Raw genomic sequence first — 112,394 nt, forward strand, 5'->3', positions numbered from 1 at the left:
TTTCGTACACCGCGCGGTCGTCGCCGAGCAGTGCGAACGCGAACAGCAGGTCTTCGAGCGATTCGACGTGCGCGGTGCGGCGCGCGAGCAGCGGCGTCGCGGCCGGGTCGAGCACGACGAAGTCCGCCTCGCTCGCGGGCGCGAGCGTGCCGATCCGGTCCGCGAGATCGAGCGCGGCGGCCGCGCCCGCGGTCGCGAGCCAGAACATCCGCGTCGCGCTCAGATGATGGCCGCCCATCCGCGCGACCTTGTGCGCTTCGTTCATCGTTTGCAGCATCGAGAACGACGTGCCGCCGCCGACGTCGGTCGCGAGCGACACCGGCATGCCGGACGCGGTCGCCTTGTCGAAATCGAACAGGCCGCTGCCGAGGAACAGGTTCGACGTCGGGCAGTGCGCGGCGAGCGCGCCGGTCTGCGCCATCCGCCGGCGGTCGTGGTCGTCGAGCCAGATGCAGTGGCCGTACACCGCGCGCCGGCGCAACAGCCCGTAGTGGTCGTACACGTCGAGATAACTGCGATGGCCGGGGAACAGGTCCGCGACCCACTTCACCTCGTCCGCGTTCTCCGCGACGTGGCTCTGGATGAACACGTCCGGATGTTTGCGCGCGAGCGCGCCGCAGGCTTCGAGCTGCGCTTCGGTCGAGGTCGGCGCGAAGCGCGGCGTCAGCGCGTACAACTGGCGGCCGCGGTTGTGCCAGCGTCCGATCAAGGCGGCGCTGTCGTCGTAGGCGGACTGCGCGGTGTCGCGCAGGAACTCGGGGCAGTGGCGGTCCATCAGCACCTTGCCCGCGACCATCCGCACGTTGCGCGCGTGGCTCGCCGCGAACAGCGCGTCCGCCGACTGCGGATGCACGGTGCAGTACACGAGCGCGGTCGTCGTCCCGCACGCGAGCAGTTCGTCGACGAAGAAGCGCGCGACGTCCTCCGCATGCGCGCGGTCCTCGAAGCGGCGCTCGGTCGGGAACGTGTACGTTTCGAGCCATGGCAGCAGCCCCGGCGCCGGCGACGCGATCATGTCGGTCTGCGGGAAGTGGATGTGCGTGTCGATGAAACCCGGCACGATCAGCTTGCCGCGCCGGTCGTGAACCGTCGCGTCGGCGCGCAGTTGCGCGGCGAGCGCGGACCACGCGCCGGCCGCGCTCACGCGGCCGTCCTCGACGATCACGACGCCGTCCTCGTGATGGACGGCCGCCTGCGGCGCGAGTCCGGGATCGCCGGCGAACGTCAGCAGGCTTGCGCGATAGGCCGATTGAGTCATGAGCGCGTCGTTTCCGAAAAACAGATCGTTGTTGTGGGTGCTGTTGCTGGATCTCCGCGCGCGCCGTGTCCGGCGCCGGCGCGGCGCGCGCGGCTGCGGACCTTCACGCGAAGCGGCAGCGCGTCAGCCCGCGTGCCAGTACGCGTCGAGTTTCGCGATCATCGCGGCGCGCTCGCCGGGCGTCACGAACGACGCCTCGAAGCCGTTGCGCACGATCGTGTAGACCTCGTCGTCGGCGAGCTTCAGCGCGTCGATCGTCGCGACGTAGTTGGCGTTCACGTAGCCGCCGAAGTAGGCGGGGTCGTCCGAGTTCACCGTCACCGCGACGCCTTCGTCGAGCAGCGCCTTCAGCGTGTGCTTCGTCAGGTCGTCGAACACGCACAGCTTCAGGTTCGACAGCGGGCAGACCGTCAGCGCGACCCGCGCGTCCGCGAGCCGCGCGACGAGCGCCGGGTCCTCGATGCTGCGCACGCCGTGATCGACGCGATCGACCTTCAGCAGATCGAGCGCCTCGTAGATATACGACGGCGGCCCTTCCTCGCCCGCGTGCGCGACGAGCTTCAGCCCTTTCGCGCGCGCCTTTTCGAACACGCGTTCGAACTTCGACGGCGGATGGCCGCGCTCGGACGAGTCGAGGCCGATGCCGATCATCCGCGGATAGCGGTCGAAGAGCGGCAGCGCGGCGTCGAACGTCGCGAGCGCGTCCGCTTCGGGCAGATGGCGCAGGAAGCACAGGATCAGCTTGCTGGTGAGGCCGCGCTGCTGGGCGTCGGCCAGCGCGCGGTCGATGCCCGCCACCGCCGTTTCGATCGACACGCCGCGTTCGGTGTGCGTCTGCGGGTCGAAGAAGATTTCGGCGTGCACGACGTTGTCCGCGAGCGCGCGTTCGCAGTACGCGGCCGTCATGTCGTAGAAATCCTGTTCGGCGAGCAGCACGCTCGCGCCCGCATAGTAGATGTCGAGGAACGACTGCAGGTCGGTGAACGCATACGCGGCGCGCAGCGCATCGACCGAGTCGTAGGCGAGCTTCACGCCGTTGCGCTGCGCGAGCCGGAAGATCAGCTCGGGTTCGAGCGAGCCTTCGATGTGGATGTGCAGTTCCGACTTCGGCGCGCCCGCGGCTTTTTGCGCGAGCGTCTGGGAGGGGGGCGTCGTGGGCGTCATGGCAGAAAGACTTCGAATACGGAGTGCTGGGGTTATCAAGAAAGGGTCACGCGGAATGGACGGCCGCATGGCGGTGCGCGGCGTGCGCCTCGATCGCCTGCAATAGCTGCGCGGCGGCCGAGATCGCGATCACTTCGGGCGTCTTGTCGACGATGCCTTCGACGCCGAGCGGGCACTTCATCCGCGCGACCTGCGACGGATCGATGCCGCGCGCGGCAAGCCGGTGCTCGAACTGCCTGCGCTTCGTGTGCGAGCCGATCATCCCGAAGAACACGTAGTCGCCGCGGCGCAGGATGCGTTCGGCGAGGTCGAGGTCGCGGGCGTGGTCGTGCGTCATCACGATGAAGCTCGTGCCGGGCGACGCGGCGTCGATCGCTTCGTCCGGCGCGTCGTTCGCGTCGATCTCGACGTTCGGCGCATTGAGCGCCGCGAACGCGTCCGGCGCGGGGAACGCGGCGTCGCGCTCGTCGACCCAGCGCACGCGGCACGGCAAGGTGCCGAGCACCCGCACGAGCGCCGCGCCGACGTGGCCCGCGCCGAACAGCACGACCGGGAAGTCGTTCGGCGCGATCGTTTCGGTCAGCCATGCGCCGCCGGGTTGTCCGGAAGGCGCTTGGTTCGCGGCGAACCCCGAGGGTAGTTCCTGCGGGGCTTCCCACAGCAGGCAGTCGGGCGCATCGACGCCCGGCTCCGGCTCGGTGAGCATCACCGCGTCCGCCGCGCCGCCGCGCGGGGACCCGAATGATACGCTACGCACCGTCGCCCTGCCGGCCGCAAGCCGCTTCGCGAGCGACGCGATCCAGCCGAGGTCGCCGACGTCGAGCCGCTCGAACGCGAGCACCACCGCGCCGCCGCAGCACTGGCCGAGGCTCGGGCCGAGCGCGAGGCGTTCGAGCCGGCGCGCGTGCGGCACGCGCATTCCGTCGCGCAGCACCTGGCGCGCGATCTCGATCGCCTTCCATTCGAGGTGTCCGCCGCCGATGGTATGGCGGGCGCTGTCGCGCGTGACGATCATCTTCGTGCCGGCCTCGCGCGGCGCCGAGCCTTCGGCGCGCGCGACCGTCACGAGCACCGCGGCGTCGCCGTGCGCGAGCAGTTGTTGCAGGTCGGGCAGCCAGGCGTGCATCCGGCGTTCTCCATGCGAAGGCGGCACGCGTTGCGTGTCGCCGGTTGATCGGCCGGCCTCGCGGCCGGGGCGGCGGTTCGTCTGTCGCGCGAAACGCGATGCCGTTCCAACAGGATAGCCGGGTCGGCGGGGCGGCGGCAGCGTGTCGATGACGGTCGAGAGCTTGCGCCGTCGCTGCTGTGCATCCGCGCGCGGCGCGGGGGCGATCCGGGTTCGGGTCAGCGGGTCTGCCGGGCGGCGCGATCGGTCGAACGGCGGTCCGGATGTCGGTCCGGCGTTGCCGGCCGGTCGCCGTTGCCGGCGCTCAGCGAGGTTCGACCCGCCTGGGCCGTTCGCGATCGCATCCGCGTGCGGCGGTCCGCATGGCGCATCGGCGCGCGATGCATGGCAGCCGCGCCGCGAACGACGGCGCGCCGGAAGAAGGCGGTAAAGCGGACGGAGAAACGGACGGTAAAGCGGACGGAAAAGCGGATGGGGTGCGTTGTCATGATGAGCCCGGCAGACATTGCGGATCGGGCGCGCGTTACGCATCGGGTCACGAGGGGGAGCCTCGGGCCTCGCGCACGTAGATCGCCATCCTGTTGCAGTTGCGAAGATAGCACTGGTCGCGGCCGGAAAGTATTCGGCGCGGATGATGCGGGTTATCAGCGGAAAGCGATGACCCGTGCGCGGCGTGGGCCGCGCGCGGGCAGCAGGGCAGCGGAAGGCGCCGTCCGGCGCGATGGGAGCGGCGTGTCAGTGGCGGATGCCGGGCCACGACACCTGGCGGCGGCGGTTGCGCCACAGGCTCAGCACGAGCGGCACGAAGATGCAGACGAACGCGATCAGCGTCCACGTCGGCAGCGACAGTCCGAAGACCGGCGGGTAGGTCGTCTCGCACAGCCCCTGCACCTTGAACACGCCAGGCAGCCAGCGCGCGGGCGGCAGCCCGTCCACGACCGGCTGCAACGCGTCGAAGCCGCAGCTGAAGCCCGGGTTCGCCTGCACGTACACAAGCCGCGCAGCGGCGATGATCCCGCCGAACGCGGACAATGCCGCGAGCGTCTCCAGCACGCGCACGCCGCGCCAGCTGTTCAGCCGCGCGCCGAGGAACGCGAAGACCGCGATCAGCAGGATGAAGTAGCGCTGGATGATGCACAGCGGGCAGGGATCCTGACGTTCGATGTACTGCATGTAGAGGGCGCCGGCGAGCAGCGCGACACAGATCAGGGCAAGCAGGACCAGCAGGCCGCGTTCGCGGCGCAACAGCGCGTTATCGTCGTTCATGTGGTTCCGTCAATCGGGTCCGGGGGACGCGGCCGCCGGACATCGCCGGCCGCATCGGTGTCCGCGATTCTAGCGCGAAGGCCGGCCGGGGCGCGGGGCGCGCCTTCGCGCGTTGCGCTTGCGCCCGGTTTGGGCGCGGGCGGCTGTGGAGGCGGCGGCGAAACAGGGCGGCGATGCGCGCCCGCTGCGGCGCTGCTTCGGCCCGGCGACCCCGCGCTCGACCGGGCGGTCGCATCGAAGCACGGCCCGCGAAGCCCGAAGCGTCATGCCGATGCCGCCGTCCCGCCGCTTACCGCAGCGGCGCGAGCACCGCCTCGACCGCGCGGCCGATCGACAGCAGCGCGTCGTCCGCGTGCGGCGCGGCCGCGAGCATCAGGCCGACCGGCGCGGCGTCGCGCGGATGGCACGGCAGCGACAGCGCGCACGCGTCGAGGAAGTTGAACGCGCCAGGATTGCGCAGCACCAGCGCGTTGGTGCGCGCGAACGCGTCGTCGTCCGCGACCAGCGGCGCGACGCGCGGCGGCGCGACCGGCACCGTCGGCGCGACGACCACGTCGAAGCGTTGCCACAGCGTCGCGCGCGCTTCGTCGAGCATCGCGGCGCGCGCTGCGAGCAGGTCGAGGTAATCGGCGGCGGTCGCCGGCTCGCCCTTCAGGATCCGCACGAGCACGCGCGGATCGTACGCGTCGCGGTGCTGCGCGAGCAGCGGGCGGTGCCACGCATACGCCTCGATCGGCGAGAAGCCGAAGCGGTTGATCTCCGCCAGCCGCTCGAACGGCGCGAAGCGCACCTCGTTGACCAGCGCGCCGGCCGCGTCCAGATGGCTCAACGCGGCGTCGAGCGCGTTCGCGACCGCGTCCTCGACGCCGTCGGTCACGTAGTTCGTCAGCACGCCGATCCGCACGCCTTCGAGGTGGCGCGCGGCCGGCGCCTGCGGCGCGAGCCCGGCGAGCAGGCGGTCCACCAGCGCGCAGCACGCGACCGACACGCCGATCGGCCCGAACGAGTCGAGCGTCGGCGACAGCGGCACGCCGCCTTCCTTCGGCACGCGCGCGGCGGTCGGCTTGAAGCCGGTCAGCCCGCACAGCGCGGCCGGAATCCGGATCGAGCCGCCGGTGTCGGTGCCGAGCGCGACGGCGGCCATGCCGTCCGCGACCGACGCCGCCGCGCCGGACGACGACCCGCCCGCGACCCGCTCGTCGCCCGCGACGCCGCGCCGGTACGGCGACAGCGGCGTGCCGTAATGCGGGTTCAGCCCGAGCCCGGAGAACGCGAATTCGCTCATGTTGGTGCGGCCGACCAGCACCGCGCCGGCACGCCTCAGCCTCGCGACCGCGGTTGCATCGGCCGTGGCCGGCGCGGCGTCCTTCAGCACGACCGAGCCGGCCCGCGTGACCTGGCCCGCGATGTCGAACAGATCCTTCACCGACACCGGAATGCCGGCGAGCGGCGACAGCACGGTGCCGGCCGCGCGCAGCCGGTCGTGCGCGTCGGCGCTCGCGCGCGCGTTCGCCGCGTCGACGTCGACGAACACGGTCGAGCCTTGGCCGGCCGGGTCCGCGATCCGTTCGAGCGCGGTTTCGACGAGCGCGCGGCTCGTGGTGCGGCCCGCGGCGAGATCGGCGGCGAGCTGGGCGAGGGGAGGGAACGGAGCGAATTCGGCGGTCATGGGCGATCGGTGCGTTGAGCGGGCGATGCGAAAAAAGGGCGGCCGGCGGCGGCGTCAAATGCCGCGTGCCGCCGGCCATGCGTATCCGCGCATTGTAGAGAGCGCTGGCGATTCGCGAAAACACCGCGAACCGACGCATCCATCGGGTAACATGCGACCTTGCATATTACTTTTTGTAAGGGAGCGGGCGTTCATGCATCACGGTATCGGCTTCATTCAGGACCTGGCAGTCGTGATGGCGTTCGCGGGCGTCGTGACGGTGCTGTTTCATCGCCTGAAGCAGCCGGTCGTGCTCGGCTACATCGCGGCCGGCGTGATCATCGGGCCGTACACGCCGCCGTTCCAGCTGATCCACGACGAGCAGACGATCCAGACCCTCGGCGAACTCGGCGTCGTGTTCCTGATGTTCTCGCTCGGCCTCGAATTCAGCCTGCGCAAGCTGTTCCGCGTCGGCGCGACCGCGATCGTCGCCGCGCTGTCCGAGATCGTGCTGATGCTGTGGATCGGCTTCGAGATCGGCCGCGCGTTCAACTGGAGCACGATGGATTCGCTGTTCCTCGGCGCGATCCTCGCGATCTCGTCGACGACCATCATCGTGAAGGCGCTGTCCGACCTCGGCCACAAGCGCGAGCCGTTCGCGCAGCTGGTGTTCGGCATTCTGATCGTCGAGGACATCCTCGCGATCGCGATGCTCGTGCTGCTGTCCGGCATCGCGCAGACGGGCGAGCTGTCGGCCGGCATCGCGATCGTCACGTTGTGCAAGCTGCTGCTGTTCATGCTGGTGTCGCTGCTCGCGGGCATCCTGATCGTGCCGCGCGTGATCGGCTACATCGCGCGGGTCGGCAGCGACGAGATGCTGCTCGTGTCGGTGCTCGGCTTCTGCTTCGGCTTCTGCCTGCTGGTCGTGAAGCTCGATTACTCGATCGCGCTCGGCGCGTTCCTGATCGGCGCGATCATGGCCGAGTCGCGCCACCTGCACCGGATCGAGCATCTGGTCGCGCCGCTGCGCGACGCGTTTTCCGCGATCTTCTTCGTGACGATCGGGCTGATGCTGAACCCGCTCGTGCTGGTCGACTACGCATGGCCGATCGCAGTAATCTCGATCGCGGTGATCGTCGGCAAGCTGGTGTCGTGCGGACTCGGCACGTTCCTCGCGGGGCGTGACGGACGCACCGCGATGCGGGTCGGCATGACCGTGTCGCAGATCGGCGAGTTCTCGTTCATCATCGCGTCGCTCGGACTCACGCTGAAGGTGACGAGCGGCTTCCTGTATCCGATCGCGGTCACCGTGTCCGCGATCACGACGCTGACGACGCCCTACCTGATCCGCATCGCGGACCCGCTGTCACAGCGGCTCGCGGCCGCGATGCCGCCGGCGGTCGCGAACGTGTTCGGGCTCTACGGCCAGTGGCTTCGCAGCCTGCTGCCGCAATCCGGCGGGCCGACGCTGTTCGGTCTCACGCAGCGGATCGTCGTGCAGATCGGCGTGAACCTCGCCTTGGTGTCCGCGATTTTCCTCGGCGTGTCGTACGGCGCGCGGTATGCGAGCCCGTTCCTCGCGGGCTGGATCACCGACGAGCAGATGCGCCGCGTCGTGCTGTGGAGCGCCGCGCTGCTGCTCGCGATGCCGTTCCTCGTCGCGGTCTGGCGCAAGACCCAGTCGCTCGCGCTGCTGCTCGCGGAGGTCAGCGTGCAGCCGGCGAAGTCGGGGCGGCTCACGAGCGCGATCCGCCATGCGATCGCGGAACTGGTGCCGATCGTGTCGATGGTCGGCGTGTTCCTGCTGGTCGCGGCGTTGTCCGGCGCGATCCTGCCGGCGACCGGGCTGCTGGTCGCGGTGCTGGTCTGCGCGGCCGTGCTCACGATGCTGCTGTGGCGCTGGTGCGTGCGGATTCACGCGACGATGCAGATCGCGCTGCGCGAGACGTTCGACGAGCGGCCCGATCAGTGAGGGCGGCGGGCGTCCTCGTCCGTCCGACCTGTGACCGAGTGTGAGGATTTGTGTGCGTGCTTGGCGCACGAACGGATGCGGGCGGATAATCGAACCCTGTTCATTCGTTCGCGCGCGCCGCGCGCCTGACACCCTCCGTCATGAGCGAAAACAAACCCGATAGCTCCGCGACTCCCGCTGACGCCGGTTCTTCCCGCGTCTCGTCCGATCCTCCGGCCGGCGCTTCGGCCGGTCCCTCTTCCTCCGCTTCAGGTTCCGCCAGTGCGGCCGCGAAAGCCGCCGCACCGGGAGCCGCGCCGTCGCAACGCGCGTCCACCGATGCGCCGACGAGCGCATCGACGGTGACGCCCGAGCGCACGGACGCACGCGAGACAGGTGAAGCGCCTGAATCCCAGGCCGCGCAGGCGCGCGTGCAGGCGGCGCAGGCCGTCGTGCAACAGGCGGTCGAGCAGGGCACCGCGACCGGAGCGGCTGCCGCCGCGACTCTTGCCGCCACGGATGCCGCGCCGGTTTCCGCCGCCGCCGGCGCGGCGGCTGTCGAACCCGCGGGCGCGAGCGATGCCGCCGATACGGCCGCCGCCGCCGCTGCCGACGCCGCAACAGCCGACCCAGGTGCCGCGCCCCGTGCCGGCGCCGCGCCGGCCGGCTTCGGCCAGGCGCCCGATTTCACCGCGCAGAATCCGCCGCCGCCCGGCGCGCTGCCGCCGAATCCGCCGCGTTATCTGCACGCGAGCGACTCCGCATGGTCGGTGCTCGGCCGGATCATCGCCGCGCGGATGCGGCAACTGTTCGATCGCGCGGGTCAGCGGATCACGCAGCGCACGCTGCGGATCGGCGTGTCCGCGCGGATCTTCCATCCGGAGCCGGGCGCGGTCGGGCTGCGCGGCAAGACGCTGCAATATCTGGAAGAGTCGATCGCGCACTGGGTGATGTCGCGCGACGTGGTCGTGTTCATGATTCCGACCGTCGGCCATCAAGGGATGCTGCACCCGAGCAACATCCGCCTGCGCGACTACGCGAAGCATCTCGACGGGCTGCTGTTGCAGGGCGGCGCGGACGTGTCGCCGCAGACGTATGAGGAAGTGGCCGCGCGTCCCGAATGGCCGGGCGACCGCGTGCGCGACATGTACGAACTGGAACTGCTGCACGAGTTCGTCGAATCCGGCAAGCCGGTGCTCGGCGTGTGCCGTGGTTGTCAACTGATCAACGTCGCGTTCGGCGGCACGCTGTACCAGGACATCGCAACCGACGTGCCGACCGCGAGTGTCCACGTGAGCGAGCATTACGACCAGCACCGCCACGCGATCCACTTCCCGGACGGCTCGACGTTCGCGAGCATGTTCCCTGGCCGGCGCGAGGCGATCGTCAATTCGATCCACCACCAGGCGGTGAAGACGCTCGGCCGCGACCTGAACATCGAGGCGGTGTCGGCCGGCGACGGGCTGATCGAGGCGGTGCGCCACCGGCGCTCGCCGTTCGTCGTCGGCGTGCAGTGGCACCCGGAGTTCCACCGCGCGGGCGGTCCCGAACTGCTCGACTGCACGCCGCTGCTCGACACGTTCCTGCGCGCGGCGCGCGAGACGCGCTTCTGATCGACCGCCGACGTCCGTTCAGCGCGGCGACGCGTCGAGCCGGAACACGTAGCGCAGCGCGGTGATGTCCGCGCCGCCCATGTGGTCCGGCTCGGCGCCCGAATATTCCCAGCCCTGGCGCTCGTAGAACGCGATCGCCGGCGCATTCCCTTCGAGCACGTACAGATACAGTTGCGTGTCGCCTTGCGCGCGCGCCCAGTCCTGCGCGGCGCGCATCAGTCGCTTGCCGACGCCGATGCCCTGATGCGCGGGCAGTGCGTGCAGGTTGTCGAGCAGCACGCCCCATGGCGAATCCGGCTGCTTTTCGACGCAGACGAACCCGACCGGCTCGCGCGTGTCGTCGCGCTGCGCGATCAGCACGAGCCGCCGTTCGCCGCCGGGCGCTTCCATCCGCGCGCGCCAGTACGCGGCCCGTTCGTCGACGACGTCGCGGTCGAGAAACGCCGCGGGCAACAGATGGCGATAGGTGGCTTGCCAACTGGCCGCGTGCATCGCGGCGATCAGCGGCGCGTCGGCGGCGGTGGCGGGGCGAAGGGACAGCGTGCAGGCAGTGATCATGCGGATGCGTGGTGCGACCGGATGGTGTAGCGTGACGGTGCGCACTGGACGGTCGGTCGTGATGGCGGTCGCGAAATCGTAAAGGGCGCGTCCCATGATTGTGCATTAAGCGCGCCGGATTGCGACCGCAATTGGTGTGCACTCGGTGTGCAGTCGGTCTGCAATCCGCCCGATAAACAGACCGGGTAAAAATTAATTTAATCGTAATTAAAAAGAAAGATATTCGAAAGAATCCGGCGGGGTGGACGCATCGAATACGCGCAATAAGCAGGATAAGGCCAGGGTATTACCCGGTTATCGGACTGTCGCATCGCCGATCATAATGAGCGCCCGTCCGGGCGCGTCCGGCGTCGCGGCGCGCGGCGCGGCTGTTCGCCGGCGGGTATTGTTCCACAGCGGTTCCACAGCGGCCCATTGCGGTCTCACCGTGCGTTTCGCGCGATGGCCGGGCCGCAGGCTCTCCAGAGAAAGTCATGTCAACTGCGTCCCACGCACCTGCTTCCAGTGAATCGAAAGTCCGGACTGTATTCCGCGTCGTCAGCGGCAACTTTCTGGAAATGTACGACTTCATGGTTTATGGCTATTACGCATCCGCGATTGCCAAGACCTATTTCCCCAGTGATAGCGCATTCGCGTCGCTGATGCTGTCGTTGTCCGTGTTCGGCGCGGGCTTCCTCGTGCGGCCGATCGGGGCGATCGTGCTCGGCGCGTACATCGACCACCACGGCCGCCGCAAGGGGCTGATCCTGACACTCGGCCTGATGGCGCTCGGCACGCTCGCGGTCGCGGTCGTCCCGGGTTACGCGACGATCGGCATGCTCGCGCCGCTGCTCGTGCTGTGCGGGCGGCTGTTGCAGGGCTTTTCCGCGGGCGTCGAACTCGGCGGCGTGTCGGTGTACCTGTCCGAGATCGCGACGAAGGGCAACAAGGGCTTCTACGTGTCGTGGCAGTCGGGCAGCCAGCAGGTCGCGGTCGTGTTCGCCGCATTGCTGGGCGTCGTGCTGAACCGGCTGCTGCCGGTCGAGCAGATGACGTCGTGGGGCTGGCGCGTGCCGTTCATCATCGGCTGCCTGATCGTGCCGTTCCTGTTTCTGATCCGCCGTTCGCTGCAGGAAACCGAGGAGTTCGCGAGCCGCAAGCATCGTCCGTCGATGGGCGAGATCGCGAAGTCGATGGTGCAGAACTGGGGCGTCGTGCTCGCGGGCATGGGCATGGTGCTGATGACGACGGTGTCGTTCTACCTGATCACCGCGTACACGCCGACGTTCGGCCGCGAAGTGCTGAAGCTCGACTCGGTCGACACGCTGGTCGTCACGCTGTGCATCGGCCTGTCGAACCTCGTGTGGCTGCCGCTGTGGGGCGCGATTTCCGACCGCATCGGCCGCCGTCCGGTGCTGATCGCGTTCACGGTGCTCGCGATCCTGACCGCGTATCCGTCGATGCAGTGGCTCGTATCGGATCCGTCGTTCGGCCGTCTGCTCGCCGTCGGCATGTGGCTGTCGTTCATCTACGGCAGCTACAACGGCGCGATGGTCGTCGCGCTGACCGAAGTGATGCCGCGCGACGTGCGCACCGCCGGTTTCTCGCTTGCGTACAGCCTCGCGACGACGATCGGCGGCTTCACGCCGGCGATCTCGACGCTGCTGATCCACGTGAGCGGCAACAAGGCGGCGCCGGGCGTGTGGATGGGCATCGCGGCGATCTGCGGTCTGATCGCGACGCTCGTGCTGTATCGCACGGCCGAAGCGCGCAACCAGTACAAGGCGGTGTGACGCGGGTCGCGCGTCGGTGACGAAACGCGGCGAATCCCGCCGCGGAAGAAGCAACGGCCTCGCAATGCGAGGCCGTTTTGTCTGGTGCCTGAGGTTGGGCGACGAAAAGAAGAGGGGGCGTTGTCACGCGTCGCGCAGCGCGCGCGCGACCGTCTCGACGACGTCGTCCCATGCGCCGGGGCGCGGCTGGCGCACGAGCCGCGCGCGCGGATACCACGGGCTGTCGCCGATGCCGGCGAACCAGCGCCAGTCGGCCGCGAACGGCAGCATCACCCATAACGGCACGTCGAGCGCGCCCGCGAGGTGGGCGATCGACGTATCGATCGACACGACCGCTTCGAGCCGCTCGATCACGGCGGCGGTGTCCGCGAAGTCCGCGACGCGGCCGCCGAGCCGGTGGATCGACTGCGCGCGCGGATGCGCGTCGAGCGCCGCCTGTTCCGCCGGATCGAGTTGCGGTTGCAGCACGATCCAGTCGATCCCGTCGAGCGCGAACAGCGGTTCGAGCGCGGCGAGCGGCAGCGTGCGGTTCTCCTGTTGCTGGATGCGCCCGGACCACGCGAGCCCGATCTTGCGCTTCGCGTGGCCGCCGAGCGAGCCGCGCCACTTGCGCCGGTACGCGGGCGGCGCGGCCAGATACGGCGTGCGCGCGGGCAGCGTGTCGAGCGTCGTGCCGAGCGCGAGCGGCAGGCTCAGCAGCGGGCATTGCAGATCGACGGCGGGCAGCGGCGCGCCCTGCGCGATCGTCGTCACGCGCCAGTCGGCAGCGGCGGGCGCGATCAGCGGCAGCAGCGACGGCTGCACTTCGAGCACGATGCGCGTGTTGTGCTGTCGCGCGACGAGCGGCACGAAGCGCACGAACTGCAACGTGTCGCCGAAACCCTGTTCCGCACGGACCAGCAGCGTGCGGCCGGCAAGCGGTTCGCCGTTCCAGCGCGGCGGTTGAGACGCGGCGGACGGCTGCGGCTCGATCGAAACGGCCGGCGCGCGATGCGCATCCGCATACATCCCGTGACGCAGCGTTTCGCGCACGGCCGGATCGAGCCGCCATTCGTATTCGGGCAGCCCGCGCCGGAAGTCGCCGAGCGTGAGCCACACGAGCGCGCGGTTCAGATGCGCGGCCGCGAGTTCGGGCCGCACGCGCAGCGCCTCGTCGAACGCGCGCACCGCGGCCTGGTGACGGCCGAGCGCGTGATGCGCGGTGCCGAGGCCGAGCCATGCAAGCGCGAACTTCGGATCGAAGCCGACCGCGCGCTCGAACTGGCCGACCGCCTCGTCGTGACGGCCGAGCGCGGCGAGTGCGCTGCCGAGCCCATACAGCGCGGGCGCGAACTGCGGCTGCAACGCGAGCGCGGCTTCGAACGCGGCGACGGCCGCCGCGTGATCGCCGGTCGCGTCGAGCGTGTTCGCGAGATTGAAGTGCGCGGCGACGAAACGCGGCTGCGCGTCGAGCGCCGCGCGGAATTCGGCGATCGCGCCCGTGCTGTCGCCGAGCGCGTTCAACGACATCCCGAGGTTGTTGCGCGCGCCCGCGTGGCTGGGACGCAGATGCAGCGTGTAGCGGAACGCGGCGACCGCTTCGTCGTAGCGGCCGAGCGCGTGCAGCGCGTTGCCGAGGTTGTTGTGCGACGACGCATCGCCCGGTTGCAGCCGCACCGCATGGCTGAACGACAGCGCCGCGTCCTCGTGCCGGCCGAGCGTCGTGTACGCGTTGCCGAGGTTGTAGTGCGCGAGCGCGAACGTCGGCGACAGCGTCAGCGCGTTGCGGAACCGCTCGATCGCGCCGTCGAGCTGGCCGAGCGCCTTCAGCGTGTTGCCGAGATTGAGTTGCAGCGCGGCGTCGTCGGGGCGCAGATCGACCGCGCGCCGCACGAGGTCCGCGGCCTCCGCGTGCTGCCCCTGCTGATGGCGCAGCACGCCGAGCATGTGCAGTGCATCGACGTGCACCGGATCGGCGGCGAGCGTCGCGCGGTAGCCGCGCTCGGCGTCGTCCAGCCGGCCGTCGCGATGGGCTGCGTACGCGCGGACAAAAACCTGTTCCATGAATGACGGGCAAAACGTGCGGAAATGCGAAGGCGGCATTTTCCCACACTCGGACTGCGCCACTCCGCCTTGACCGGGCGGCTGTTGCTCTTTAACATATGAACACCTGTTCATATGTTGATTGCGAATTCGTGACAATGACTCCCCTGCCCGAAGACGAGCGCGTCGTGCCGCTCGCCGATCTGTTCCGCCTGCTGGGCGATCCGACGCGGTTGCGGATCGTGCTCGCGTGCGTGTCCGCGCGCCATCCGGTCGGCGCGATCGCGGATGCGCTCGGGCTGTCGCCGTCGCTCGTCAGCCATCATCTGCGGCTCCTGCGCGCGGCGCGCATCGTGCGCGCGGAGCGCGCGGGCAAACAGGTGTTCTATGTCGCCGCCGACCAGCACATCAGCGCGATGCTCGCGGGGATGCTCGAACACGTGGCCGAGCCGGTCGCCGAACCGCCGCTGGGGGCATGATGACGCGCGACAGCCACGACGACGAAACGCTGCCGCGCGACGACGCGGGCGCATCGCGGCGCGAGCCGGCTCATGGCGGCGAGCCGCATGCGGCGCATCCGGCGCACGGCCACGATCATGCGCCGTGCGACGCGGGCCGCGCGCACGATCATCGCGATGAAGACGGCGAGCACGATCACAGCGGTCACGCCCACGGCGAACATGACCACAGCGGTCACGCCCACGGCGAACATGACCACAGCGGTCACGCCCATGACGAGCACGACCACACCGCTCACGCTCCCAACGGCCACGGCCACGCCGGCCACCATCATCATCATCATCACGCGCCCGCCGACGGCCACGGCCGCGCGTTCGCGATCGCCGTCGCGCTGAACGTCGTGATCGTCGTCACGCAGGGCATCTACGGCGTGATCGCGCAATCGACCGCGCTGCTCGCGGACGCCGGCCACAACCTGTCCGACGTGCTCGGCCTCCTGCTCGCGTGGGGCGCCGCGCGGCTCGTGACGCGCCGTCCGTCCGGCCGCTACACGTTCGGCTTCGGCAGCACCTCGATCCTCGCGGCGCTCGCGAACGCGGCGCTGCTGCTCGTCGCGTGCGGCGCGATCATCGCGGAGGCGGTGAACCGGCTGATCCATCCGCAGCCGGTCGCCGGTTTCGACGTGTTCGTCGTCGCGACGATCGGCATGGTCGTCAACGCGTTCTCCGCATGGCTCTTCATGCGCGGCCAGGAGCACGACCTGAACATCCGCGGCGCGTTCCTGCACATGGCCGCGGACGCGGGCGTGTCGGCCGCCGTCGCGATCAGCGGGCTCGTGATCCTCGGCACCGGCTGGACGTGGGTCGATCCGCTGATGAGCATCGCGGTCGTGCTGGTGATCCTGTACGGCACGTGGGGGCTGCTGCGCGAGTCGACGCGGCTCGCGCTCGCGGCGGTGCCGTCGAACGTCGACATGGGCGGCATCCGCGCGTTCCTCGCGGCGCAGCACGGCGTGACCGACGTGCACGACCTGCACGTGTGGGCGCTGTCCACGACCGGCAACGCGTTGAGCGTGCATCTCGTGATGCCGGCCGGCCATCCGGGCGACGCGGCGCTCGACCGCATCGTGAGCGCGCTGCGGATGCGCTTCAGCATGCAGCACGTGACGCTGCAGGTCGATCTCGGCACGAGCGAGCATCGCTGTTCGCTGGACGCGCCGCAGCCGTCGCGGCACTGACACGCGAACGGCGTGCCGCCTGTTTGGCGGCGTCACCGGCGGGCGTACACTACCGATCAAGTTGGCCGCATGGAGGTCTGCATGACCGAGGCAGGTTTCCCGTCGCCCGTGCTGATCGTCGGCGCCGGCCCCACCGGACTCGCCGCCGCGATGAGCCTTGCCCGAGCGCGCATCCCGGTGCGGCTCATCGATCGCTCGCCGCAGCCCGCGCGTCATTCGCGCGCGATCGGCATCCAGGCGCGCACGCTCGAACTGCTCGAACAGCATCGGATCGTCGAGCCGTTTCTCGAACTGGGGCATCGCGCGCACGCGGCCAATCTTTATTCGAACGGACAGCGCCGCGTCAGGCTGGACTTCGATCCGCTGCTCACGCGTTATCCGTATCTGCTGTTCATCGACCAGACGGTGACCGAACGGCTGCTCGCCGGCCATCTCGAAACGCTCGGCGTGCAGATCGAACGCAGCGTCGAACTGCTCGAATTCGCGCAGGGTTCGGCGGGCGTCACCGCGCAGTTGCGGCTCGCGGACGGACGCATCGAGACGTTGCGCACGCCATACCTGATCGCGGCGGACGGCGCGCACAGCACGGTGCGCCACCAGCTCGACATGAAGTTCGACGGCGACACGCTCGAACAGTCGTTCCTGCTCGCGGACATCGACGCGACGACGCCGTGGCCCGACGACGAGTTCCACGTGTTCGCATCCGGCGACGGTCTCGCCGCGCTGTTTCCGTTCGGCAAGGGGCGCTTCCGGCTGATCGCGGATCACAAGGCAATGGTGCCGCAGGCGCCCGAAGGCGCGACGCCGCTGCCGACGCTCGACGAATGCCGCGAGATCGTGCAGCGGCGCGTGCATCATCCGGTGTTGCTGTCGGACATGACGTGGTCGTCGTATTTCCGGATCAACAGCCGGATGGTGCGGCAGCTTCGCGCGGAGCGGGTGTTCTTCGCGGGCGACGCCGCGCACGTGCATAGCCCGGCCGGCGCGCAGGGGATGAACACGGGCATCCAGGAGGCGTTCAATCTCGGCTGGAAGCTCGCGCGCGTGATGACCGGAGGCGCGCCGGACCGGCTGCTCGACACGTATCACGCGGAGCGTTATCCGATCGAGCGGATCGTGCTGCGGCAGACCAGCTTCATGACGCAACTGGTCGAGGCCGATCATGGGCCGATGAAGCTGCTGCGCGAACGCGTGATGCCGGTCCTCGTCGCGCTCGGGCCGCTGCGCGACGCGGCGCGCCAGGCGGTGAGCGAACTGTCGATCCAGTACCGGCGCAGCCCGCTCACGCTGGAGCGCGTGCTGGACGGCGGGCCGCGCGCGGGGGAGCGCGCGCCGGATGCGCTGGTGCACGTGGTCGACGGTCCGCTCGGCAAGGCGCCGGGCAAGGGCAGGGTATTCGACCTGCACGATCCGGCGAGCTTCTCGCTGTTTCTGCTGGTCGATCCCGAAGCCGCGCGCGACGCCGACGAAACGGAACCGCAAGCCGCGCCCGTGGACGACGATCTCGCGCGCTTTGCGCAGGCGGTCGAGCAGCGGCTGCCGCAGGCACTGCGGGTCTGGCGGATCAGCGACTTGCCGGACGGCGATGCGCCGCCTCCGGGCGGCGGCGCGCCGCAGTCGCTCAGCGAAGCGTATGGGCGCGCGCGGCCGGCGTTTTATCTGGTGCGGCCCGACGGCTACCTCTGCGCGCGCGGGCGGCCCGCGTCGGACCTGAACGCGCTGCTGCGCCACTGCGAGACGTGGTTCGCGGCGAGCGCGTCCGCGCAGCCGGCGCCGCGCTGAACGGCGGCGGACAGCACGCGGTCGATACGCATGAAAAACAAAGCCGCCGCTCGCCTGTGACGGCGAAACGGCGGCTCGTAGCAGCGGGCGGAGAGCGCGGGACCGCGATGCGTCAGGCGGTCTCGGCCGGCGTCAGCGCGTCGCGATGCCGTTTCAGCGATGTCTCGACGATCTCGCTGATACCGGCGTCGTGCGCCGCGCCGCTGTCGAGCGCCGCGAGCAGCGCGCGCCGCATCCGCGGCTCCCAGAAGCGGTGGATGTGATCGGCGATGCCGTTCAACGCCTCTTCGCGATCCGGCAGCGATTCGAAGAACGTGCCGATCCGGTTCGCCATCTCGATCAGGTTGTGCGGATTCATCGCGTCATTTCCCCGAAGTCGTGTCCGCCGTCGCGCGCTGGCGCAGCAGTTCGAGCTGCTGCGCGTTGAAGCGCGAGTATTCCTGCTGCCATTCGGACGGCTGCTGCACGTGGTTGACCTCGACTGCCGTCACCTTGTACTCCGGACAGTTGGTCGCCCAGTCCGACGACTCGGTCGTGATGACGTTCGCGCCGGACTCCGGGAAGTGGAACGTCGTGTACACGACGCCCGGCTGCATCCGCGTGCTGACCTTCGCGCGCAGCACCGTATGCCCGGCGCGCGACTCGATGCCGACCCAGTCGCCGTCGCGGATGCCGCGATCGTCGGCATCGACCGGATGGATCTCCAGCCGGTCCTCTTCGTGCCAGCGCGAGTTCTCGGTGCGCCGCGTCTGCGCGCCGACGTTGTACTGCGACAGGATGCGCCCGGTCGTCAGCAGCAGCGGGAAGCGCCGCGTCACCTTTTCCGGCGACGCGATGAACTTCGTGATGACGAACTTGCCCTTGCCGCGCACGAACGCGTCGATGTGCATGATCGGCGTGCCGTCCGGCGCGTGCTCGTTGCACGGCCACTGGATGCTGCCGAGTTCGTCGAGCCGCTTGTACGACACGCCATGGAACGTCGGCGTCAGCGCGGCGATCTCGTCCATGATCCCGGACGGATGCGCGTAGTCCATCTCGTAGCCGAGCGCGCGCGCGAGCAGGATCGTCGCTTCCCAGTCCGCGTACCCGGCGAGCGGCGGCATCACCTTGCGCACGCGCGAGATGCGGCGCTCCGCGTTGGTGAACGTGCCGTCCTTTTCGAGGAACGACGAGCCCGGCAGGAACACGTGCGCGTACTTCGCGGTTTCGTTCAGGAAGATGTCCTGCACGACGATGCATTCCATCGACGACAGCGCGGCCGCGACGTGCTGCGTGTTCGGGTCCGACTGCACGATGTCCTCGCCCTGGCAGTAGAGGCCCATGAACGTGCCGTCGAGCGCCGCTTCGAACATGTTCGGAATCCGCAGCCCCGGCTCGGGTTGCAGCGTGACGTTCCATGCGTCCTCGAACAGCGCGCGCACCGTCGAGTCGCCGACGTGGCGATAACCGGGCAACTCGTGCGGGAACGAGCCCATGTCGCACGAGCCCTGCACGTTGTTCTGGCCGCGCAGCGGGTTCACGCCGACGCCTTCGCGGCCGATGTTGCCGGTCGCCATCGCGAGGTTCGCGATGCCCATCACGGTCGTCGAGCCCTGCGCGTGTTCGGTCACGCCGAGGCCGTAGTAGATCGCCGCGTTGCCGCCGGTCGCATAGAGCCGCGCCGCCGCGCGCACTTCGTCGGCCGGCACGCCGGTGATCCCGGCCATCGCTTCCGGCGAGTTCTCCGGCAGCGCGACGAACTCGCGCCACTGCTCGAACGCGCGCGTTTCGCAGCGTTCGGCGATGAACGCTTCGGCGAGCAGCCCTTCGGTGACGATCACGTGCGCGAGCGACGTGACGATCGCGACGTTCGTGCCCGGACGCAGTTGCAGGTGATGCGACGCCTTCACGTGCGGCGTGTCGACGATGTCGATGCGGCGCGGGTCGATCACGATCAGCTTCGCGCCGTGGCGCACGCGGCGCTTCAGCCGCGAGCCGAACACCGGGTGGCCGTCGGTCGGGTTCGCGCCGATCACCATGATGACGTCCGAGTGATCGATCGACGCGAAGGTCTGCGTGCCGGCCGACTCGCCGAGCGTCGTCTTCAGGCCGTAGCCGGTCGGCGAGTGGCACACGCGCGCGCAGGTGTCGACGTTGTTGTTGCCGAACGCGGCGCGCACCAGCTTCTGCACGAGATAGGTTTCCTCGTTCGTGCAGCGCGACGACGTGATGCCGCCGATCGAGTCGCGGCCGTGTTTCGCCTGGATGCGGCGGAATTCGGACGCGGCGTATTCGATCGCTTCTTCCCAACTGACCTCGCGCCACGGATCGGTGATCTTCGCGCGGATCATCGGCTTCGTGATGCGGTCCTTGTGCGTCGCGTAACCCCACGCGAAGCGGCCCTTCACGCATGCGTGGCCTTCGTTCGCCTGGCCGTTCTTGAACGGCACCATGCGCACCACCTGGTTGCCCTTCATCTCGGCCTTGAACGAGCAGCCGACGCCGCAGTACGCGCAGGTCGTCACGACCGAATGCTCGGACTGGCCGAGCATCACGACGCTCTTTTCCTGCAGCGTCGCGGTCGGGCATGCGGCGACGCACGCGCCGCACGACACGCATTCGGAATCCATGAACGCCTCGCCCGCGCCGGCCGCGACGCGCGATTCGAAGCCGCGTCCGGCGATGGTCAGCGCGAACGTGCCCTGGGTTTCCTCGCATGCGCGCACGCAGCGGTTGCAGACGATGCACTTCGACGGGTCGTACGTGAAGTACGGGTTCGACTCGTCCTTTTGGTTCTTCAGGTGGTTCGCGCCGTCGAAGCCGTAGCGCACTTCGCGCAGCCCGGTGACGCCCGCCATGTCCTGCAGTTCGCAGTCGCCGTTCGCCGGGCAGGTCAGGCAGTCGAGCGGGTGATCGGAGATGTACAGCTCCATCACGTTGCGGCGCAGCTTCTGCAGACGGTCGGTCTGCGTGCGCACCTTCATGCCCGCTTCGACCGGCGTCGTGCACGACGCCGGATAACCGCGCCGGCCCTCGATCTCGACGAGGCACAACCGGCACGAGCCGAACGGTTCGAGCGAGTCGGTCGCGCACAGCTTCGGCACGTGCACGCCGGCCTCGGCCGACGCGCGCATCACCGACGTGCCGGCCGGCACCGTGACCGACTGGCCGTCGATTTCGAGCGTCACGTCGGTATCGGAATGACGGAACGGGGTGCCGTAATCGGTGTCGTCGAACGGCGAGCGCGCCTTCGACATGCAGCTACAGTTGCCGGAGCCGCAGCCGCCGGCTTTGGAAATGATCGCATCGGACATGATGGGCTCCTCGTCAGGCCGCGGCCGTCGCCGGCTGCACGGTTTCGAGACCGAAGTCTTCGGGGAAGTGGTTGAGCGCGGACAGCACCGGATAGGGCGTCATGCCGCCCATCGCGCACAGCGAGCCGGACACCATCGTGTCGCACAGATCGCGCAGCAGCGTGACCTGCCTTTCGGACGTGTCGCCGTTGCGGATCTTCGCGATTACCTCGACGCCGCGCGTCGAGCCGATCCGGCATGGCGTGCACTTGCCGCACGATTCGAGCGTGCAGAACTCCATCGCGTACTGCGCGAGTTCCGCGAGATTCGACGTGTCGTCGTGCACGACGAGCCCGCCGTGGCCGACCACCGCGCCGACCGCCGCATAGGCTTCGTAGTCCATCGGAATGTCCCACTGGCTTTCCGGCAGATAGGTGCCGAGCGGGCCGCCGACCTGCACCGCGCGCGCCGGGCGGCCGGATGCGGTGCCGCCGCCGTAGCCGACCAGCAGTTCGCGCAGCGTGACGCCGAACGCGAGTTCGACGAGGCCGCCCTGCTTGATGTTGCCGGCGAGCTGGAACGGCAGCGTGCCGCGCGAGCGGCCCATCCCGAAGTCCTTGTAGAACGCCGCGCCCTTCGCGAAGATGATCGGCACCGTCGCGAGCGTGATGACGTTGTTGATGACGGTCGGCTTGCCGTGCAGGCCCGCGAGCGCGGGCAGCGGCGGCTTCGCGCGGACGATCCCGCGCTTGCCTTCGAGCGATTCGAGCAGCGCGGTTTCCTCGCCGCATACGTACGCGCCTGCGCCCTTCGCGACGAACAGGTCGAAGCGGCGGCCGCTGCCGAGCACGTCGTCGCCGAGCCAGCCGGCGGCGCGCGCGCGGCGGATCGCTTCTTCCAGCGTGCCGATCGAATGCGGATACTCGCTGCGCACATAGACATGGCCGACCGTCGCGCCGGTCGACAGGCCGGCGATCGTCATCCCTTCGATCAGCACGTACGGATCGCTTTCCATCACGAGACGATCGGAGAACGTGCCGGAGTCGCCTTCGTCCGCGTTGCAGACCACGTACTTCTGGTCCGCGTGCGCCTGCGCGACGGTGCGCCACTTGATGCCCGCCGGAAACGCAGCGCCGCCGCGCCCGCGCAGGCCCGATTCGAGCAGCGCGTCGCATGCGGCGGACGGCGTCATCGCAAGCGCGTTGCGCAATCCTTCGAGGCCGCCGTGCGCGACGTAGTCGTCGGTGGACAGCGGATCGGTGATGCCGATGCGCGCGAACGTCAGGCGCTGCTGTTTCGCGAGATACGGAATCTGGTCGACGACGCCGACGCAGCGCGGATGCGGCTTGCCTTCGGCGAACCCCGCCTCGAACAGCGCGGCGACTTCATGCGGCTCGACGTTCGCGTAACCGATGCGCCCGCCGGCCGTTTCGACCTCGACCAGCGGTTCGAGATACAGCAGGCCGCGCGAGCCGTTGCGCACGAGTTCGATGGCGATGCCGCGCTGCGCGGCTTCGCGTTCGATCGCGGTGGCGATCGCGTCCGCGCCGAGTGCGAGCGCCGACGAATCGCGGGGGACATAGATGCGCGTCATGCGGCCTCCTCGGTGTGCGCGACGGTCGTGGCCGCGGCGAGCAGCGCGTCGAACTTCTGCGGCGTGACCTTCGCGTGCAGCGTGCCGTTGATCGTCAGCGCGGGCGACAGCGCGCACTGGCCGAGGCAATACACCGATTCGAGCGCGAGCGGACCGCCGCCGTGCGCATGGGCATGGGGATCGTCGTGACGGTGCTGCGCGAAGCGGCAGCCGGTGCGCGTCTCGATGTGCTGCGCGAGCGCCTCGCTGCCCATGCTGCGGCACGCTTCGGCGCGGCACAACTGAACCGTGACGGCCGCGGGCGGCTCGCTGCGGAAGTGGTGGTAATAGGTGATGACGCCATGGACCTCGGCGCGCGACAGGTTCATCGCTTTCGCGAGCGGCACGACGGTGCCGGACGGCACGAAGCCGACTTCGTCCTGGATCGCATGCAGGACCGCGAGCAGCGTGCGGCCCGGTTGCAGATGGCGCCGCACCAGTTCATCCGGCGCGGTAGCGATGGTCTCGTCCAAGTGGGGCTCCTCCAGGGGCATATATGCACTTGTTATTCATAAAGCGTGCGTCTATGCTGCATTTGTTTCTTGTTAGACCGAACAATAGGCCGCTGGAACGGCTTGCGCAATAGGAACACGGACTTCATAAATGATACGGGTCGAATGCGAAGCGCAGCTCGTCGTGCGCGACATGGAGGGCCGGGAGGCAAGCCTGACGGACGTTGTGCCGTTACTGGCGCTCGTCGCGGAGGAGGGCAGCATCGCGCAGGCCGCGCAGCGTAGGGGTTTGTCCTACCGTCATGCATGGGGCCTGTTGCGCGACGTCGAAGAGCGGCTCGGCGGCGCGTTGATCGCGAAGGCGCGCGGCCGCGGCTCGGTGCTTTCCGAACTCGGCGAAGCGGTGCTGCGTTCGCAGCGGTTATGTGTGGAGCGCCTGCACGGCAACATGCAGTCGCTCGCGAGCGAAGTCGCGAGCGACCTGAATCGCTGGCTCGCGCCCGATCGCGAGGACGTGCGCATTCATGCTTCGCACGGCTATGCAGTCGCCGAACTCGTGACCGCGCTGGTGGCCGACGAGGTGCCGGTCGAGATCAAGTACCGCGACAGCGCCGATGCGATCACCGCGCTCGCGCGCGGCGAATGCGATCTCGCCGGTTTCCATCTGCCGCGCGGCGAATTTCGCGCGGCCTGCGCGAATGCCTATCGAAGCTGGCTCGATCCGCAGCGCCACGTGCTCGTGCATCTGACGCGGCGCAAGCAGGGGCTGTTCGTCGGCCGGGGCAATCCGAAGCGGATCGAGGGACTCGTCGATCTCGCGCGGCCCGACATTCGCTTCGTGAACCGTCAGCCGGGATCGGGCACGCGGATGCTGATCGATCTGCTGCTCACGCGCATCGGCGTCGATCCTCAACGCGTGAACGGTTATGCGCTGTCGGAACTGACGCACTCCGCGATCGCCGCGTTCGTCGCGAGCGGGATGGCGGACGTCGGCTTCGGCGTCGAACCGGCCGCGCATCACTTCGGGCTCGACTTCATTCCGGTCGTCGACGAGGACTATTACTTCGCGTGCGACCGCACGCAACTCGATCGCGAGCCGCTCGCCGCCGTGCTGGAACTGCTGCGCGGCGCGGCGTTCAGGCAGCGCGTCGCGCAACTCGACGGCTACGATCCGGCCGAATGCGGCACCGTCGTTGCGCTCGACGAAGGCTGGTCCGGGCCGCGGGTTCTGTCACCACGGTAACGCGATGCAATGAGATCGCGCTGCACCGCGCGGCGCTTTTTGCGATACTTCCGGCTACGTTTGCTTTTCCTGCCTTGAAAGCGCGGCTGCCGCGCCTGATTCGATCATGAAATATCTGCTCAATGTCTGTGCGGCCGCGGCAACGGCCGGTGTGCTGTTCGCGACCGTCTCCGTTGCGTTCGCGCAGAATTCGCCCGGCGTGCCGGGCGGCATCCTGAACGACGAGTTCCGTCTGCAGGAGCATCCGCAACTTCAGTTCGCCGCATCCGCGCCTTCGGCCAAGTATCAGCACGGCGCGCCGACCGCGCGTCGCAAGCGCGGGGATCTGGGCGATCCGAACGGTTGCAATCTGCAATGTCCGCAGGACCAGTGAGCGGTAAACGTTGATGAAAGGCCGGCTGCCGCGACGGTGGCCGGCGCTGTGATGCGAGCAGGGTGGGCCGCCCGGCCGAGGTTGCCTGCGCGAACTCCGTGTTAACCCTTGCTCGAATCCGTCTTCATGCGAACGCCGTCGCGCACGCGTGCGCGACCTGTTCTATCAAGTCGGGCCACTGCGCGCCCGGCGGCTGCCTGAAGAGCCGCATCCCCGGATACCAGCGCGTATCGTTTCCTGCGTGCCCCCAGCGCCAGTCGAGGTCGTGAGCGGGCAGCATCACCCAGCACGGCGTGCCGACCGAGCCGGCGACGTGCGCGATCGCGGTGTCCACGCAGATCACCAGATCGAGCTGCGCGACGATCGCCGCGCTATCCGCCAGATCCGTCAGCGCAGTGCCGAGATGCAGCAGCGGCTGGTCCGCGGGCGGCTGCTGCGCGTCGTCTTCTCCCTGGCCTTTTTGCAGGCTCACGAACCGCGCGCCGGGCACGTTCCATAGCGGCGCGAGTTGCGCCAGCGACGGTATCGAGCGATGCGCGTCGTTGTGATGGCGCGGGTTGCCCTTCCACACGAGACCGATGCGCGGCCCCGCCGGCAACGCGTCGAGTTGCGCGCGCCAGTGCTCGACGCGCGCGGGGTCGGGCTTCAGATAAGCCACCGGCACGTTGCCATGCGTGCCGACATGCAGCGGCACGCTCAACAGGCTGGTCCAGCAGTCGAATTCCGCGGAACGCGTTTTGCCGGCCGTGTTGTCGAACACCTCGTCCACGCCGTCGATCGACGCGACGAGCCGATGCAGCGCGGGCATGCACGCGACCGCGATGCGCGCGACGCCGCGCGCCTTCAGCGCCGCGAAATAACGCCCGAACTGGATCATGTCGCCGAGGCCGTCCTCCTGCCACACGAGCAGCGACCGGCCTTCCAGCGACTCGCCCTGCCAGCGCGGGCATTGCACGATCGACAGCGTGTGGTGATGGACGAAGCGGGGCAGGTCGTAGCGCGATTCGTAGAGGGGCCACGCGTCGTCGAAGCGTTCCATGCTCAACAGCAGCGTCGACAGCGCGAACTTCGCGTCGCCGTAACCGGGTTGCAGGACCAGCGCCTGTCGCAGCGCCGCTTCCGCTTCATCCAGTTGGCCGAGCCCTTTGTGCACGATCCCGAGGCTGTAGTGCGTGGCCGCCAGATCCGGGCGCAGCGCCAGCGCCTGTTGATAGGCCACGGCCGCTTCGCGCGCGCGGCCGCTTTCGTGCAGTACCGCGCCGAGGTTGCTCAGCGTCTCGACGGCGTTCGGCTTCAGTTCGAGCGAACGGCGATAGCTTGCTTCGGCCTCGGGCAGCCGCTTTTGCGCGTGCTGCACAATGCCGAGGTTGTAATGGCATTCGGCGAAGTTCGGGTTGAGCGACAGCGCCTCGCCGAACGCGGCCTCCGCGTCGGACCAGCGTTCGAGCTTGTCGAGGATCACGCCGAGCGTGTTGTGCGCGTCCGCGAGGTCAGGGCGCAGCGCGATCGCGCAACGGATCGCCAATTCGGCTTCGGGCAGGCTGCCGCGCGCTTTCAGCAGTGCGGCCAGGTTGTTGAACGCGAGCGGATACGATGCGTGACTCACGCGCGAACGCTGGTATGCCGCTTCGGCTTCGGCCAGCTTGCCCTGTTCTTTCAGCGCGTCGCCGAGTTCGCGTTGCGACTGCGAATGCGCGAGGTGGCTCGCGATCAATGCCTGATACGCTTGCTCGGCCTCCTGCGGACGCTGCGCGGCTTGCAGCACGAGGCCGAGGTTGTAGCGCGCTTCGAGGTAGTCCGCGCGGATCTCCAGCGCGCGGCGGTACGCGGCTTCCGCGTCCGCGAGGCGTCCCAGTTCCTGGAGCGCGACGCCGTGGTTGTTGTGCGCCTCCGCGTTGTCCGGCCAGTGCGTGGCCCACGCGCGATACAGCGCTTCGGTTTCCGCCGTGCGCTTCTGCATCTTCGTCAGCAGACCGAGGCCGCCGTAGGCGGCGGCGAGCGTCGGGTCGAGTTCGAGCGCGCGGCGCCAGTATGCTTCGGCGTCGGCCATCTGCTGGAGGCCGAGCGAACTGGTCGCGGCGAGGTGCAGCGCGTGCAGCCTTGCGCCGGGAGGAACGTTGGCGTCGTCCGCGTCGAGCACCTGCGTGGCGACGGCGAGCGCCTCGGAGAACCGGCCTGCCTGGCAGAGCGCGGCGGCCAGCTGGCCAGGATCGGACGGGTGGACGCGCGGGTTGCTCAAGCAGAACTCCGGGGATTGGCTGGACAAACGCGGATGGATGTCGGTGTGGATACGGGTCCGGCTTGCGCGGCGAGGCAGTGCGCAGGACGGTGTGTGTGGGATTGCGGATGACGTGGCTGCCGGAGTCCTGTTTGAGGTGCCGGACGGATCGCAGGCAGCCCATGTCGACGCTAATGCTAGCGCGCAGGCCCCGTGGGCGATGCGTTCATTTGAACCCTGTATGCGGCTCAAATCGGGACTTCGGCGGAAGGGGGAAAGCAGGACGTCAGGTGGCGCAGGGAAGTGCGTACGAAAAAAAACCGCAGAGGCGTTTTGCGCCGCTGCGGGTTCTCGGACATGCGTCGAAGGGAATGTGTTGGTGGAGCCGGCGGGAATCGAACCCGCGTCCGCAAGCAGTCCACAACCAGTTCTACATACTTAGTCCTGTCATTTGATTTAACCGCACCGACGCGGACGAACACGCTTCGTTACGGCGAGTCACTTGATTTTCGGCCCCGGCACCGTGACGCAACAGGGGATTATCTGACGTAAATGACCTCGCTGGTCTTGCGACCCTGACCCGTCAGCGAGTCAGTGCGAGGTTGGCGGGGTTAAGCCGCCAATGCGTACGTTTCGTCGTTCGCAGTTACTTAAGTCCCATTGATTAACGAGGTGACGGGTCCTCGGTATGCCCTGAGCTGCTTCATTACCCACGTCGAAACCAGGTCGGCCCCAACAGGAACGGCAATTATCCCATAGATCCCGGGATCGGGCTAACCGCAGGTGGCTTTAGCCGCGCGACGTCGCCCCGACGCGTCGCAATAGCGCGAGCAGCGCATCGGTCGTGTCGGCGACGTGGTGCGCGTTCCAGTGCAGCGGCGGCAGGTCGTTGCCGCAGTAGCCGTAGCCGGCCGCGACCGTCGCCATCCCGGCCGCGTGGCCGGCCTGGATGTCGCGCAGGTCGTCGCCGACATAGACGATGCGCGGCGCGTCGACGCCGAGCGCGTCGGCCGCGTGCAGCAGCGGCGCCGGGTGCGGCTTCGAATACGGCGTCGTGTCGCCGCTGACCACGCACGCCGCGCGCCGGTCGAGGCCGAGCAGCGCGACGAGCGGCGCGGTGAGGCGCGCGACCTTGTTCGTCACGATGCCCCAGCGCACGCCGCGCGCGTCGAGGTCGTCGAGCAGCGCGTCGATGCCGGGGAACAGCACCGTGTCGACGCGCAGGTTCGCTTCGTAGTTCGCGAGAAACTCTTCGCGCATCGCCGCGAATTCGGGGTCGTCCGGGCCGACGCCGAACGCGGCGCCGATCAGTCCGCGCGCGCCGGCCGAAGCCAGCGGCCGCAGGCGTTCGAGCGGCGCGGGCGCGAGGCCGCGCGTGTGGCGCATCAGGTTGACCGCGGCGGCGAGATCGGGCGCGGTGTCGGCGAGCGTGCCGTCGAGGTCGAACAGCACTGCGTCGCACGCGGCGAGCGCCGCGCCGTCGTCCGGCGCGGGAGAAACGGCGGATGGAGCATTCATGAGCGGAAGAGGGCGAGGCTGCGGCGGATCAAGCTTCGCGCCGGCACGCGAGCAGATAGTTGACGCTCGTGTCGTTGGACAGCGCGAAGCGCCGGGTCAGCGGGCCATACGTGATGCCCTTGATGTCGGCGGTGTGCAGGCCGGCATCGCGCACGAACGAGGCCAGTTCCGACGGGCGGATGAAGCGCGCGTAGTCGTGCGTGCCTTTCGGCAGCATCTGCGCGATGTATTCGGCGCCGATCACCGCGAGCAGGTACGACTTCACGTTGCGGTTCAGCGTCGAGAAGAACACCCAGCCGCCGGGCTTTACCAGCGTCGCGCACGCGGCGACGACGGCAGCCGGTTGCGGCACGTGTTCGAGCATTTCCATGCAGGTGACGACGTCATACGACGCCGGCTCGCGCGCGGCCAGCGCCTCGGCCGCGATTTCCTCGTATTCGACGCTGATGCCGCTTTCGAGGCTATGCAGGTCCGCGACGCCGAGCGCCTCATGCGACAGATCGATGCCCTTCACGCTCGCGCCGAGCCCCGCCATCGATTCGGACAGGATGCCGCCGCCGCAGCCGATGTCGAGCACGCGCTTGCCGGTGAGGTGCGCGTGGTTGTCGATCCAGCCGAGCCGGATCGGATTCAGTTCGTGCAGCGGCTTGAACTCGGCATTCGGGTCCCACCAGCGATGCGCGAGATCGCTGAATTTCTGGAGTTCGTGGGGATCGGCGTTCGTCATGTCGGTGCGGTGGGGCGCGCTTGGCGGGTGAAAGAGGATAAGGCCTGAGTATATAGGCGGGGGAGCGGGGCGGCAAAATGCCACGAGCCGCTGGCCCCGGCCGTGCCGGCGGCCGTCGAATGGCCGCGGCAGATAAAAAAAGCCCCGCCGAAGCGGGGCTTTGAGGCTTTCAGCCGAGGCTCGCGGCTTACTGGCGCGGCGTGCCGACGACTTCGACTTCCACGCGGCGGTCCGGTGCGAGGCAGGCGATGAGAGCCTTGCGGTTCTTCTGGTTGCAGCCCGTCGTGACCGGGTTGCGCTTGCCCTTGCCTTCCGTGTAGATACGGTCGGCCGGGACGCCCTTGCTGACCAGATAGGCCTTCACGGCTTGTGCACGGCGCATCGACAGACGGTCGTTGTACGCAACGGTACCGATACGGTCGGTGTGGCCGGTTGCCACGACGACTTCGAGGTTCAGCGCTTCGATGCGCGCTGCCAGTTCGTCCAGCTTGGCCTTGCCAGCCGGCTTCAGGACGGCCTTGTCGAAGTCGAACAGCGTTTCAGCCTGATACGTGACCTTTTCGCTGCGGATTGCCGGAGCAGCAGGCGCTGCGACCGGCGGTTGCGGAGCCTGAGCGACGAGGGCGCCGTCGCACTTCGCGTTGGCCGTTGCAGGCGTCCAGAACGCATCGCGCCAGCAAAGCTCGTTCGTGCCGTTCATCCACACCCACTCGCCCGTACCATTCACCCAGTTGTCATTCACGGCTTGTCGCGACGCCGGCACCGACTGTGCCGAGGCGGATGCAGCCATTACTGCGGTAGCTGCAATGAACGCGAGCTTTGAAAGTTTATTCATATTTCTCCTCTCGAAATTGAGATTACCGCAGGTTTACTGCGAGCCTGATGACGAAGACAAGTCATACATTGCTCGAAGTATAACATTGGCGCGTTGTGGGGAACGCTTTGTGTAGACTTCGAGCAGCGTCTAACTTTGTGCGTTGGCATTTTGCCATATCGTTCCCTTCCAACGATAAAAAAAATCTGCCCCTTTCTACGGGGTCCCGCGATTGTGGTGCTACCGCAACAGAAAAGCGCCGTCTGGCGCGGGTTTGCGGGCGATTGGCACAGATCCGGGCCGCCGTTTCCGCAGTGTCACCCGATTGCCGGATGCGTGCGCGAAACCTGTGCAGACCCCGTTCTGTCCCTGATCAACCGGCGGCGTTTGAGGCGCCTCACGCGTGGCCCACTAATAGGTATACGCAGTTCGCGGGCGGGGGTGTCCAGCATGGTAGAATCGCTTGATATACGCTGCGTCCGCGGCGTCCATGCGACATCGGGGCGCGCGGCGGTTTCGTAGCCGTTCCGCGTCTCCATCAGACATCGATAATGGATCAATTCGCCAAAGAGACCCTGCCAATCTCCCTCGAAGAGGAAATGCGCCGCTCGTATCTCGATTACGCGATGAGCGTGATCGTCGGGCGCGCACTGCCGGATGTTCGCGACGGTCTCAAGCCGGTTCACCGGCGTGTGCTGTACGCGATGCACGAGCTGAACAACGACTGGAACCGCGCATACAAGAAGTCGGCGCGTATCGTCGGCGACGTGATCGGTAAATATCACCCGCACGGCGACACCGCGGTCTACGACACGATCGTCCGGATGGCGCAGAACTTTTCGCTGCGCTACATGCTGGTGGACGGCCAGGGCAACTTCGGTTCGATCGACGGCGACAACGCCGCCGCGATGCGTTACACCGAAATCCGCATGGCGAAGATCGGCCATGAACTGCTGGCCGACATCGACAAGGAAACCGTCGATTTCGGGCCGAACTACGACGGCAGCGAAAGCGAGCCGCAGATCCTGCCCGCGCGGATCCCGAACCTGCTGATCAACGGCTCGTCCGGCATCGCGGTCGGGATGGCGACCAACATCCCGCCGCACAACCTGAACGAAGTCGTCGACGCGTGCCAGCATCTGCTGAAGAACCCGGAGGCGTCGATCGATGAACTGATCGAGATCATTCCGGCGCCGGATTTCCCGACCGCCGGCATCATCTACGGGGTAGCCGGCGTCCGCGACGGTTATCGCACCGGCCGCGGCCGCGTCGTGATGCGCGCGGCGACCCATTTCGAGGAAATCGACCGCGGCCAGCGGATGGCGATCATCGTCGACGAACTGCCGTACCAGGTGAACAAGCGTTCGCTGCTGGAGCGCATCGCCGAGCTGGTCAACGAGAAGAAGCTCGAAGGCATCTCGGACATCCGCGACGAGTCGGACAAGAGCGGCATGCGCGTCGTGATCGAACTGAAGCGCGGCGAGGTGCCCGAGGTCATCCTGAACAACCTGTACAAGGCGACCCAGCTTCAGGACACGTTCGGGATGAACATGGTCGCGCTGGTGGACAACCAGCCGAAGCTGCTGAACCTGAAGGAAATGCTTGAGCATTTCCTGTCGCACCGGCGCGAGGTGCTGACGCGGCGCACTGTATACGAACTGCGCAAGGCCCGCGAACGCGGTCACGTGCTGGAAGGCCTCGCGGTCGCGCTCGCGAACATCGACGAATTCATCGAGATCATCAAGGCCGCGCCGACGCCGCCGATCGCGAAGCAGGAGTTGATGGCGCGCTCGTGGGATTCGTCGCTGGTGCGCGAGATGCTGAGCCGCGCGGAGACCGAAAACGCGGCGGCCGGCGGCAGCGGCGCCTACCGGCCGGAAGGCCTGAGCCCGATCTACGGGATGCAGGGCGACGGGCACTATCGCCTGTCCGACACGCAGGCGCAGGAAATCCTGCAAATGCGTCTGCAACGTCTGACGGGGCTTGAACAGGACAAGATCACCGGCGAGTATCGTGAAGTGATGGCGCAGATCGCCGACCTGCTCGACATCCTCGCGCGCCCGGAGCGCGTAACGTCGATGATCTCCGACGAACTCGTCGCGATCAAGAGCGAATTCGGCGACGAGCGCCGCTCGAAGATCGAGCTGAACGCGACCGAACTGAACACCGAGGACCTGATCACGCCGCAGGACATGGTCGTCACGATGTCCCACACCGGATACGTGAAATCGCAGCCGTTGTCCGAATATCGCGCGCAGAAGCGCGGAGGTCGCGGCAAGCAGGCGACGTCGATGAAGGAAGACGACTGGATCGACACGCTGTTCATTGCGAACACGCACGATCACATCCTGTGTTTCTCGAATCGCGGCCGCGTGTACTGGGTGAAGGTCTACGAGGTGCCGCAGGGCTCGCGCAACTCGCGCGGCCGGCCGATCGTCAACATGTTCCCGCTGCAGGACGGCGAAAAGATCACCGTCGTGCTGCCGGTCAAGGAGTTCTCGGCCGACAAGTACGTGTTCATGGCGACCGCGCTCGGCACCGTGAAGAAGACTCCGCTGGAAGCGTTCAGCCGCCCGCTGCGCAAGGGTATCATTGCGGTCGGCCTCGACGACGGCGACTACCTGATTGGCGCGGCGATCACCGACGGCCAGCACGACGTGATGCTGTTCTCGGATTCGGGCAAGGCGGTGCGCTTCGACGAAAACGATGTGCGTCCGATGGGGCGCGAAGCGCGCGGCGTGCGCGGGATGCAACTTGAAGATGGCCAGCAGGTCATAGCGCTTCTCGTGGCGGGCGACGAGCAGCAGTCGGTGCTCACCGCGACGGAGAACGGCTACGGCAAGCGCACGCCGATCACCGAGTACACGCGTCATGGGCGCGGCACGAAGGGCATGATCGCGATCCAGACGTCGGAGCGTAACGGCAGGGTGGTCGCCGCGACGCTCGTCGATCCGGAAGCCGAGATCATGCTGATTACGACAACCGGCGTATTGATTCGCACCCGGGTGTCGGAGATCCGTGAAATGGGGCGTGCGACGCAAGGTGTTACACTCATCAGCCTTGATGAAGGCACGAAGCTTTCCGGCCTGCAGCAGATCGCGGAAGCGGATGCGGACGGCGATGTCGAAGGCGCAGCCGACGGCGAAACGAGCGAAGGTGACGGGCAACAGTAATGCGAAGCGGAGGTCCGCAAAAGCGGGCCGCGTAGTGCCGGACAGTGTCGCGGAATCATGCGGCGGGCGCAGTGAAGCGCCCCGCGGTTCGCGCGGCGGGCGATTCGACTTAAATCTCTAAGGGAATAGATGATGCAAAAACGATTCAAGCAGGTGATGTTGCTGGCCGCTCTCGTGCCGACTTTCGCAATGGCCCAGGCGCTGGACAGCCAGCAGGCCCCGGCTCCGGCAGCGGCTGCAGCACCCGTCGATCCGGCCAAGCAGGCCGCGATCAAGGACCTGCTCGACGCGATCGACGCGCAGAAGCTCGTCGGCGCAATCGGCAACAGCGCGCAGATGCAGGCGAAGCAACTCGTGCCGGCGATCCTGTCGGACGCGCTGTCGGAAAACAAGACGCTGACGGACAAGCAGAAGCAGGCGTCCGTGCCGGCGCTGCAGAAGAACTCGGTGCCGAAGCTGGTCGACTCCGCAGGCCAGGTCTTCGCGACCGACGCGTTCCGCCAGGACGCGATGCAGGCGCAGTACGACGCGTACGCGAAGTACTACAGCACGCAGGAAATCAAGGACCTGACGACGTTCTACCGCAGCCCGACCGGCCGCAAGTTCATCCAGGTGCAGGATCAGGTTGGCCGCGACGTGGTCAACGGCCTGATGCAGAAGTACATGCCGCAATCGATCCGCGCGACGCGCGATCAGGCGGACAAGGAAGTCGCCTCGGTCAAGCCGGCGGCCAAGTAAGGCGCCCGCGGGCGCGCCGCCGGCAAGGCTTGCGGCGCGCGGCGATGCGGGGAGCCGCGTTTGGCGGGTTCCCTGTGACAGTGCGATAATGGCCGTTTGCGCGAAAGCGCAGACGGCCATTTCTTTTTGGGCGCGGTTTCCGGCCTTTTTTGCCGCGGCGCCTGCTCCGGGGATTTCTTACGATGCGCGTGTTCAATTTCTCAGCCGGACCAGCGGCGTTGCCCGAGGAAGTGCTTCGCCAGGCTGCCGACGAAATGCTCGACTGGCATGGCAGCGGAATGAGCGTGATGGAAATGAGCCACCGCGGCCCGGAGTTCATGTCGATCCATTCGGACGCGCTGCTCGATCTGCGTGAGTTGCTCGCGGTGCCCGCGAGCCACCAGATCCTGTTCCTGCAGGGCGGTGGAATTGGCGAAAACGCGATCGTCCCGTTGAACCTGTTCGGCGCGAAGCCGCGCGCGGATTTCGTGATCACCGGTTCGTGGTCGCAGAAATCGCAGAAGGAAGCGCTCAAGTACGGCGCCGCGCACATCGCCGCGAGCGGCCAGACGGAGCATGGCTTTACGCGTTCGCCGTCGCGCGCCGAATGGCAGCTGTCGGACGACCCGGCCTACGTGCATCTGTGCACGAACGAGACGATCAACGGCGTCGAGACGTTCGAGATTCCGGATCTCGGCGACATCCCGCTCGTCGCGGATGCGTCGTCGCACATCCTGTCGCGCCCGATGGACATCGCGAAGTACGGCGTGCTGTACGGCGGCGCGCAGAAGAACATCGGAATGGCCGGCGTCACCGTCGTGATCGTGCGCGAGGACCTGCTCGACCGCGCGATGTCGATCTGCCCGTCCGCGTTCGAATGGAAGACCGTCGCCGCGAACAACTCGATGTACAACACGCCACCGACCTACGCGATCTACATCGCGGGCCTCGTGTTCAAGTGGCTGAAGCGCCAGGGCGGCCTCGCCGCGATCGAGGCGCGCAACATCGAAAAAGCGAAGCTGCTGTACGACACGATCGACGCGAGCAGTTTCTACATCAACAAGGTGGAGCGTCCGGTGCGTTCGCGGATGAACGTGCCGTTCTTCCTCGCCGACGAATCACGCAATGAAGACTTCCTTGCCGGCGCGAAGGCGCGCGGGCTGTTGCAGCTGAAGGGCCACAAGTCCGTCGGCGGCATGCGGGCGTCGATTTACAACGCGGTGCCGCTCGAAGGCGTCAAGGCGCTGGTCGAGTACATGAAGGAATTCGAAGCCACGCACGCGTGACGCCGGTGCGAGCCGCGTCGCGTGCGCACCCTTTCAGACTGCCGGTTTCACGCATGGACGACGAACTCAATTCAAAACTCAAGCCGCTGCGCGATCGCATCGATGCGATCGACGCGCAACTGATCGCGCTGCTGAACCAGCGCGCGGCGGTGGCGCTGGAAGTCGGCGAGGTCAAGAAGCACTACAACGCGCCGGTGTTTCGCCCCGAGCGCGAAATGCAGGTGATCGCGCGCCTGCAGCAGATGAGCGAAGGTCCGCTTGAAAACGCGCATATCGGCGCGATCTGGCGCGAGATCATGGCCGCGAGCCGCTCGCTCGAAAAGACGCAGACCGTCGCGTTCCTCGGTCCGGTCGGCACGTACAGCGAGCAGGCGATGTTCGAATACTTCGGACAATCGATCGACGGGCTGCCGTGTCCGTCGATCGACGAAGTGTTCCGCTCGGTCGAGGCGGGCGCGGCCGAGTTCGGCGTCGTGCCGGTCGAGAATTCGAGCGAGGGCGCGGTGTCGCGCACGCTCGACCTGTTCCTGCAGACGCAGTTGCAGATCGGCGGCGAACTCGCGCTGCCGATCCATCACAACCTGCTGACGCAGGGCGGCAGCCTCGCGGGCGTCACGCGCGTGTGCGCGCATCCGCAGGCGCTCGCGCAGTGCCAGCACTGGCTGAACGCGAACGCGCCGCAACTGGAGCGCCATGCGGTGTCGAGCAACGCGGAGGCGGCGCGCATCGCGGCCGCCGATCCGGCCGTCGCCGCCATTGCCGGCGATCGCGCGGCCGCGCACTACGGGTTGCAGATCGCGCACGCGCTGATCCAGGACGATCCGCACAACCGCACGCGTTTCGTGATGATCGGCAAGGTGCCGGCCGGCCCGAGCGGCTACGACCAGACCTCGACGATCGTGTCGGTGAAAAACGAGCCGGGCGCGATGTACAAGCTGCTCGAACCGCTCGCGCGCCACGGCGTGTCGATGACGCGTTTCGAGTCGCGGCCCGCGCGGGTCGGCACGTGGGAGTATTACTTCTACATCGACTTCGAAGGCCATCGCGACGACGAACGCGTGGCCGCGGCGCTCGACGAACTCGACCGGAAAGCCGCGTTCCTGAAGATTCTCGGCTCGTATCCGCGCGCCCGCTGATGCGGTGTCCGCAGTGCGGTCACCGAACCCGATTAGCCTATCCGGCCTCGCAGCCCTGGAGACATAGATGACAACGCAATTCGGCCCAACGTATGTGCGCGCGATCGCGCCTTACATCGCCGGCAAACCGATTTCCGAGGTGGCGCGCCAGTTCGGTCTCGACGAGGCGCGCATCGTGAAGCTCGCGTCGAACGAAAATCCGCTCGGGATGCCCGAGTCGGCGCAGCGCGCGATCGCGCAGGCCGCGAGCGACCTCGGCCGGTATCCGGACTCGAACGGCTTCGAGCTGAAGGCCGCGCTGGCCGCCCGCTACGACGTGCCGCCGGAGTGGATCACGCTCGGCAACGGCAGCAACGACATCCTCGAAATCGCCGCGCACGCGTTCGTCGAGAAGGGGCAGTCGATTGTCTATTCGCAGTATTCGTTCGCGGTCTACGCGCTCGCGACGCAGGGCCTCGGCGGCCGCGCGATCGTGACGCCGGCCGTGAAGCACGGCCACGATCTCGACGCGATGCTCGCGGCGATCGCTGACGACACGCGGCTCGTGTTCGTCGCGAATCCGAACAATCCGACCGGCACGTTCATCGACGGCGCGACGCTCGAAGCGTTCATCGCGAAGGTGCCGCGCGACGTGGTCGTCGTGCTCGACGAGGCGTACACCGAGTACCTCGCGGCGGACAAGCGCTACGACTCGATCGCATGGGCGCGCCGTTATCCGAACCTGCTGGTGTCGCGCACGTTCTCGAAGGCGTATGGCCTCGCCGGCCTGCGCGTCGGTTTCGCGATCGCGCAGCCGGCGTTGACCGATCTGATGAACCGGCTGCGTCAGCCGTTCAACGTGAACTCGCTCGCGCAGGCGGCGGCGATCGCGGCGCTCGGCGACAGCGCGTTCCTCGAAAAGAGCGCGGCGCTGAACGCCGAAGGCTATCGTGTACTGACCGGCGCGTTCGACCGGCTCGGCCTCGAATATGTGCCGTCGGACGGCAATTTCGTGCTGGTGCGCGTCGGCAGCGACGACGATGCGGGCAATCGCGTGAACCTCGAACTGCTGAAGCAGGGCGTGATCGTGCGGCCGGTCGGCAACTACGGCCTGCCGCAGTGGCTGCGCGTGACGATCGGCCTGCCGGAAGAGAACGCGGCGTTCGTCGCGGCGCTCGAACGCACGCTGGCGCCCGCCTGACGGCGGCAGGGCTGAAACAGGCATCTCGCGCGCCGGAATCCGTAGTCGCGGTCCGGCGCGCTTTTCGATTTTTGCGGTGAAGTCGTGAGCGCGTTTTCGTTCAATAAACTGGTGATTTTCGGCGTCGGCCTGATCGGCGGATCGCTCGCGCTCGCGTTGCGCGAACGGGGTGCCGGCGGGACGGTGGTCGGCGTCGGGCGTCAGGCGGGCTCGGTCGAGCGGGCGCTCGAACTGCGCGTGATCGACGCGGCCGCGACGCTCGACGACGACGCGGCGCTCGCCGGCGCGCTCGACCGCGCGGACGTCGTGCTGCTCGCCGCGCCGGTCGCGCAGACGCGCGCGCTGCTGGAGCGGATCGTTCCGTTCCTCGACGCGGCGACGATCGTCACCGACGCGGGCAGTACGAAGGGCGACGTAATCGACGCGGCGCGCGCGGCGCTCGGCGCGCGGATCGCGCAGTTCGTGCCGGGTCATCCGATCGCGGGCCGCGAGTCGAGCGGCGTCGACGCGGCGCTGCCCGGCCTGTACGTCGACCGCAACGTCGTGCTGTGCCCGTTGCCGGAAAACGCGCCGCAGTCGGTCGAGCGGATCGCCGCGATGTGGCGCGCGACCGGCGCGCGCGTCGGCCAGATGCCGGCCGGACAGCACGACCGCGTGTTCGCGTCGGTCAGCCATCTGCCGCATGTGCTGTCGTATGCGCTCGTCGAACAGATTCTCGCGTCGCCGGACGCCGAACTGAAGTTCTCGTTCGCGGCCGGCGGCTTTCGCGACTTCACGCGGATCGCCGCGTCGAGTCCGGAGATGTGGCGCGACATCTGTGTCGCGAACCGCGCGGCGCTGCTCGCGGAACTCGACGCGTACACCGACGTGCTCGCGCGGCTGCGCGCGGCGATCGACGCAGGCGACGGCGCGGCGCTCGAAGCGGTGTTCGCGCGCTCGCGCGCGGCCCGCACCGCGTGGCAGGAACGCGGCGGCAAGCCGTCCGCCGCGGCTGACACTCCCGAATAACCCTCGCGCCCGACCCGAAACCCAGGACACGCTCATGGAATACCTCGATCTCGGCCCGTTCTCGCGGGCGACCGGCACGATCCGGCTGCCCGGCTCGAAGAGCATCTCGAACCGCGTGCTGCTGCTCGCGGCGCTCGCCGAAGGCAAGACCACGATCACGAACCTGCTCGACTCCGACGACACGCGCGTGATGCTCGACGCGCTGCAAACGCTCGGCGTCAAGCTGCAGCGCGACGGCGACACCTGCGTCGTGAACGGCACGCGCGGCGCGTTCACCGCGTTGCGCGCGAGCCTGTTCCTCGGCAATGCGGGCACCGCGGTGCGGCCGCTGACCGCCGCGCTCGCGGTGAACGGCGGCGAGTACCGGATACACGGCGTGCCGCGGATGCACGAGCGGCCGATCGGCGACCTCGTCGACGGGCTGCGGCAGATCGGCGCCGTGATCGACTACGAGGAGAACGACGGTTTTCCGCCGCTGCGCATCCGGCCGGCGAACATCGCGGTCGATGCGCCGATCCGCGTGCGCGGCGACGTGTCGAGCCAGTTCCTGACCGCGCTGCTGATGACGCTGCCGCTCGTGCGCGCGGCAGGCGGCGTATCGGTCGTCGAGGTGGACGGAGAACTGATCTCGAAGCCGTACATCGACATCACGATCCGGCTGATGGCGCGCTTCGGCGTGAAGGTCGAGCGCAACGGCTGGCATCGCTTCGAGGTGCCGGCGGGCGTGCGCTACCAGTCGCCGGGGGAAATCATGGTCGAAGGCGATGCGTCGTCGGCGTCGTACTTCCTCGCGGCGGGAGCGCTCGGCGGCGGGCCGGTGCGCGTCGAGGGCGTCGGGCGCGCGAGCATCCAGGGCGACATCGGCTTCGCCGACGCGCTCGGGCGGATGGGCGCGAACGTGACGACGGCTGACGACTGGATCGAGGTGCGCGGGATTGGCAACGACAACGGCAGGCTCGACCCAATCGACATGGACTTCAACCTGATTCCGGACGCGGCGATGACGATCGCGGTCGCCGCGCTGTTCGCGGACGGCGCGACGACGCTGCGCAACATCGGCAGCTGGCGCGTGAAGGAGACCGACCGGATCGCCGCGATGGCGACCGAACTGCGCAAGGTCGGCGCAACGGTGACCGAAGGCGACGACTATCTGATCGTGAAGCCGCCCGCGAAGCTCACGCCGAATGCGGCGATCGACACGTACGACGACCACCGGATGGCGATGTGCTTCTCGCTGGTGAGCCTCGGCGGCGTGCCGGTCCGCATCAACGACCCGAAATGCGTCGGCAAGACGTTCCCCGATTACTTCGAGCGCTTCCTCGCGCTCGCGCAACCCTGAGCGCCGCGCTTTTCCGTCAAGCATGAAAACGACACGACCTTTTATTCCGACCCCGGTGATCACGATCGACGGGCCGACCGCGTCCGGCAAGGGCACCGTTGCGACGCTGGTCGCCGCGCATCTCGGTTTCCACCTGCTGGACAGCGGCGCGCTGTACCGGCTCGCGGCGCTCGCGAGCATCCGCTACGCGATCGCGCAGGACGACGCCGACGCGCTCGCGAAACTGATCGACGATCTGCACATCACGTTCCGCGAGGGCCTCGCGCAACTGGACGGCGCTGACGTGTCGGCCGAAATCCGGGCCGAGGAAGTGGGCAACCGCGCGTCGGTGATCGCCGCGCATCCGTCGGTGCGCGCCGCGCTGGTTGCGCGCCAGCGGGCGTTCCGCAAGCCGCCGGGCCTCGTCGCGGACGGCCGCGACATGGGCACCGTGATCTTCCCGGACGCCGTTCTGAAGGTGTTTCTGACCGCCAGTGTCGAGGCCCGTGCGACCCGCCGGCATAAGCAATTGATACAAAAAGGTTTTTCTGCTAATATGGATGACTTGCTCCGGGATTTGCGTGAACGCGACGCGCGCGACAGTAACCGCGCGGCCGCGCCGCTCAAGCCCGCAGCGGATGCAAGGCTTCTCGATACCTCGGCATTGTCGATCGACCAGGCGGTCGATCAGGTGGCGCAGTGGTACCGGGCGCTGCCGGCCCCCAAGGTTCACTGATTTCACTGAACTGAGGGGTGCGGCCGGCGGCAAGCCGACCGAGTTGTTGTCGTATGCAGTGCAGTAGGTGCCCCGCGGGAGCGGGGCGTTCGTTAAACCCCTTAACCCCGTGTGGCTTTCGCATCCTGCCGTGAACCTCGCGTTCCGGCGCAGCGGCCCGAGACAGCCAGATCAGGCTGGCAGCCGGCGAAAACCATGCAAATCCAGATTTTTATGTCCGACCTGCAAACTTCCACCCCGAATACCGAATCTTTTGCGGCTCTGTTCGAAGAGTCGCTGACCCGCCAGGACATGCGCGCCGGCGAAGTCATATCCGCTGAAGTCGTGCGCGTCGACCACAACTTCGTGGTCGTCAACGCTGGCCTGAAGTCCGAGGCCTACATCCCGCTCGAAGAGTTCCTGAACGACGCGGGCGAGGTAGAAGTGCAGGCGGGCGATTTCGTTTCCGTCGCGATCGACGCGCTGGAAAACGGCTATGGCGACACGATCCTGTCGCGCGACAAGGCGAAGCGTCTCGCTTCGTGGCTGTCGCTCGAAAAGGCGCTCGACAACAACGAACTCGTGACCGGCACGATCACGGGCAAGGTCAAGGGCGGCATGACCGTGATGGTCAACGGCATCCGCGCGTTCCTGCCGGGTTCGCTCGTCGACACGCGTCCGGTCAAGGACACGACGCCGTACGAAGGCAAGACCCTCGAATTCCGCGTCATCAAGCTCGACCGCAAGCGTAACAACGTCGTGTTGTCGCGTCGCGCCGTGATCGAAGCGACGCAGGGCGAAGAGCGCGCGAAGCTGCTCGAAACGCTGAAGGAAGGCGCGATTGTCGAAGGCGTGGTGAAGAACATCACCGACTACGGCGCGTTCGTGGACCTCGGCGGCATCGACGGCCTGCTGCACATCACCGACATCGCATGGCGTCGCGTGCGTCACCCGAGCGAAGTTCTGTCGGTTGGCCAGGAAGTCACCGCGAAGATCCTCAAGTTCGACCAGGAAAAGAACCGCGTCTCGCTCGGCATCAAGCAACTGGGCGACGATCCGTGGGAAGGCATCTCCCGCCGCTATCCGTCGGGCACGCGCCTGTTCGGCAAGGTCACGAACATCACCGACTACGGCGCGTTCGTCGAAGTGGAATCGGGCATCGAAGGCCTCGTCCACGTGTCGGAAATGGACTGGACCAACAAGAACGTTGCGCCGTCGAAGGTCGTGCAGCTCGGTGACGAAGTCGAAGTCATGGTTCTCGAAATCGACGAAGACCGCCGCCGTATCAGCCTCGGCATGAAGCAGTGCAAGCCGAACCCGTGGGACGACTTCAGCCGCAACTTCAAGAAGGGCGACAAGATCAGCGGCGCGATCAAGTCGATCACCGACTTCGGCGTGTTCATCGGCCTGCCGGGCGGCATCGACGGTCTCGTCCACCTGTCGGACCTGTCGTGGAGCGAGTCGGGCGAAGAAGCCGTTCGCAAGTACAAGAAGGGCGACGAAGTCGAGGCCGTGGTTCTGGGCATCGACGTCGAGAAGGAACGCATCTCGCTCGGCATCAAGCAGCTCGAAGGCGACCCGTTCAGCAACTTCGTTGCGGTGAACGACAAGGGCTCGACCGTCGACGGTACGGTCAAGTCGGTCGACGCGAAGGGTGCGGTGATCACGCTGAACGCCGACGTCGAAGGCTACCTGCGTGCTTCGGAAATCGCGCAAGACCGCGTGGAAGATGCCCGCAACGTGCTGAAGGAAGGCGACAAGGTCAACGCGATGATCATCAACATCGATCGCAAGTCGCGCGGCATCAACCTGTCGATCAAGGCGAAGGATTCGGCCGAGCAGCAGGAAGCGCTGCGCACCATCTCCTCCGCCGACTCCAGCTCGGCGGCGACCGGCACGACCAACCTCGGCGCGCTGCTGAAGGCCAAGCTTGACGGCCAGAACCAGTAAGCCTCACGGGGGCTCGCTGAAGTATGACCAAATCTGAATTGGTCGCGCAGCTGGCTACGCGATTTCCGCAACTTGTGCTCAAGGATGCGGATTTCGCGGTCAAGACGATGCTCGATGCGATGTCCGACGCGCTTGCGAAGGGTCACCGCATCGAAATTCGCGGTTTCGGCAGCTTCGGTCTGAACCGGCGGCCGTCTCGCGTCGGGCGCAATCCGAAGTCGGGTGAAAAGGTGCTGGTGCCTGAGAAGTACGTGCCGCACTTCAAGCCGGGCAAGGAGCTGCGCGAACGCGTGGACCGCCGCTCCGGCGAGCCGCTGAAGCCGGAAGAGCCGGACGACGATTTGTGAGCGGCCAACGCCAGATGCGTGAACCCCAGCAAAAAGAAAAAGCGCCTTCGGGCGCTTTTTTTTCGCCTCGATCGAACTGCGGTGCCGGCAACTGCCCCGCCGCGAGGCGTTCCTTTACAATACGGGTCACTTCGGCGCGGCCGACGCTGCGGCGCAGCAAGCTGCGGCAAACCGCAACCAACCCGCCAACCCGTTTGCCGGCGCCGTCCCGCAACTGCCAAGACACAACTGCCAAGAGACCCTTTCATGAGATTGATCGCCTGGGTGATCCGTGTGCTGGTGTTCGTGCTGCTGCTCGTGCTCGCGCTCGCCAACACGCAAACCGCGACGCTGAACTTCCTCGCCGGTTATGCGTGGCAGGCTCCGCTGATCCTGATCGGCCTCGCGTTCTTCATCGTCGGGTTGCTGGCCGGGCTGCTGTCGGCGCTGCCCGCGGTGTTCCGGATGCGGATGGAAAACGGCCGCCTGAAGCGCGAACTGCGCACCGCGCGCGAAGCGCCGGCGCCGGTCGTCGAGCCGCCGCTGCCGCCCGTCATCTGACCTGACCGTCCTGCCGCGCGCCCTCCGGTGCGCGGTTTCCGTTTTAGTTAGCCTTCACCGTCGCCCGCATGGATCTCGATTTCTGGTGGCTGCTCGTCATTCCGGTTGCGTTCGCGCTCGGCTGGGTGGCGTCGCGCTACGACCTGAAAGCGCTGCTGTCCGAAAGCGCCAATCTGCCGCGCTCGTATTTCCGCGGCCTCAATTTCCTGCTCAACGAGCAGCCGGACAAGGCGATCGACGCGTTCATCGAGGTCGCGAAACTCGACCCCGAAACGGTCGAACTGCACTTCGCGCTCGGCAACCTGTTCCGCCGCCGCGGCGAAACCGACCGCGCGATCCGCGTGCATCAGAATCTGCTGTCGCGCCCGGACCTGCCGGTCAACGAGCGCGATCACGCGCTGTACGAACTAGGGCAGGACTTTTTGAAGGCCGGCCTGCTGGACCGCGCGGAAGAGACGTTCCGCTCGCTGAAGTCCGGCGACCACGCGCTCGGCGCACAGCGCGCGCTGCTGACGATATACGGGATCGAGAAGGACTGGAACCGTTCGATCGACACCGCACGCCAGCTCGAAACGATGGGCGCGGAGCCGCTCGGCCTGGAGATCGCGCAGTTCCATTGCGAACTCGCGCAGGAAGCGTTGCAGCAGAAGAAGCCCGACGAAGCGCGCCGTCAACTGGACCTCGCGCTGAAGGCCAATCCGCATAACGTGCGCGCGACGATCCTCGGCGGCGACGTCGACGCGGCCGCCGGCGCGCCGCAGGCGGCGCTCGGCCAGTGGCGGCGCGTCGAGGAGCAGAACGCGTCGTACCTGCCGCTCGTCGCCGAGAAGGTGATGAAGGCGTACGAGGCGCTCGGCCGCGTCGAGGAGGGGGCGCAACTGCTCACGCAGTGGGTCGACCAGTATCCGTTGAACGACCTGCTCGACGTCGCGTACAAGTACGTATCCGAACTGCATGGCCCCGAGGCCGCGCATACGCTCGCGCGCACGCAGATGCAGAAGTCGCCGAACCTCGCCGGCATGACGCGGCTGCTCGAAGCGCAGCAGGCGACCGCCGAGGAGCCGCGCCGCAGCGAACTGCAGCTGATGCGCACGCTGTTGCAGCAGCGGACAAAAAATTTGCCACGCTATACGTGCCAGAATTGCGGTTTCCGGGCGCGCCTCTTCTACTGGCAATGCCCGGGATGCAGCGGCTGGGAAACCTATGCGCCCCGACGCGTCGAGCCGATCCCCGCGTCGAGCTGAGCGCGCGGCGTCAGCGCCGCCGACGGACGCCGCGGCTCTCGCGGCTGGCGTCGGCGCGCAGTCCTTTCATCAGAAACTGTCACCGGAGCGCGTATGAAAATCACCATCGTCGGTACGGGCTATGTCGGACTCGTGACCGGAGCGTGCCTCGCCGAAATCGGCCACGACGTGTTCTGCCTCGACGTCGATCCGCGCAAGATCGACATCCTGAACGGCGGCGGCGTGCCGATCCACGAGCCCGGTCTGCTCGAAATGATCTCGCGCAACCGCTCGGCCGGGCGCATCACGTTCTCGACCGACGTCGCGGCGAGCGTCGCGCACGGCGAAGTGCAGTTCATCGCGGTCGGCACGCCGCCGGACGAGGACGGCTCCGCCGACCTGCAATACGTGCTCGAAGCGGCGCGCAGCATCGGCCGCCACATGGACGGCTTCAAGGTGATCGTCGACAAGTCGACGGTGCCGGTCGGCACCGCGCAGCGCGTGCGCGCGGTCGTCGACGAGGAACTCGCGAAACGCGGCCTCGGCGGCAACGCCGGCCACCGGTTCTCGGTCGTGTCGAATCCCGAGTTCCTGAAGGAAGGCGCGGCGGTCGATGACTTCATGCGGCCGGACCGCATCGTGATCGGCCTCGACGAGGACGCGGACGGCACGCTCGCGCGCGAGAAGATGAAGCGCCTGTACGCGCCGTTCAACCGCAACCACGAACGCACGATCTACATGGACGTGCGCTCCGCCGAATTCACGAAGTACGCGGCGAATGCGATGCTCGCGACGCGGATCTCGTTCATGAACGAGATGGCGAACCTCGCGGACCGCGTCGGCGCGGACATCGAGGCGGTGCGCCGCGGGATCGGCTCCGACCCGCGCATCGGTTATCACTTCCTGTATGCGGGCTGCGGCTACGGCGGCTCGTGTTTCCCGAAGGACGTGCAGGCGCTGATCCGCACGGCCACCGAATCCGGGCAGAATCTGCGCATTCTCGAAGCCGTCGAGGACGTGAACCACGGCCAGAAGGAAGTGCTCGTGAAGAAGATCGTCGACGTGCTCGGCGACGATCTGACCGGCCGCCGTTTCGCGGTGTGGGGTCTCGCGTTCAAGCCGAACACCGACGACATGCGCGAAGCGCCGAGCCGTCGCGTGATCGCGGACCTGATCGGGCGCGGCGCGACCGTCAGCGCGTACGATCCGGTCGCGACCGAGGAGGCGCGCCGCGTGTTCGCGCTCGATCTCGCGGATGCGCCGGAGCAGCTCGCGCGCGTGCATTTCGCCGCGACCCAGGAGGAAACGCTCGCGGACGCGGACGCGCTCGTGATCGTCACCGAATGGAAGGCGTTCAAGGCGCCGGACTTCACCTATCTGAAGACCGTGCTGCGCGCGCCGCGCATCTTCGACGGACGCAACCTGTACGAGCCGGACGCGATGGCGGAACTCGGCATTGACTATCACTCGATTGGGCGCCCCCATGTCTCGTTCCCGGCCGACGCCAAACCCACAGTCTGATAACGGATCGGGCGCGCCCGACACGATCCTGGTGCCGCGCGAACGCTTCGCCGCGTCGCGCGTGCTGGTGGTCGGCGACGTGATGCTCGACCGCTACTGGTTCGGCGACGTGAACCGCATCTCGCCGGAAGCGCCGGTGCCGGTCGTGCACGTGCAGCGTCAGGAGGACCGGCTCGGCGGCGCGGCGAACGTCGCGCGCAACGCGGCCGCGCTCGGCGCGCATGCGGGCCTGCTGTGCGTCGTCGGCAGCGACGAGCCGGGCGAGCGCATCGTCGAACTGCTCGGCGACAGCGGCGTGCATGCGTATCTGGAGCGCGACCCGGCGCTCGCGACGACGATCAAGCTGCGCGTGCTGTCGCGGCAGCAGCAACTGCTGCGCGTGGACTTCGAGAACACGCCCGCGCACGAGGTGCTGCTTGCGGGCCTCGCGCGCTTCGACGCGCTGCTGCCGTCGTATGGCGTCGTGCTGATGTCCGACTACGCGAAGGGCGGCCTCACGCACGTCACGCAGATGATCTCGAAGGCGCGCGCGGCTGGCCGTGCGGTGCTCGTCGATCCGAAGGGCGACGACTGGGCGCGCTATCGCGGCGCGACCGTCATCACGCCGAACCGTGCGGAACTGCGCGAGGTGGTCGGCACGTGGAAGTCGGACGACGATCTGCTCGCGCGCGTGACGAAACTGCGCGACGAACTGCGCTTCGACGCGCTGCTGCTGACGCGCTCCGAAGAGGGGATGACGCTCTTCACCGACGACGGCGTGCGGCACGAGCCGGCCGTCGCACGCGAAGTGTATGATGTGTCGGGCGCCGGCGACACGGTGATCGCGACGCTCGCGGTCGCGCTCGGCGCAGGCCTGCCGCTCGCGCACGGCGTCGCGCTCGCGAATTGCGCGGCCGGCATCGTGGTCGGCAAGCTCGGCACCGCCACCGTCGATTACGACGAACTCTTTCATTGACGTCCGCGCGCCGCTGCCGCGCGCCGTCGGTCGAACGGGACCGCGGTGCGCAGGTCCGGCGGCGCCCGCGGAGCGAACCACACACATCGCAGGACGACCATGACTCTCATCGTGACCGGCGCAGCCGGCTTCATCGGCAGCAACATCGTGAAGGCGCTCAACGAGCGCGGCGAGAACCGCATCATCGCGGTCGACAACCTGACGCGCGCGGACAAGTTCCGCAATATCGTGGACTGCGAGATCGACGATTACCTCGACAAGACCGAGTTCGTCGAGCGGTTCGCGCGCGGCGACTTCGGCAAGGTACGGGCGATCTTTCATGAAGGCGCATGCTCGGACACGATGGAGACCGACGGCCGCTACATGATGGACAACAACTTCCGCTATAGCCAGGCGGTGCTCGACGCGTGTCTCGCGCAGCGCGTGCAGTTCCTGTATGCGTCGTCGGCGGCGATCTACGGCGGCTCGACGCGCTTCGTCGAGGAGCGCGAAGTGGAAGCGCCGCTGAACGTGTACGGCTATTCGAAGTTCCTGTTCGACCAGGTGATCCGCCGCCGGCTGCCGTCGGCGACGAGCCAGATCGCGGGCTTTCGCTACTTCAACGTGTACGGCCCGCGCGAGACGCACAAGGGGCGCATGGCGTCGGTCGCGTTCCACAACTTCAACCAGTTCCGCGCGGAAGGGCGCGTGAAGCTGTTCGGCGAATACAACGGCTACGGTCCGGGCGAGCAGACGCGCGACTTCGTGTCGGTCGAGGACGTCGTGAAGGTGAACCTGTTCTTCTTCGACCATCCGGAGAAGAGCGGCATCTTCAATCTCGGCAGCGGACGCGCGCAACCATTCAACGACATCGCGACGACCGTCGTGAACACGCTGCGCGCGCTCGACGGAGAAGCGCCGCTGTCGCTCGACGAACAGGTGCAGCGCGGGCTGCTCGAATACGTGCCGTTCCCGGACGCGTTGCGCGGCAAGTACCAGTGCTTCACGCAGGCCGACCAGACGCGGCTGCGCGCGGCGGGTTACGACGCGCCGTTCCTGTCGGTGCAGGAAGGCGTCGACCGCTACGTTCGTTGGCTGTCCGGCCAGGTGTGATTCGCACTGCCGTCTCCCTACACTGAGGTCTCCTGGCTGGCGACGGTCGCCGGCCGGAGGTATCGATGGGAGATTCCGGATGATCAGAAAACTGCTTGCGGCGGCAGCCCTTGTTGCCGCCATCGGCCACGCGTTCGCGGCGGTCGACGTGAACACCGCGAACGAGGATGCGCTGCGCGGCATCAAGGGCATCGGGCCGGCGCGCGCGAAGGCGATTCTCGACGAGCGCGGCGCGCATGGCCCGTTCAAGGACGCGGCCGATCTCGGCCATCGCGTGAAGGGCCTCGGCGGCCATACGATCGAACGCCTGCAGACCGAGGGGCTGAGCGTCGGCCCGGCCTCCGGCGCGGCGACGAAGCAGGCCGCCGCGCAGACGCCGGCGCGCGCGCCGGCCGTCACCGTGAAGAAATAACGCGTCCAGCGTCTTACGTAGCGTAACGTCTCCTTCAGCCGTCGCTTCGGCGACGGGTCCACCCGCGGCTGTTTATGCCGCGGGCTTTTTGCGTGGCGTTGGTCGTGGTTGGCCGCGCATGATCCGCGGCGCGCCGTATTCGCGACCGCGCGCCGCGCGTCCCCATCGCGACCAGGGCCGAACGGCGGTTGCGTGCCGCGTGGTTTAGAATCGGGACATCATGAATTCGCGCGCCGCCTGTCGCAGCGCGCATGACCGCACTCCTGCCATGCGATACCAGACCATTGAAGACACGATCGGCAATACGCCGCTCGTCCAACTCGTCCGTCTGCCGGACGACGAAATCCGCAGCCGCAACAACGTGATCCTCGGCAAGCTCGAAGGCAACAACCCGGCGGGCTCCGTGAAGGACCGTCCGGCGTTGTCGATGATCCGCAAGGCCGAGGAACGCGGCCGCATCAAGCCGGGCGATACGCTGATCGAGGCGACGAGCGGCAACACCGGCATCGCGCTCGCGATGGCCGCCGCGATCCGCGGCTACAAGATGGTGCTCATCATGCCGGAGGACCTGTCCATCGAGCGTCGCCAGAGCATGGCCGCCTACGGCGCGCAGATCCTGCTGACGCCGGTGAAGGGCGGCATGGAATACGCGCGCGACCTCGCCGAGCAGATGCAGCGCGACGGCAAGGGCATCATCCTCGACCAGTTCGCGAACCCGGACAATCCGCTCGCGCACTACGAAACGACCGGCCCCGAAATCTGGCGCGACACCGACGGACGCATCACGCACTTCGTGTCGTCGATGGGCACGACCGGCACGATCATGGGCGTGTCGCAGTATCTGAAGGAGAAGAGTCCGGCGATCGAGATCGTCGGCGCGCAACCGGAAGAGGGCTCGCGCATTCCGGGCATCCGCAAGTGGCCGGAAGCGTATCTGCCGAAAATTTTCGATCGCAGCCGCGTCGATCGCGTCGAGAACGTGAGCCAGGCCGCCGCGGAAGCGATGGCGCGCCGGCTGGCGTCGGTCGAAGGGATCTTCGCGGGGATTTCGTCGGGCGGCGCATGTGAAGTCGCGCTGCGCATCGCGCGCCAGGTCGAGAACGCGACGATCGTGTTCGTCGTCTGCGACCGCGGCGACCGTTATCTGTCGACGGGCGTGTTTCCGGCCTGACCGGGCGCGGCGCCGAGGTTCGCGCCGCCTGTCGTTTCAACGACGCTTCAACGAAGCATATCGCGCCGTTCCGGCATCGTTGTCGAAACGGCGCTTTTGCGTTTACTGCGGCGCGCTGTTCGGGTTGCCCGTACCGTTCACGCCATTCGCACCGTCAATGCCGTTCGCCCCACCAGGCGTCGTCATCGCCGGCCCGCCCGCAGCGGGGGTGGGGCCGCCGGTCGCGAGCATCTGCGCCTTCACGCGCTGCCCGAGCTGATAGACGGCGAGCGCGTAGAAGAAGCTGCGGTTGTAGCGCGTCAGCACGTAGAAGTTCTTCAGCCCCAGCTTGTATTCGGTCGGCCGCCCCGGCGACGGCAGGTCGATCACGGTGACCGGCGTGCCCGCTTCCGACGCGATGTCGATGTCCGGCTCGTCGAGCACGAGCCCCGAGCGCAGCAACTGTTCGAGCGGCCAGTGCGGCTCCGGCTGACCATCGGCCGCGGCCTGCGCGATGCCGATGCTGCCCGCGTCGCTCGCGATCCGCCACACGACCGGCCGCCCGTTCTCCCAGCCGTTCTCCTTCAGATAGTTCGCGACGCTGCCGATCGCATCCGCCTGGCTCGTGCGCAGATCGATCTGGTTGTTGCCTTCGTAATCGACCGCGTACTTGACGATGCTGCTCGGCAGGAACTGCGGAATGCCGATCGCGCCGGTGTACGAGCCGAGCACCGTCGAAGGATCGATTCGCGCGTCGCGCGTCCACACCAGGTAGTCTTCGAGATTCTTGCGGAACGTCGCCATCCGGTCCGCGCGGTTCGGCGTGTCCGGATAGTCGAACGCGAGCGTCGTCAGCGCGTCGAGCACGCGGAAGTTGCCCATGTAGCGCCCGTAGATCGTCTCGACGCCGATGATCCCGACGATCACCTCGGGCGGCACGCCGTACTGGTCGTATGCGCGTTGCAGCGTCGCCTGGTTCGCGCGCCAGAAGCGCACGCCCGCGTTGATGCGCACCGGGTCGAGGAAACGCGCCTGATACGTGCGCCAGTTCTTCGCGGTCGGCAGCGGCGACGGCGTGACGAGCTTCACCGCGGTCGCCGAATAGCTGACGCCGGCGAACAGCGCATGCAGCGCGGCCGGATCGAAGTCGTAGCGCGCGACCATGCCGTCGATGAACGCATCGACGTTCGCGTTGTTCGCGTAGCGCTGCGGGACGATTTCCTCTTCGAACGTCTGTCCTTGCGACGTCGACGGTTGCGGCTGCGCCTGCGCGACGACGAGCGGCCGCTGGGCGGGACGGGTCTGCTGCTGCGCGAAGGCGGCGCCGGTCCATCCCGGCAGCGCGGCGCAAAGGGCAAAGGCGAGGGTCGTGGTGCGCAGGCGGCCGGATGCGGACAAGGCGGTCGTGAACGTCATGGGCAGGGCGATGGTCCGGAAGTGCGGTATGGAGCGCGGTGTATAACGATTCGGGCCAGTATACCCGAGCATCCTGCGCGAACCGGCGTCGATCGCGCAGGATCGGGGCCGCCGCGCTGTGGTAACGTGACGACTGTTGCGCGCGATCCGACGCGCATTGATGGATGGAGACCTGCGGCCGACCCGGCGCCGCAGCATAGACGACTCATGACGACAGGCTTTTATTCCCATCCCGACTGTCTGCTGCATGAAATGGGCGAGTGGCACCCGGAGTGCCCGGCGCGTCTGCAGGCGATCGAGGATCAACTGATCGCGAGCCGCATCGACGCGCTGATCGAGCGCGACGACTCCGCGCCGCTCGCCGACGAAGCCGATCTGCTGCGCGTGCATACGCGGGCCTACGTCGATTTCATCCGCTCGCACGCGCCGCTCGAAGGCCATGCGGAGATCGATCCCGATACGTCGATGAATCCGCATACGTGGCGGGCGGCGCTGCGCGCGGCCGGCGCGGCGATCGCGGCGACCGACGCGGTGATCGCGGGCCGCTACGAGAACGCGTTCTGCAGCGTCCGGCCGCCCGGCCACCACGCGGAGCCGGCGCGCGCGATGGGCTTCTGCTTCTTCAACAACGTCGCGATCGCCGCGCGCCATGCGCTCGAAGTGCATGGCCTGTCGCGCGTCGCGATCATCGACTTCGACGTGCACCACGGCAACGGCACCGAGGCCGCGTTCGCCGGCGACTCGCGCGTGCTGATGTGCAGCTTCTTCCAGCATCCGTTTTATCCGTTCTCCGGCGCCGATCATCAGGCCGCGAACATGGTCAACCTGCCGATGGCCGCGCGCACGAAGGGCATGGAAGTGCGCGAGGCGATCGACATGATCTGGCTGCCGCGGCTGCACGAATTCAAGCCGGAGATGGTGTTCATCTCGGCGGGCTTCGACGCCCATCGCGAGGACGACCTTGGCAACATGGGGCTCGTCGAGGACGACTTCGCGTGGATCACCGCGCAGGTTCGCGAGATCGCGGACCGTCACGCGAAAGGCCGCATCGTCAGCTGTCTCGAAGGCGGTTATAACCTGTCGGCGCTCGGCCGCAGCGTCGTCGCGCATCTGCGCGCGCTCGCCGGCATCTGACGCATCGTTGCGCCGCCCGCGCGGCGCGCCACGAAGGAGATTCGCGATGAGCGCCGCTCCGTCCTCGCTGCCCGCCGGTCATGCGGGCGAACTCGTCACCGTCGATCACGATGCGTATGGCGTGGCCGGTGCCGCGCGCGTCACGCTGAACCGGCCCGACGCGTTCAACGCATTGTCCGACGCGCTGCTCGGCGAGCTTCAGGCGGCGCTCGACGCGCTCGCCGTTGCGGATGCGCGGGTGGTCGTGATCGCCGCGGCGGGCCGCGCGTTCTGCGCAGGCCACGACCTGAAGGAGATGCGCGCGAACCCGTCGCGCGATTATTACGCACAACTGTTCGCGCGCTGCTCGAAGACGATGCTGACGATCCAGCGGATGCCGCAGCCGGTGATCGCGCGCGTGCACGGCGTCGCGACCGCCGCCGGCTGCCAGCTGGTCGCGATGTGCGATCTCGCGGTCGCGTCGGAGGCCGCGCGTTTCGCGGTGTCGGGCATCAACCTCGGGCTGTTCTGCTCGACGCCCGCGGTGCCGCTGACGCGCAGCCTGTCGCGCAAGGCCGCGTTCGAGATGCTGATGACCGGCGAGTTCATCGACGCGCAGACCGCGTTGCGCGAGGGGCTCGTGAATCGCGTGGTCGCGGAAGGCGAACTCGATGCGGCGGTCGCCGCGCTCGCCGCGACGATCTGCGCGAAGCCGCGCGACGCGGTGCGCGCGGGCAAGGGGCTTTTTTACCGGCAACTCGAAATGGGCATCGAGGCCGCGTATCAACTGGCCGGCCAGACGATGGCGTCCAACATGATCGCGGATTGCGCGCTCGACGGCGTGCAGGCGTTCATCGAGCGACGCGGCGCGAAGTAGGCGCGGTTCGCTCGCGCGCTGCGATCCTGATACGAAACCGCGTCGCGCGACGGCCGCTAATACGCAGCCGTTATGAAAATATCCGAATTGATTCTTAAAGGAAATTTATGCTGCTGCGGTAGAATGCGCGGTCATTTCCAGTCAGCAACGGCGGCCGTCTGCCGGCGTCCGGTTCGCAGCGGCGTCCGGCGCGGCACACCCGCCGTTTCGTTTTTTCCATGATCGAACTACGCAATGTGTCGCAACGCTTCGCCGGCCCACGAGGCTGGATCGAGGCGCTGCACAACGTCAATCTGACGATCCCGCCGGGCGAGGTGTTCGGCATCATCGGGCGCAGCGGCGCGGGCAAAAGCACGCTGGTGCGCACGGTGAACCTGCTGACGCGGCCGACCGAAGGCGACATCGTCGTCAACGGCCGCGCGCTCACCGCGCTCGCGCCGCGCGAACTGCGCGAGGCGCGCCGCGAGATCGGCATGATCTTTCAGCACTTCAACCTGCTGTCGTCGCGGACCGTATTCGAGAACGTCGCGCTGCCGCTCGAACTCGCCGGCATGAAGCGCGCGCAGATCGACGAAACGGTGCTGCCGCTGCTCGAACTCGTCGGCCTCACCGCGCAGAAGGACCGTTATCCGGCGCAGATCAGCGGCGGCCAGAAGCAGCGCGTCGGCATCGCGCGCGCGCTCGCGAGCAAGCCGAAGGTGCTGCTGTCCGACGAGGCGACCTCCGCGCTCGACCCCGAAACGACCCGCGCGATTCTCGACCTGCTGCGCAAGATCAATCGCGAACTCGGGCTGACGGTCGTGCTCATCACGCACCAGATGGAAGTCATCAAGCAGGTCTGCGACCGCGTCGCGGTGCTCGACGCGGGACGCGTGGTCGAAGAGGGGCGCGTGATCGACGTGTTCCTGCAGCCGCGCCACGAGGTGACGCGCGCGCTGCTCGGCGACGTGATCGCGCAGGAACTGCCGCCCGCGCTGAAGGCGCGCGTCGCCGAGCGGCTGAAGACCGGCAGCGGCCATCTGCTGCGGCTCGCGTTCTCCGGCACCGGCGTCGACCAGCCGGTGCTGTCCGAAACGATCCGCCGCTTCGAACTCGACTTCAACATCCTGCACGGCCGGATCGACGAGATCCAGGGGCAGGCGTTCGGCTCGCTCGCGGTGCTCGCGGGCGGCGATCCGGTGAAGGTCGCGCAGGCGATCACGTGGCTGCGCGAGCAGGGTGTCGTGGTGGAGGAGCTGTCGTATGTTGAGTGAAATGTTTTCGATGTTCGTGCAGTCGTTCTGGGAGACGCTCGTGATGGTCGGCATCTCCGGGCTCGTCGGCGCGGTGGTCGGACTGCCGCTCGGCGTGCTGCTGTATCTGACCGACCGCAACGGCGTGCTGCAGAACCTCGCGGTGAACCGCGTGATGGGCGTGATCGTGAACGCGGTGCGCTCGACGCCGTTCATCATCCTGCTCGTCGCGGTGATTCCGTTCACGCGGCTCGTCGTCGGCTCGTCGATCGGCACCGCCGCGGCGATCGTGCCGCTGACAATCTCGGCCGCGCCGTTCATCGCGCGGCTCGTCGAGACCGCGCTGCGCGAAGTCGATCGCGGGCTGATCGAGGCCGCGCAGGCGATGGGCGCGACCACGCGGCAGATCGTGTTCAAGGTGCTGCTGCCCGAGTCGCTGCCGGGCATCGTCGCGGGGCTGACGATCACGTTCGTGTCGCTGGTCGGCTATTCGGCGATGGCCGGCGCGATCGGCGGCGGCGGCCTCGGCGATCTCGGCATCCGCTACGGCTATCAGCGCTTCCTGCCGGAAGTGATGCTGACCGTCGTCGTGATCCTGATCGTGTTCGTGCAGCTCGTGCAGTCGTTCGGCGACTGGCTCGTGCGGCGGCTGGGCCACCGCTGATTTGCCGTTTAGCTGTTTCGCCGTTTCTCCGATAAAAGATCACACAGGGGTTTGGGTATGCAACGTCGTTTCATGTTCCGGCTGGCCGCCGCGTTCGGCGCGGCCGCCTTGTTTGCTTCGTCGGGCGCGCACGCGGACGACGCCATCAAGGTCGGCGTGACGTCCGGTCCGCACGCGGAGGTGATGGACGTCGTGAAGACCGTCGCCGCGAAGAACGGCCTGACGATCCGCGTCATCGAGTTCTCCGACTACGTGCAGCCGAACGCGGCACTTGCGGCCGGCGACCTCGACGCGAACAGCTACCAGCACGAGCCGTATCTGGACGCGCAGGTGAAGGACCGCGGCTACAAGCTGGTGAAGATCGCGAACACGGTCACGTTCCCGATGGGCATCTATTCGAAGAAGGTGAAGTCGCTGGCCGAACTGCCGGTTGGCGCGAAGATCGCGGTGCCGAACGATCCGACGAACGGCGGCCGCGCATTGCTGCTGCTGCAGAAGCAGGGGCTGCTGAAGCTGCGCGCGGACGCGGGCCTGAAGGCGACGCCGATCGACATCGTCGAGAATCCGCGCAAGCTGAAGATCGTCGAACTGGACGCCGCGCAGATTCCGCGCTCGCTCGGCGACGTCGACGCGGCGGCGATCAACACGAACTTCGCGATGGAAGCCGGGCTGAAGCCGAAGCAGGATGCGATCGCGATCGAAGACCCGAACGGGCCGTACGTGAACGTCATCGCGATTCGCGAAGCCGACCGGAACAAGCCGTGGGTCGCGAAGCTCGTCGCGGCGTATCACTCGCCGGAAGTGAAGCAGTACATCGACGGCAAGTACGGCGGCGCGGTGATCGCCGGCTGGTGACGACGCATGGCCGCAGCGTCGCCGGCAAGCGTCGGATTAGAACCATTGGTCGGAACCCGGGGTTGAATCCCGGGTTTTTTCCGACATAAAATCGCACGATCGTTCGCTGCCGTCGTGCAGGGCCTGCGCGGATAGGCGCCGGTGAAATTGCCCGGTGCGGGATGCGTCCCGCGGGGCTGTCGTTATAATGTCCGCCAGGTTGACGTATTCGTAACTTCGGAGCATGTGCATGAAAATCCTTGTGCCAGTGAAACGCGTGGTCGATTACAACGTGAAGGTCCGGGTGAAGTCGGACGGCACGGGCGTCGACATCGCGAACGTGAAGATGTCGATGAACCCGTTCGACGAGATCGCCGTCGAAGAAGCGGTCCGCCTGAAGGAAGCGGGCGTGGCCACCGAAGTGATCGCCGTGTCGGCCGGCGTGACGCAGGCGCAGGAAACGCTGCGCACCGCGCTCGCGATCGGCGCGGACCGCGCGATCCTGATCGAGTCGAACGAAGACCTGCAGCCGCTCGCGGTCGCGAAGCTGCTGAAGGCGCTGGTCGACAAGGAGCAGCCGCAGCTCGTGATCCTCGGCAAGCAGGCGATCGACGACGACTCGAACCAGACCGGCCAGATGCTCGCCGCGCTCGCGAATCTGCCGCAGGCGACGTTCGCGTCGAAGGTGACGGTGGCGGACGGCAAGGTGACGGTCGCGCGCGAAGTGGACGGCGGCGCGGAAACGCTGTCGCTGACGCTGCCCGCCGTGATCACGACCGACCTGCGCCTGAACGAGCCGCGCTACGTGACGCTGCCGAACATCATGAAGGCGAAGAAGAAGCCGCTCGAAACCGTGAAGCCGGAAGACCTCGGCGTGGACGTGAGCCCGCGCCTGAAGACGCTGAAGGTCGCGGAGCCGCCGAAGCGCAGCGCCGGCGTGAAGGTGCCGGACGTGAAGACGCTGGTGGAAAAGCTGAAGACCGAAGCCAAGGTGCTGTAAGGAGCGATTGGAAATGACGATTCTGGTAATTGCCGAACACGACAATGCTTCGGTGAAGGCTGCGACGCTGAACACGGTGGCGGCGGCGCAAAAGATCGGCGGCGACGTGCACGTGCTGATCGCGGGCCACAACGCGCAGGGCGCGGCGGACGCGGCCGCGAAGATCGCGGGCGTCGCGAAGGTGCTGCTCGCGGACGCGCCGCAACTCGAAGCGGGCCTGGCGGAAAACGTCGAGGCGACGGTTCTTTCCATCGCGAAGAATTACACGCACATCCTTGCGCCGGCGACCGCGTCGGGCAAGAACGTTGCGCCGCGCATCGCCGCGAAGCTCGACGTCGCGCAGATCAGCGACATCACCGCCGTGGACAGCGCCGATACGTTCGAGCGTCCGATCTACGCGGGCAACGCGATCGCGACGGTTCAGTCGAGCGATCCGGTCAAGGTCATCACGGTGCGCACGACCGGCTTCGATCCGGCGGCGGCCGAAGGCGGCAGCGCGGCGGTCGAGAAGATCGACGCCGCGGCGGACAGCGGCCTGTCGCAGTTCGTGAGCCGCGAGGTGACGAAGCTGGACCGTCCGGAACTGACGAGCGCGCAGATCATCGTGTCGGGTGGCCGCGGCCTCGGCAGCGGCGAGAACTACACGAAGGTGCTGGAGCCGCTCGCGGACAAGCTCGGCGCGGCGCTGGGCGCATCGCGCGCGGCGGTGGACGCGGGCTTCGTGCCGAACGACTACCAGGTCGGCCAGACCGGCAAGATCGTCGCGCCGCAACTGTATGTCGCGGTCGGGATCTCCGGCGCGATCCAGCATCTCGCGGGGATGAAGGACTCGAAGGTGATCGTCGCGATCAACAAGGACCCGGAAGCGCCGATCTTCAGCGTCGCCGATTACGGCCTCGTTGGCGATCTGTTCACCGTCGTTCCCGAACTGGTCAACGAACTCGGCTGAACGTCGGCATAAACTGACGCAACGCTGATTCGACAGCGTCTGGCGGCACATCAAGGGGCGCACGAGCGCCCCTTTTTTATTCATTGCACGCGGTAGAGGAGACTGACATGTATCACGCGCCGATCAGCGACATGCTGTTCGTGATGAAAGAGCTGGCGGGGCTCGACGAGGTTGCGGCATTGCCCGGCTACGAGGACGCGACGCCGGAAACCGCGCAGGCGGTGCTGGAGGAGGCATCGAAACTGTGCGGCGAGGTGCTCGCGCCGCTGAACGTCGAAGGCGATCGCAATCCGAGCCGTTGGGAGAACGGCAGCGTGTTCGCGACGCCGGGTTTCGCGGATGCGTTCCGCCAGTTCTCGGAGGGCGGCTGGCAGGGCGTTCAGCATCCGCCCGAATACGAGGGGCAGGGTCTGCCGAAGCTCGTCGCGACGCCGTGTGTCGAAATGCTGAATGCGGCGAATCTGTCGTTCGCGCTGTGCCCGCTGTTGACGGACGGCGCGATCGAGGCGCTGCTGACCGCCGGCAGCGAAGAGCAGAAGCAGCGTTACGTGCCGAAGCTGATCTCGGGCGAGTGGACCGGCACGATGAACCTGACCGAGCCGCAGGCCGGCTCCGATCTCGCGATGGTGCGCACGCGCGCGGAGCCGCAGGGCGACGGCACGTACCGGCTGTTCGGCACGAAGATCTTCATCACGTGGGGCGAGCACGACATGGCGAAGAACATCGTCCACCTCGTGCTCGCGCGCACGCCGAGCGCGCCCGAAGGCGTGAAGGGCATTTCGCTCTTCGTCGTGCCGAAGTTCGTCGTGAACGACGACGGCTCGCTCGGCGAACGCAACGACGTGCATTGCGTGTCGATCGAGCACAAGCTCGGCATCAAGGCGAGCCCGACCGCGGTGCTGCAGTTCGGCGACCACGGCGGCGCGATCGGCCACCTGATCGGCGACGAGAATCGCGGCCTCGAATACATGTTCATCATGATGAACGCGGCGCGTTTCGCGGTCGGCATGCAGGGCGTCGCGGTGTCGGACCGCGCTTATCAGAAGGCGGTCGCGTATGCGAAGGAGCGCGTGCAGAGCCGCCCGGTCGACGGGTCCACGAAGGAAGCGGCGACGATCATCCATCATCCGGACGTGCGCCGGATGCTGGCGACGATGCGCGCGCTGACCGAAGCGTCGCGCGCGCTCGCGTATGTCGCGGCCGCGCAGAGCGACATCGCGCACCGGCATCCGGACGAAGCGACGCGCGCGCGGCATCAGGCGCGTTACGAGTTTTTCGTGCCGGTCGTGAAGGGGTGGAGCACCGAACTGTCGATCGACGTCGCGAGCCTCGGCGTGCAGGTGCATGGCGGGATGGGTTTCATCGAGGAGACCGGCGCCGCGCAGTTCTATCGCGACGCGCGCATCCTGCCGATCTACGAAGGCACGACCGCGATCCAGGCGAACGACCTGATCGGCCGCAAGACGCTGCGCGACGGCGGCGCGGTCGCGAAGGCGCTGATCGGCGAGATCGGCGACACGATCGACGCGCTCGACGCGCATGACGGCGCGGCATTCGCGTCGATGCGCACGCATCTGGCGCGCGGTCGCGACGCGTTTGCTTCGGCCGTCGATTACGTGCTCGCGAATGCGAAGCGCGATCCGAACGCGGTGTTCGCGGGCAGCGTGCCGTATCTGAAGCTCGCCGGCATCGTGCTCGGCGGCTGGCAGATGGCGCGCGCGCTGCTCGCCGCGCAGCGGTTGAAGGCCGACGATCCGAAGTTCTACGGCGCGAAGATCGCGACCGCGCAGTTCTTCGCGGAGCACCTGCTGCCGCAGGCCGTCGCGTTCGAAGCGGCGATCGTCAGCGCGAACGGCAGCGAAGGCGTGCTGGCGTTGAGCGAGGATCAGTTCTGACGCGGTTGCGCGATACGCTGCAATGAAAAACGGCACCCGCGGGTGCCGTTTTCTTTGACTGCTGCGCCGCGGCCGCTTACGCGTAAGCCGGCTGATGCGCGCCGCCCGTTTCGCCGAGGTAGCGGTACACGGACAAGTCGTCCGCCTTGATCGCGGGCTTCTTGCCCGACATCAGATCCGCGAGCAGCTGGCCCGAGCCGCACGACATCGTCCAGCCGAGCGTGCCGTGGCCGGTGTTCAGGAACAGGTTCGCGAGCGGCGTGCGGCCGACGACCGGCGTGCCGTCCGGCGTCATCGGGCGCAGGCCGGTCCAGAACGTCGCCTGGGTCGTGTCGCCGCCGCCGGGGAACAGGTCGTGCACGCACATTTCGAGCGTTTCGCGGCGCGCGTCGCGCAGCGTCTTGTCGAAGCCGACGATCTCCGCCATCCCGCCGACGCGGATGCGCGAATCGAAACGCGTGATCGCGATCTTGTACGTCTCGTCGAGCACCGTCGACACCGGCGCGGCGTTCGCATCGACGATCGGCGCGGTGATCGAATAACCCTTCAGCGGATAGACCGGAATCTTCACGATGCCGGACAGCATCTGCGTCGAATACGAGCCGAGCGCGACGACGAACGCGTCCGCGCGCACCAGTTCGCCGCCGCACTGCACGCCCGCGACGCGGTCGCCGGCGACCGCGAGGCCGTCGATCGACATGCCGTAGCGGAACTGCACGCCGAGTTCGGCGGCGAGCGCCGCGAGGCGCGTCGTGAACAGCTGGCAGTCGCCGGTTTCGTCGCCGGGCAGGCGCAGGCCGCCGGTCAGCTTGTGCGACACCGCGCCGAGCGCCGGTTCCGCGCGCGACAGTTCGTTCGCGGTCAGCAGTTCGTACGGCACGTTCGCGTCCTTCAGCACCGCGATGTCCTTCGCCGCGCCGTCGAACTGCTGCTGCGTGCGGAACACCTGCAGCGTGCCGCCGGTGCGGCCTTCGTACTGGATGCCGGTGTCCGCGCGCAGCGCCTGCAGGCAGTCGCGGCTGTATTCGGCGAGCCGGACCATGCGGCCTTTGTTCTCCGCATAGCGTTCGGTCGTGCAGTTGCGCAGCATCTGCCACATCCATTGCAGCTGGAACGTGGTGCCGTCGAGCCGGATCGCGAGCGGCGCGTGCTTCTGGAACATCCACTTGACCGCCTTCAGCGGCACGCCCGGCGCGGCCCACGGCGCCGCGTAACCCGGCGAGATCTGGCCCGCGTTCGCGAAGCTGGTTTCGAGCGCCGGTCCGGTTTCGCGATCCACCACCGTGACTTCGTGGCCCGCGCGCGCCAGATAATAGGCGCTGGTCACGCCGACGACGCCACTGCCCAACACGACGATACGCATAGCTGCTCCCTGAAATTAAACGGTCGTCCGGCGTTGCGTCGCCGGGGCGCATGGTGTCCAGGCGAAAACCGCGTCATAGCGCGGCGGACCAGTAATTAGCGCTATGCTATTGGTGTCGGTTCAGGTTTTGTTATTGTTTTTCTCCGAAATTCAGCAAAAAATCATGCGAACACAACGGCAACCGGTCCGCTCGCTCGACCGTCTCGATCACCGCATCCTGAAGTTGCTGCAACAGGACGGCCGGATGGCGATGAAGGACCTCGCGGAACAGGTCGGGCTGTCGGTCACGCCGTGCATCGAGCGGGTGAAGCGGATGGAGCGCGACGGCGTGATCACCGGCTATTACGCGCGGGTGAACCCGGCGGTGCTGGGCGCCGCGCTGCTGGTGTTCGTCGAGATCACGCTCGATCACAAGAGCGGCAACATGTTCGACCAGTTCCGCCGCGAGGTGCAGAAGATTCCCGAGGTGCTCGAATGCCATCTGGTGTCCGGCGACTTCGACTATCTGATCAAGGCGCGCATCGGCGAGATGGCCGACTACCGGAAGCTGCTCGGCGACATCCTGCTGCAACTGCCGGGCGCGGTGCAGTCGAAGAGCTACGTGGTGATGGAGGAGATCAAGGAGACGCTGACCATCGCGGTCGGCGACTGAGCGCCCTGACCGCCGCGATGGCCATCGGCCGGACGCGCGTTCCGGCGCCGTTTTTCGCGCTCGACAACGCGGCCTGATACTGTATATTTGTACAGTATCAGGCCGCGTCGCTGTGACGCGGCTCAACGTTTTTTAAGCCGCTTGCCGTGAACGATCCGGACCACGATTCCGATGCCTGGTTTCCCGTCGCGCCACCCGCGCCGCGCAAGGGCCGCGGCGCGGTGACCAATTTGCAGGGCCGCTACGAAGTCGATCAGCGCGAGGCGTTCGACGACGGCTGGCGGCATGGGGAGCAGGACGACGACGCTCCCGCCTTGCGCACGCAGGTGTTCACCGAACACGCGAAGAGCATCCTGACGCGCAACCAGTCGCCGGACATTCCGTTCAGCGTGTCGCTGAATCCGTACCGCGGCTGCGAGCACGGCTGCATCTATTGCTTCGCGCGGCCGACGCACAGCTACCTGGGCCTGTCTCCGGGGCTCGATTTCGAGAGCCGGATCTACGCGAAGATCAACGCGCCGGAACTGCTCGCGCGCGAACTGTCGAAGCCGTCCTACGAACCGGAGCCGATTGCGCTCGGCGTGAACACCGACGCGTGGCAGCCGGCCGAGCGCGACCTGCGGATCACGCGGCGCGTGATCGAGGTGCTGCACGAGCGCAACCATCCGTTTGCGGCGATCACGAAGTCGTCGCTGATCGAGCGCGAACTGGACCTGCTGGCGCCGATGGCCGGGCGTCAGCAGTTCGTTGCGGCGATCACGATCACGACGCTCGACGCGGACATCGCGCGCACGCTGGAGCCGCGCGCGGCGACGCCGTCGCGCCGGCTCCGGACGATCCGCACGCTGGCCGACGCGGGCGTGCCGGTCGGCGTCAGCATCGCGCCGGTGATTCCGTTCGTCACCGAACCGGACATCGAGCGGGTGCTGGAAGCGTGCGCGCAGGCTGGCGCGACGAGCGCGAGTTATATCGTGTTGCGGCTGCCGTGGGAGGTCGCGCCGCTGTTCCGCGACTGGCTGACCGCGCATTTCCCGGATCGCGCAGAGCGGGTGATGAGCCGCGTGCGCGACATGCGCGGCGGCAAGGACTACGATTCGTCGTTCGCGCAGCGGATGAAGGGAACCGGCCTGTGGGCCGACCTGCTGAAGCAGCGTTTCCACAACGCGGTGCGGCGGCTCGGGCTGAACGAGCGGCGTCACGGCATCCTGGACATGTCGCAGTTCAGCCGGGGCAAGCCGGCGAAGGCGCCGCCGCAGAATCCGCAGATGGATCTGTTCTAGCTGCTGGCGATGGTGGTCGCCGCGAGGAAGTTCTTTGCCGCGACCTGCGCCGAGCGAGGCGCGCCCGGCCATTCCGCGCAGCACGCGCCGAGCGCCGTCCTGAAAGGCGGCCCGGGAACCGCGATCGCCCGGTACTGTAGTTTTCCCGTTAAGTGTTTGTTATGGCTTTGGTTTCGGGCTATAATCGCACGTTTCAGTGTTTCCGAACCCCGGTTTTCAAGGATTCTAGTATGGTCATCATCCGTCTGGCACGCGGCGGCTCGAAGAAGCGCCCGTTCTACAACATCGTCGCAACCGATTCGCGTAACCGTCGCGACGGCCGTTTCATCGAACGCGTCGGCTTCTACAACCCGGTCGCCACCAAGGGTGAAACGCTGCGCATCGCGCAGGATCGCGTCACCTATTGGCAAGGCGTTGGCGCGCAACTGTCGCCGGCTGTCGAGCGCCTCGTGAAGGAAGCGCAAAAGGCAACCGTCGCCCAGCCGGCTGCGTAAGGCTGCTGAACAAGTCATCTGGGTTTGTCTGTGGTTTTCCCATCGTGCGCCTGTATCGACGGTGCCGATGTTTTGAGCGGGTTGTGAGGTTCGGCGATGTCCGCAAGTGATACCGACAAGACGGGTGACGGATCGTCCGCCCGCCCGGCGTCCGGCGGCGACGCGGAGCGCCGCCCGCAGCGGGCGCGGCCGACGTTCGGCGCGTTCGCGCAGAAGCCCGGCCGCGGCCAGACGCCGAAAGGCGCGGTCGAACCGGTCGAAGGCCTGCGCGGCGAGTCCGATGCAAGCTGGCCCACCGACGCGATCGAAGTCGGCGCGGTGATCGATGCCTACGGCCTGAAGGGCTGGGTGAAGGTCGCGGCGCACGCTCAGGGCTCGCTCGGCGACAACGCGCTGCTGTCCGCGAAACGCTGGTGGCTCGCGAAAGACCGCGAGCGGCAGTCCGCGCCGCGCGTTGCCGCGAAGGTCCACGGCGATACGATCGTCGGCCAGCTCGGCGGCGTCGCCGACCGCGATGCGGCGCTGCTGCTGCGCGGCTGGCGCGTGTACGTAAGCCGCGACGAATTCCCCGCGCTCGAAGCCGACGAATTTTACTGGGTCGATCTGCTCGGCCTTGATGTCGTGAACGAAGCGGGCGTCGAACTCGGCAAGGTCGCCGACCTGCTCGACAACGGCGCGCATTCGGTGCTGCGCATCGAGTATCCGTCGACGGGCAAGGACGGCAAGCCGGTCACCGGCGAGCGGCTGATTCCGTTCGTCGGCGCATACGTTAAGACGGTGGATCAGGCGGCGAAGCGCATCGTCGTCGATTGGGACGCCGATTACTGAACCTGATTCGCTGAACGGAGAGAGCGATGCAGTTCGATGTCGTCACGCTCTTTCCCGAGATGTTCCGCGCGCTGACCGACTGGGGCATCACGAGCCGGGCGGCGAAGCAGCAGCGTTATGAGTTGCGCACGTGGAATCCGCGCGATTTCACGACCGACAACTACCGGACGATCGACGATCGGCCGTACGGCGGCGGCCCCGGCATGGTGATGCTGGCGCGGCCGCTCGAAGACGCGATCGGCGCGGCGAAGGCCGCGCAGGCGCAACTGGGCGTCGAGCGCCCGCGCGTGCTGCTGATGTCGCCGCAGGGCGCGCGCCTCACGCACGAACGGGTGATGCAGTTCGCGCAGGAACCGGGCCTCGTGCTGCTGTGCGGTCGCTACGAGGCGATCGACCAGCGTCTCGTCGACCGTTGCGTGGACGAGGAAGTCAGCCTCGGCGACTTCGTGCTGTCCGGCGGCGAGTTGCCGGCGATGGCGCTGATGGACGCGGTGGTGCGCCAGTTGCCCGGCGTGCTGAACGACGCGCAGTCGGCGGTGCAGGACAGTTTCGTCGACGGCCTGCTCGACTGTCCGCACTACACGCGCCCTGAGGAATACGAAGGGACGCGCGTGCCGGACGTGCTGATCGGCGGCCATCATGCGGAAATCGAGTTGTGGCGCCGCCGCGAGGCGCTGCGCAACACGTTTCACAAACGGCCCGACCTGATCGGACAGGCCAGAAAGAACGGAAAGTTGAGTCGTGCCGACGAGGCATGGCTCGCGAGTCTCGCGAAAGGAGCCGACGGAGCGTAATGCTTCGCCGGGCCGTGAACGGGACGCAAGGGCGGCGCCGCTTCATGCGTGAACGGCGCCAGATGTGAACCCATCCTCTATCGGGGCCGTAGTTGCCAGGATTCCTGCCGGAGTCCGGCACAGGTACGAACGCCGACAAGATGGCTCAAGGAGTCAGTCATGAATCTGATTGCAAAACTCGAGCAGGAAGAAATCCAGCGCGTGCTCGGCGAAAAGACCATCCCCGAATTCGCCCCGGGCGATACGGTGATCGTCAACGTGAACGTGGTTGAAGGCACCCGCAAGCGCGTTCAGGCGTACGAAGGCGTCGTGATCGCGAAGCGCAACCGCGGTCTGAACTCGTCGTTCATCGTTCGCAAGATCTCGTCGGGCGAAGGCGTCGAGCGTACGTTCCAGACGTACTCGCCGCTGCTGGCCAGCATCGTGGTGAAGCGTCGCGGCGACGTGCGTCGCGCGAAGCTGTACTACCTGCGCAACCTGTCGGGCAAGAAGGCTCGTATCAAGGAAAAGCTGGTGTCGAAAGACCGCGCAGCGGCTCCGGTCGAGCAGGCGTAAAAGCTGTAAGAAAAAAGCACCCTCCGGGGTGCTTTTTTCTTTTTGCACTCACAATAACGACGAAACAGGGGACCATCGAGCCGACCGGCCGCAAGACGCCGGCAACCGCGCGTGAGGTCTGCTTCGCACGCATCGACGTGCGCGTCATTTGAGAGATCCGTTGATCCGTCCCGTCTTCGAACCCGAAAGCCTGCCCGTCGAATCCACGGGCGCCGATCTGCCGCCGGTCGTACCCGAGCGGCTGACTCCCGACGGTCTGCGTGCGCGCTTCGAACTGCGCTTGCCGTGGGACCCCGAGCCGCAGGAAGCGCGCGTGACGAGCATCCGCGACCCGCGCGAGGCGGCGGTGCTGATACCGCTCGCGATTCGTCCGTCCGGCCTGAACGTACTGCTCACGCAGCGCGCCGACAATCTCAGCAATCATGCGGGGCAGATCAGCTTCCCCGGCGGCAGCCGCGAGCCCGAGGACGCGAGTCCGGTCGCGGCCGCGCTGCGCGAGGCGCACGAAGAGGTAAATCTGGACCCGTCGCGCGTCGAGGTGCTCGGCGCGTTGCCCGACTATCTGACCGGCACCGGTTTTCGCGTGACGCCGGTTGTCGGCCTCGTGCACGAGCCGTTTTCGGTCGTTGCCGATTCGCTGGAAGTCGCGGAAATCTTCGAAGTGCCGCTGAATTTCCTGATGAACCCCGCGCACCACGAGGTGCGCCTGTTGAGATGGGAAGGCGGCGAGCGCCGTTTCTTCGCGATGCCGTATCCTCCGACCGGTGACGGCGGCGTCGGCGTCCATCATTTCATCTGGGGCGCGACGGCCGGGATGCTGCGCAACTTCTACCGTTTCCTGCGCGCATGAGCGGCGCGGGCGATGGAGGGTCGCGCGGCGGGCGCGCGCACTGTTGTGCGTTTGCGTCCGTGCGTTCAGGCACATCTGACCCTGTGATATCGTTGCGAAACAATTTTCTCAACCTGAATTTCCAAACCTGAATTGCACGGCGCGTCGCATGACCTTCTTCTCCGTATTGCTGGCTCTCGTGATCGAACAGGTGCGTGCGCTGTCGCCGAACAATCCGGTGATGGCGCTGCTGCGCCTGCATGCGGAATGGGCCGCGCATGGCTTCGATGCGGGCAAGCAGAAGCACGGCGTGCTCGCGTGGCTCGTCGTCGTGCTGCCGTGGACCGCGGCGGTCGCGCTCGTCTATTACGTGCTGTACCACATCAGCTTCGTGCTCGCGTTCCTGTGGAACGTGGTGATCGTCTATTTCACGCTCGGCTTCCGGCAGTTCAGCCACTATTTCACCGACATCCACCTCGCACTGAACAACGACGACGTGCCGCGCGCGCGTGAAATCCTGCAGGAGTGGACCGGCATCGAGGCGGTCGACATGCCGGTCAGCGAGATCGTCCGCCATACGCTGATTCACGCGGTGGTCGCGTCGCACCGGCACGTGTTCGGCGTGTTCTTCTGGTTCCTCGTGCCGATCGGGCCGGCGGGCGCCGTGCTGTACCGGATCGCGGAGTTCCTCGCGCGCGAATGGTCGCGCCCGGCCGACGAGCGCACCGAGGTTTTCTCTGACTTCGCGCAGTACGTGTTCTTCGTGATCGACTGGATTCCGGCGCGCCTCACGTCGCTCGGCTTCGCGATCGTCGGCAACTTCGAGGACGCGATCTATGCATGGCGCAACCACGCGAACCAGTGGCCGGACACGAACGAAGGCGTGCTGCTCGCGGCCGGCAGCGGGGCGCTCGGCGCGCGGCTGTCGGGGCCGCTCGCGGAGCCGTCGAGCCTCGACGTGCTGACGCCGGGCGAGGGCGGCCCGGTGACGGTCGGCGACGATTGCACGCCGCGCACGCTGCAATCGGCGGTCGGCCTCGTGTGGCGCGCGGTGATCCTGTGGATGATCCTGCTGCTGATGCTGACGATCGCGCTCTGGGTCTGATTCCCGATCCGCCTGCGACGTAAAAACGGCCCGCGCATCCCGCGCGGGCCGTTTCGTTTTGGGCAGGGCGATCGGCGCCGGAGCCGGCCGTTATCGGAATTCAGCGGCGAGGGCCGTTTGCCAGAACGGTTCCGTTGTGCCCCCCGGCGCCCCGGACCGGCGACGCGGGCCGCGCGCAAGCCGAAAAGCATCGGCCGGCATCACACGTCGCGGTCGTCCCGCGCGTTGCCGCACTGCCAGCAGACGGTGAACTGCGCTTCGAGCGTCTCGCCGCAATGCTGGCAATGCCATGGCTGCGCGCCGGGCGGCGGCCCGTTCGACGCATCCGCGAGCAGCCGCCGCGCGAGCTTCTCGTCGCGTTCGTCGACGAGCCACAGTTCCGGCGCGCATTGCTCCGCCGGAATCTCGCCGAGCGCGCCGCTCAGATAGCGGTTGTGCAACTCGCACGGCACGCCGGCCGTCGCGAGAATGTTCAGCCAGTGCTGCGCGACGATCACGTTCGGTGCGCGTGTGAGCCTGAGCATGGCGGCGAGCGGTCAGCGCACGACCTGGCTGATCTCGTGCACGAGCTGCGCATACAGCGCGTGCCGCTCGCGCGCGATGCGCCCGTCCTCGACCGCTTCGAGAATCGCGCAGCCCGGTTCGTGCAGATGGTGGCAGTTGTAGAACCGGCAGTGCGCGAGCAGCGGCCGGAACTCCGGAAACGCGCGTTCGAGCGTGCCTTCGGTCAGGTGGTACAGCCCGAATTCCTGGAAACCGGGCGAGTCGATCAGCGAGCCGCCGCCCGGCAGCGCGTAGAGGCGCGTGAACGTCGTCGTGTGGCGGCCGCTGTTCAGCGCGGTCGAAATCTCGCGCGTCGCCACTTCCGCATCCGGAATCAGCAGGTTCACGAGCGTCGATTTGCCCATCCCGGACTGGCCGAGCAGCAGCGTCGAATGACCGTGCAGGTGGCCGGCGAGCGCGTCGCGCGCGGCTTCCGGCTGCGTGCGGATTGACACCTCGACGACCGGATAACCGAGTTCGCGATAACGCGCGAGCCGCTCGCGCGCAAGCGGCAGCGCCGCCGCGACGTCGGTTTTGTTCAGCAGGATCAGCGGTTTCAGGTCGTTCGCGTCGGCTGCGACGAGCGCGCGGCCGAGCAGGTCTTCGCTGAAGTGCGGCTCGGTCGCGAGCACGATCAGCAGTTGATCGAGGTTCGCCGCGAAGAGCTTCGACTTGTACTGGTCCGAGCGGTACAGCAGGTTGCGCCGCTCGCTTATCTCGACGATCACGCCCTGGTCGGCGGACGTCGGCTCGTACGTCACGTGGTCGCCGACCGCGACCTCGCTCTTCTTGCCGCGCGGGAAGCATTGCAGCGGCGCGCCGCCGCCGTCCGGCGCGACGACATAGTGGCGGCCGTGCGCGGCGATCACGGTGCCGCGCGTCGGCGTACCCTCTGCGGCGGGAGCGGCGGCTTTCGGTGCGCGCCGGCTCATGCGTGTTGCAGCAGGCGGTCGATCCGCTGCGACGCGGGCGGATGCGAGTAGTAGAACGCGGTGTAGAGCGGGTCGGGCGTCAGCGTTGACGCGTTGTCCTCGTACAGCTTCACGAGCGCGTTGATGAGGTTCTGCGCGTCGGTCTGCGTCGCGGCGAACGCGTCGGCCTCGAACTCGTGCTTGCGCGAGCTGAGGCTGCCGAGCGGCGTCACGAAGAACAGGAAGACGGGCGCCGCGAGGAAGAACAGCACCAGCGCGAGCCCTTCGTTGCCGCCGAGCAGCGACGGCCGCACGCCGAGCCCTTCGTAGAACCACACGCGCTGCGACAGCCAGCCGAGCACCGCAAGCAGCGCGAGGCTGATCGCGAACGACACGGCCATCCGCTTGAGCACGTGACGGCGCTTGAAGTGGCCGAGTTCGTGCGCGAGCACCGCTTCGATCTCGCTGCCGGACAGCCGCGCGAGCAGCGTGTCGAAGAACACGATCCGCTTTGCCGCGCCGAAGCCGGTGAAGTACGCGTTGCCGTGCGCGGAGCGGCGGCTGCCGTCCATCACGAACAGGCCCTTCGCCGCGAAGCCGCAGCGCTTCATCAGCGCCTCGATGCGCGCGCGCAGCGCGTCGTCCTTCAGCGGCTCGAACTTGTTGAAGAGCGGCGCGATGAAGCTCGGATACAGCACCAGCACGAGCATCTGGAACACGACCCAGACGGCCCACGTCCACAGCCACCACAGGCTGCCGGCCTGCTTCATCAGCCACAGCACGACGAACAGCAGCGGCACGCCGAACGCCGCGCCGATCACGACGCCCTTGATGCGGTCCGCGAAGAAGATGCCCTTCGTCATCCGGTTGAAGCCGAAGCGTGCCTCGACGACGAACTGCCGGTAGTAGTCGAGCGGCAGTTCGATCGCGCCGGTGATCGCGATCACCGCGCCGATCAGCGCGATCTGGCCGACGTAGCCGCGCCCGAGCGCGTCGGAAATGCCGAGGTCGAGCGCCTGCACGCCGCCGAGCAGTGTCAGCGCGATCAGCACGACCGCGCCGAGCACGACTTCGATCATCGTGAGCCGCGTGCGCGCGACCGTGTAGTCGGCCGCGCGCTGATGCGCGGTCAGCGGGATCGTCGAGGAGAACTGTGGCGGCACCGCGTCGCGATGCGCGGCGACGAAGCGGATCTGGCGTGACGCGAGCCACAGCCTGGTCGCGACCATCGCGACCACCGCGATCACGAAGAGGGCGCTGAAGTAAAGGGTAGGCATCCGGGGAGTCCGTGGTATCTATGCGACAATTATATGTTCTTGCCGGCCGGGGCTGCTGCGCGTCGTCGCGCGGTCCGCGAGCCGATTCGTACCGACTCCGGGGCTTCCCTCATGACTGACACCAACGCGATCGAACCCGTCGACCCGCTGCCGCCGCTCGCGCGCAGCGACATGAACCTGATCTGGCTCGACATGGAAATGACGGGGCTCGACCCGGACCACGACCGTATCATCGAAATCGCGGTCGTCGTCACGAATTCGACGCTCGACAAGATGGTCGAAGGCCCGGTGCTCGCGATTCATCAGAGCGAAGCGGAACTCGACCGGATGGACGAGTGGAACCGCAACACGCACGGCCGTTCGGGGCTGACCGGGCGGGTGCGCGCGTCGACGGTGGACGAGGCGGAGGCGACCCGGCTGATCGTCGAATTCCTCGGCCAGTACGTGCCGCCGGGCAAGTCGCCGATGTGCGGCAACTCGATCTGCCAGGACCGCCGCTTCATGGCGCGCTGGATGCCGACGCTCGAACGCTTCTTCCATTACCGCAACCTGGACGTCAGCACGCTGAAGGAACTGTGCCGCCGCTGGCAGCCGGCGATCTACAAGGGGTTCCAGAAGCGCGCGATGCATACCGCGCTTGCGGACATCCACGAATCGATCGACGAGCTGAAGTATTACCGCGAACACTTCCTGATTCCGGCGTCGCCGGATGCGGCTCCCGTCGCCTGATTCACGGCCTGCGTGCGCATCGGTCGGCTTGCGCCGCGCAAAGCCCGCCGGTGCCGCCGCGCTCACCACGCCCCCTGGGCGCCGCAACAGTCCGAAGCAGCACCCGACCCGCGCCGCCGCGAACCGGTAACGCCCGTTATCCGCGCGGCGCGCGTTGCGCGCTCTTCGGCCTGAATGCCGCGACGACGGCCGGATCGGTCTCGATATACGGCCCGCCGATCAGGTCGATGCAATACGGCACCGCCGCGAAAATCCCCGGCACCTTCACCACGCCGCTGTCGTCGCGCAGCCCTTCGAGCGTCTCGCGGATCGACTTCGGCTGGCCGGGCAGGTTGATGATCAGCGCCGCGTGATCGTCCGTTTCGCGGATCACCGCGACCTGCCGCGACAGGATCGCGGTCGGCACGAAATTCAGGCTGATCTGCCGCATCTGCTCGCCGAAACCCGGCATTTCCTTCGTCGCGACCGCGAGCGTCGCCTCCGGCGTCACGTCGCGCCGCGCGGGGCCGGTGCCGCCGGTCGTCAGCACGAGGTCGCAGCCGAGGCCGTCCACCAGCGCGGTCAGCGTCGCGGAGATCGTCGCCGCGTCGTCGTGGATCAGCCGCGTCTGTGCGCGCCACGGCGACTTCAGCGCCGCGCCGAGCCATTCGGTCAGCGCCGGAATTCCCTTGTCCTCGTAGACGCCGGCCGTCGCGCGGTCGCTGACCGACACGAGGCCGATCACCAGTTCGTCCGGATGGCTGCGTTCAGGCTTCGTCATCGTCGTTGTCCTGATGGCCGGGTTGTCCGTCGCCGTCGTCTTCGTCGTCGGAACCGCTCGTGGTCTTGATCCACTGGAACAGTTCGCGGAAGTAGCGCGGCGGCTTGCCCTGCTGCGCCTCGCGGCGCGCGTTGCGGATCAGCGTGCGGCCTTCCTGCGGGTCCGCGGCCGGATGCACGCGGATGAACTCGGTCAGCGCCGCGTCGTCGGCGAGCAGCTGTTCGCGCGTGCGCTCGATCCAGTGCAGCCGGGCGGTCGCCGCGCGGTTCACGCCGCGATACGCTTCGAGTGCGGTGCGCAGCAGGGCGGTTTCGTCGTCGCGCAGCGAGCGCATCACGCGGCCGACGTATTGCAACTGGCGGCGCTTGCCTTCGTGGTCGGTGATCCGGCGCGCCTCGTGGACCGCGTCCGCGAGGTGTTCGGGCATCGGCATGCGCTTGAGCGCGTCCTTCGGCAGTTCGACGAGGGCCACGCCGAGTTCCTGGAGCGCGTGCATTTCGCGCTTCAGCTGCGATTTGCTCGGGCGGTCGTAGCCGTTGTCGTCGGGCTCGGCGGCCGCGTCGTGCATGGGTTGAATGCGGGTTTTGCGTGTCATGGCGCGTATTGTATCGCGCGTGCGGCGGCGTACCGCCGCAGCGCGGGCGTCGTCGCCGACGCGAAAACGCGCGCGCCGCGCATCGGGGAAACGCGTGGCGGTGCGTGTGCGCAGTCCTTGCTATGATCGCGGGATGCGCGGACGACGCGCATCGAGCATCGACCACCAGCGGGCCGCATCGGCCCCGAACCCGGACCGTAACGACAATGGCAGCAGACCTCGAAGCCCGGCAGCGATTTTTTCCGCATACGCAGGACGAACTGAAGGAGATCGCGTCGGACATCCTCCGTCACGCGAAGACGCTCGGCGCGACCGATGCGGCGACCGAAATCTCCGAAGGCGACGGCCTGTCGGTGTCGGTGCGCCGCGGCGAAGTCGAGACGATCGAGCATAACCGCGACAAGATGGTCGGCGTGACCGTCTACCTCGGCAACAAGCGCGGCAACGCGAGCACGTCGGACTTCTCGCCGCAGGCGCTGAAGGACACGGTCGCGGCCGCGTACAACATCGCGCGCTTCACCGCGGACGACGACTGCGCGGGCCTCGCGGACCGCGACCTGCTGGAAACCGCGCCGCGCGACCTCGACCTGTATCACCCGTGGTCGCTGTCCGCCGACGAGGCCGTCGAGATCGCGCGCCGCGCGGAAGACGCCGCGTTCGCGACCGACCCGCGCGTGCGCAATTCGGAAGGCGCGAGCGTATCCGCGCAGCATTCGCAGTTCGTGCTCGGCACGACGAGCGGCTTCCTGCACGGCTACCCGTATTCGCGCCACTACATCTCGTGCGCGCCGATCGCCGGCGAGGGCCGCAACATGCAGCGCGACGACTGGTACACGTCGCGCCGCAGCGCGAGCGAACTGGCCGCGCCTGAGGCGGTCGGCCGTTACGCGGCGGAACGCGCGCTCGCGCGGCTCGGCGCGCGCGGGCTCGACACGCGCAAGGTGCCGGTGCTGTTCGAGGCGCCGATCGCGGCGGGCCTGCTCGGCGCGTTCGTGCAGGCGACGAGCGGCGGCGCGCTGTACCGCAAGACCTCGTTCCTCGTCGACAGCCTCGGCAAGCCGGTGTTCGCGCCGCACATCCAGATCGTCGAGGACCCGCACGTGCCGCGCGCGGCCGGCAGCGCGCCGTTCGACGAGGAGGGCGTGCGCACGCGCCATCGCGACGTCGTGAAGGACGGCGTCGTGCAGGGTTATTTCCTGTCGAGTTATTCGGCGCGCAAGCTCGGCATGCAGACGACCGGCAACGCCGGCGGCTCGCACAACCTCGCGCTGCAAAGCTCGCTGACGCAGCCGGACGACGACTTCGAGGCGATGCTGAAGAAACTCGGCACCGGCCTGTTGCTGACCGAACTGATGGGGCAGGGCGTGAACTTCGTGACCGGCGACTATTCGCGCGGCGCGTCGGGCTTCTGGGTCGAGAACGGCGTGATCCAGTATCCGGTCGAGGAGATCACCGTCGCGTCGACGTTGCAGGAGATGTTCCGCCACATCGTCGCGGTCGGCGCGGATACGCTGGCGCGCGGCACGCGGCAGACCGGCTCGGTGCTGATCGAGCGGATGACGGTCGCCGGGCAGTAAGCCGGGCGGTTGCGGCGCGGCGTCGATCGATGCCGCGCCCGCGCCTTGAAACGAAAACGGTACGCGCTGCGCGTACCGTTTTTTTTTGCCAGGCGATGCGAAGCTTCAGCCGCGGATGACGCGGACCGTCAGTCGCGCCGCTCGTAGGTGACGAACGCGAAATCGAAGTCGTTCGGCGGATTCGCGTGCAGCGTGTCGCGCGCCGTCTCGCGCCAGTGCGCGGGATCGGGGGCGGGGAACGTCGCGTCGCCGTCGAAGTCGGCGGCGATCTCGGTGACGATCAGCTTGTGCGCCTTCTCGATGCCTTCGACGTACAGTTGCGCGCCGCCGATCAGGAATGCCTCCGGCGCGTGGTCCTGCGCGGCGAGCGCGAGCGCCTCGTCGAGGCTCGTCGCCGTGTCGCAGCCCGGAAAGCGTTTCGACGCGTCGCGCGTGACGACGATGTTGCGCCGGCCCGGCAGCACGCGGCCGATCGATTCGTGCGTCTTGCGGCCCATCACGATCGGCGCGCCCATCGTCGTGCGCTTGAAGAACGCGAGGTCTTCGGGCAGCCGCCAGGGCAGTTGGTTGTCGCGGCCGATCACGCCATTGCGCGCGCGGGCGACGATCAGCGTGAGCGTCGTCATCGAACAGGTCGGGTGGAGTCTGGAGCGCACCGATTCTACCCGACGCGGGCGGCCACGGCCGTCCGCGCTAACCCGCGCCGACGTCCTGACGATCCTCCGCGCCGCTCACTCGTGAGCTTCCGCATCGGCATCGAACGTCGTCTTTTCGTCGCGCAGCCCGTGCGAGCCCATCAGCCGGTACAGCGTCACGCGCGAGATGCCGAGTTCGGCCGCCGCCTCTGCGAGCCGGTGCCGGTGCCGCAGCAGCGCCGCTTCGATCGCGCGCCGCTCGGCCGCCTCGCGCGCCTGCGCGAGCGTCAGCGTCTCGCTGCCGGCGAACTGCGCGAGGTCGAGGTCTTCCGCCGAGATCAGCTTGCTTTCGGCCATCACGATCGCGCGGCGCACGCGGTTGATCAACTCGCGCACGTTGCCGGGCCAGTTGTAGTTGTACATCGCCTCGATCGCGCACGGCGTGAAGCCGCGGATCCGGCGCGCGCTGTCCATCTTGAACTTGCGCAGGATGTGGTGCGCGAGGATCTCGATGTCCTTGCCGCGCGCGCGCAGCGGCGGCTCGTCCACGCGCAGCACGCACAGCCGGTGATACAGGTCCTGCCGGAAGCGCCCTTCGCGCATCGCGGTTTCGAGATCGACGTGGGTCGCGGAGATGATCCGCACGTCCACCTGAATCTGCTCGTGGCCGCCGAGCCGCTCGATCTTGCCTTCCTGAAGGAAGCGCAGCAGGCTCGCCTGGCTCTCCAGCGGCAGGTCGCCGATTTCGTCGAGGAACAGCGTGCCGCCGTCGGCCGACTCGACGCGGCCGACCTTGCGCTGGTTCGCGCCGGTGAACGCGCCGCGCTCGTAGCCGAACAGTTCGGATTGCAGCAGATGATGCGGGATCGCGCCGCAGTTGATCGGCACGAACGGCGCCTTGCGGCGCGCGGAGCGCTCGTGGATCGCGAGCGCGGTCAGCTCCTTGCCGGTGCCCGACTCGCCGGAGATGAACACGGTCGCGTCGGTGTTCGCGACCTTGCGGATCGTGCGGAACAGTTGCTGCATCGCGTCGCAGGTGCCGACCATCTCGTCGTCGTCCGGCGTAGCAGTGGCGGCCGGCGGCGCGTCCAGGTCGCACAGCGCGACCATCCCGAGCGCGTGGTTCACGAGGTAGTCGAGCGTCGCGTGCGCGACCGGCAGCTGCACGTAGTCGAAGCAGTAATGGCGGATCAGCCGGCGCACGCCCGGATCGGCGAGGCGGTTTTCGTCGGTCAGCACGATCCAGCCGACCTGCTGAAGCCGCAGGCTCGTTTCGAGGCTCCCCAGTTCGCGCTGCCCGAAGCCGGTCAGGTCGACGACGCCCGCGCACGCGAGGTCGGGTTTCAACTGCTTCGTCGCCTCGTATGGCGTGCGCGCCGTCACCAGATCCCAGCCGCGGCTCTTCAGGTACGCGACGAGCGCCATGTCCGGCGCGCGCGCGACGTACAGCAGCGGGCGCTCGGTGGCGGGTTCGGACTGCGGAGCGCGCAGCGTGTCGTCGTGGTCCTGCGGCGCGACGGCGGATTGCGGCGGCCTCGTGACCGCGAGCCGCCGCGCGACGCTCGCGAAGGGCGTCACGTTGGCGCTCAGAGGGGAGGGTTCGCGCACGATGGCCTCTCGTTCGTCAGAAGGTGTAAGGGAAGCGGACCCCGACGACGAAGTTCGGCGCGTCGGGCGTCAGCCCGACCGACAGCGCGCCGTTGATCGTCAGGTGCTTGTTGATTACGTGGTTCAGGCCGAAATTCAGCACGGCCGCGGTCGTCTGGCTGCCCGGCACGTCGCTCCACGCGCCGCCCGGCGCTTTCGTCTTCGACTTCGGCTGCAGCGCCATCGTGTACGAGATGCTCGCGGAGTCCTTGTCCGAGAACGCGAGCGCGACGCCGCCGCCGAACTGGATGATGTCGCCGAGCTTCACGTTCGCGGGCTGCGTCTGCCCGACCACGGACGAGATGTCCGCGAACGAGCGCGCGACGTTGTACGTGTAGGACAGGCTGCCGAACAGCACGACCGGGTCGTACGTCTTCAGCACCGACATGCCGGCCGTCACGTTCCAGAAGCCGGTGCCGGTCGGCAGTTCGCCCGGCGCGACGAGGTTCGTGTTGTCCTGCGTGAGTTGCTGCACCTTGATGCCGAACGGCGACGTGCCGGTCGGCGCTTTCACGCGCAGGCTGCCGACGACGTCGGGCAGGTTGTTGGTCTCCTTCAGGAACTGGTAGTAGATCCCGAAGTTCACGTCGCCGATGGCGTGCGAGCTGACCGACGCATCGGACAGCGTGCCGGCCGCGCCGCCCGCGCCCCCGACGATGAAGCTGCTGTTGCGGTACATGTACGGCACGTCGACGTCGACGCTGATCCGGTCGGTGAGGCCGTAGCGCGTGTCGAGGTCGGCCATCACCTGGTGCGACTTCGTCTGGCCGAGGTTGATGTTGCCGAGGAAGATCGCGTCGAGCGCGAGGAAGCCGGACAACTGCAACTGGCGACGGTCGTAATAGGTATCGCTGATGCCCCAGTCGAGCGTCAGCCGGCGGTCGAAGAGCGGCGCGTGCTCGCGCTGCACGACCGCCTGCTCGGCCTGCGTGCGGGTCGGCTCGGCGGCCTTCTGCGTCTGCCCGACCGCGGTCGTCTCGCCGGGCTGCTGCGGGCCGCTCGCGGCGGCGCTGCCGGTCGCGCCCGCGGTGACGCCGCTGTCCGGCGCTGGCGGGTTGACCGGCACGCCGGTCGCGGTGCCGGTCTGCGCGCCGGGCGCGTTCACGCCGGGCGTCGCCTGCGCGAGTTGCGGCAGAGGCGGCAGCGGCACCGGCAGGCCGTCCGCGCCGGGTTGTTCCGCGACGCTGTCGCCGTCCGGCGCGGTCCCGCCGGACAATCCGCGTCCGCGCTGCGCCATCTCCAGGTTCGTCACCTGGCGCTCCAGCGACTGGATCTGTCGTTGCTGCTCATCGACCACGCGCATCAGAGTGTTCAGACGATCTTCGAGTGACTGGTTCGTCAGCGCCTGCGCGCCGGCGTCCCGCGAAAACACAAAAAACAGCAGTACGGCTGCTGCGGGTATGGCGGCGAGCGCCGGCCGCCCCGCGACGGTCCTCGACATCGTGTTCATTGTTGTTCCCCCGGATTGCCGCGGGCGCCGAACCGTCCGGCGCGACCCCCGCGCATTGCGATGCTCCTGTCTTGCTGCGGCTACATCGTGCGGGTCGCGGCCCGCTCAAGGTCTCCTCGTCATCCTTCCATTTCCCGCTAGCGGACGTTGCGCAGCGCCTGCAATACGCCGGTCTGCCGCAGCATCGCGCCGCTGATCTGCTGCGTCTGCAATACGAGCTGCAACTGGTTCGCGACCTGCTGGCTGTTGCCCGCCACCTGCAGCAACTGCGCGATCGAGCCGGCCTGCTGCGCGTTGCCCGGCGCGATGCTCTGCGTGGCGATGCCGGCCGGCGTCTGCAATGAAACCGTGACGCCGCCGTTCGCGAACGCGATGCCGGCCTTCACCGTGCCGGTTGCATTGGCCGCGCTCGCGGACGGCGATGCGCTGCCGCCCGCCACGTTCGCGAACTGCGCCGCGTTGTTGCTGTAGTCGATCTGCGTGGCGTTGGTGCCGACGTTATTGTTGCCGGCGACCTGGGTGACCTGCGATACGCCGTTCACCGACACGTTCTGGCCGCCGTTCGCGCTCGCGTCCGGATTCGCGCCGCTGTTCGCGGCGTTCGTGCCGTGGCCGGCGTCGAGCACGTGCGCGGCGGTCTGCACCTGCGCGCTGACCTGGTTCGCGGCGTTCTGCGCGACCACCAGCGAGCCTTGCGCGACGGCGGTCGCGCCGTTCGGCAGATGCCATTGCGAGAGCAGGTTCAGCACGAACCCGGAGATCATCTGGCTGCCGGCGTATTTGCCGGTCTGGGAGGCGAGTACGTCGTCGTCGACGGACTGCCATCGAAGGGTCTGCTGCCCGGCGCCGCCGGCCGAAAGAAAGGCCGGCAGTGTTTCTGCGCCGGGGCTGTCGGCGGTAGACGCTCCGCTCGCGTGGCCGCACGCGAGCGCGCAGAGCGCGGCCGTGACGCCATACGTGGAGAGGTAGCGTTTCATGACGGTTTGGTTTCAGAACAGGACGGCCTTGTCGAGGCCGAATTCAACGAAGGGGGTCGCAGCCGTGCCGTTGGCGAGCGCGGTGGAGCGCAGCTTCAGCGCGAGCGACTCGTTGTTCTGCAACAGCGGGGAGTCCTCCCTGAACGGTTTGCCGAGAACGGCGAACACGAGGCCGTTCCACGTTTTGGCGAAGTCGCTTTCGTTGACGATGCGGTTGCCGAGCGCGGGGTCGGCGATGAAGATGCGGCCGTTTTCGGCGTGCTTGACGATCACGAAGTGCTCGTAGCCGTCGATGTTCATCAGCACCATTACTGGAATCTGCAGGTGGTAGAGCGCATCGGTGTTGACCCTGAAGCCCCGGCCGCGCATTCCGATCGTCTCGACGAACTTTTTCATGTCGAGCATCGAGAAGCCGTTCTTGATGACCACCTCCGGCGTCGAGAACGCCATCATCCGGCGGATCAGTTCGGTTTCCGGAATATCGATTCCGTAGCCGTATTTGAGCAGCGTCGCGAGCGCGGCGGCGCCGCAGCTATAGTCGAATTGCTGGTTGACGATGCTGGTGTAGCGGATGTCTCTCATCGAACGAATGGGCTTCTTCAGCGGCACGCCGACGAGGTTAGTCGTATCGAGGGTCGATTGTGCGTGGGCCGGCGCACACAACAGGCAACTTGCCAGTGCGACGACGAAAGCCTTTGCCGCCGGGAGCGGAACGAGCCCGGACATGATGGTCTCCTGTGTCGACCAGAGTTGGCGCTTTAGCGCCTACTCTGGTCCCATGCAAAGCTGTCGATCGGAGTTGGCGCTTTAGCGCCTACTCTGGTCCCATGCAAAGCGGTCGACCAGAGTTGGCGCTTTAGCGCCTACTCCGGTCCCATGCAAAGCTGTCGATCGGAGTTGGCGCTTTAGCGCCTACTCTGGTCCCATGCAAAGCGGTCGACCAGAATTGACGCTTCAACGCCTACTCCGATCCCCTGCAAAGCCGTCGATCGGGGTCAGTGCTGTAGCGCCTGCTTCGATCCCCTGCACGATGCTCGCCGTTGATCTGCCGCACCGGCCGCCGTGACGGCGACCGGTGCGCAGCTCCCCGTGCTGCGACGCGGCTTAATGGCCGCTGTTCAGCGCAGCGATCGCGAGGCCGTTGTGCTGCAGGTTGCCGGCGCCGCCCGCGATGTTCACGCCGATGTTGCCGCTCGCGCCGTTGAGCGTGTTCGCGCCGAGGCTCGCGGTGCCCTGGAACGCACCCGTCACGACCATGTTCGCGCTTTGCGTGTTGTTGTCGGTCGCGACCATCGCGGTCGTCAGCGCGTAACCCGGGCTCGTCGTCGTCACCGCGCCGGCAAGGCTGTTGTTCTGGATGTTGCCGACGCCCGACGCGACGTTCACCCCGACGTTGCCGGTGACGCTCGACAGCGAGTTGTCGCCGACGGATGCGTTCAGGTTGTAGTTGTTGATCCGCGCGGTGCCGGAGCCTTGCTGCGCATTGAAGATCTGCGCATTGCCGAACACGTTGCCGACGTCCACCGACGCGAGCGCGACGTTGTTCGCCTGCGCGTTGTCGACGCCCTCGGCGATGTTGATGCCGAGGTTGCCGGACACGCCGGTCGCCGCGTTGGTGCCGGTCGTCGCGTTCAGCGTCGCCGCCTGCTGCGTGTTCGTGATCTGCGTGAAGCTGCCGGTCGTCGTTTCATCGACCGTCGTCAGCGAGTCGCTGACGTTGTAGCCCCACGAATGGCTCGACGACGTGTCCTTCGCATACGACGACGACGACGAGCGCGAGCTGTCGTTCGACTTCGTCGTGTCGTGCGAGTACGAACTGTCCGAATCGCGCGAGCGGCTCGACGAGCCGTCGACGCTCGCGTTCAGCGACGCGCTCGCGCTGCCGTTCGCATACGCGTTGTTCGCGTTCGACGAGTTTGACGTCGCGTTCGAGTCGGTCGTGCGGCCCCACGAGTTCGACGCCTGCTTCGTGCCCGAGTTGTCGTGCGAGCTGTCGCGGTTGTGATACGTGCTGCCGTCGCCGCCGACGGTGACGCTCGCGCTGCCGTTGCCGAAGGTGCCGCTGCTCGACGTCTGGATGCCGACCGTTGCCATGCCGCCGCCGTCCTGCGAGTGCGACGACGTGTTGTTCGCGACGTCGCTGTGCGACTGCGTATGGCCGCTGCTGCCGGTGTTCGACGCGTGGTTCGTCGACGAGCTGTCGCTCGTGCTGCCGTTGTTGCTCGACACGCTGTACTGGCTGCCGACGCTCGCGTTCAGGCTGTTGCCGAAGCTCGAATTGCTGCTGGCGCTCTTGCTCGTGTTCGTGTCGATCGAGTGCGAGCCAGACGACGACTTCGACGCGTCCGAGTTCTGCGACGTGCTGAAGCTGCTGTTGTTGTACGTGCCGTTCGCGCCGGTGCCGTTCACGCTCCAGTTGCGGTCGTTGTAGGTGGTCGTCACCGCGCCGATCTGGAAGCTCTGGGCCTGCGGATACAGCGTCGCGTTCGCGTTGACGGTCTGGCTGTTGTTGATGACGGCGCCGGCAGTGCTCGACACCTGGACGCAGCCGAACAGCGTCACCCATCCTTCGATGCCGACCTGCTGACCGACGGCCGTCGAATTGAACAGGAAGGGGTTGGCCGGGGCCGCGAACGCGGAACCGGTCGCCGCTGCGAAGACTGCCGCTGCAATGAGTGTGCGCTTCATGGTTGTCGCTCCGATACGGATGTAGTCAGTTAAAAAAGAGTGCCCGCCGGGGGACGGAGCACAAAACTGTTCGCCGTGACGTTGCCGGCGCCGGCTGCCTGGTTGATCTGCACGAGACCGGTGGCATTCGCGAAGGCTGTATTGCCGATACTGGCCTCGCGAATGCCCTGTGCCTCGGCGGAGCGTCCCCGGCCGCCGTTGGTCGCGGCCGCGGCGGACAATACGACGTCCGAAACGGCCTCGACCCCAATCGCAGCAGTGCCGAGCTGCGCACTGTTGCTCTGGACATTGCCCGCGCCCGCCGACTGGTTCACCATCACCGCGCCGGACGCATTCGAAAACGCATTCGCACCGATGCTCGCGCGCGCGGTCGTCACGACCGCGCTGCCGCTCGCGTGCTGCGCATTCAGGTTCAGGTTGCCGACGGCGCCGCCGTCGGTGATCGTCAACTGGTTGGCCTGCGCGTTGTTCAGGCCGGCGGCCTCGTTGACGGCGAGCGCGCCGGTCACGCCGATGGCCGCATCGGGCGCGACGCTCGCGTTCGCGCCGACGATCGCCTGCGCGTGCGCCGAGCCGCAGAGGGCGGCCGCGACAAGCAGCGCGGCGGCGTGTGCGAATCGTGCGAACCGCGCGCGGCGGAGCGGGACGCGATGCGCGCGCGGGCTCACTTCATGCCTCCGAGCGCGCCGCTCAACGCGGTGGACAGCGGCGCGAGCGCGCCGGTGACGGTCGACGAGATCGTGCCGCCTATCCCGCTGACCGCGCCGACGCCAGCGCCGGCCGCGCCGAGCGCGGTGTTCGAGCCGGTCGGGTTGCCGCTCAGGATGCGCGTGACCGCCTGCATGCCGGCGCTGTTGTTGTTCAGGATGCCGCCGGGGGCGACGCCGGTCGAACCGCGCGCGTTCGTCAGATCGGTATCCGAGACGAGCGACGCCATCATCGGGTCGAACGAGTTTTTCGGGAACGTCGTCGCGCGCACGCTGACCGGGTCCTCGCTCTTCGGGATCGACGCGAAGGCGCTGCGCGGAGTGATGTCGCGCTCGACGATGATGTCGCCGGGGTTGACGACCTGCTGGGCCGTCGCGAGGGGGGCGGCGACGGCGGCGGCGAGGCCGAACAGCACCCCGAGCAGCGCGGCGACGCGCGTGTTGGGACACCGGCCTGTCGAGGCCGGCGTCGTGAGGCAAATAGTCATCCTGGTCTCCTTCCACGGGCCGGCGCGGCTTCAGGCGTCGCGCCGGCGCTCCGCGTAGCGGTTATCTCCGCGTATAGCTTGCGATGTTTCCCTGAGCAGCCTGCGATGCATCGATCGGCACCGGCAGCGGCATCGGCGGTGCGATTTCGTCCCATAGCGTGACGCCGTTGCCGCGCATCAACTGCGGCGTCGCGGCGACCATCACCATGCCGACCGCGCCGCCGCGCTGGCGCGACAGCGTCTGGTCGTCGAGTTGCCCGACGCCGGCGACGGTGTCGTCGCCATGCGGCGTATCGGATGCGATCCGGCGGCGGTCTGAGATCGCGTCGGCGCTGTCCGTGGGCGCGTCGCCCGACCTGGCAACCGCTTCGTCGGTCTGCGCGGCGCGGGGCGCGTCGTTCGCCTGCGCATGCGCGCCTGGCGCTGCGACGAGCAGCGCGGCGGCGAGCGTAGCGGGCAGCAGCGCCGCGGCAAGCGCGGTGCGGCGAACGGCGAAAAGGCGTCGGGCAAGTTGGGAAACGGATCGCATGGCGTGGTCTCCTGGTCGACAGCCGTTATAGCGAAACGTGTGCCATCGCCCGAAACCCGTTGATGCGTCTCGAACGCTTCGGCCAGTTGCAGATCCGCAAAGCGAAAACCGGCCAAAACGTTTCAAACCTGAAACGGTAAATGTTAATTACGACCATCTGGAATAAATCTGAAACACGGATGTCGCCGGTAAAGGGGCATAATTGCGTCCGCCATTTATTTTATTAATTGAGTTGGCAATTACTGTCGCACCCGGGCTGGAAGCCTTTCCACAGGCTGTCGCGGGCGAGCGACACATATTTTTTGCCGCGTTGGACTGCACATATAGTAAGCTTTGGCAAAACCTCAGTAGTTAGAACCAGCCCGCCACGGGCCGCGTAAAAATTACGCACACACACGCCGCAACTCGGGGAATCGCTGTCAGCAAAAAAGCATACCCGGTCGCCTTTTTCTTTCAGAAGGCGAGTGGCGATTCGTGCTGCGTGTCTGGAATTCAGGTGCGTCCGTCATTCTCAATCTGTGTTGGCAAGAGGATCTGAATAATGGAACCCGCAACGCGGCAATTGGTGTACGTGACGCGTGACCCTAACGCGGCATTGCATGATCAGTTTCAGGATCGCGGCTGGACGGTGGAAGTCGTCGCCAACGCGCGCGAAGCACGGCGCGCACTGCGGGCAGGCCAGCCCGCGGGCGGACTGCTCGACCTGTCGAGCCACTTTCAGTTGAACGAAATCGGTTCGTTCGAACCGTGCCTTACGTTGCCCAACGTCGGCTGGGTCGCGGCGACGACGACCGGCCAGTTGCACGACGCGTCGCTGCGCCGGCTCGTGCGCGATTACTGTTTCGATTACGTAACAGTGCCGTGGAGCGGCGACCGGATCGTGGATTCGGTCGGCCATGCGTACGGCATGGTATCGCTCGGCGAACCCGCATCGAACGACACGACGGGCGGCAACGAAGGCGAGATGGTCGGTTCGTGCGACGCGATGCTCGCGTTGTTCCGCTCGATCCGCAAGGTCGCGATGACCGATGCGCCGGTGTTCATTTCGGGCGAGTCCGGCACCGGCAAGGAACTGACCGCGGTCGCCATTCACGAGCGTTCCGCGCGCCGCAAGGCGCCGTTCGTGCCGATCAACTGCGGCGCGATTCCGCCTCATCTGTTGCAGTCCGAACTGTTCGGCTACGAGCGGGGCGCGTTCACCGGCGCGAGCCAGCGCAAGATCGGCCGGGTCGAGTCCGCCAACGGCGGCACGCTGTTCCTCGACGAAATCGGCGACCTGCCGCTGGAGAGCCAGGCGAGCCTGCTGCGCTTCCTTCAGGAAGGCAAGATCGAGCGGCTCGGCGGCCACGAGCAGATTCCGGTCGACGTGCGGATCATCTCGGCGACCCACGTCGATCTGCGCGCGGCGATGGCCGATGGGCGCTTCCGGCAGGATCTGTATCACCGGCTGTGCGTGCTGCAGATCGACGAGCCGCCGCTGCGCGCGCGCGGCAAGGACATCGAGCTGCTCGCGCGGCACATGCTCGAACGCTTCCGCAAGGACGGCGGCCGCCGGCTGCGCGGCTTCTCGCCGGACGCGATCGCCGCGCTGCATAACTACAGCTGGCCCGGCAACGTGCGCGAGCTGATCAACCGCGTGCGCCGCGCGATCGTGATGTCCGAAGGGCGCGCGATCACCGCGCGCGACCTCGAACTGGGCGAGTACGTCGAGGTCGTGCCGGTGTCGCTCGCGCAGGCGCGCGAGGCGGCCGAGCGGCAGGCGATCGAACTCGCGCTGCTGCGCCATCGCGGCCGGCTCGGCGACGCCGCGCACGAACTGGGGATCTCGCGCGTCACGCTGTACCGGCTGCTGTGCGCGCACGGGATGCGCCACATGCAGAGCGACGCGCTCGCGCCGCATCCGGGCGGGCTCACGTCGAACGGCGGCGCGGCGCTGTGAGCCGCGCGGCGCGGCCGATGGAAGTTGCCGCCCTACGCGCGATGCGGGCGTGCGCTGGCTGCGCGGCCGACGCAGGGTGGGTCCGCCGGGGGTTTCAGGAAGCATTGCCCGCCGCTTGCTAGAATCGGGGTTTTACCCGTCCGTCATGGACGCGTCCGCGCGCCGGCGTGCGATCCGCTGCGATCCGCGCCGTCCGTGGGAACAGGAACCCGCCCGCATGAAACAGTACCTTGAGCTGGTCCGCTCAGTCCTCGACACCGGCAACTGGCAGGAAAACCGCACCGGCATCCGCACGATCAGCATGCCGGGCGCGATGCTGCGCTTCGATCTGCAGCAGGGTTTCCCGGCCGTGACGACGAAGAAGCTCGCGTTCAAGTCGGCGGTCGGCGAACTGGTCGGGTTTCTGCGCGCGTCGCGCAGCGCGGCGGAGTTCCGCGCGCTCGGCTGCAAGGTCTGGGACGCGAACGCGAACGACAACGCGCAGTGGCTCGCGAATCCGTATCGCGAAGGCACGGACGACCTGGGCGACGTGTACGGCGTGCAGTGGCGTCGCTGGCCCGCGTACAAGGCGCTCGACACCGACGCGGCCGCGCAGATCGACGACGCGCTGTCGCGCGGTTATCACCGCGTGACGGAGTTCATCGAGGACGGCCGCCCGAAGGTGCTGCTGTACAAGGCGATCGACCAGTTGCGCCAGTGCCTCGACACCATCATGACGAATCCGTCCGACCGGCGCATTCTGTTCCACGCGTGGAATCCGGCGCTGCTCGAAGAAATCGCGCTGCCCGCGTGCCACCTGCTGTATCAGTTTCTGCCGAACGCGGAGCGCCGCGAAATCTCGCTGTGCCTGTACATCCGCAGCAACGACGTCGGACTCGGCACGCCGTTCAACCTGACCGAAGGCGCGGTGCTGCTGCATCTGGTCGGGCGGCTGACCGGCTATACGCCGCGCTGGTTCACGTACTTCATCGGCGACGCGCACATCTACGAGAACCAGCTCGACATGCTGCGCGAGCAGTTGCGCCGCGAGCCGTACGAAAGCCCGCAACTGGCGATCTCGCCGCGGATTCCGGAATACGCGAAAACCGGCGTGTACGAGCCGGAGTGGCTGGACAAGGTCGAGCCGTCCGATTTTTCGCTGGTCGGCTACCGGCATCACGAGCCGCTGACCGCGCCGATGGCGGTCTAGGCGTCGTACGCGGTAGAAATTACCGAAGCCCGTGGGCCGCGCGCCGGTCCACGGGCTTTTTCGTTGTGGGGTGTCCGGAGCTGGCGCGTGGCGGTCACGTCGCGACGAACGCATCGAACTGCTGCTGCCCGGCCGGCGTGATGCGCAGCACGCGCGGACGGCTCGTCCGTTCGACCCAGCCGCGCGAGCTCCACGAGTCGAGCAGCGCCGCGCCGAGCGCGCCGCCCAGATGCGGCCGGCGCTCGCTCCAGTCGAGGCACGTGCACGCGAAGCGGCGCTTGCGCGCGCGCTGCGCGGCGACGTCGATGCCCCAGTCGCGCAGCCGCGCCGTGCCTGCGTCGGTCGCGTCCAGCCGGTCGCCGTCGCGCACGAGCAGGCCGCTGTCGACGAGCCGGTCGAACACGCGCACCGCGATTTCGCCCGCCATGTGGTCGTAACAGGTGCGCGCGTGGCGCAGGTCGAGCGGCACCGTGCGCGCCGTGCGCGGCACCGGCCGCTGCGGCGCGGCGGCCTGCGCGACGTTCGCGAGCGCCTCGATCGACGCGGCGATGTCCGCCGTCGCGATCCGGTAATAGCGGTGACGGCCGCGCACGTCGAGCGCGAGCAGGCCGCCGTCGGTCAGCCGCGCGAGATGCGCGCTCGCGGCGGACGGCGACAGGCCGGCGATCAGCGTCAGTTCGCCGGCGGGGCGCGCGCTGCCGTCCATCAGCGCCCACAGCATCGCGGCGCGGCCCGGGTCGGCGAGCAGCGCGCCGATCCGGGACAGGCCTGGGAAATGGCTCGAATCGTCGGGGAGCGGGGCGGGCATTGCGGCTCTCGTGAGGGATGGCGATGGGGGCCACTGTAGCGCAGTGGGGTATTCGACGTTTCAGGCAGTGGTGAAACATGGAATGCCGGATTTCACCGCCGCCGGTGCGGCGCGCGGCAACGTGCGGACGCGCGTCGCTCGTTCCGGCTGACGGGCATTGCTGCTGCGGGACGGGTTGCCGTCCCTCGGTTGGCCGCGCCCGCTCGCCGCTCAGGTTCGCCGCACCGGTTGTTCAGCCGCGCCGCTCGTGGTTTTCCTCCCGCTCATCCGCGCCGATGAACCCACGACACGCTGCCCGCCTGCGCTAGAATCGACGTCTCTTTCCCAGCGGTCATGCAGTCATGAAAAGGATTCTTGCCGTTGCCGCGCTCGCGCTGCTGTGCGCGGCGTGCGCACAGGGCGGGCCGCCTTCGGGCGGCGGCGGCATCTCGATGTACGGCACCGTCGACGAAGGCATCACGTTCCACCACGACTGATCTCCGTCGCGTCAGACGGTTGGCAGGAATTGATGTCAATTCATGCTGACTGCCAGCGCGGACGATGCGATGATGGTGGCATCGATTCTTCCGCGCCATCGCCATGCCCGTCCGCCATATCGTGTTCGCCGTCGCCCCCGATCTCGTGCTGCTCGACGCGTGCGGTCCGGTCGAGGCGTTCTGGCGCGCGGAGCTGACGATGGCGGCGGCGGCCGGGCCGAACGCCGGTCCGGGGCCGCACGCGTACCGGACCACCATCGCGTCGATCGACGGCGGCGTGCTGCCGACGTTCGCCGGCCTGCCGATCGTCACGCAGCGGCTCGACGCGCTCGATCCCGAGTCGATCGACACGCTGATCGTCCCCGGCATTCCGATCGACGACGCGACCTCGCTCGACGCGCGGCTGACCGCATGGATCGCGGATTGCGCGCCGCGCGTGCGGCGTGTCGCATCGGTCTGCACCGGCGCCTTTTATCTGGCCGCCGCCGGGCTGCTCGACGGCCGCCGCGCGGCCACGCACTGGCGCAACGCGGCGCAGCTTGCGCGCCGCTTCCCGAAGGTTCACGTCGATCCGGAGCCGATCTTCATCTGTGACGAGCGCGACGGCCGCGCGGTATGGACGTCGGCGGGCGTGACGGCCGGCATCGACCTGTCGCTCGCGCTGATCGACGCCGACTGCGGCCACGCGGTCGCGATGCAGGCCGCGCGCCGGCTCGTCGTGTTCATCAAGCGGCCCGGCGGCCAGTCGCAGTTCAGCGAGGCGCTGGCCGCGCAGGCCTCGGCGGGCGGCCCGTTCGACGCGCTGCACGGCTGGATGGCCGCGAACCTGCACGTCGACCTGAGCGTCGAGCGGCTTGCGGAGCAGGCGCGGATGAGCCCGCGCACGTTCGCGCGCCGCTACGCCGACGAGGTTGGCCGCACGCCCGCGCGGACCGTCGCGGCGATGCGCGTCGAAGCGGCCGCGCACGCGCTTGCGCAGTCGCGGCTGCCGCTGAAGCGGATCGCCTCGGACTGCGGTTTCGGCAGCGAGCAGAACCTGCGCCGCGCGTTCGAGCGGCGCTTCGGCGTGCTGCCGCTCGACTATCGCGCGCGGTTTTCGGCGGCATAGGCTCCGGCGAACGGCGAACGGCGAACGGCGAACGGCGAACGGCGAACGGCGAACGGCGAACGGCGAACGGCGAACGGCGAACGGCGAACGGCGAACGGCGAACTGCGAACCGCGAACCGCGAACCGCGAACCGCGAACCGCGAACCGCGAACCGCGAACCGCGAACCGCCCGCGCCCACCGCGCCAACACTCACCCCTGCGGCGTCCCTGCGACACATTGTCCTTATTGCGCCCGTATAATCGACGCCTTTCCAGCCGTTTCCAACGGCTTACGATCCCGTCACGCAGGCGGGGCTAATACTCACGACCCCACGCGCGGAGCCAACATGCCTACCCCAGCCTTTCCCCTCGAACGCTCCGAGACGACGTTCCGCTTCCTCGCCGAGCCGACCTCGGTGAACTTCGGCGGCAAGGTGCACGGCGGCGCGCTGATGAAATGGATCGACGAGACCGCGTATGCGTGCGCGGCGGTCTGGTCCGGCCGCTACTGCGTGACGGTCAGCGTCGGCAATATCCGTTTTCGCCGGCCGATCCTCGTCGGCAACATGGTCGAACTGCACGCGCGCGTCGTCGCGACCGGCCGCACCAGCATGCACATCCACGTGACCGTGCACGCGGGCGACCCGAAGAGCGGCCAGCTGCGGCTGACGACCGACTGTCTCGTGGTGTTCGTCGCGGTCGACGAGAACGGCAATCCGATCCCCGTGCCGCCGTTCGTCCCGCAGACCGACGAGCAGCACCGCCTCGCGAAGTACGCGATGGACGTGAAGGAGGCGCTCGACGCGATCGTCGAACTGAAGCCGGAAGAGGTCGTGAAGGGCGCGGTCTGAGCCGCGCCGCGTAGTTGAAAGAAGCGAAGGCGGCGCGCCCGCCTTCGCTTCGCAGTAGAAGACCCGCGCGGGACGCGCCGTCAGCGCTTGAGGTTGCCCACCATGTCCTGCGGCTTCACCCAGTCGTCGAACTGCTGTTCGGTCACGTGGCCGAGCGCGAGCGCGGCGGCCTTCAGCGTCGTGCCTTCCTTGTGCGCCTTCTTCGCGATCTGCGCGGCCTTGTCGTAGCCGATGTGCGGATTCAGCGCCGTCACCAGCATCAGCGATTCGTTCAGCAGCGTGTCGATGCGCGAGCGGTTCGGCTCGATGCCGACCGCGCAGTGATCGTTGAAACTCTGTGCGCCGTCCGCGAGCAGCCGGATCGACTGCAGCACGTTGTGCGCGATCATCGGCCGGAACACGTTCAGTTCGAAGTTGCCGCTCGCGCCGCCGAAGTTCACCGCCGCGTCGTTGCCGAACACCTGGCAGCACAGCATCGTCACCGCTTCCGACTGCGTCGGGTTCACCTTGCCCGGCATGATCGAGCTGCCCGGCTCGTTTTCCGGAATCGATAGTTCGCCGAGGCCGCAGCGCGGGCCGCTCGCGAGCCAGCGGACGTCGTTCGCGATCTTCATCAGGCTCGCGGCGACGGTCTTCAGCGCGCCGTGCGCGAACACCAGCGCGTCGGCGGCGGCCATCACCTCGAACTTGTTCGGCGCGGACACGAACGGCAGCCCGGTCAACTTGCCGATCGCCGCGGCGACCTGGTCCGCGAACTGCGGATGCGCGTTCAGGCCGGTGCCGACCGCGGTGCCGCCCTGCGCGAGTTCGTACAGGTGCGGCAGCGCCGATTCGACGTGCCTGATTCCGTGATCGAGCTGCGCGACGTAGCCGGAGAACTCCTGGCCGAGCGTCAGCGGCGTCGCGTCCTGCAGGTGCGTGCGGCCGATCTTCACGATGTCCGCGAACGCCTTCGACTTTGCGTCGAGCGTGTCGCGCAGCGTCTTCAGCGCGGGCAGCAGATGCCTGACGATCCCGTAGGCGGCCGCGATGTGCATCGCGGTCGGGAACACGTCGTTCGACGACTGGCCGCGATTCACGTCGTCGTTCGGATGCACCTTGCGCGCTTCGCCGCGTTCGCCGCCGAGCAGTTCGCTCGCGCGGTTCGCGATCACCTCGTTCAGGTTCATGTTGGTCTGCGTGCCGGAGCCGGTCTGCCAGACCGCGAGCGGGAATTCGCCCGCATGCTTGCCCGCGACGATCTCGTCGGCCGCTTCGACGATCGCGTGCGCCTTCTTTTCGTCGAGCACGCCGAGGCCGAGGTTCACCTCGGCGGCCGCGCGCTTGATCCACGCGAGCGCGGTGACCAGTTCCGGCGACTGCTTCTCGGTCGAGATGCGGAAGTTCTGCAACGAGCGCTGCGTCTGCGCGCCCCACAGGCGCGCGGCGGGCACGGCGATCTCGCCGAACGTGTCGCGCTCCATACGTACGTCTTCTGTCATGTTGACACTCCGTGTTGATTGCACGATGGCGCCGGCGCGCCCAGTGCGCGCCGGCGCTGTTGACTGGCGGTGCCGGACTCGCACGCGGTCCGCTTTGCCCGATGCGGCGGCCGCGATGGGCCGCCGCGCGAGCGGGACCGCGGCGGCTGGCTGTACAGGAATGCTGGCGCTGCGGTCGCGGAAGACCGGGGTGTCAGCGGCCGGAAAGGCTTCGCGTCATAGCTGGCTGTCGAGCGGCAACAGCAAGAATAGCCCGGTTAACACGTTCCGGTAGAAACCCGCATGCGGATCGAGGTTGTACGTGCGCAGCAGGCCGTTGTCACTGTCGGTCCACACGAGGCGCGACTGCGGCGCCGCGCTGCCGCGCAGTTGCGCGAGTTCGGCCGGCGTCGCGAGCGTCACGCGGTAGCTGACGGCCGGCGACGTCGCGGTGTCGAAGAGCCGCGCGGTCTGTTCGGCGAGCGGCGGACTGTCGATCACGAGCGCGAGTTCGGTGTTCAGGTGCGCGGAGCGCGGGTCGAGGTTCAGCGAGCCGATCACGAGCGTGCGCTGGTCGATCACGTACGCCTTTGCGTGCAGGCTCGCGCGCGAACGCGAGCCGACGAGCCCGAGCCGCGGCGATTTCTGCTGCGGCTTGAACTCGTAAAGCTCGACGCCGTTTTCGAGCAGCGGCACGCGGTACGGGCTGTAGCCGGCCTGCACCGCGACCGCGTCGGTGGCGGCGAGCGAGTTCGTCAGGATCGCGACGCGCACGCCGCGCGCGGTCAGCGCGCCGAGCACTTTCACGCCCGCGTCGTGCGGCACGAAGTACGGCGAGAACGCGAGCACGCTGTGCTCGGCGCCGTTCATCTGGTCGATCAGCTCCTGCATCGCGTCGCCGACCTGGCCGTCCGACGGCGCGTTGATCTTCTGCGGCGAGTCGGCGACGAAACGCGCGTTCGCCCACACGAGGCTCAACTGGTCGCCGGCGATCTGCGCGGCGAGCGGCGTCGCGTTCAGCGGTTTCGCGTTGTATGGATCGGCGTTGTCGTGCCAGTGGCGGCGCAGGTCGTCGCGCGCGACGTCGAGGTCGTGCGGGTCGAAGCGCCGGCGGTTCAGCACCGCGAGCGGATACGCGTCGTCGCTCGCCCAGTATTCGTCGAAGCTCTGCGAGATCGGCGCGGTGATCGGGCCGGCCGTCAGCAGGTCGAGGTCGCTGAACTGCAGCGTCGTGCTCGCGCTGAAGTATTCGTCGCCGAGATTGCGGCCGCCGACGATCGCGATCTGGTTGTCCGCGATCATCGCCTTGTTGTGCATCCGGCGCGTGAACGCGTCGATGTTCGTGAACAGGTTCGCGGTGCGCGTGAACATGCTTTCGTGCGCGCTGCCGTACGGGTTGAACACGCGGATCTCGATGTTCGGATGCGTGTCGAGCGCGGCCATCAGGCGGTCGATGTCGTGGAAGTTCAGGTCGTCGACCAGCATCCGCACGCGCACGCCGCGATCGGCCGCGTAGAGCGCCGCGCCGAGCAGCAGCTTGCCGGTCGTGTCCTCGTTCGCGATGTAGTACTGCATGTCGAGCGTTTTCGTCGCCGCGCGCGCGAGCGCGACGCGCATCTGCAGCGCGTCGGTGCCGGTCACCAGCAGGCGGAAGCCGGACTGGCCCGGATGCGCGCGTTCCGGGCCGGCGAGCGCGGCGGCGAGCGGCGTCGGCGTCGAGGTCGGCAATGCGGTGGTTGCCGAGCGCGTGTACGCGGACGCGGGCGGCCGGGTCGCGCACGCGGTCGCGAGCAGCAGGCAGGCGAGCGCGGCGGCGAGGCGACGGAGCGCGTGGCGACCCGTGCTGGCGGGGGCGCGGGCGCTCGCGGCCGGTGACGGCGTCGCGCTCGTCGTTGCCGCGCGGCGCTCTGGGGTGCGGGGATCGGGCAGGGCGGGGTGCGCGGGCAAGCGGTTCCTCCAGGGCGGGGCGGGCGTGATCGTTCGCATTCGGGTGGCTGCCCGGTCAGCGACGATTCTAAGGGAAGCCGCCGGTCGGTCCGCGCGGCGCGGGGTGGCCGCGCCGCGCGATGCGCATGGCGCGTGCCTGGTCCTTGAAGTCCGGGGTGCGGATTCGTCGTTTCATGCGAGTCGGAAACATCCCCGCCAGGCGGCGCGCGACACTCGCTCGCATCAGGAACGATGGGGGCGAGGATGGACGGCGAAACGGCGAGCCGCGATGTGCTGATGGTCGGACGCGGCGCATGCCGCGGGGTGCGGGTCATGAGGGGGACCGTGCTGACGGCGCGGACGGGGCGGGTCTGGGTGACGGTCGAGCGCGACGCCGCGGACTACTGGCTGTTCCCCGGCGATGCGCTGCCGCTCGCAGCGGGCGAGCGCGTGTGGATCGGCGGCTGGGACGAACCGGTGTGCTGCGCGCTGACGCCGCTCGTGGAGCCGGAGTGCGGGGCGCTTGCGGCGATCGGTACTCGGATGATCGGCTGGGCGGTCAGGCTGCGACGGGCGTTGTCGCGACGGACGGCGGGAACGGTGCGGCAGGCGGCCACCAATCGCGTGTGACCGGGACGCGCCAGGCTGGCGAAAGGAGAGTCTCTGGAAAGGGCAGAAGGCTTGCCGGATCGCCGAAATCAGGGAGACTCTAGCGGCGAACCGGCGAACCGGCGAACCGGCGAACCGGCGAACCGGCGAACCGGCGAACCGGCGAACCGGCGAACCGGCGAACCGGCGAACCGGCGAACCGGCGAACCGGCGAACCGGCGAACCGGCGAACCGGCGAACCGGCGAACCGGCGAACCGGCGAACCGGCGAACCGGCGAACCGGCGAACCGGCAAGTGCGCCTGCTGGGTTTGCGGGCGAGAATCCGGAGCGGAGCGTTACGGGACCACGCTGCTCAACACGGCCGCAAGCAAGCGCCGTCGGCCGCCCGCCCCGAAAATCGGACTCACCCCCGCCGTGTCGCGACCCCCGCCGCGCGGGCCTCGTCCGCGTCGCGCCCGCTGCCGCGCGCCGGCCTGCCGGCCCAGAACCCGGCGAGCAGCGACCCCGACAGGTTGTGCCACACCGAAAACAGCGCGCCCGGCAGTGCGGCGAGCGGCGAGAAGTACAGCTTGCCGAGCGTCGCCGCGAGCCCCGAGTTTTGCATCCCGACCTCGATCGCGAGCGTGCGGCACACCGATTCGTCGAAGCCGAGCAGGCGTCCGCCCCAGTATCCGCCGAGCAGCCCGATCCCGTTGTGCAGCACGACGCCGAGCGCGACCAGCGGCCCGACCGTCGCGATGCTCTGGTGCGTGCCGCCGACCACCGCCGCGATGATCGCGAGGATCGACACCATCGACACGAGCGGCAGCAGCGGCTCGACGCGGCGCACGAGCCCGCCCGCGACGCGGTTCACGACGAGGCCGATCGCGATCGGCAGCGCGACGATCTGCAGGATGCTCAGCAGCATCCCGCGCACGTCGACGACGATCGACGCGTCCACGTAGAGCCGCGTCAGGAGCGGGGTCGCGAATACGCCGACGAGCGTCGACAGCGCGCTGATCGTCACCGACAGCGCGACGTCGCCGCGCGCGAGATAGATCATCACGTTCGACGCGGTGCCGCTCGCGACGCTGCCGACCAGCACCATGCCGGCGGTCAGGTCGGGCGGCATCCGCAGCAGTTTCGCGATCGCCCACGCGGCGAGCGGCATCACGAGGTAGTGCAGCACGATGCCGGCGAGCACCGGGGCGGGCCGCGTGAACACGCGCTGGAAGTCCGCGAACGACAGCGTGACGCCCATCGCGAGCATGATGATCATCAGCAGCGTCGTCACGTGCGGCGCGATGCCGGCGACGGAGCCCGGCGAAAAATACGCGCCGAGCGAAACGAGTACGGCCCAGAGCGGGAACAGACGGGTGATCGGGGCGAGCATGAACGAGGTCCGTGAGAAGTGAGTTCGTCGTTTTATCGGATGGGTCGGGCTGCACGCAGGGCGCGTGCGCGGCGCGGGTCGCGGCCGGCCACGGACGCCGCCGGCGCGGGTGATGCGGCGGGGGGCGGCGCGCGGTCCGCCGGATGTCTCCTCGTGTCCTTTTGGGGGGGCGGCCCGTCGCGCGGTGGCGGGTCATTGTAACCGGCGTGACAGGGCGGCGGGGGAGGCGGCCCGGCCACGCGCGGCCGCCGGACGGCGCGCCGGCAGCCCTATTGCGCCGCCCGCGCGCCGTCCGGGCGGCGGCCGCTCAGCCGGTGAAAGCGCAGCGTCATCAGCAGCGCGACGCTCGCGAGGCCGGCTGCGAGTCCCCACCACAGCCCGGGCGCGCCGAGCCCGAACCGGAATGCGAGCACGTAGCCGGTCGGAAAGCCGATGCCCCAGTAGCCGATCGTCGCCGCGACCATCGGGATGCGCGTGTCCTTCAGTCCGCGCAGGCAGCCGGAGCCGACCGTCTGCACGCCGTCGACGATCTGGAAGAGCGCGGCGACGCTGAGCAGCGTCGCCGCGAGCGCGACGGTCGGCGCGTTCGCCGGGTCGTCCAGATGCAGGTACAGCCCGACGATCCAGTGCGGCGCGGCGATCATCACGAGTCCGGACAACGACATGAAACCGACCCCGAGCGCGAGCGCGACGAACCCCGCGTGGCGCGCGGCGAGCGGCTGCCCCGCGCCGGCCCAGTAGCCGACCCGCACGTTCGCCGCCTGGCCGATCGACAGCGGCACCATGAACGACACCGACGCGACGTTCAGCGCGATCTGGTGCGCGGCGAGCTGCGACTCGCCGAGCAAGCCCACCAGCAGGCCGGTCACGAGGAACAGCATCGCCTCGACGCCATACGTGATCGCGACCGGCCAGCCGAGGCCGAACAGTTCGCCCATCAGCGGCATCGTCGGCCGGCGCGCGGCGACGAAGTGGCGAAAACGCGGGCGCAGGTGCAGCAGCAGCATCAGCACGAGCGTCGTCAGCCAGATCGTGATCGCGGTCGCCGCCGCCGAGCCGAGGAAACCGAGCCGCGGCAGCCCGTACGCGCCGTGGATCAGCCCGTAGTTCAGGAACGCGTTCACGAACACGCTGCCGATCGACACGCCGAGCAGCCGCCGCGCCGCGCCGATGGCCGGCAAAAACGAGCGCATCAGCCCGACGCCGACGAGGCTCGCGGGCGCGCCCCAGCGCAGCACCGCCGCGTATTCGCCGACGTGCTGCGCGAGCGGCTGCGGCTCGCCGAACGCGGCGAGCAGCGGCGCGGCGAACGACAGCAGCGCGAACGCCGGCACCGACAGCAGCAGCGCCAGCACGAAGCCGGTCCAGTAGATGCGCGGCACGTCGCTGTCGTTGCTCGCGCCGCGCGCGTGCGCGACGCTGATGCTGACCGACGTGAGCATCCCCTGCAGCAGCGTGACGACCACGAAGAACAGGTTCGCGCCGAGGCCGCCGGCCGCGAGCGCGTCCGGGCCGAGCGAGCCGAGCAGCACGGTGTCGGTCACGCCCATCGCCATCTGCGACAGTTGCGCGATCGCGAGCGGCGCGGCGAGGCGCGCGGTGTCGGCCGCGTGGCGGGTCAGCGTGGGCGGCGTCGCGGTCTGCGCGACGGTCGGGGAGCGGGTCATCAAAATGCGGGTGGCGCGGGAATCCGCGCCGCCCGAAAGGAAAAGGGAGGAAACCGCCAGCTTATGGCCAGAATGCCCCGTTGTCGATCATGAGGCACGCTAATGGTGCATTGGCCGCGGGAAAGCGGCCGGCGTGCCGTCACGATGCTTCGTGCACCGCGATCCGCGTGTCGCCGAACAGCACGACCTGGCCTGCGCGCACCTTGCACGTCTTGCGCAGTTCCACTTCGCCGTCCACCTTCACCGCGCCGGACGCGACGATCTGCTTCGCGGTCCCGCCGCTGTCCGCGAGGCCGGTGATCTTCAGCAGGTTGTGCAGTTCGACGTAATCGCCGGTCAGCGTGAAATCGAGGTTGGGCATGGCGGGCGTCGTACGGTCTGGATCGGAAGGGTTCGCATCATAAGCCACGCGTGGCCGCCTTGCCTGGCGCATGCGGGGTCCACCCGGTGGGCTTTCGTCGCGCGCCCCATCTGTCAGGAAATGAAACCTTCTGTAACGGTGCCGGGAAACGACGAACTTCACCCAAAAACGGCGTGTCCCTGAAAAGAGCGTGCTGCTTTTCGGTAATGCTCGCCCGGGGGCCGGCATGCGTTCCAGCCGGTCCGGAACCATAACTTCAGAGAGGATTCCGCCATGATCCAGATCCGCAAGCTGCTGACCGGCACCGCGTTGTCGATGTTTACCGCCGCCGCTTTTGCGCAGACCGCTGCGCCTGCCGCCGCAGGCGTGGACACGCCGCAGGCGGCGCCCGGGGTTGGCCTGCAAGGCGCGACGCCCGTGCCGCAGAACCTGACCGCGCCGTCGCCGACCGATCCGCTCGTGCAGAAGCGCAATGCCGATGCGCAGGCGAGCGCCGATTACCACCAGTCGAAGAAGGCCGCGAAGTCGCAGTACAAGGACCACGTGAAGGACGCGAAAACCAATCGCAAGGCCGACCGGCAGGCCGCCAACGAAGAGATGAAGGAGCAGATGCAGGGGACGCCCGCGCAGTCGCAGGGCGGCAACCCGCAGCCGTGACGCCATGACGGGCGCGGACCGGGGCCGTTTTCGGCGAAGCTGCCGGAAAATGGCGCCGGATCGAATCCCGATCGGCGCCGATCCGATCCCGTCCGATCCGCTTGCGGCCCCGATTGTATGGATATACAGTATGCGTCGCCGCCCACTGATCCGTAGCCCTGCGCCGTGTCCTCCGTAGTCGATTCCCCCTCCGCCGGCCTTGCTGCCGGCACCGATCCCGATGTCGCGCGCGACGTCGCCGCGTGGCTGTCGAAGCTGAACGACGCGCAGCGCGCGGCGGTCGAGCACGGCAGCGACCGCGCGGCCGGCGCGGCGGGGCTGCCGGGGCCGCTGCTGGTGATCGCCGGCGCGGGCTCGGGCAAGACCAGCACGCTCGCGCACCGCGTTGCGCATCTGGTGCTGAACGGCGCCGACCCGCACCGGATCCTGCTGCTCACGTTTTCGCGCCGCGCCGCGCAGGAGATGACGCGCCGCGTCGCGCGGATCGCGTCCGGCGTGCCGCGCGCGGCGGCCGCGCTCGCGCACGGCCTCACATGGGCGGGTACGTTCCACGGCGTCGGCGCGCGGCTGCTGCGCGAGTACGCGGACCGGATCGGCCTCGCGCCCGGCTTCACGATCAACGACCGCGAAGATTCGGCCGACCTGATGAACCTCGTGCGGCACGAACTCGGGCTGTCCGCGAAGGAAAAACGCTTTCCGTCGAAATCGACGTGTCTCGCGATCTATTCGCGCGTCGTGAACACCGGCGAGCCGCTCGCGGACGTGCTCGCGCGCGCGTTCTCGTGGTGCGCCGAATGGGAGCCGCAACTGCGCGCGCTGTTCGCCGCCTACGTGGACGCGAAGCAGAAGCAGGACGTGCTCGACTACGACGACCTGCTGCTGTACTGGTCGCACATGGCGGCCGAGCCGTCGCTCGCGGCCGATCTGTCGGGCCGCTTCGACCACGTGCTCGTCGACGAATACCAGGACACGAACCGGCTGCAGGCGTCGATCCTGCTCGCGCTGAAGCCGGACGGGCGCGGCCTGACGGTCGTCGGCGACGACGCGCAGGCGATCTACTCGTTTCGCGGCGCGACCGTGCGCAACATCCTCGACTTTCCCGCGCAGTTCGATCCGCCCGCGCGCCAGGTCACGCTGGAACGCAACTACCGCTCGACGCAGCCGATCCTCGCGGCGTCGAACGCGGTGATCGACGCGGCAACCGAGCGTTTCACGAAGAACCTGTGGAGCGACCGCGCGTCCGCGCAGCGGCCGCGCCTCGTGACCGTCGCGGACGAGGCGCAGCAGGCGCGCTACGTCGTCGAGCAGGTGCTCGAAGCGCGCGAGGCCGGAATGAAGCTGAAGAACCAGGCGGTGCTGTTTCGCGCCGCGCACCACAGCGCGGCGCTCGAAATCGAACTGGCGCGGCGCAACATCCCGTACGTGAAGTTCGGCGGGCTGCGGTTTCTGGACGCCGTCCACGTGAAGGACGTGCTCGCGGTGCTGCGCTGGGCCGAGAATCCGCTCGACCGCGTCGCGGGTTTTCGGGTCGCGCAACTGCTGCCGGGCGTCGGCCCCGCCAATGCGGCGCGCCTGCTCGACCAGGTCGCCGCGTGCAGCGGCGCGTACCGGACCGCCGACGCGCTCGCCGCGTTCGCGCCGCCGCCGCGCGCGGCCGAGGACTGGCCCGCGTTCGTCGCGCTGATGGACGCCGTCTGCGGCCGCCGCACGCCGTGGCCCGGCGAATTCGAACGGGTGCGCCGCTGGTACGAGCCGCATCTGGAGCGCAACCACGAGGACGCCGCCGCGCGCCACGCGGACCTCGTGCAGATGGAGAGCATCGCGTGCACGTATCCGTCGCGCGAGCGGTTCCTGACCGAACTGACGCTCGATCCGCCGGACGCGACCAGCGACGAATCCGGCGTGCCGCTGCTCGACGAGGACTACCTGATCCTGTCGACGATCCATTCGGCGAAGGGGCAGGAGTGGCGCAACGTGTTCGTGCTGAACGGCGTCGACGGCTGCATTCCGTCGGATCTCGGCACCGGCAGCGACGACGAGATCGACGAGGAGCGGCGTCTGCTGTACGTCGCGATGACGCGTGCGAAGGAAGAGCTGCACATCGTCGTGCCGCAGCGTTTCTACGTGTACAACCAGACCGCGTCTGGCGACCGCCACGTGTGGGCGTCGCGCACGCGCTTCATTCCGGCGCCGATCCTGCCGCTGTTCGAGTCGCGCGCGTGGCCGCCCGCGCCGGTCGTCGCCGCGCCGACCGCGGCGGGACTCGCGGCGGCCGCGCAGGCGAAGATCGAGATCGGCGCGAAGCTCAGGAAGATGTGGGATTGAGCCGGCGGGAGCCGGCTGCGGGACGTTCTTTTTTCGTTTTTTCGCTGCCGGCGCGCCGCCGCCGCCGGCCCCGCGTCAGCGCGACTGGCGCTGCGGCACGTTGCGCGCCGGCGGCGAGAAGAAGTTGCGCAGCCACGACGCGAGCCGCGTGAACATGTCGTCCGGCTCCTCGACGAAGATTTCCGGCTTCAGGAGGCGCATGTACTCCATGATCTGTTGCGCTTCCTGCTTCTGGAACGCGCCGTGCGTGATCGCGAGCCGCAGCAGCCCGCGCAGCTCGCCGAGCCGTTCGCGCGCGACGCTGCCGGTGCTCGATTCGCACGCGAGCTTCGCCTCGTAGATCCGCTGGCGCAGCGACTCCGACAGCCGCCACGCGGGCGTCTGCATCTGCTCTTCGAGCGCCTGGATGTCTTGCGCGGCCGACTTGATCTGCGACGCGAGCGGATCGATCAGCGATTCGTCGGCCTGCGCCTCGTTGACGATCGCGGTTGCCCAGTCGCGGCACTGCTTCGCGAGTTCGTCCGGCGTCCACTCGGGGCGCGACGCGAAACCGAATCCGAACTGCGCGGCCTGACGCATCAGGATGGCGACCACATCGGGGAATTCCTTGTCGAGCGTGCGCTTCGCCCACGCGTACTGGCCGCCCTGCAACATGCGCTGCACCGCGTTCTCGGTGAGCGGCACCATGTTGTCGAGCAGCTTCGCGCGCAGGAAGTCCTCGAACGAAGGCGTCGCGAAGTGCGGATCGAGCTTCAGCGACACGCGCAGGAACGCGTCGAAGTCCTTGCGCAGCGACGAGATCGTTTCGTCCGTCAGTTTGAGGGTGATGTTCCCCATGTTGTTGCCCCGTGTGGTCGTTGCCGCCGGCTGGCTTGCAGACTGCGGCGAGCCCGGCGGGCGACGCCGGGCGATGCGGCAGGCGCCGCATGACCGCGCGGCCGTCGACGAGCGACGGACGGCGCGGCCGAACGGGCCTCAACGGGTTTAACGGCGGGGGGGAGCGAAACTTGAGCGTTGGGGTTAGGGGCGTTGCTCGGGTGTTCCGGCGGCATGTTTTTTGGGCAGCGGTGACGAGGTGGCGGTGGAATTCGCCGGCCGTCCCGGCCTCGCCCTCGCTCTCGCCCTACCGCAGCACGACGCCCTGCCAGACGAAGAACACCGCCAGCCCGACCGCGATCGTCAGCAGCGGCCGCTTCGTGATCGCGCTGACGGCGATCGCCGCGAGCGCGCCGACGAGTTGCGGGTTGCGCCAGCTCAGTTCCGCGCCGTGACCGTGCGGCGACACCGCCATCGGCACGATGATCGCGGTCAGCACGGTGACCGGCACGAAACCGAGCGCGGTGCGCACGAGCGGCGGAAATACGAGCCGCTCGCCGAGTACGAATACCGCGGTGCGGATCAGCCACGTGATCGCAGCCATCCCGGCGATCAGCAACACGTAGTTCATCGGCGTGCCTCCGTCGCCGGAACGCGCGCGCCGCGCGGCAACGACAGCGCGACGCCGACCGCGACGCCCGCGAGCACCGCGCCGAGCAGCCCCAGTTTGTACGGCCAGTCCTGCCAGAAGAACGCGAGCGCGCCGGCGGTCACGGCCGCCGCGAGGTAGCGCAGCGCGACGAGCTGCGGCACGACGATCGCGATGAACGTCGCGACCATCGCGAAGTCGAGGCCGAGCGACTGGAGCCCCGGGAACGCCGCGCCGAACAGCAGGCCGACGACGGTCCAGAGCTGCCAGTTCACGTACATCGCGACGCCGGAGCCGAGGAAGTGATATGGCGAGACGTCGTCGCCGGGCGGACGGCGGCGGAAATGCGCCCACGCGACCGCGAACACCTCGTCGGTGAGCAGCCCGCCGAGCACGAGCCGCCAGCGCAGCGGCAGGTGCGACACGTACGGCGCGAGCGTCGCGCTGTACAGCACGTGGCGCAGGTTCACGATCAGCGTCGTCGCCCAGACGACCGCGAAGCTCGCATTCGATGCGATCAGCCCGAGCGCGATGAATTGCGCGGAGCCGGCGAACACGGCGAGCGACATCATCTGGCCGTGCCACGGCGACAGCGGGCCGGACGCGACGAGCGTGCCGAAGATCACGCCGAACGGGGCGGCGCCGACCATCATCGGGATCGTGTCGCGGGCGCCGGCGACGAATTCCTGGAAACGGGCGGGATGCGGGGTCAAGCTGTCCTCCTGATGCGGGATCGCAGCTTAGCGGGTTGCGCGGCGGGTGGCTTGTACGTTCTTGCGGGTGGGCGGGTGCCTGACGGGAGGGGGCAGGTTGGCGTGGCGGCCGGCATGCGGTTGTGACGCGATGGCCGAAGGCGGTGATCGCGGACTTACGCTGCGGCGAACGGCGAACGGCGAACGGCGAACGGCGAACGGCGAACGCGTTGCCGGGCCATATCAACGCCCGACACTGCAACGCTTCCCGCGCATCACGACGACTGCCAGCGCCCCGGCGGCACGCCGAACACCCGCCTGAAGTGCCGCGTGAAATGGCTCTGATCCGTGAAACCGGTCGCGGCCGCGACGTCCGCGACCAATGCCCCCGCGCGCAGCGGTCCGAGCGCGCGTTGCAGCCGGACCTGCGTGCGCCATGCGTGCGGCGGCAGGCCGGTCGCCTGCGTGAACAGCCGCGTCGCGTGGAACGGCGACAGTCCGACCGCATCCGCGAGATCGGCGACGCGCATCGGCGCGGTCATGTCGGTCGCGAGCCGCTCTTTCATCGTCTCGACGCGCGGATCGTTCGCAATCGGCCGCAGCGGTTCGGGGCGCGTGCGCGCGTAACGGACCAGCAGGGTCGACAACGCATCGAGCAGCGCCCCTTCGACGGCCAGCGAATCCATGCCGGCTTCGTCGGCCGCGATCCCGCGAAAACCGCCGCGCTGATCCGCATCCGCTTCCAGCAGCCGATGCGCGCGCGACAGCCGGTGCGCGAGATCGAGGTCGCGGATCACGTCCGCGCCGAACCACGGCAGCGGTTGCGCGCGGCCGGCGACATCCGCCGCGAGGCCGTGCATGAACTCGATCGGCGCGTACATCACGCGATAACGCCAGCCTTCGTCGACCGCGCGCGACCCGGTGTGCAATTCGCCGGGGTTGATGACCGGCACGCTGCCGGCCTCCGCGACGTATTCGCTGCCGAGATAACGAAAGCTCTCCGCGCCGTCCTCGATCACCGGAATCGTGTACGCGTCGTGCCAGTGCGGCGTGAACGCGTGGTCGTGATACTCGGCGGTGAGCAGGTCCGCGCCGGGCAGCAACGGCGTGCGCCAGTAGCGGGCGGAATCGCGGAATCGGGTGGCGGTCATGATCGGAGCGCGGTGCAGGGCGTCAGTGTAGCGCGCTCGCGCGGCCACAACGGGGGGGCTTACTTGAGCGGAATCGTCGTGCCGGACGGCATCGCCACGGCGGTCACGCTGTTCTTCGCGCTGCCGCTTGCGATCCGGTCGCTGTACGTCAGATAGACGAGCGCGTTGCGCTTCGCATCGACGACGCGCACCACGTGCAGCGTCTTGAAGACGAACGACATGCGTTCGGTGAACACGTCCGACTGCTGCTTCAGCGGGCCGGAGAAGCGGATGTCGCCGACCTGCCGGCACGCGATCGACGCCTCGGTCGGGTCTTCCGCGAGCCCGAGCGTGCCCTTGACGCCGCCCGTCCGCGCGCGCGACACATAGCAGGTGACGCCCTGGACCTGCGGATCGTCGTATGCCTCGACGACCACGCGATCGGAGCCGGTGAAGCGGAAGTTCGTGTTGACGCTGCCGATTTCCTCCGCGTGCGCGGCGGCGAACGGAACCAGGCACGCGGCGAATGCGGACGCGCATGCGCGGGACGGCGAAAGGCGGCGGACGGTGTTCATGCGGATTCCCGTAAATGACGAAGCGCCATTATCCGGCAGCGCGGCTGCTTTGCCGCGGACAGGCGAGGAGGTATCGGGCGAAGCCGTGACGCGGCTCGCGAAACGCGCGTCAAAAAGAACGACGCGCAGGCCATGGCACAAAAGGAATGACGCAAAGAAAAAAGGGATTGCGCCTATGCGCAATCCCTTCGATATCTTGGCTCCCCGACCTGGGCTCGAACCAGGGACCTACGGATTAACAGTCCGGCGCTCTACCGACTGAGCTATCGGGGAACAGCAGTACAACCTTTCACTACATAAAAAAGCCCGTTGTGGTTAACGGGCTTTTGCATATCGTTGCCAGTATTTTGGCTCCCCGACCTGGGCTCGAACCAGGGACCTACGGATTAACAGTCCGGCGCTCTACCGACTGAGCTATCGGGGATCAACAAAAGCAGAGAAGCGAGATTCTATGAGGTGCGCGGCAGTCTGTCAATAGCTCGCGCACTGCCGTTCGCGGGACGGGCCGGCGCTCAGCGTTCGAGCAGCGACAGCTTGTCCTTCACGTCCTTGAACTCGTCGGCCTCGGGCAGCGGCGACTTCGTCTTCGTGATGCTGGGCCAGTTCTTCGCGAGGTCGGCGTTCAGTTCGATGAACTGCTGCTGGTCGCCCGGCACGTCCTCTTCGGCATAAATCGCGTTCACCGGACATTCGGCGACGCACACGGCGCAGTCGATGCATTCGTCCGGATCGATCGCGAGGAAGTTGGGACCTTCGCGAAAGCAGTCCACCGGGCACACATCGACACAGTCGGTATAGCGGCACTTGATGCAGCTTTCGGTCACAACGTGAGTCATTCAGGCAACTCCTGCATGCGGTATCGTGGGATGGCGATTATCGTGGGTTGGCGATCCGCCGAAACCGGTATTGTAACGTAACGCGAAAACTCCCATCGAGCGGCCCGCGGGCGCGCTTAGATCGTTTCGTGATTAGTTTATGGGCCTGGTTTATCGGCGGCGTGCTTGTCCCTGCCGCTTGCGGGGTCGGGTGCGTAGCGCGGTGGGCGCGCACGCATTCGGGTAACATGGGCGCACCCGACGCGCACGCGGTCCATCGACGGGAACGATGCGCGCGCTGTCCGTCCGCAGTCCGGCTGGCTCATCATGATCATTACTTCGCTGCTCGATACCGATCTGTACAAATTCACGATGATGCAGGTGGTACTGCATCATTTCCCCGCCGCCAGCGTCGAGTACCGGTTCCGCTGCCGCACGCCGAACGTCGATCTCGTGCCGTACGTGGACGAGATCCGCGACGAGATCCGCAAGCTGTGCAAGCTGCGTTTCACCGAAGACGAACTCGACTACCTGCGCCTGCTGCGCTTCATGAAGAGCGACTTCATCGACTTCCTCGCGCTCTTCCAGCTCAACGAAAAGTACATCTCCGTCACGCCGTCGCCGAAGGGCAACGGCGAGATCGACATCGAGATCGTCGGGCCGTGGCTGCACACGATCCTGTTCGAGATCCCGGTGCTCGCGATCGTCAACGAGGTGTACTTCCGCAACACCCAGCAGCATCCGCACTACGCGGAAGGCCGCGAGCGGCTGCGCACGAAGATCGAGCTGCTCGGCGCGAAACCCGAGTTCGCGGACTGCAAGATCGCCGACTACGGCACGCGCCGGCGCTTCTCGAAGCGCTGGCACGAAGAGGTGATCCTCACGCTGAAGGACGATCTCGGCGAGCAGTTCGCCGGCACGAGCAACGTCTATTACGCGATGAAGCACGGTCTGACGCCGCTCGGCACGATGGCGCACGAGTATCTGCAGGCGTGTCAGGCGCTGGGACCCAGGCTGCGCGACTCGCAGATCTACGGCTTCGAGATGTGGGCGAAGGAATATCGCGGCGACCTCGGCATCGCGCTGTCCGACGTGTACGGAATGCAGGCGTTCCTGCGCGACTTCGACATGTACTTCTGCAAGCTGTTCGACGGCGCGCGCCACGATTCCGGCGATCCGTTCGACTGGGGCGAGCGTCTCTTGAAGCACTACGAGGAGAACCGCTGCGACCCGCGCACGAAGACGATGATCTTCTCGGACGCGCTCGACATCCCGAAGGTGCTGCGCCTGTACGAGCGTTTTCGCGGCCGCTGCAAACTCGCGTTCGGCGTCGGCACGAACCTCACGAACGACCTCGGCTACCAGCCGTTGCAGATCGTCATCAAGATGGTCCGCTGCAACGGCCAGCCGGTCGCGAAGCTGTCCGACTCGCCGGGCAAGAACATGTGCGACGACAGGGCGTATCTCGCGTATCTGCGCCAGGTGTTCGGCATCGAGCAGCCGGTGGAAGAGGAGTTCGCCGGCAAGTAGCGGCGGCACGCCCCACCCGCGGACCGCGAAAGGCGCGCCGGTATAATCGGCGCGACCTGCTTTTCTTCTTCGACCCGCAACCGATACGACACGAGGATCGCCATGGACACGACGGCCGCCCGCCGCAGCATACTCGCGCGCATCCGCGCCGCGCAGGGCCGCGATGCGACGCCCGCCGCGCACGAGCGGGAAGCCGTGGCGGAGTATCTCGCGCGTCATCCGCAGGGGCCGCGTCCCACGTTGCCCGACGACCTCGTCGCGCGTTTCGTCGAGCAGGCGCAGAAGATGTCGACGACCGTCGATCAGGTCGAAGGCCTCGCGGCGGCGCCGGCCGCGGTGCAGCGTTATCTCGCGTCGCATGGCCTGCCGCTGCGCGCGATCGCGTGGCAGACGCTCGCGTCGCTCGACTGGTCCGCGGAAAACCTCGCAGTCGAATTCCGCAAGCCCGAGAACGACGACCTCGTCGGCATTACCGGTTGTTTTTGCGCGACCGCCGAGACCGGTTCGCTCGCGCTGCTGTCCGGCCCCGACACGTGGGCGTCCGCGGGCCTGCTGCCCGAGACGCACATCGCGATCGTGCCTGCGTCGCGCATCGTCGCCGGCCACGAGGACGCGTTCGCGTTGATTCGCGCCGAACGCGGCGAGTTGCCCCGCGCGATCAATTTCGTGTCCGGGCCATCGCGCACCGGCGACATCGAACAGACCATCATCCTCGGCGCGCACGGTCCGTATCGCGTGCATGCGATCGTCGTGCATGGCGCGTGAGCCTCGTCTGAACCCGGTTCGCCGCCGCGTTTCCTTCGTTGTTTCCGGACGGCCGGCGAAGAGCGCCGGCATCGCACGCTTCGGCTTGCCGCTTGCCGTCGTCTTTGCGTTGTGGCCTTCGCTCGCGTCGGCAGGGGCGTTCGACGGCGCCGCGTTATCCGCGTGGTGGGGATTGCCGTTCGCCGGCATGCTGCTGTCGATCGCATTTTTTCCGATGCTTGCGCCGGCGTTCTGGCATCGGCATTTCGGCGCGGTTTCCGCCGGCTGGGCGCTCGCATTCCTGCTGCCGTTCGCGGAACTGCACGGCCTGGGCGTCGCGTTCGCGATGTTCGTGCACGCGCTCGTCGACGAATACGTGCCGTTCATCGTGCTGCTCGGCACGCTCTATACGGTCGCAGGCGGCATCCACGTGTACGGCAACCTGCACGGCTCGCCGCGCACGAACACCGCGATCCTCGCGCTCGGCACGCTGCTCGCGAGCGTGATGGGCACGACCGGCGCGTCGATGCTGCTGATCCGGCCGCTGCTGCGCGCGAACGACAACCGCCGCCACAACGTGCACGTCGTCGTGTTTTTCATCTTCCTCGTCGCGAATGCGGGCGGCCTGCTGACGCCGCTCGGCGATCCGCCGTTGTTCCTCGGCTTCCTGAACGGCGTCGGTTTCTTCTGGACCGCGCAGCATCTCGCGCTGCCGATGCTGTTCGTCTGCGGCGTGCTGCTCGCGATGTTCTACGCGCTCGACGCGCATTATTATCGGCGTGCGAACGAAGCGCGTCGTCCGTTCCTCGATCCGACGCCGGACAGCGGGCAGCTCGGCGTGTCGGGCAAGCTGAACGTCGTGCTGCTCGCCGGCGTGATCGGCCTCGTGCTGATGAGCGGGCTGTGGAAACCGGGCATCGAATTTCCGGTGTTCGGCGCGCACGTCGCGTTGCAGAACGCGGTGCGCGACGCGGGGCTCGTCGCGCTTGCGGTGATCTCGCTCGTGTTCACGCCGCGTTCCGCGCGCAAGGGCAACGACTTCTCGTGGGCGCCGATCGTCGAGGTCGCGAAGCTGTTCGCCGGCATCTTCACGACGATCACGCCGGTCATCGTGATGCTGCGCGCGGGCGAGGCCGGCGCGTTCGCGGGCCTCGTGCAGCTGGTGAACGACGCGCCGGGCCGGCCGAACGATGCGATGTACTTCTGGGCGACGGGCCTGCTGTCGTCGTTCCTCGACAACGCGCCGACGTACCTCGTCTTTTTCAACCTCGCGGGCGGCGACGCGCAAACGCTGATGACCGACGGCGCGAAAACGCTCGCGGCGATTTCGGCGGGCGCGGTGCTGATGGGCGCGAACACCTACATCGGCAATGCGCCGAACTTCATGGTGAAGGCGATCGCGGAGTCGCGCGGGGTTCGCATGCCGGGTTTCTTCGGCTATCTTGGCTGGTCGGGCGCGCTGCTGATTCCGGTGTTCGTCGTCGCGAGCTGGCTGTTCTTCGTATAAGCCGCGCCCGGCACATTCATTCGCGAACGCGCGGCCCGCGTTCGCAACCGCTCTGGAGAGTAACGATGCAAAAGATTCTGGTGGCGCGCCCGATCTTCCCGGACGTGATCGAGCGTCTGAAGCAGCATTTCGACGTGGACTGGAACAACGGCGACGCGCTGCCCGCCGACGAACTCGCGCGCCGGCTCGCGGACAAGGACGGCGCGCTGACGGCCGGCGACCCGATCGGCGCGGCGACGCTCGCGGCCGCGCCGCGTCTGCGCGTGGTGTCGAACATGGCGGTCGGCTACAACAACTTCGACATGGCCGCGTTCAACGCGGCAAACGTGCTCGGCACCAACACGCCGGACGTGCTGAACGAAACCACCGCCGACTTCGGCTGGGCGCTGATGATGGCCGCCGCGCGGCGCATCGCCGAATCCGGGCAATGGCTGCGCGCGGGCCGCTGGGAGAAGTGGTCGTTCGACAGCTTCCTCGGCGCGGACGTGCACGGCTCGACGCTCGGCGTGATCGGCATGGGACGCATCGGCCAGGCGCTCGCGCGCCGCGCGCGCGGCTTCAACATGCAGGTTGTCTATCACAACCGGTCGCGCGTCGCGCCGGCGATCGAGGCCGAACTGAACGCACAGTATCTGTCGAAGGAGGACCTGCTGCGGCGCGCGGACCACGTGGTGCTGGTGCTGCCGTACACCGCGGAAAACCACCACACGATCGGCGCGGCCGAACTCGCGCTGATGAAACCGACCGCGACGCTGACGAACATCGCGCGCGGCGGCATCGTTGACGACGCGGCGCTTGCCGCCGCGCTGCGCGAGCGCCGCATCGCGGCGGCCGGCCTCGACGTGTTCGAAGGCGAGCCGAAGGTCCATCCGGACCTGCTGACCGTGCCGAACGTCGTGCTGACGCCGCACATCGCGAGCGCGTCCGACGCGACCCGCCGCGCGATGGCGAACCTCGCGGCCGACAACCTGATCGCCGGCCTCGGCGTCGGGCCGCGCGCCGGGCGGCCGCCGAATCCGATCAACCCTGACGTCATCGGGAAAGCCCGTTCATGAGTCCGTTGCTGTTGATGTCCGCGGCGACGTTCGTCGTCGCGATCGCCCTCGTCGTCGCGCTGGTCGTGCTGATGCGCGTGCGCGGCGCGGAAGAGGATCACGCGGCCGCCGATGCGCTCGACGCGCTCGCGGACCGCGTCGCCACCGCGGCCGACACCCAGGCGCGCGGCACCGAGCGCGTCGAACGCGAGCTGCGCAACGAGATCGCGCGCACCGCGCAGTCGTCGCGCAGCGAGTTCGGCACCGGCTTTTCGCAGGTCCAGCAGGCGCTCGCCGCGCAGCTGACCAGCATCGCGACCGTGCAGAACAACCAGATCGACGGCTTCGCGCAGCAGCTCGTGAAGCTGACCGAGACCAACGCGCAGCAGCTCGAAGCGGTGCGCCACAGCCTTCAGCAACAGGCATTGCAGCAGCGCGACGAGCAGGGCGCGACGCTCAAGCGCTTCGGCGACACGCTCGCGCAGCAGTTGTCGCAACTGATCGAGGCGAACGACCGCCGCTTCGGCGAAGTGCGCGCGACGCTCGAACAGCGGCTGAAGGACATCGAGGCGAACAACGCGGCGAAGCTCGAAGAGATGCGCCGCACCGTCGACGAGAAGCTGCACGCGACGCTCGAACAGCGGCTCGGCGAGTCGTTCAAGCTCGTGTCGGACCGGCTCGAACAAGTGCATCGCGGACTCGGCGAGATGCAGACGCTCGCGGCCGGCGTCGGCGACCTGAAGAAGGTGCTGACGAACGTGAAGACGCGCGGCACGTGGGGCGAAGTGCAGCTGGAGGCGCTGCTCGAACAGATACTGACGCCGGACCAGTACGCGAAGAATGTCGCGACCGTGCCGAAGAGCAATGAGCGCGTCGAGTTCGCGATCCGGCTGCCGGGACGCACGGATAACGACAGCACCGCCGCGCCGGTATGGCTGCCGATCGACGCGAAGTTTCCGCGCGAGGACTACGAACGGCTGATCGACGCGCAGGAGCGCGCGGACCTGCCGGCGATCGACGAAGCGGGCCGCGCGCTGGAGGCGCGGGTGCGGGCCGAGGCGCGCACGATCGCGGAGAAGTATGTCGCGCCGCCGCACACGACCGACTTCGCGCTGCTGTTCCTGCCGACCGAGGGGCTGTATGCGGAGATCCTGCGGCGTCCGGGGCTGACCGACCTGCTGCAGCGCGACTACCGCGTGACGATCGCCGGCCCGACGACGCTGACCGCTTTGCTCAACAGTTTGCAGATGGGTTTCCGCACGCTCGCGATCGAGCGGCGGTCGAGCGAGGTGTGGCAGGTGCTCGGCGCGGTGAAGACCGAGTTCGGCAAGTTCGGCGACGTGCTCGCGAAGACGAAGTCGCAACTGGAGACGGTCACGCGCTCGATCGAGGCGGCCGAGGTGCGCACGCGCGCGATGAGCCGCAAGCTGCGCGACGTCGAGGCGTTGCCGGGCGAGGAGGCGAGCGGCCTGCTGGGCGATGCGCTGCCCAACGGCGGGGGCGACGAATAGCGCGGCGGCACGATCCGCGGGCAATAAAAACGGGGGCGTTCGATGAGGAACGCCCCCGTTTTTTATTGGCCCATCAGCCGGCGAATCAGCCGGCGTGATCTTCCGCCGGCGCGGCGAGTTGCGCCAGCGCATCGCCGGTCATCCGCACGACGCGCCAGTCCGGCAGCACCGTTGCGCCCATCTTCTCGTAGAAGCCGATCGCCGGCTGGTTCCAGTCGAGCACCGTCCATTCGAAGCGGCCGCAGCCGCGCTCGACCGCGAGCGCCGCGAGCCTGCGCAGCAGCGCGGTGCCGAGACCGCTGCCGCGTTGCGAAGGCTGCACGTACAGGTCTTCGAGATACAACCCGCGCCGGCCGAGGAACGTCGAAAAGTTATGGAAGAACAGCGCATAACCGACGAGCTTCCCGCCGTCCTCCGCGACCAGCGCCTCGGCTGACGGGCGCGCGCCGAACAGCGCGTCGCGCAGCCCGTCTTCGGTCGCGACGAACAGATGCGTGAGCTTCTCGAATTCCGCGAGTTCGTACATCAGCGCGAACATGCCGCCGATGTCGGCGGGCGTCGCGTTGCGGATCGTCGCGGCCATCAGGCCTCCTCCGGCACGTCGGACAGATGGATCTCGATGCCGCCGAAGCGCGATGCGACCCAGTTGTACGCGTGGCATGCAATCCACAGCAGGATGAAACCGAGGATCGCGTTCAGCAGCAGCGCGCTGAACACGGTGCTGAATTCGACCGAGCCGTAGCGGAAGAACGCGACCAGCACGCCGAGCAGCACGATCGGCACGCTGAATGTCAGGTACACGAGGATCAGCGCTTTCGCGGTCTGCCCCGGGGCGATGAACGAGATCTGTTTTTTCATGTGAGTCGGATCCGTAGGACGTGATGTTTGCACGTAGCGTTGGTCGTCGAGAGCGGGCCGGCGTCAGACCAGTCCGTCGAACAGCATGATGTCGACGGGGTCGCCGGCATCGAGATCGGTGGCGTCGTGCGCGAGCACGAGGAAGCAGTTCGCGGCGCTCATGGTACTGAGTGCGCCGGAGCTTTGCGAGCCGGTCGGCGCGACGCGCCACTGGCCGTTGTCGCCGCGCGCCGCGAGGCCGCGCTGGAATTCGGTGCGGCCCGCGCGCTTGCGCACCGGCGCGTCGCAGACGGCCGGGATCAGCGGCACCGGCTGCGCCTTCGCGCCGGCCATCGCGAGCAGGGCGGGGCGCACGATCTGGTAGAACGTGACCATCGTCGCGACCGGGTTGCCGGGGAGTCCGAACAGCAGCGCCGCGCGGCCTGCGCCCGGACGGCCGCCGGACCACACGCGCCCGAACGCGAGCGGCCGGCCGGGGCGCATCGCGAGGCTCCAGAACGCGACGTCGCCGAGCGACTGCAACTGTGCGCGCGTGAAGTCCGCTTCGCCGACCGACACGCCGCCGGACGTCAGCACGACGTCG

The 112,394-nt window shown here is 67.8% G+C and carries 103 protein-coding genes, 2 tRNA genes and 1 other RNA gene (2 of these 106 cut by a window edge); 56 read left to right on the forward strand and 50 right to left on the reverse strand.

Annotated elements, in window-relative coordinates; genetic code table 11:
• The 6 genes from guaD to BLV92_RS05630 all read right to left on the reverse strand — a co-directional run.
• A protein-coding gene (guaD, locus tag BLV92_RS05610) for a guanine deaminase (protein WP_090542999.1) crosses the window boundary here: on the reverse strand, positions 1 to 1,258 show its 5' portion. It extends 74 nt beyond the left edge of the window; 1,258 of the gene's 1,332 nt are visible here — the first part of the coding sequence; it begins with the start codon at positions 1,256 to 1,258; the stop codon falls past the left edge of the window.
• A gap of 123 nt (positions 1,259 to 1,381) precedes the next feature.
• Positions 1,382 to 2,422, reverse strand: coding sequence for an adenosine deaminase (locus tag BLV92_RS05615; protein WP_090543001.1), 1,041 nt, complete (start codon positions 2,420 to 2,422; stop codon positions 1,382 to 1,384).
• A 46-nt stretch (positions 2,423 to 2,468) separates the two neighbouring features.
• Complete coding sequence (xdhC, locus tag BLV92_RS05620; protein WP_090543003.1) at positions 2,469 to 3,548, reverse strand: xanthine dehydrogenase accessory protein XdhC; 1,080 nt, start codon at positions 3,546 to 3,548, stop codon at positions 2,469 to 2,471.
• Between the two features lie 218 nt (positions 3,549 to 3,766).
• Positions 3,767 to 4,054 carry a hypothetical protein gene (locus tag BLV92_RS31400; RefSeq protein WP_143040648.1) on the reverse strand — a complete coding sequence of 96 codons (288 nt, stop codon included), beginning with the start codon at positions 4,052 to 4,054 and terminating at the stop codon, positions 3,767 to 3,769.
• Between the two features lie 229 nt (positions 4,055 to 4,283).
• Complete coding sequence (locus BLV92_RS05625) at positions 4,284 to 4,814, reverse strand: disulfide bond formation protein B (RefSeq protein WP_090543005.1); 531 nt, start codon at positions 4,812 to 4,814, stop codon at positions 4,284 to 4,286.
• Between the two features lie 289 nt (positions 4,815 to 5,103).
• Positions 5,104 to 6,483 carry an amidase gene (locus BLV92_RS05630; protein WP_090543008.1) on the reverse strand — a complete coding sequence of 460 codons (1,380 nt, stop codon included), beginning with the start codon at positions 6,481 to 6,483 and terminating at the stop codon, positions 5,104 to 5,106.
• A 193-nt stretch (positions 6,484 to 6,676) separates the two neighbouring features.
• Here BLV92_RS05630 and BLV92_RS05635 point away from each other — a divergent pair, with 193 nt between their 5' ends.
• Both BLV92_RS05635 and BLV92_RS05640 read left to right on the forward strand, forming a co-directional pair.
• Positions 6,677 to 8,434: a cation:proton antiporter gene (locus BLV92_RS05635; RefSeq protein ID WP_090543010.1), complete on the forward strand. Its 1,758-nt coding sequence runs from the start codon at positions 6,677 to 6,679 to the stop codon at positions 8,432 to 8,434.
• Between the two features lie 140 nt (positions 8,435 to 8,574).
• Entirely contained in the window at positions 8,575 to 10,026 is a 1,452-nt protein-coding gene (locus tag BLV92_RS05640; RefSeq protein WP_090543012.1) for a gamma-glutamyl-gamma-aminobutyrate hydrolase family protein, read from the forward strand.
• A gap of 18 nt (positions 10,027 to 10,044) precedes the next feature.
• On the opposite strand, the gene BLV92_RS05645 is transcribed toward BLV92_RS05640, so the two are convergent.
• The gene (locus BLV92_RS05645; RefSeq protein WP_090546851.1) at positions 10,045 to 10,584 is read right to left on the reverse strand and encodes a GNAT family N-acetyltransferase; all 540 of its coding nucleotides are present in this window, start codon (positions 10,582 to 10,584) and stop codon (positions 10,045 to 10,047) included.
• A gap of 473 nt (positions 10,585 to 11,057) precedes the next feature.
• Between BLV92_RS05645 and tcuC the strand changes: the two genes are divergently transcribed.
• The gene (gene tcuC, locus BLV92_RS05650) at positions 11,058 to 12,356 is read left to right on the forward strand and encodes an MFS transporter (RefSeq protein ID WP_090543014.1); all 1,299 of its coding nucleotides are present in this window, start codon (positions 11,058 to 11,060) and stop codon (positions 12,354 to 12,356) included.
• A gap of 123 nt (positions 12,357 to 12,479) precedes the next feature.
• On the opposite strand, the gene BLV92_RS05655 is transcribed toward tcuC, so the two are convergent.
• On the reverse strand, positions 12,480 to 14,399 hold the full coding sequence (locus tag BLV92_RS05655; protein WP_090543016.1) for a tetratricopeptide repeat protein: 1,920 nt from the start codon (positions 14,397 to 14,399) through the stop codon (positions 12,480 to 12,482).
• Between the two features lie 137 nt (positions 14,400 to 14,536).
• Here BLV92_RS05655 and BLV92_RS05660 point away from each other — a divergent pair, with 137 nt between their 5' ends.
• The 3 genes from BLV92_RS05660 (at position 14,537) to BLV92_RS05670 (ending at position 17,856) form a co-directional block, all read left to right on the forward strand.
• Positions 14,537 to 14,857, forward strand: a complete 321-nt coding sequence (locus tag BLV92_RS05660) for an ArsR/SmtB family transcription factor (RefSeq protein ID WP_090543018.1) — start codon at positions 14,537 to 14,539, stop codon at positions 14,855 to 14,857.
• The gene (locus BLV92_RS05665) at positions 14,854 to 16,074 is read left to right on the forward strand and encodes a cation diffusion facilitator family transporter (RefSeq protein ID WP_244283750.1); all 1,221 of its coding nucleotides are present in this window, start codon (positions 14,854 to 14,856) and stop codon (positions 16,072 to 16,074) included. Before BLV92_RS05660 ends, BLV92_RS05665 begins: the two co-directional genes overlap by 4 nt.
• An 81-nt stretch (positions 16,075 to 16,155) precedes the next feature.
• Positions 16,156 to 17,856 (forward strand): FAD-dependent monooxygenase, encoded by a 1,701-nt coding sequence (locus BLV92_RS05670; RefSeq protein WP_090546854.1) that lies wholly within the window; start codon positions 16,156 to 16,158, stop codon positions 17,854 to 17,856.
• A 112-nt stretch (positions 17,857 to 17,968) separates the two neighbouring features.
• Here BLV92_RS05670 and BLV92_RS05675 read toward each other — a convergent pair whose 3' ends face one another.
• From BLV92_RS05675 to BLV92_RS05690, 4 genes are read right to left on the reverse strand one after another with little or no spacing between them, the layout of a single operon-like run.
• The gene (locus BLV92_RS05675; RefSeq protein ID WP_090543020.1) at positions 17,969 to 18,214 is read right to left on the reverse strand and encodes a formate dehydrogenase subunit delta; all 246 of its coding nucleotides are present in this window, start codon (positions 18,212 to 18,214) and stop codon (positions 17,969 to 17,971) included.
• A 4-nt stretch (positions 18,215 to 18,218) separates the two neighbouring features.
• Positions 18,219 to 21,149, reverse strand: a complete 2,931-nt coding sequence (fdhF, locus tag BLV92_RS05680) for a formate dehydrogenase subunit alpha (RefSeq protein ID WP_090543022.1) — start codon at positions 21,147 to 21,149, stop codon at positions 18,219 to 18,221.
• A gap of 13 nt (positions 21,150 to 21,162) precedes the next feature.
• On the reverse strand, positions 21,163 to 22,722 hold the full coding sequence (locus BLV92_RS05685; RefSeq protein WP_090543024.1) for a formate dehydrogenase beta subunit: 1,560 nt from the start codon (positions 22,720 to 22,722) through the stop codon (positions 21,163 to 21,165).
• The gene (locus tag BLV92_RS05690; RefSeq protein WP_090543026.1) at positions 22,719 to 23,234 is read right to left on the reverse strand and encodes an NAD(P)H-dependent oxidoreductase subunit E; all 516 of its coding nucleotides are present in this window, start codon (positions 23,232 to 23,234) and stop codon (positions 22,719 to 22,721) included. The genes BLV92_RS05685 and BLV92_RS05690 overlap by 4 nt, the downstream gene beginning before the upstream one ends.
• Before the next feature lie 130 nt (positions 23,235 to 23,364).
• Between BLV92_RS05690 and BLV92_RS05695 the strand changes: the two genes are divergently transcribed.
• Both BLV92_RS05695 and BLV92_RS05700 read left to right on the forward strand, forming a co-directional pair.
• Positions 23,365 to 24,456, forward strand: coding sequence for a substrate-binding domain-containing protein (locus tag BLV92_RS05695; protein WP_090543028.1), 1,092 nt, complete (start codon positions 23,365 to 23,367; stop codon positions 24,454 to 24,456).
• A gap of 106 nt (positions 24,457 to 24,562) precedes the next feature.
• Positions 24,563 to 24,829 (forward strand): hypothetical protein, encoded by a 267-nt coding sequence (locus tag BLV92_RS05700; RefSeq protein WP_090543030.1) that lies wholly within the window; start codon positions 24,563 to 24,565, stop codon positions 24,827 to 24,829.
• 124 nt (positions 24,830 to 24,953) lie between these two features.
• Here BLV92_RS05700 and BLV92_RS05705 read toward each other — a convergent pair whose 3' ends face one another.
• The 5 genes from BLV92_RS05705 to ompA all read right to left on the reverse strand — a co-directional run bounded on the left by BLV92_RS05705 (position 24,954) and on the right by ompA (position 30,127).
• The gene (locus tag BLV92_RS05705; RefSeq protein WP_090543032.1) at positions 24,954 to 27,068 is read right to left on the reverse strand and encodes a tetratricopeptide repeat protein; all 2,115 of its coding nucleotides are present in this window, start codon (positions 27,066 to 27,068) and stop codon (positions 24,954 to 24,956) included.
• 356 nt (positions 27,069 to 27,424) lie between these two features.
• Positions 27,425 to 27,781: a transfer-messenger RNA gene (gene ssrA, locus BLV92_RS05710) on the reverse strand.
• Between the two features lie 55 nt (positions 27,782 to 27,836).
• Positions 27,837 to 28,565: a phosphoglycolate phosphatase gene (gene gph, locus BLV92_RS05715; protein WP_090543034.1), complete on the reverse strand. Its 729-nt coding sequence runs from the start codon at positions 28,563 to 28,565 to the stop codon at positions 27,837 to 27,839.
• A 28-nt stretch (positions 28,566 to 28,593) separates the two neighbouring features.
• Positions 28,594 to 29,292 (reverse strand): bifunctional 2-polyprenyl-6-hydroxyphenol methylase/3-demethylubiquinol 3-O-methyltransferase UbiG, encoded by a 699-nt coding sequence (gene ubiG, locus BLV92_RS05720; RefSeq protein WP_090543036.1) that lies wholly within the window; start codon positions 29,290 to 29,292, stop codon positions 28,594 to 28,596.
• A 187-nt stretch (positions 29,293 to 29,479) separates the two neighbouring features.
• Positions 29,480 to 30,127: an outer membrane protein OmpA gene (gene ompA / locus BLV92_RS05725; RefSeq protein WP_090543038.1), complete on the reverse strand. Its 648-nt coding sequence runs from the start codon at positions 30,125 to 30,127 to the stop codon at positions 29,480 to 29,482.
• Between the two features lie 530 nt (positions 30,128 to 30,657).
• Here ompA and gyrA point away from each other — a divergent pair.
• The 17 genes from gyrA to cysM all read left to right on the forward strand — a co-directional run bounded on the left by gyrA (position 30,658) and on the right by cysM (position 49,850).
• Positions 30,658 to 33,279 (forward strand): DNA gyrase subunit A, encoded by a 2,622-nt coding sequence (gene gyrA / locus BLV92_RS05730; protein ID WP_090543039.1) that lies wholly within the window; start codon positions 30,658 to 30,660, stop codon positions 33,277 to 33,279.
• Positions 33,280 to 33,411: 132 nt separating this feature from the next.
• The gene (locus tag BLV92_RS05735; protein ID WP_090546855.1) at positions 33,412 to 34,017 is read left to right on the forward strand and encodes a DUF2059 domain-containing protein; all 606 of its coding nucleotides are present in this window, start codon (positions 33,412 to 33,414) and stop codon (positions 34,015 to 34,017) included.
• A 182-nt stretch (positions 34,018 to 34,199) separates the two neighbouring features.
• On the forward strand, positions 34,200 to 35,282 hold the full coding sequence (gene serC / locus BLV92_RS05740; RefSeq protein WP_090543041.1) for a 3-phosphoserine/phosphohydroxythreonine transaminase: 1,083 nt from the start codon (positions 34,200 to 34,202) through the stop codon (positions 35,280 to 35,282).
• A 53-nt stretch (positions 35,283 to 35,335) separates the two neighbouring features.
• Positions 35,336 to 36,418: a prephenate dehydratase gene (gene pheA / locus BLV92_RS05745; RefSeq protein WP_090543043.1), complete on the forward strand. Its 1,083-nt coding sequence runs from the start codon at positions 35,336 to 35,338 to the stop codon at positions 36,416 to 36,418.
• Between the two features lie 67 nt (positions 36,419 to 36,485).
• Positions 36,486 to 37,598, forward strand: coding sequence for a histidinol-phosphate transaminase (gene hisC, locus BLV92_RS05750; RefSeq protein ID WP_090543045.1), 1,113 nt, complete (start codon positions 36,486 to 36,488; stop codon positions 37,596 to 37,598).
• A gap of 84 nt (positions 37,599 to 37,682) precedes the next feature.
• Positions 37,683 to 38,606 carry a prephenate dehydrogenase gene (locus BLV92_RS05755; protein ID WP_090543047.1) on the forward strand — a complete coding sequence of 308 codons (924 nt, stop codon included), beginning with the start codon at positions 37,683 to 37,685 and terminating at the stop codon, positions 38,604 to 38,606.
• Positions 38,607 to 38,640: 34 nt separating this feature from the next.
• Entirely contained in the window at positions 38,641 to 39,945 is a 1,305-nt protein-coding gene (gene aroA, locus BLV92_RS05760; protein ID WP_090543049.1) for a 3-phosphoshikimate 1-carboxyvinyltransferase, read from the forward strand.
• Positions 39,946 to 39,967: 22 nt separating this feature from the next.
• Positions 39,968 to 40,660 carry a (d)CMP kinase gene (gene cmk, locus BLV92_RS05765; protein ID WP_090543051.1) on the forward strand — a complete coding sequence of 231 codons (693 nt, stop codon included), beginning with the start codon at positions 39,968 to 39,970 and terminating at the stop codon, positions 40,658 to 40,660.
• A 195-nt stretch (positions 40,661 to 40,855) separates the two neighbouring features.
• On the forward strand, positions 40,856 to 42,589 hold the full coding sequence (gene rpsA / locus BLV92_RS05770) for a 30S ribosomal protein S1 (RefSeq protein WP_090543053.1): 1,734 nt from the start codon (positions 40,856 to 40,858) through the stop codon (positions 42,587 to 42,589).
• A gap of 23 nt (positions 42,590 to 42,612) precedes the next feature.
• A complete protein-coding gene (locus BLV92_RS05775; RefSeq protein ID WP_090543055.1) occupies positions 42,613 to 42,936 on the forward strand; it encodes an integration host factor subunit beta in 324 nt (107 codons plus the stop codon).
• A gap of 246 nt (positions 42,937 to 43,182) precedes the next feature.
• Positions 43,183 to 43,476 (forward strand): lipopolysaccharide assembly protein LapA domain-containing protein, encoded by a 294-nt coding sequence (locus BLV92_RS05780; RefSeq protein ID WP_090543057.1) that lies wholly within the window; start codon positions 43,183 to 43,185, stop codon positions 43,474 to 43,476.
• A gap of 68 nt (positions 43,477 to 43,544) precedes the next feature.
• A complete protein-coding gene (gene lapB / locus BLV92_RS05785; protein ID WP_090543059.1) occupies positions 43,545 to 44,720 on the forward strand; it encodes a lipopolysaccharide assembly protein LapB in 1,176 nt (391 codons plus the stop codon).
• A gap of 93 nt (positions 44,721 to 44,813) precedes the next feature.
• Entirely contained in the window at positions 44,814 to 46,220 is a 1,407-nt protein-coding gene (locus tag BLV92_RS05790) for a UDP-glucose dehydrogenase family protein (protein ID WP_090543061.1), read from the forward strand.
• Entirely contained in the window at positions 46,183 to 47,175 is a 993-nt protein-coding gene (rfaE1, locus tag BLV92_RS05795; protein WP_090543063.1) for a D-glycero-beta-D-manno-heptose-7-phosphate kinase, read from the forward strand. The genes BLV92_RS05790 and rfaE1 overlap by 38 nt, the downstream gene beginning before the upstream one ends.
• Before the next feature lie 99 nt (positions 47,176 to 47,274).
• The gene (gene rfaD, locus BLV92_RS05800) at positions 47,275 to 48,267 is read left to right on the forward strand and encodes an ADP-glyceromanno-heptose 6-epimerase (protein WP_090543065.1); all 993 of its coding nucleotides are present in this window, start codon (positions 47,275 to 47,277) and stop codon (positions 48,265 to 48,267) included.
• A gap of 79 nt (positions 48,268 to 48,346) precedes the next feature.
• Positions 48,347 to 48,679 carry a ComEA family DNA-binding protein gene (locus tag BLV92_RS05805; RefSeq protein ID WP_090543067.1) on the forward strand — a complete coding sequence of 111 codons (333 nt, stop codon included), beginning with the start codon at positions 48,347 to 48,349 and terminating at the stop codon, positions 48,677 to 48,679.
• A 268-nt stretch (positions 48,680 to 48,947) separates the two neighbouring features.
• Positions 48,948 to 49,850, forward strand: coding sequence for a cysteine synthase CysM (gene cysM / locus BLV92_RS05810; RefSeq protein ID WP_090543069.1), 903 nt, complete (start codon positions 48,948 to 48,950; stop codon positions 49,848 to 49,850).
• 102 nt (positions 49,851 to 49,952) lie between these two features.
• Here cysM and mltB read toward each other — a convergent pair whose 3' ends face one another.
• Positions 49,953 to 51,245 carry a lytic murein transglycosylase B gene (mltB, locus tag BLV92_RS05815; RefSeq protein WP_090543071.1) on the reverse strand — a complete coding sequence of 431 codons (1,293 nt, stop codon included), beginning with the start codon at positions 51,243 to 51,245 and terminating at the stop codon, positions 49,953 to 49,955.
• A 207-nt stretch (positions 51,246 to 51,452) separates the two neighbouring features.
• On the opposite strand from mltB, the gene BLV92_RS05820 reads away from it, so the two are divergent.
• The 8 genes from BLV92_RS05820 (at position 51,453) to BLV92_RS05860 (ending at position 59,809) form a co-directional block, all read left to right on the forward strand.
• The gene (locus BLV92_RS05820; protein WP_090543073.1) at positions 51,453 to 52,379 is read left to right on the forward strand and encodes a histone deacetylase family protein; all 927 of its coding nucleotides are present in this window, start codon (positions 51,453 to 51,455) and stop codon (positions 52,377 to 52,379) included.
• A 46-nt stretch (positions 52,380 to 52,425) separates the two neighbouring features.
• Positions 52,426 to 53,235, forward strand: coding sequence for an enoyl-CoA hydratase (locus BLV92_RS05825; protein WP_090543075.1), 810 nt, complete (start codon positions 52,426 to 52,428; stop codon positions 53,233 to 53,235).
• Between the two features lie 218 nt (positions 53,236 to 53,453).
• Positions 53,454 to 54,488: a methionine ABC transporter ATP-binding protein gene (locus BLV92_RS05830; RefSeq protein WP_090543078.1), complete on the forward strand. Its 1,035-nt coding sequence runs from the start codon at positions 53,454 to 53,456 to the stop codon at positions 54,486 to 54,488.
• Positions 54,478 to 55,131: a methionine ABC transporter permease gene (locus tag BLV92_RS05835; protein WP_090543079.1), complete on the forward strand. Its 654-nt coding sequence runs from the start codon at positions 54,478 to 54,480 to the stop codon at positions 55,129 to 55,131. Before BLV92_RS05830 ends, BLV92_RS05835 begins: the two co-directional genes overlap by 11 nt.
• 57 nt (positions 55,132 to 55,188) lie before the next feature.
• Positions 55,189 to 55,986 carry a MetQ/NlpA family ABC transporter substrate-binding protein gene (locus BLV92_RS05840; RefSeq protein WP_090543081.1) on the forward strand — a complete coding sequence of 266 codons (798 nt, stop codon included), beginning with the start codon at positions 55,189 to 55,191 and terminating at the stop codon, positions 55,984 to 55,986.
• A 229-nt stretch (positions 55,987 to 56,215) separates the two neighbouring features.
• Entirely contained in the window at positions 56,216 to 56,965 is a 750-nt protein-coding gene (locus BLV92_RS05850) for an electron transfer flavoprotein subunit beta/FixA family protein (protein WP_090543085.1), read from the forward strand.
• A gap of 13 nt (positions 56,966 to 56,978) precedes the next feature.
• The gene (locus tag BLV92_RS05855; RefSeq protein WP_090543087.1) at positions 56,979 to 57,914 is read left to right on the forward strand and encodes an electron transfer flavoprotein subunit alpha/FixB family protein; all 936 of its coding nucleotides are present in this window, start codon (positions 56,979 to 56,981) and stop codon (positions 57,912 to 57,914) included.
• Between the two features lie 107 nt (positions 57,915 to 58,021).
• Positions 58,022 to 59,809 carry an acyl-CoA dehydrogenase gene (locus BLV92_RS05860; RefSeq protein ID WP_090543089.1) on the forward strand — a complete coding sequence of 596 codons (1,788 nt, stop codon included), beginning with the start codon at positions 58,022 to 58,024 and terminating at the stop codon, positions 59,807 to 59,809.
• A gap of 76 nt (positions 59,810 to 59,885) precedes the next feature.
• On the opposite strand, the gene BLV92_RS05865 is transcribed toward BLV92_RS05860, so the two are convergent.
• Entirely contained in the window at positions 59,886 to 61,172 is a 1,287-nt protein-coding gene (locus tag BLV92_RS05865) for a D-amino acid dehydrogenase (protein ID WP_090543090.1), read from the reverse strand.
• A gap of 163 nt (positions 61,173 to 61,335) precedes the next feature.
• Here BLV92_RS05865 and BLV92_RS05870 point away from each other — a divergent pair, with 163 nt between their 5' ends.
• From BLV92_RS05870 to BLV92_RS05905, 8 genes are all read left to right on the forward strand, one after another.
• Positions 61,336 to 61,824, forward strand: a complete 489-nt coding sequence (locus BLV92_RS05870) for an Lrp/AsnC ligand binding domain-containing protein (RefSeq protein ID WP_090543092.1) — start codon at positions 61,336 to 61,338, stop codon at positions 61,822 to 61,824.
• 146 nt (positions 61,825 to 61,970) lie between these two features.
• A complete protein-coding gene (locus BLV92_RS05875) occupies positions 61,971 to 63,104 on the forward strand; it encodes a PA0069 family radical SAM protein (protein ID WP_090543094.1) in 1,134 nt (377 codons plus the stop codon).
• Positions 63,105 to 63,334: 230 nt separating this feature from the next.
• Positions 63,335 to 63,598, forward strand: a complete 264-nt coding sequence (gene rpsP, locus BLV92_RS05880; RefSeq protein WP_090543096.1) for a 30S ribosomal protein S16 — start codon at positions 63,335 to 63,337, stop codon at positions 63,596 to 63,598.
• A 96-nt stretch (positions 63,599 to 63,694) separates the two neighbouring features.
• Positions 63,695 to 64,426 (forward strand): ribosome maturation factor RimM, encoded by a 732-nt coding sequence (gene rimM, locus BLV92_RS05885; RefSeq protein WP_090543098.1) that lies wholly within the window; start codon positions 63,695 to 63,697, stop codon positions 64,424 to 64,426.
• A 26-nt stretch (positions 64,427 to 64,452) separates the two neighbouring features.
• The gene (gene trmD, locus BLV92_RS05890) at positions 64,453 to 65,220 is read left to right on the forward strand and encodes a tRNA (guanosine(37)-N1)-methyltransferase TrmD (RefSeq protein ID WP_090543100.1); all 768 of its coding nucleotides are present in this window, start codon (positions 64,453 to 64,455) and stop codon (positions 65,218 to 65,220) included.
• Positions 65,221 to 65,379: 159 nt separating this feature from the next.
• Positions 65,380 to 65,775: a 50S ribosomal protein L19 gene (rplS, locus tag BLV92_RS05895; protein ID WP_090543102.1), complete on the forward strand. Its 396-nt coding sequence runs from the start codon at positions 65,380 to 65,382 to the stop codon at positions 65,773 to 65,775.
• A gap of 160 nt (positions 65,776 to 65,935) precedes the next feature.
• The gene (locus BLV92_RS05900) at positions 65,936 to 66,625 is read left to right on the forward strand and encodes a CoA pyrophosphatase (protein ID WP_090543104.1); all 690 of its coding nucleotides are present in this window, start codon (positions 65,936 to 65,938) and stop codon (positions 66,623 to 66,625) included.
• A gap of 148 nt (positions 66,626 to 66,773) precedes the next feature.
• Positions 66,774 to 67,709, forward strand: a complete 936-nt coding sequence (locus BLV92_RS05905) for a CobD/CbiB family protein (RefSeq protein WP_090543106.1) — start codon at positions 66,774 to 66,776, stop codon at positions 67,707 to 67,709.
• 200 nt (positions 67,710 to 67,909) lie between these two features.
• Here BLV92_RS05905 and BLV92_RS05910 read toward each other — a convergent pair whose 3' ends face one another.
• Genes BLV92_RS05910 through BLV92_RS05920 form a run of 3 tightly spaced genes read right to left on the reverse strand, consistent with a single transcriptional unit; the run spans position 67,910 to position 70,440 of the window.
• A complete protein-coding gene (locus tag BLV92_RS05910; protein ID WP_090543109.1) occupies positions 67,910 to 68,233 on the reverse strand; it encodes a putative signal transducing protein in 324 nt (107 codons plus the stop codon).
• A gap of 12 nt (positions 68,234 to 68,245) precedes the next feature.
• A complete protein-coding gene (gene rsgA, locus BLV92_RS05915; protein WP_090543111.1) occupies positions 68,246 to 69,184 on the reverse strand; it encodes a ribosome small subunit-dependent GTPase A in 939 nt (312 codons plus the stop codon).
• Positions 69,181 to 70,440, reverse strand: a complete 1,260-nt coding sequence (locus BLV92_RS05920; protein ID WP_090543113.1) for a M48 family metallopeptidase — start codon at positions 70,438 to 70,440, stop codon at positions 69,181 to 69,183. The genes rsgA and BLV92_RS05920 overlap by 4 nt, the downstream gene beginning before the upstream one ends.
• A gap of 111 nt (positions 70,441 to 70,551) precedes the next feature.
• Here BLV92_RS05920 and orn point away from each other — a divergent pair, with 111 nt between their 5' ends.
• Entirely contained in the window at positions 70,552 to 71,169 is a 618-nt protein-coding gene (gene orn, locus BLV92_RS05925) for an oligoribonuclease (protein WP_090543115.1), read from the forward strand.
• 136 nt (positions 71,170 to 71,305) lie between these two features.
• Here the strand turns inward: orn and mog are convergent, their stop codons facing one another.
• Together mog and yjgA are read right to left on the reverse strand one after the other, a co-directional pair.
• Complete coding sequence (gene mog, locus BLV92_RS05930; protein ID WP_090543117.1) at positions 71,306 to 71,929, reverse strand: molybdopterin adenylyltransferase; 624 nt, start codon at positions 71,927 to 71,929, stop codon at positions 71,306 to 71,308.
• Entirely contained in the window at positions 71,916 to 72,524 is a 609-nt protein-coding gene (gene yjgA / locus BLV92_RS05935; protein WP_280141359.1) for a ribosome biogenesis factor YjgA, read from the reverse strand. Before yjgA ends, mog begins: the two co-directional genes overlap by 14 nt.
• A gap of 206 nt (positions 72,525 to 72,730) precedes the next feature.
• On the opposite strand from yjgA, the gene pmbA reads away from it, so the two are divergent.
• A complete protein-coding gene (gene pmbA, locus BLV92_RS05940; RefSeq protein ID WP_090543122.1) occupies positions 72,731 to 74,101 on the forward strand; it encodes a metalloprotease PmbA in 1,371 nt (456 codons plus the stop codon).
• A gap of 128 nt (positions 74,102 to 74,229) precedes the next feature.
• Here pmbA and BLV92_RS05945 read toward each other — a convergent pair whose 3' ends face one another.
• The 9 genes from BLV92_RS05945 to BLV92_RS05985 form a co-directional block, all read right to left on the reverse strand.
• Complete coding sequence (locus BLV92_RS05945; protein ID WP_090543124.1) at positions 74,230 to 74,727, reverse strand: dihydrofolate reductase; 498 nt, start codon at positions 74,725 to 74,727, stop codon at positions 74,230 to 74,232.
• Between the two features lie 105 nt (positions 74,728 to 74,832).
• The gene (locus BLV92_RS05950) at positions 74,833 to 76,227 is read right to left on the reverse strand and encodes a sigma-54 dependent transcriptional regulator (RefSeq protein ID WP_373681838.1); all 1,395 of its coding nucleotides are present in this window, start codon (positions 76,225 to 76,227) and stop codon (positions 74,833 to 74,835) included.
• A 133-nt stretch (positions 76,228 to 76,360) separates the two neighbouring features.
• Entirely contained in the window at positions 76,361 to 77,833 is a 1,473-nt protein-coding gene (locus BLV92_RS05955; RefSeq protein ID WP_090543127.1) for a hypothetical protein, read from the reverse strand.
• A gap of 137 nt (positions 77,834 to 77,970) precedes the next feature.
• On the reverse strand, positions 77,971 to 78,810 hold the full coding sequence (locus BLV92_RS05960; RefSeq protein WP_090543129.1) for a peptidase C39: 840 nt from the start codon (positions 78,808 to 78,810) through the stop codon (positions 77,971 to 77,973).
• 12 nt (positions 78,811 to 78,822) lie between these two features.
• On the reverse strand, positions 78,823 to 79,536 hold the full coding sequence (locus BLV92_RS05965; RefSeq protein ID WP_090543131.1) for a C39 family peptidase: 714 nt from the start codon (positions 79,534 to 79,536) through the stop codon (positions 78,823 to 78,825).
• Positions 79,537 to 79,914: 378 nt separating this feature from the next.
• Positions 79,915 to 81,498, reverse strand: a complete 1,584-nt coding sequence (locus BLV92_RS05970) for a beta strand repeat-containing protein (RefSeq protein ID WP_090543133.1) — start codon at positions 81,496 to 81,498, stop codon at positions 79,915 to 79,917.
• Positions 81,499 to 81,527: 29 nt separating this feature from the next.
• Positions 81,528 to 82,007, reverse strand: a complete 480-nt coding sequence (locus tag BLV92_RS05975; protein ID WP_309147436.1) for a hypothetical protein — start codon at positions 82,005 to 82,007, stop codon at positions 81,528 to 81,530.
• Between the two features lie 155 nt (positions 82,008 to 82,162).
• A complete protein-coding gene (locus tag BLV92_RS05980) occupies positions 82,163 to 82,693 on the reverse strand; it encodes a hypothetical protein (protein ID WP_244283751.1) in 531 nt (176 codons plus the stop codon).
• Between the two features lie 61 nt (positions 82,694 to 82,754).
• Entirely contained in the window at positions 82,755 to 83,222 is a 468-nt protein-coding gene (locus BLV92_RS05985) for a hypothetical protein (RefSeq protein WP_090543135.1), read from the reverse strand.
• A 541-nt stretch (positions 83,223 to 83,763) separates the two neighbouring features.
• Between BLV92_RS05985 and BLV92_RS05990 the strand changes: the two genes are divergently transcribed.
• Entirely contained in the window at positions 83,764 to 85,161 is a 1,398-nt protein-coding gene (locus tag BLV92_RS05990) for a sigma-54 dependent transcriptional regulator (RefSeq protein ID WP_090543136.1), read from the forward strand.
• A gap of 217 nt (positions 85,162 to 85,378) precedes the next feature.
• Positions 85,379 to 86,350, forward strand: a complete 972-nt coding sequence (locus tag BLV92_RS05995) for a thymidylate synthase (protein ID WP_090546862.1) — start codon at positions 85,379 to 85,381, stop codon at positions 86,348 to 86,350.
• A 94-nt stretch (positions 86,351 to 86,444) separates the two neighbouring features.
• Here BLV92_RS05995 and BLV92_RS06000 read toward each other — a convergent pair whose 3' ends face one another.
• A complete protein-coding gene (locus BLV92_RS06000; RefSeq protein WP_090543137.1) occupies positions 86,445 to 87,158 on the reverse strand; it encodes an ArsR/SmtB family transcription factor in 714 nt (237 codons plus the stop codon).
• A 341-nt stretch (positions 87,159 to 87,499) separates the two neighbouring features.
• On the opposite strand from BLV92_RS06000, the gene BLV92_RS32865 reads away from it, so the two are divergent.
• The 3 genes from BLV92_RS32865 (at position 87,500) to BLV92_RS06015 (ending at position 89,572) form a co-directional block, all read left to right on the forward strand.
• Entirely contained in the window at positions 87,500 to 87,634 is a 135-nt protein-coding gene (locus tag BLV92_RS32865; RefSeq protein WP_256216319.1) for a hypothetical protein, read from the forward strand.
• A gap of 103 nt (positions 87,635 to 87,737) precedes the next feature.
• Positions 87,738 to 88,742: a GlxA family transcriptional regulator gene (locus BLV92_RS06005; protein WP_090543139.1), complete on the forward strand. Its 1,005-nt coding sequence runs from the start codon at positions 87,738 to 87,740 to the stop codon at positions 88,740 to 88,742.
• Positions 88,743 to 89,068: 326 nt separating this feature from the next.
• Positions 89,069 to 89,572, forward strand: a complete 504-nt coding sequence (locus BLV92_RS06015) for an acyl-CoA thioesterase (protein ID WP_090546863.1) — start codon at positions 89,069 to 89,071, stop codon at positions 89,570 to 89,572.
• An 80-nt stretch (positions 89,573 to 89,652) separates the two neighbouring features.
• Here BLV92_RS06015 and fumC read toward each other — a convergent pair whose 3' ends face one another.
• Positions 89,653 to 91,053, reverse strand: coding sequence for a class II fumarate hydratase (gene fumC, locus BLV92_RS06020; protein WP_090543143.1), 1,401 nt, complete (start codon positions 91,051 to 91,053; stop codon positions 89,653 to 89,655).
• Between the two features lie 216 nt (positions 91,054 to 91,269).
• Positions 91,270 to 93,018: a phospholipase D family protein gene (locus BLV92_RS06025; RefSeq protein ID WP_090543145.1), complete on the reverse strand. Its 1,749-nt coding sequence runs from the start codon at positions 93,016 to 93,018 to the stop codon at positions 91,270 to 91,272.
• Between the two features lie 204 nt (positions 93,019 to 93,222).
• Here BLV92_RS06025 and BLV92_RS06030 point away from each other — a divergent pair, with 204 nt between their 5' ends.
• Positions 93,223 to 93,588 carry a DUF2917 domain-containing protein gene (locus BLV92_RS06030; RefSeq protein ID WP_166677003.1) on the forward strand — a complete coding sequence of 122 codons (366 nt, stop codon included), beginning with the start codon at positions 93,223 to 93,225 and terminating at the stop codon, positions 93,586 to 93,588.
• Between the two features lie 383 nt (positions 93,589 to 93,971).
• Here BLV92_RS06030 and panS read toward each other — a convergent pair whose 3' ends face one another.
• From panS to BLV92_RS06050, 3 genes are all read right to left on the reverse strand, one after another.
• Positions 93,972 to 94,940, reverse strand: a complete 969-nt coding sequence (panS, locus tag BLV92_RS06040) for a ketopantoate/pantoate/pantothenate transporter PanS (RefSeq protein WP_090543149.1) — start codon at positions 94,938 to 94,940, stop codon at positions 93,972 to 93,974.
• 269 nt (positions 94,941 to 95,209) lie between these two features.
• The gene (locus BLV92_RS06045; RefSeq protein WP_090543151.1) at positions 95,210 to 96,607 is read right to left on the reverse strand and encodes an MATE family efflux transporter; all 1,398 of its coding nucleotides are present in this window, start codon (positions 96,605 to 96,607) and stop codon (positions 95,210 to 95,212) included.
• A gap of 139 nt (positions 96,608 to 96,746) precedes the next feature.
• Positions 96,747 to 96,968: an RNA-binding S4 domain-containing protein gene (locus tag BLV92_RS06050; RefSeq protein ID WP_090543153.1), complete on the reverse strand. Its 222-nt coding sequence runs from the start codon at positions 96,966 to 96,968 to the stop codon at positions 96,747 to 96,749.
• 273 nt (positions 96,969 to 97,241) lie between these two features.
• On the opposite strand from BLV92_RS06050, the gene BLV92_RS06055 reads away from it, so the two are divergent.
• Entirely contained in the window at positions 97,242 to 97,625 is a 384-nt protein-coding gene (locus BLV92_RS06055; RefSeq protein WP_090543155.1) for a hypothetical protein, read from the forward strand.
• A 246-nt stretch (positions 97,626 to 97,871) separates the two neighbouring features.
• Entirely contained in the window at positions 97,872 to 99,950 is a 2,079-nt protein-coding gene (locus BLV92_RS06060) for an ATP-dependent helicase (RefSeq protein WP_244283814.1), read from the forward strand.
• A 75-nt stretch (positions 99,951 to 100,025) separates the two neighbouring features.
• Here the strand turns inward: BLV92_RS06060 and BLV92_RS06065 are convergent, their stop codons facing one another.
• From BLV92_RS06065 to fdxA, 8 genes are all read right to left on the reverse strand, one after another.
• Positions 100,026 to 100,787, reverse strand: a complete 762-nt coding sequence (locus tag BLV92_RS06065) for a DUF4088 family protein (protein WP_090543159.1) — start codon at positions 100,785 to 100,787, stop codon at positions 100,026 to 100,028.
• A gap of 286 nt (positions 100,788 to 101,073) precedes the next feature.
• Positions 101,074 to 101,397, reverse strand: a complete 324-nt coding sequence (locus tag BLV92_RS06070) for an AzlD domain-containing protein (protein ID WP_090543163.1) — start codon at positions 101,395 to 101,397, stop codon at positions 101,074 to 101,076.
• A complete protein-coding gene (locus BLV92_RS06075) occupies positions 101,394 to 102,068 on the reverse strand; it encodes an AzlC family ABC transporter permease (protein ID WP_090546865.1) in 675 nt (224 codons plus the stop codon). Before BLV92_RS06075 ends, BLV92_RS06070 begins: the two co-directional genes overlap by 4 nt.
• Positions 102,069 to 102,382: 314 nt before the next feature.
• Entirely contained in the window at positions 102,383 to 103,258 is an 876-nt protein-coding gene (locus BLV92_RS06080; protein ID WP_090543165.1) for an AraC family transcriptional regulator, read from the reverse strand.
• Between the two features lie 59 nt (positions 103,259 to 103,317).
• The gene (locus BLV92_RS06085; protein ID WP_090543167.1) at positions 103,318 to 103,812 is read right to left on the reverse strand and encodes a CreA family protein; all 495 of its coding nucleotides are present in this window, start codon (positions 103,810 to 103,812) and stop codon (positions 103,318 to 103,320) included.
• A 197-nt stretch (positions 103,813 to 104,009) separates the two neighbouring features.
• Positions 104,010 to 104,085, reverse strand: a tRNA-Asn gene (locus BLV92_RS06090).
• A 75-nt stretch (positions 104,086 to 104,160) separates the two neighbouring features.
• A tRNA-Asn gene (locus BLV92_RS06095) sits at positions 104,161 to 104,236 on the reverse strand.
• Positions 104,237 to 104,324: 88 nt separating this feature from the next.
• Complete coding sequence (fdxA, locus tag BLV92_RS06100; RefSeq protein WP_090543169.1) at positions 104,325 to 104,648, reverse strand: ferredoxin FdxA; 324 nt, start codon at positions 104,646 to 104,648, stop codon at positions 104,325 to 104,327.
• A 306-nt stretch (positions 104,649 to 104,954) separates the two neighbouring features.
• Between fdxA and pncB the strand changes: the two genes are divergently transcribed.
• From pncB to BLV92_RS06125, 5 genes are all read left to right on the forward strand, one after another.
• A complete protein-coding gene (gene pncB, locus BLV92_RS06105) occupies positions 104,955 to 106,157 on the forward strand; it encodes a nicotinate phosphoribosyltransferase (protein WP_090543171.1) in 1,203 nt (400 codons plus the stop codon).
• 102 nt (positions 106,158 to 106,259) lie between these two features.
• Positions 106,260 to 106,922, forward strand: a complete 663-nt coding sequence (locus BLV92_RS06110; protein ID WP_090543173.1) for a LutC/YkgG family protein — start codon at positions 106,260 to 106,262, stop codon at positions 106,920 to 106,922.
• A gap of 85 nt (positions 106,923 to 107,007) precedes the next feature.
• Positions 107,008 to 108,408 (forward strand): sodium:proton antiporter, encoded by a 1,401-nt coding sequence (locus BLV92_RS06115; RefSeq protein WP_244283753.1) that lies wholly within the window; start codon positions 107,008 to 107,010, stop codon positions 108,406 to 108,408.
• Positions 108,409 to 108,473: 65 nt separating this feature from the next.
• Positions 108,474 to 109,463 (forward strand): 2-hydroxyacid dehydrogenase, encoded by a 990-nt coding sequence (locus BLV92_RS06120; RefSeq protein ID WP_090543177.1) that lies wholly within the window; start codon positions 108,474 to 108,476, stop codon positions 109,461 to 109,463.
• Positions 109,460 to 110,953: a DNA recombination protein RmuC gene (locus BLV92_RS06125; protein WP_090543179.1), complete on the forward strand. Its 1,494-nt coding sequence runs from the start codon at positions 109,460 to 109,462 to the stop codon at positions 110,951 to 110,953. Before BLV92_RS06120 ends, BLV92_RS06125 begins: the two co-directional genes overlap by 4 nt.
• Before the next feature lie 85 nt (positions 110,954 to 111,038).
• Here the strand turns inward: BLV92_RS06125 and BLV92_RS06130 are convergent, their stop codons facing one another.
• From BLV92_RS06130 to moeA, 3 genes are all read right to left on the reverse strand, one after another.
• A complete protein-coding gene (locus BLV92_RS06130) occupies positions 111,039 to 111,536 on the reverse strand; it encodes a GNAT family N-acetyltransferase (RefSeq protein WP_090543181.1) in 498 nt (165 codons plus the stop codon).
• On the reverse strand, positions 111,536 to 111,811 hold the full coding sequence (locus BLV92_RS06135) for a hypothetical protein (RefSeq protein WP_090543182.1): 276 nt from the start codon (positions 111,809 to 111,811) through the stop codon (positions 111,536 to 111,538). The genes BLV92_RS06130 and BLV92_RS06135 overlap by 1 nt, the downstream gene beginning before the upstream one ends.
• Before the next feature lie 63 nt (positions 111,812 to 111,874).
• Positions 111,875 to 112,394, reverse strand: the end of a protein-coding gene (moeA, locus tag BLV92_RS06140) for a molybdopterin molybdotransferase MoeA (RefSeq protein ID WP_090543184.1). It continues 782 nt past the right edge of the window; the window shows 520 of its 1,302 coding nt (coding positions 783-1,302); its start codon lies off the right edge, out of view; the stop codon is at positions 111,875 to 111,877.

Source organism: Paraburkholderia caballeronis (assembly GCF_900104845.1).
Classification (GTDB): Bacteria; Pseudomonadota; Gammaproteobacteria; order Burkholderiales; family Burkholderiaceae; genus Paraburkholderia; species Paraburkholderia caballeronis.

Bases quoted from the DNA above. Each gene is read 5' to 3' on its own strand.
- BLV92_RS05615 (WP_090543001.1), bottom strand. From the start codon at position 2,422: ATGACGCCCACGACGCCCCCCTCCCAGACGCTCGCGCAAAAAGCCGCG.
- xdhC (WP_090543003.1), bottom strand. From the start codon at position 3,548: ATGCACGCCTGGCTGCCCGACCTGCAACAACTGCTCGCGCACGGCGAC.
- BLV92_RS31400 (WP_143040648.1), bottom strand. From the start codon at position 4,054: ATGTCTGCCGGGCTCATCATGACAACGCACCCCATCCGCTTTTCCGTC.
- BLV92_RS05625 (WP_090543005.1), bottom strand. From the start codon at position 4,814: ATGAACGACGATAACGCGCTGTTGCGCCGCGAACGCGGCCTGCTGGTC.
- BLV92_RS05630 (WP_090543008.1), bottom strand. From the start codon at position 6,483: ATGACCGCCGAATTCGCTCCGTTCCCTCCCCTCGCCCAGCTCGCCGCC.
- BLV92_RS05635 (WP_090543010.1), top strand. From the start codon at position 6,677: ATGCATCACGGTATCGGCTTCATTCAGGACCTGGCAGTCGTGATGGCG.
- BLV92_RS05640 (WP_090543012.1), top strand. From the start codon at position 8,575: ATGAGCGAAAACAAACCCGATAGCTCCGCGACTCCCGCTGACGCCGGT.
- BLV92_RS05645 (WP_090546851.1), bottom strand. From the start codon at position 10,584: ATGATCACTGCCTGCACGCTGTCCCTTCGCCCCGCCACCGCCGCCGAC.
- tcuC (WP_090543014.1), top strand. From the start codon at position 11,058: ATGTCAACTGCGTCCCACGCACCTGCTTCCAGTGAATCGAAAGTCCGG.
- BLV92_RS05655 (WP_090543016.1), bottom strand. From the start codon at position 14,399: ATGGAACAGGTTTTTGTCCGCGCGTACGCAGCCCATCGCGACGGCCGG.
- BLV92_RS05660 (WP_090543018.1), top strand. From the start codon at position 14,537: ATGACTCCCCTGCCCGAAGACGAGCGCGTCGTGCCGCTCGCCGATCTG.
- BLV92_RS05665 (WP_244283750.1), top strand. From the start codon at position 14,854: ATGATGACGCGCGACAGCCACGACGACGAAACGCTGCCGCGCGACGAC.
- BLV92_RS05670 (WP_090546854.1), top strand. From the start codon at position 16,156: ATGACCGAGGCAGGTTTCCCGTCGCCCGTGCTGATCGTCGGCGCCGGC.
- BLV92_RS05675 (WP_090543020.1), bottom strand. From the start codon at position 18,214: ATGAATCCGCACAACCTGATCGAGATGGCGAACCGGATCGGCACGTTC.
- fdhF (WP_090543022.1), bottom strand. From the start codon at position 21,149: ATGTCCGATGCGATCATTTCCAAAGCCGGCGGCTGCGGCTCCGGCAAC.
- BLV92_RS05685 (WP_090543024.1), bottom strand. From the start codon at position 22,722: ATGACGCGCATCTATGTCCCCCGCGATTCGTCGGCGCTCGCACTCGGC.
- BLV92_RS05695 (WP_090543028.1), top strand. From the start codon at position 23,365: ATGATACGGGTCGAATGCGAAGCGCAGCTCGTCGTGCGCGACATGGAG.
- BLV92_RS05700 (WP_090543030.1), top strand. From the start codon at position 24,563: ATGAAATATCTGCTCAATGTCTGTGCGGCCGCGGCAACGGCCGGTGTG.
- gph (WP_090543034.1), bottom strand. From the start codon at position 28,565: ATGAATGCTCCATCCGCCGTTTCTCCCGCGCCGGACGACGGCGCGGCG.
- ubiG (WP_090543036.1), bottom strand. From the start codon at position 29,292: ATGACGAACGCCGATCCCCACGAACTCCAGAAATTCAGCGATCTCGCG.
- ompA (WP_090543038.1), bottom strand. From the start codon at position 30,127: ATGAATAAACTTTCAAAGCTCGCGTTCATTGCAGCTACCGCAGTAATG.
- gyrA (WP_090543039.1), top strand. From the start codon at position 30,658: ATGGATCAATTCGCCAAAGAGACCCTGCCAATCTCCCTCGAAGAGGAA.
- BLV92_RS05735 (WP_090546855.1), top strand. From the start codon at position 33,412: ATGCAAAAACGATTCAAGCAGGTGATGTTGCTGGCCGCTCTCGTGCCG.
- serC (WP_090543041.1), top strand. From the start codon at position 34,200: ATGCGCGTGTTCAATTTCTCAGCCGGACCAGCGGCGTTGCCCGAGGAA.
- pheA (WP_090543043.1), top strand. From the start codon at position 35,336: ATGGACGACGAACTCAATTCAAAACTCAAGCCGCTGCGCGATCGCATC.
- hisC (WP_090543045.1), top strand. From the start codon at position 36,486: ATGACAACGCAATTCGGCCCAACGTATGTGCGCGCGATCGCGCCTTAC.
- aroA (WP_090543049.1), top strand. From the start codon at position 38,641: ATGGAATACCTCGATCTCGGCCCGTTCTCGCGGGCGACCGGCACGATC.
- cmk (WP_090543051.1), top strand. From the start codon at position 39,968: ATGAAAACGACACGACCTTTTATTCCGACCCCGGTGATCACGATCGAC.
- rpsA (WP_090543053.1), top strand. From the start codon at position 40,856: ATGCAAATCCAGATTTTTATGTCCGACCTGCAAACTTCCACCCCGAAT.
- BLV92_RS05775 (WP_090543055.1), top strand. From the start codon at position 42,613: ATGACCAAATCTGAATTGGTCGCGCAGCTGGCTACGCGATTTCCGCAA.
- BLV92_RS05780 (WP_090543057.1), top strand. From the start codon at position 43,183: ATGAGATTGATCGCCTGGGTGATCCGTGTGCTGGTGTTCGTGCTGCTG.
- lapB (WP_090543059.1), top strand. From the start codon at position 43,545: ATGGATCTCGATTTCTGGTGGCTGCTCGTCATTCCGGTTGCGTTCGCG.
- BLV92_RS05790 (WP_090543061.1), top strand. From the start codon at position 44,814: ATGAAAATCACCATCGTCGGTACGGGCTATGTCGGACTCGTGACCGGA.
- rfaE1 (WP_090543063.1), top strand. From the start codon at position 46,183: ATGTCTCGTTCCCGGCCGACGCCAAACCCACAGTCTGATAACGGATCG.
- rfaD (WP_090543065.1), top strand. From the start codon at position 47,275: ATGACTCTCATCGTGACCGGCGCAGCCGGCTTCATCGGCAGCAACATC.
- BLV92_RS05805 (WP_090543067.1), top strand. From the start codon at position 48,347: ATGATCAGAAAACTGCTTGCGGCGGCAGCCCTTGTTGCCGCCATCGGC.
- cysM (WP_090543069.1), top strand. From the start codon at position 48,948: ATGCGATACCAGACCATTGAAGACACGATCGGCAATACGCCGCTCGTC.
- mltB (WP_090543071.1), bottom strand. From the start codon at position 51,245: ATGACGTTCACGACCGCCTTGTCCGCATCCGGCCGCCTGCGCACCACG.
- BLV92_RS05820 (WP_090543073.1), top strand. From the start codon at position 51,453: ATGACGACAGGCTTTTATTCCCATCCCGACTGTCTGCTGCATGAAATG.
- BLV92_RS05825 (WP_090543075.1), top strand. From the start codon at position 52,426: ATGAGCGCCGCTCCGTCCTCGCTGCCCGCCGGTCATGCGGGCGAACTC.
- BLV92_RS05830 (WP_090543078.1), top strand. From the start codon at position 53,454: ATGATCGAACTACGCAATGTGTCGCAACGCTTCGCCGGCCCACGAGGC.
- BLV92_RS05835 (WP_090543079.1), top strand. From the start codon at position 54,478: ATGTTGAGTGAAATGTTTTCGATGTTCGTGCAGTCGTTCTGGGAGACG.
- BLV92_RS05840 (WP_090543081.1), top strand. From the start codon at position 55,189: ATGCAACGTCGTTTCATGTTCCGGCTGGCCGCCGCGTTCGGCGCGGCC.
- BLV92_RS05850 (WP_090543085.1), top strand. From the start codon at position 56,216: ATGAAAATCCTTGTGCCAGTGAAACGCGTGGTCGATTACAACGTGAAG.
- BLV92_RS05855 (WP_090543087.1), top strand. From the start codon at position 56,979: ATGACGATTCTGGTAATTGCCGAACACGACAATGCTTCGGTGAAGGCT.
- BLV92_RS05860 (WP_090543089.1), top strand. From the start codon at position 58,022: ATGTATCACGCGCCGATCAGCGACATGCTGTTCGTGATGAAAGAGCTG.
- BLV92_RS05865 (WP_090543090.1), bottom strand. From the start codon at position 61,172: ATGCGTATCGTCGTGTTGGGCAGTGGCGTCGTCGGCGTGACCAGCGCC.
- BLV92_RS05870 (WP_090543092.1), top strand. From the start codon at position 61,336: ATGCGAACACAACGGCAACCGGTCCGCTCGCTCGACCGTCTCGATCAC.
- rpsP (WP_090543096.1), top strand. From the start codon at position 63,335: ATGGTCATCATCCGTCTGGCACGCGGCGGCTCGAAGAAGCGCCCGTTC.
- rimM (WP_090543098.1), top strand. From the start codon at position 63,695: ATGTCCGCAAGTGATACCGACAAGACGGGTGACGGATCGTCCGCCCGC.
- trmD (WP_090543100.1), top strand. From the start codon at position 64,453: ATGCAGTTCGATGTCGTCACGCTCTTTCCCGAGATGTTCCGCGCGCTG.
- rplS (WP_090543102.1), top strand. From the start codon at position 65,380: ATGAATCTGATTGCAAAACTCGAGCAGGAAGAAATCCAGCGCGTGCTC.
- BLV92_RS05905 (WP_090543106.1), top strand. From the start codon at position 66,774: ATGACCTTCTTCTCCGTATTGCTGGCTCTCGTGATCGAACAGGTGCGT.
- BLV92_RS05910 (WP_090543109.1), bottom strand. From the start codon at position 68,233: ATGCTCAGGCTCACACGCGCACCGAACGTGATCGTCGCGCAGCACTGG.
- rsgA (WP_090543111.1), bottom strand. From the start codon at position 69,184: ATGAGCCGGCGCGCACCGAAAGCCGCCGCTCCCGCCGCAGAGGGTACG.
- BLV92_RS05920 (WP_090543113.1), bottom strand. From the start codon at position 70,440: ATGCCTACCCTTTACTTCAGCGCCCTCTTCGTGATCGCGGTGGTCGCG.
- orn (WP_090543115.1), top strand. From the start codon at position 70,552: ATGACTGACACCAACGCGATCGAACCCGTCGACCCGCTGCCGCCGCTC.
- mog (WP_090543117.1), bottom strand. From the start codon at position 71,929: ATGACGAAGCCTGAACGCAGCCATCCGGACGAACTGGTGATCGGCCTC.
- yjgA (WP_280141359.1), bottom strand. From the start codon at position 72,524: ATGACACGCAAAACCCGCATTCAACCCATGCACGACGCGGCCGCCGAG.
- pmbA (WP_090543122.1), top strand. From the start codon at position 72,731: ATGGCAGCAGACCTCGAAGCCCGGCAGCGATTTTTTCCGCATACGCAG.
- BLV92_RS05945 (WP_090543124.1), bottom strand. From the start codon at position 74,727: ATGACGACGCTCACGCTGATCGTCGCCCGCGCGCGCAATGGCGTGATC.
- BLV92_RS05955 (WP_090543127.1), bottom strand. From the start codon at position 77,833: ATGAACACGATGTCGAGGACCGTCGCGGGGCGGCCGGCGCTCGCCGCC.
- BLV92_RS05960 (WP_090543129.1), bottom strand. From the start codon at position 78,810: ATGAAACGCTACCTCTCCACGTATGGCGTCACGGCCGCGCTCTGCGCG.
- BLV92_RS05965 (WP_090543131.1), bottom strand. From the start codon at position 79,536: ATGTCCGGGCTCGTTCCGCTCCCGGCGGCAAAGGCTTTCGTCGTCGCA.
- BLV92_RS05970 (WP_090543133.1), bottom strand. From the start codon at position 81,498: ATGAAGCGCACACTCATTGCAGCGGCAGTCTTCGCAGCGGCGACCGGT.
- BLV92_RS05980 (WP_244283751.1), bottom strand. From the start codon at position 82,693: ATGACTATTTGCCTCACGACGCCGGCCTCGACAGGCCGGTGTCCCAAC.
- BLV92_RS05985 (WP_090543135.1), bottom strand. From the start codon at position 83,222: ATGCGATCCGTTTCCCAACTTGCCCGACGCCTTTTCGCCGTTCGCCGC.
- BLV92_RS05990 (WP_090543136.1), top strand. From the start codon at position 83,764: ATGGAACCCGCAACGCGGCAATTGGTGTACGTGACGCGTGACCCTAAC.
- BLV92_RS05995 (WP_090546862.1), top strand. From the start codon at position 85,379: ATGAAACAGTACCTTGAGCTGGTCCGCTCAGTCCTCGACACCGGCAAC.
- BLV92_RS06000 (WP_090543137.1), bottom strand. From the start codon at position 87,158: ATGCCCGCCCCGCTCCCCGACGATTCGAGCCATTTCCCAGGCCTGTCC.
- BLV92_RS32865 (WP_256216319.1), top strand. From the start codon at position 87,500: ATGAAAAGGATTCTTGCCGTTGCCGCGCTCGCGCTGCTGTGCGCGGCG.
- BLV92_RS06005 (WP_090543139.1), top strand. From the start codon at position 87,738: ATGCCCGTCCGCCATATCGTGTTCGCCGTCGCCCCCGATCTCGTGCTG.
- BLV92_RS06015 (WP_090546863.1), top strand. From the start codon at position 89,069: ATGCCTACCCCAGCCTTTCCCCTCGAACGCTCCGAGACGACGTTCCGC.
- fumC (WP_090543143.1), bottom strand. From the start codon at position 91,053: ATGACAGAAGACGTACGTATGGAGCGCGACACGTTCGGCGAGATCGCC.
- BLV92_RS06025 (WP_090543145.1), bottom strand. From the start codon at position 93,018: ATGCGAACGATCACGCCCGCCCCGCCCTGGAGGAACCGCTTGCCCGCG.
- BLV92_RS06030 (WP_166677003.1), top strand. From the start codon at position 93,223: ATGGACGGCGAAACGGCGAGCCGCGATGTGCTGATGGTCGGACGCGGC.
- panS (WP_090543149.1), bottom strand. From the start codon at position 94,940: ATGCTCGCCCCGATCACCCGTCTGTTCCCGCTCTGGGCCGTACTCGTT.
- BLV92_RS06045 (WP_090543151.1), bottom strand. From the start codon at position 96,607: ATGACCCGCTCCCCGACCGTCGCGCAGACCGCGACGCCGCCCACGCTG.
- BLV92_RS06050 (WP_090543153.1), bottom strand. From the start codon at position 96,968: ATGCCCAACCTCGATTTCACGCTGACCGGCGATTACGTCGAACTGCAC.
- BLV92_RS06055 (WP_090543155.1), top strand. From the start codon at position 97,242: ATGATCCAGATCCGCAAGCTGCTGACCGGCACCGCGTTGTCGATGTTT.
- BLV92_RS06065 (WP_090543159.1), bottom strand. From the start codon at position 100,787: ATGGGGAACATCACCCTCAAACTGACGGACGAAACGATCTCGTCGCTG.
- BLV92_RS06070 (WP_090543163.1), bottom strand. From the start codon at position 101,397: ATGAACTACGTGTTGCTGATCGCCGGGATGGCTGCGATCACGTGGCTG.
- BLV92_RS06075 (WP_090546865.1), bottom strand. From the start codon at position 102,068: ATGATGGTCGGCGCCGCCCCGTTCGGCGTGATCTTCGGCACGCTCGTC.
- BLV92_RS06080 (WP_090543165.1), bottom strand. From the start codon at position 103,258: ATGACCGCCACCCGATTCCGCGATTCCGCCCGCTACTGGCGCACGCCG.
- BLV92_RS06085 (WP_090543167.1), bottom strand. From the start codon at position 103,812: ATGAACACCGTCCGCCGCCTTTCGCCGTCCCGCGCATGCGCGTCCGCA.
- fdxA (WP_090543169.1), bottom strand. From the start codon at position 104,648: ATGACTCACGTTGTGACCGAAAGCTGCATCAAGTGCCGCTATACCGAC.
- pncB (WP_090543171.1), top strand. From the start codon at position 104,955: ATGATCATTACTTCGCTGCTCGATACCGATCTGTACAAATTCACGATG.
- BLV92_RS06110 (WP_090543173.1), top strand. From the start codon at position 106,260: ATGGACACGACGGCCGCCCGCCGCAGCATACTCGCGCGCATCCGCGCC.
- BLV92_RS06120 (WP_090543177.1), top strand. From the start codon at position 108,474: ATGCAAAAGATTCTGGTGGCGCGCCCGATCTTCCCGGACGTGATCGAG.
- BLV92_RS06125 (WP_090543179.1), top strand. From the start codon at position 109,460: ATGAGTCCGTTGCTGTTGATGTCCGCGGCGACGTTCGTCGTCGCGATC.
- BLV92_RS06130 (WP_090543181.1), bottom strand. From the start codon at position 111,536: ATGGCCGCGACGATCCGCAACGCGACGCCCGCCGACATCGGCGGCATG.
- BLV92_RS06135 (WP_090543182.1), bottom strand. From the start codon at position 111,811: ATGAAAAAACAGATCTCGTTCATCGCCCCGGGGCAGACCGCGAAAGCG.